The organism is Mesorhizobium qingshengii (assembly GCF_900103325.1).
In the GTDB taxonomy this organism is placed as follows: Bacteria; Pseudomonadota; Alphaproteobacteria; order Rhizobiales; family Rhizobiaceae; genus Mesorhizobium; species Mesorhizobium qingshengii.
In genome coordinates this window covers 227,553-326,244 of record NZ_FMXM01000006.1, presented here as the reverse complement: position 1 = coordinate 326,244, position 98,692 = coordinate 227,553, and the positions used below count along the sequence as shown (strand labels likewise).

Genomic DNA, 98,692 nt, shown 5'->3' with positions numbered 1-98,692 from the left:
CTCATAATCGATCAAGCGCGACAGCGCCTGCTTGCGCTCTTGCGCGAACAACGAAAACTCCGTCGCGTTGGTCGCACCACACAGGCTCGCTGCGATCATCATCACGATCAGATCGCCAAGCCGGTGCGTGGCGTTGGCCGCGCGCGGGTCAGGGACCGCGCCGAAATAGCTCTCAAGGGTGGAAATGGCAGTCGCTCCTTCGTTGGACTGCCTTCCCAAAGAATCCCTTCTCAAACCAAGTTCAAGCCCAAAATTCCCATATGCGATTCCCCTGCCGCTCATGGGGAGAAGATCCCGGCAGGAGGATAAGGTGGCGCAAACGATAGTTTGCCTGCACCCTCGGCGCTGCCCTCACCCGATCGCTTCGCGACCACCCTTTCCCCCTGAACGGGGCGAGGGAAGCGGCGCCGTTACTTCGACCGCGAAAACGCCAGCCACAGTCCGCCGCCGACCAGGAAGCTGCCGCTGATCCTGGACATGAGCTTGATCCGTCTGGCCGACAGCAGGCGCCCCGCGCGGCCGGCGGCCAGCGCGTAGGTCGAATCCGAGACGGCTGCGAAGATCATGGCGGTGAGGCCCATGACGACGATCTGCAGCGAGTAATTGCCCTGCGGCGCGATGAACTGCGGAAAGAAGGCGCCGAAGAACACCAGCGTCTTGGGGTTGCTGAGCGCCACCAGCAGGCCCTGCAGGAAGAAGCCGCCGCGCGGCTTCCTCGCCGTTCCATCGGCGTTCAGCTTGCCCTTGGAACGGAACATCTGCACCCCCATCCAGATCAGATAGGCGGCGCCGATCAGCCGCACCCATTCGAACCAATGGCCCATGCCGGCGATCAGCGTGTTGAGGCCGATGCCGACGATGGCGATCATGACGGCCAGCCCGGCCTGCGTGCCGGCGACATTGGCGAGACCGGCACGGGAGCCATGGCGGATGCTGTTGGCGATGATCAGCGTGACCGTCGGGCCGGGCACCAGGATGATGACGATGCAGGCGAGGACATAGGCGGCGTAGAGTTCCAGCGACATTATTTTCCCTCGGAATGCCGCGATGCGGCGCGGCTGGCGACAATCAATGCATGACAAGAATGCTCGCGCAAGCCTGCCCGCGAGGCACTGTGATCCGCCAGTGAACCCGGGTCAGGCGCCCGCGGGCCAGGGCAGCAGCGCCTCATAGGCCGCCGCCGCCTTCAGCACGGCGAGGTCGCCGCGCGGCCGCCCGATCAACTGCATGCCCATTGGCCGGCCTCTGTCGTCGAAGCCGACCGGCACGTTGACCGCTGGGCAGCCGCCCAGGGTGGCGAAGACGGAAACCTGCATCCAGCGATGGTAGCTGTCCATCGCTCGTCCGGCGACTTCGCGTGGCCAGTGCGTGCCGACATCGAAGGGGAAGACCTGCGCGGTCGGCAGCGCGATGAGATCGAAGCGGTCGAAGATCGACAGCAGCGTTCGATGCCAGGACGTGCGGATGACCGAGGCGGCGCGGATCTGTGGCGCCGTCAGCCGCATCGCGTTCTCCACTTCCCAGATGGCTTCCGGCTTCAGCAGGCCGCGCTTCGAGCGATCGTCGTAATGGGTCTTGAGCGCACAGCCGCTGCTGGCCTGGCGCAGCGTCACGAAGGCCTGCCACAGCGCTTCGAAATCGAAATCCGGTAGGAAGGGTTCGCTAGGGAAGGATGCATCCGCCAACCGGTTCAGCGCGGCTTCGCACAGATCGAGGATGCCCGGTTCGACCGGCAGGTGACCGCCGAGATCGCTGAGCCAGGCGATGCGGCCGCCAGTCGCTGCCGTTGAAAGCCCTTCGAGGAAGGAGCCTGGTTTCTCGTAGGATAATGGCGCTTGCGGATGATAACCCGCCTGCACGTCGAGCAGCAGCGCCATGTCGCGGATATTGCGGCCCATCGGCCCGTCGACACCCATCTGCGCGTGAAAGACTTCAGGGTCGGGCCCGCCGGGGACAAGCCCTTGCGACGGTCGGAAGCCGTAGACATTGTTCCAGCTTGCCGGATTGCGCAGCGAACCGCCGAAGTCGCTACCATCGGCGACAGGCACCATGTCGAGCGCCAGCGCCACCGCCGCGCCGCCGCTGGAGCCGCCAGCGGTCAGGGCAGGGTCGAAGGCGTTCAGCGTCGGCCCGAACACATTGTTGTAGGTGTTGGAACCAAGGCCGAATTCGGGGACATTGGTCTTGCCGATGATGATGGCGCCGGCATCCCGGATACGCTCGACGAAGAAATCGTCTTCCTGCGGCACGAAGTCGGCGAAGATCGGCGAGCCGAACGAGGTCGTGAGGCCGGTGGTCGAGGCGAGGTCCTTGATGGCGATCGGCAGGCCGAAGAGCGGACCGGTTTCGACACCTGTCTGCCGCCGGGCATCGGCCGCATTGGCTTCGCGCAGGATATCGCCACGGTCGCGCAACGAGACGATGGCGTTGACCAGCGGGTTGACCGCCTCGATCCGATCGAGGAAGGCCGTCACCACCTCGCGCACGGAGAGCTTCTTTTGCCGGATCGCAGCGGCAAGCGCGACAGCGGACATACGGCAGATGTCGCCGGCCGGCGGCGCGGCATGCTTCGTCCGAGGGCGCATCATCTCAACGGATTTCCTGCAGCGCCTGGTCGACATCCTTGGCCAGCGGGATCGCCGGCTGGGCGCCCGGCTTGAGGCAGGCCAGCGAACCAGCCGCGCCGGCGCGCGCAAGCGCCTGTTCGAGCGTGAGGCCGGACGAGAGGCTGGCGGCGAAATAACCGCAGAACGTATCGCCGGCGCCGACGGTGTCGACAGGGGTGATCTTCATTGCCGGAATGGTCAGGAAATCGGTCGGTGTCGCCGCCATCACGCCGTCGCCGCCGAGCGTGACGACGATGGTGCGGCCGGTTTTCCCGGCAAAGTCGCGCATGCGCGCCGCCCGGTCGCGGCCGCTCAACTTAAGCGTCTCGCCGTAGAGGTCGAACTCGGTCTCGTTGGCCACGACATAGTCGGCCTTGCCGAGGAAGGCGGCGGCCTCGCCCTGGAAGGGTGCAGTGTTGAGCACGGTGATGGCGCCTGCCGCTCTTGCCTGATCAAGGGCTGCGCCGACGGTCGCAAGCGGGATCTCATGCTGCAGCAGCACGACATCGCCTTTCTTCAGGAAGGCCTTGGAGAGGTCACCGGGCAGGACGGAAGCGTTGGCGCCCGGCACCACGGCGATGATGTTCTCGCCGTCGTCGCCGACCATGATCAGCGCCGTGCCCGTCGAGGCAAATGTCTCGGCGACACCGGACAGGTCGACCTTGCCCTCGCGCAACAATGCCAGCGCCTCGGGAGCGAAGCTGTCCTTGCCAACGGCACCCACCATGCGCACCGCGGCACCCGCGCGGGCGGCAGCCAGCGCCTGATTGGCGCCCTTGCCGCCGGGCGCGGTGGTGAAGCTCGAGCCGCCCACCGTCTCGCCGGGGCTCGGCAAGCGGTCGACTTTGGCGATGAGATCGAGGTTGATCGAGCCGATGACGATAATCAAGGAATGCCTCCTGCTGAATGCGCGGGAAGCTACCCTGTAAGATCGCTGGTTTCCAGAGCTTGCTGATGTCGCAGGCGCCATGGTGTTGGGCCATTCGCTGAGGTCAGCGAGGTGATGTCATTTTCCGCATGACGTGAAAACGCCGGCGAAAGGATCTCGCCGGCGTTGCAGTATCCGAGCCATTTCAAGATGTGACTTGCCCAGCTTCCCAGCCCAGGATGGCGCGCTTGCGGGTCAGGCCCCAGTGATAGCCGGTGAGGTCGCCGGATTTGCCGATCGCGCGATGGCAGGGCACCACGAAGGAGAGCGGGTTGGCGCCGTTGGCGGCACCCACGGCTCGGCTGGCGCTTGGCGCGCCGATGCTGGCGGCAATCGAGGAATAGGTGCGGGCCCTGCCCATCGGGATATTGAGCAGCGCCTCCCAGACACGAACCTGGAAGTCGGTGCCGATCATGACGACATGCAGCGGCTGGTCGGGGCGCCACAGTGTCGGGTCGAAGATGCGCGCGGCATAGGGTCCCGTGGCGGCCATGTCCTCGACATAGATGGCGTTCGGCCAACGGCTGGACATGTCGGCGAAGGTGGCGCGCTCCTCGCCCGGGTCACTGAAGGCGAGGCCGGCAAGCCCGCGGTCTGTGGCCATGATCAGGGCGGTGCCGAACGGCGAGGGATGGTAGCCGTAGCGCATGGTCAACCCGGCGCCGCGCGTTTTGTAGTCGCCCGGAGACATCGCCTCATGGGTGACGAAGAGATCATGCAGCCGGCCAGGGCCGGACATGCCCAATTCGAACGACGTTTCGAGCAGCGGCATGCCGGAATCGAGCAGTCTGCGGGCATGGTCGAGCGTCACCGCCTGCAGGAAGGCCTTGGGCGACAGGCCGGCCCAGCGGGTGAAAAGCTTCTGCAGGCCGGTCGGCGTCTCGCCGACCTCCTCGGCCAGTTCTTCCAACGACGGCTGGTCGCGATAGTCGAGGCTGATTTTCTCGATGGCGCGGCGCACAATTTCGTAGTCGCTGCCTTCGGGCGTGATGTCCTTTTTGAGGACTGCTGTCTGTGTGCTCATCGAACTGTCTCCTCGGTCAGGAATATCGCCCCTTGGGGCGTCGGTCGCCACCCGAAACTTGCCTTCTTGCAGTGCATGCCCAGATAGACTCGGGATTTCGAGCCCAGGAGGCGCCGATGGCTGGCGAGAAAGTGCATCTGACGGGGGAAAAAGAAACCTTGCTGATGACGCTTTACGGCAAGGCGCTGGAGAGCAGGTTGCCCAATTCGCTGCTCGGGGATCATTTCGCCGACCAGGCGGTGCGCAAGATCGACTATGATTTCTCCAGGCTCAAGGTCGACGCCAATCTTGGCGTTGGCCTGGCGATCAGGGCAAAGACGCTGGATGTCCGCGTCGAGGACTTTCTTGCCAGAAATCCCGACGCCATCGTGCTGCATCTGGGGTGCGGGCTCGACACGCGCATATTCCGTGTCGATCCGCCAGAAGGCGTCGAGTGGTTCGATGTCGACTACCCCGAGGTCATCGATCTCAGGCGCAAGCTTTACCCGTCCCGCGACCATTACCAGCTGGTCGCTTCATCGGTGACCGCGCCGGATTGGCTGGCTGAGGTGCCGCGCAGCCGGCCGGCCGTCGTGGTGGCGGAAGGGCTGACGCCCTATCTCCCCGCCGATGAGGGGCCACGCCTGCTAGCGCGGCTTGTCTCGCATCTTGCCAGCGGCGAGCTGATGTTCGACGCCTACAGCCATTTCGGCCTGAAGCTGCTTCGTCTCAATCCGACCATCAAGGTGACGGGCGCAGAAGTTCACTGGGCCATCGACGATCCGCATGAACTGGAGCGGGCCGTTCCGAAGCTGCGATTCGTCGAGGACATCTCGGCCTACAAGCCCGAACACGCCGCCCGCATGGGCTGGTCCGCCAAACTGTTCGTTCGCCTTTGGAAACACATTCCCGCATTGCGCAAGATCGGCAGGCTTTTGCGCTACCGGTTCTAGAATCAGCGCGCCCTGGCGGTCGCCAGAGCCCGCGAAAAGGCGGTAGCAAAGCTTTCGCGAGAGTCGGGGTCCAGGAAAGACCCGATCGGCACGTTCTGGCCCTGCGCTTCCACCGTCATCCTGGTGATGCCGATCTCGGCATGACGGGCGACTGAAAACCGTGCCCAGAACGGGTTGAAGCGGTGTGCTTCCGATTTTCCCGAGGGCGCGGTCTTGCGGATGTCGAGGCGGGTGCGGGAAACCGACACCTCCTCGCGGGCGCGGGCGGCCCGATAGTTGGCACGAAAGGCGATGTAGACGGCGACCACGTCGAGGCCGAAGAAACCGAACACGGGCCAGGCGCCGCGCGACAGGAAAAACGCGCCGGTCACCAGCCAGCCAAACAGCAGCGCGCCCATGAGGACGAAGAAGCCTGTCCTGCCCAGCGACCGGTGCGGGGTCAGCAGTGCCTGAAAGAATGGTTCGTCGGCCTGAAATGAGGCGTTTGTATCGCTCATGACTGGACATTATAGGGATAGAATGGCGAGCCCCAAGTCCAAAGAGTCTTCGATGCCCAAAAAAGAGCTGGCGCCCGGCCGGCGCGACGGTTCGAACGCCAAACCGCGACCCCGGCCGGAGCGGCGCTCGTCGCGCTACAGCTCGGCTGAAGTGCACGAGATCTTCCGGCGCTTTTCCGTCCAGCGACCGGAGCCAAAGGGCGAGCTCGAGCATGTCAACGCCTTCACGCTGCTGGTGGCGGTGGTGCTTTCGGCGCAAGCGACCGATGCCGGCGTCAACAAGGCGACGCGGGCCCTGTTCAAGGCCGCCGACACGCCGCAAAAGATGCTGGCGCTCGGCGAAGCCAAGGTCGGCGAGTATATCCGCACCATCGGCCTCTGGCGTAACAAGGCCAAGAACGTCATCGCGCTGTCGGAGGCGCTGATCCGCGACCATGGCGGCGACGTGCCTGGCGACCGCGACCAACTGGTCAAGCTGCCAGGTGTCGGGCGCAAGACCGCCAATGTCGTGCTCAACATGGCCTTCGGCCAGCACACCATGGCGGTCGACACCCATATCTTCCGTATCGGCAACCGGCTCGGGCTGGCGCCCGGCAAGACCCCGGAACAGGTCGAGCAGGGGCTGCTGAAGATCATTCCGGACGAGTATATGCGCCACGCGCATCACTGGCTGATCCTGCACGGCCGCTATGTCTGCAAGGCGCGCAAGCCGGATTGCCCGGCCTGCGCGATCGCCGACATCTGCAAGGCGCAGGAGAAGACCACCAGCATTCCGGCACCCTTGGTGCCGATCGCTCCTCTTGAAACGGTTGCCGCTGAAGATCAGATGCCGTAGCCGCGCGCCATCGCCGCGGCGAAGACCGGGATCAGCAGGAAGATGAACGCCTCGGCGCGGATGTAGGTCTTTACCGAAGCAAGCTCAGCTGCCGGCACCAGGAACGAGTGATTGGCGCTTGCCTGCCTGTTCCAGGAAATGAAGCGGACGGTCGGGATGATCGACAGCAGTCCCACGATCGCAAACGCCGCCATCTTGGCCCAGAACACCCAGTTATGGATGTAGAATTCCCAACCCTTGAGGCCGTAGAAGACGCGGCCGATGCCGACGACGATGATCAGCGCGGCGATGATGCCATAGTGACGGTCGATGCCGGCGAGCCGCTTGAGCGTGGTGGCGGGCAGGTCGCCGCGGATCATCACGAATTCGGCGCCGATGATCCCCGCCAGGGAAAACACCAGCAAATGATGGACGATGGCGAGTACAAGATCGGTGGTGTCCATGCCTTTTCCCTCGAACAAACAGGCCGTCACGCGGATCGCGGTGGCTGAATCACGCTCCGGTGAAAAGTAGCATCATTGACGGAAAATCCCATCCCGAAGCTCGAGCAGAGAGGGGCTGTCATTGTCGCTGAATGTCGGTCGCACCTCGCCATCAGCAGCGTTGACGCTGGATTCCGGCACGGTAGGTTTGGTAGCATGACCGGATTGAAACGCGCCCTGAACCCGATGCCTGACGATGTCCGTGCCGCCCTGACGGAGCGCGGCCTGATGGCGACTTATGGGGCCCGGCCGGATTACCAGAAGAACGATTATCTCGGCTGGATCGTCCGCGCCAAGCGACCGGATACCCGGAAGAGGCGGCTCGATCAGATGCTGGACGAATTGCGGCGCGGCGGCGTCTACATGAACATGGCCTGGCGCGGCTGAGAACGATTGTCCCGCCTGGAAGATGACATATCCTGCCTTGGCCCTTGCTTGACCCTGGCCATTTGCTACGCGCCGGGTAGACAAGCGAGGCAGAGTCCATGAGCAGTCCAAAAGCAACCGGCGTCCCTGTCATCGAGACGGAGCGAACCATCCTGCGGTCGCACCGAATGCAGGATTTCGACGCCTATGCCGCCATGTGGGTCGATCCGGTCGTTACCCGTTTCATCGGCGGCAAGCCGCGCACGCGCGAGGAAAGCTGGATGCGCTTCCTGCGTCATGCCGGCCTGTGGTCGCTGCTCGGCTACGGTTTCTGGGCGATCGAGGAAAAGGCGACAGGCCGCTTCATCGGCGAGGCTGGGTTTCACGATCTGAAGCGCGATATGGAGCCGTCGATCGAAGGTATTCCCGAGGCCGGGTGGGCGCTCGTTCCGGCCGTGCACGGCGCTGGTCTTGCCACCGAGATCGTCAGCCGTGTGCATGCCTGGGGCGACGAGGCGTTCGGACGTGCGAGAACCGTCTGCATCATCGATCCGGAAAACACGGCTTCGCTGAATGTCGCGGCCAAATGCGGTTACCGGGAAGTGACGCGGACCCTTTATCACGATGCCCCGACCATCCTGCTGGAACGGCAGCCTTAAGGCGGCCCGTCAGCCGGAGTTCAAGACGCCTACCCGACGTTGCGGCGCAGCTTCCGCGCCAGATCGGCCCACGGGTCTGCGGTGTCGCCCGCGACAGCCGTGACGCCCCGGCCGTGCAGCACCGTCGAGGCATCGAAGGGCCGCGGCCTGGCGATCGCAAAGCCTTGCGCGTAGTCGACGCCGATCGTTTTCAGGGCGGCGACGATGCCATCGCTTTCAACGAACTCGGCGATGGTGCGCTTGCCCATCACCTTGCCGATGTGATGGATCATCTCGACCATGGCGCGGTCGATGCGGTCTTCCAGCATGTCCTTGACGAAGCTGCCGTCGATCTTGAGGTAGTCGACGGGCAGGTGCTTCAGATAGGCAAAGGACGACATGCCCGAGCCGAAATCGTCGAGCGCGAAACGGCAACCCAGCCCGCGCAGATCGGCAATGAAGCGCATGGCATTGGCGAGATTGGCGATGGCGCTGGTCTCGGTGATCTCCAGGCAGATCATGGCGGGCGAAATGCCATGGACGAGGAACTGCTCGCGCAGGAAGCCGAGAAATGCCTCGTCGCCGAAAGTCGCCCCGGAAAGATTGATGGCGCATGTGGCAATCGGCGCCATGCGCGGATCGGCCTGCCGCGCCGCCAGGATGCCGAAAGTGTTGCGCACCACCCAGCGATCGATCGACGGCATCAGGCCGTAGCGCTCGGCTGCGGGAATGAAGCTTTGCGGGCCGACGATGACGCCGTCTTCATCGGTCAGCCGCAACAGGATCTCGATATGCGTGCCTGCCTCGGCGACGTCGTCGCCGAGCGGCGAGATCTCCTGGGCATGAAGCCTGAAGCGGTTTTCTTCGAGCGCGGTGTGCAGGCGCTGCACCCAGGCCATCTCGCCGAAGCGCTCCAGCAAGGCCATGTCGCCATCGTTGTGGATCTGGACGCGGTTGCGGCCTCTTTCCTTGGCCATGTAGCAGGCAACATCGGCGGCACGCAGCATCTCCTCGATCGTCACCTCGGCATTGGCAATCTGCACCATGCCGATGCTGACGCTGGTGTTGAAGGGCCTGCCATCCCAGGCGAAATGCAGGTCCTGAACGGCCGCGCGCAGCCGTTCGGCGGTTTCGGCGGCGGTTTCGCAATCGCTATCCACGAGCAGCACACCGAATTCGTCGCCGCCCAGACGGGCGAGCACATCGCCCGATCGCAATTCGTGAATCAGCAGCGCGGAAATCTGGCGCAGCAACTGGTCGCCCGCAGCATGGCCGCAGGTATCGTTGACCAGCTTGAACTGGTCAAGGTCGAGATACATCAGCGCGTGCTGGCGGGGCTGGTCCTGCAGATCCGAGATCGTTCTTTCCAGCCGGCTTTCGAAATCGCGCCGGTTGGCCAGCCCCGTCAACGCGTCATGCGACGCCTGCCATGAGAGCCGTTCGATATAGTCCTCTTCGCGCGTCATGTCGTGGAAGGCCAGCACCGCACCGACGACGTGGCCGGCGACAAGCAGCGGCGCACCGGTCAGCGCGACGGGAACAACGGAGCCGTCCGCTCGCCGCAGCAATTGCGGACGAACGCTGGAACGGCGCGGTTCGCCGGCCAGCAAGCGGTCGATCAGCTCAGTGTCCTCAACGCCGGTGTCCTTGTCCTCAAGGCGAAACAGCGATGCGATCGGCTTGCCCCTGGCGGCACCGAGCGGACATGCCAGCAATCTTTCCGCGACGGCGTTCATATAGTCCAGCCGGCCACCGGCGCCGGTACTGATGACCGCCTGGCCGATGGAAGCCAGGGTGATCTGGGCGCGCTCGCGCTCTGCATTGAGCGCCATCTGGAACGCCTGGCGTTGCGCCAGGAGCTTGCGCGTGCGCCACACGGCAAGCAGGATCAGCAAGGCAGCGGTGACGAGATTGGCAAAGGTGAGCAACGTCTTGATGAAGCGCGATCCCTCGCCGAGGCTGTCCGAGAAGGCCTTGGAGAGGGGACCGATCTGACGATCAAGCTGATGGATCTCCGCCTTCCAGACGCTGACCTGAGCCGCCGATGCTGGTCCCTTGCTCAGCTTCTCATGTATCGCCTCGCCAAGCCGTTGGATGGCGAGGATCATGGTGTCGGCGGCGGTCCAGTGCCGAATGGCGGTATCGAGATAGCTGAAGCCACGGAAATTCCGGAACAGCCAGATCATCCCGGTCACATCGTCGGTGTGATTTCCGCCTTGCAGGAAGCCGGTGCGCGCCGCTTTGGTGTCGGGCTCGGACTGCTCGAGCGCAAGGCGAGCTGAACGATCGGCCAGCGGAACGGCGATTGCTCCGCGGTACTCGCTGAAGAATTCCTCGTTACCGGTGTCGGCATAGAGGCTGAGGAAATAGATGGCGTGTTTTTGCCCCTTGGACCACTGGCTTTCGCCGCCGACATAGGCGCGAACCGCCGACAATGTGTGGAGGCTGAGGCTGGCCACCAGCGCCTGGACGAGGACGACCGCGACGAAAGGCCATACGAGCCCGAGAAGGCGGGGGCTCGCGTCCATCGATGACAACTTCATCGAATTTCCATGGACTTGCCACGATCCTGTCAGTGCGTCTGTCCGACCGTTTCATCCGTCGGTTCAAGACGCTGTTCTTCCCTCATGTCGCTCAGTTGGCGACAACAATCCGGTTATCACAGGCCCGCTTAACAGCAAATAAATAGCTCAACTATTTGCGCGCCCGCTTCTTGCTTCCACGATCTAATATTACGCTGCGTCACATAACTGCTTCAAGTTGAATCAGATTGTATTTAAGGCTCTTGGAAACAGTCGCCGGAAACGGACCGCCGTTGCCGCACGAATGGTTGTGGACCAATATCGGCACGCCGGTCCGGTCGTTTCCTGAAGAGGCGACACCGGCGTGTGGGGTCTTACGTCGGATTGACCGGCATGGGCTGGGCAATCGTCAAGGTCTTCACCAGCGTCGACAGGTCCGGTTCATCGATGAGCATCGCCGCGTCGGCCGGTGCCAGCCAGGCCCGTTGCCGTCTCTTGGCTTCCTGCCAGTCGGCCAGTTCCTCCGTCACCTTCAGCAGATAAACGATGACGTCGACGCGGACAAAACGGTTGGCCAACCGCTTCCAGTAGGAATAGGTGCCCGCCGGTTCCTTCAATGTCTTGCCGAGCACGCCGGCTTCCTCCTGCGCCTCGATGGTGGCCGCCTTGCGCCCGCTCTTGCCCTTCATAGGCCAACCCTTGGGTACGATGAAGCGCCTGGTCGTTCGTGACGTGACCAGCATTACCTCGATATCGCCGCGGGCGTTAAGCCGAAAGGGGACAGCCGCCACCTGACGGATCCTCTCGCCCTTCTTTGCCTTGCGCGCGGCCTTTTTCTTGGTGGCTACCATTCGTAAACGATCCAGTCGAAGCAATGCCGCATAGCGCGACGGGGACACCGTTGCAAAACCAAAACGTCCGCCGGCGCCCGAGGCATTCCGATACATAAGTCGGCTAAATAAATGAAAAACGCCGGCTTGTCAGCGGCAATTGGTTACAGCAGTGTTGCCGATTATCTGCGTCTGGCAGCTTGGCTTGAGCTGCGGCACGACCGGACGCGGCTGCGGCACGATCTGGCGGTCCTGGGCGCGATACTGCTGCTGCTGTTGCTGGTATTGCTGCCGCTGCACCCTGTTCTGCAATATCTGCAGGTCGTTCTGCTGGATCAGCGCGTTGCCGGTGGGGTCGAGGACCTGCGCGGAAGCCGGCAAGCCAACGCCTGCCAGCAGTGCCGCTATGAAAACAGTCAATGGTCGAAGCGCACACATCCGCTCATTCCCGCAGATACTAGCTTTTAATATAGGTCGTCCGTGCGGTTGTGCCATATATGGGCGTCGATCGAACGAAATCGGTTTGTCGTCGTGATCTCGCCATGGCAAGGCAGGGGTGGCATTTTCCAACAACAGTGTCTGTCGAGCTGCAGCCGCGTTTTGCCTCATGAGGGGTAGAATGTTGGCAGCAGGCGTCCGTCCGCCAGTACTGCTCACACGACGATCGTCTTCAGCCGTTCGGCGATCAGCGCGGCGAGCCGCGCGGCCACCTCGTCCTTGCCCATCTCCGGCCATTCCTCGACGCCAGCCTTCGACACGATCCGCACCCGATTGCGATCGCCGCCCATCACGCCCGAGGGACCGACGCCGCTTCCCTGCGACACGTCGTTGGCGACGATGAAATCGGCGCCCTTCTTCCTGAGCTTGGCCTCGGCGTTGTGCAAAAGGTCCTGTGTCTCGGCGGCGAAGCCGACGACCAGCGTCGGTCGCTGCCTGTGATGGCCGACCCCGGCGAGGATGTCGGGGTTTTCGACCATGCGCAGCACCGGCGGTCCTTCGACCGCAACCTTCTTGATCTTCTCACCGGCCGAATTCTCGGTACGCCAGTCGGCAACGGCGGCAACGAACACCGCCGCGTCGGCAGGCAGAAGCTGTTCCACCGCATCGCGCATCTCTTGCGCACGTTCGACATGGATGGTCTTCACGCCGGTGGGGTCGGCGATGCTGACGGGGCCGGAGACGAGGCGCACATCGGCGCCGAGCCTCGCCAATGCCGCAGCGATGGCGTGGCCCTGCTTGCCGGACGAACGGTTGGCGATATAGCGCACGGGATCGATGGGCTCATGCGTCGGGCCGGAGGTGACGATGATCTTGCGGCCCGACAATGGTTTCGGGCTCACATCGAGCTGTGCCTCGATCGCGGCGACGATCTCCAGCGGCTCGGCCATGCGGCCTTCACCCGCCTCGTTGCTCTCGGCCATCTCGCCTCTGGCCGGCCCAACGAAGGCGATGCCGTCCTTCTGCAAAGTCGCGCGATTGCGGCGTGTCGCAGGATGCGCCCACATCCTGGGGTTCATGGCCGGCGCCATCAGAACCGGCTTGTCGGTGGCGATGAGCAAGGTTGAGGCAAGATCGTTGGCGTGGCCATTGGCAAGCTTGGCCATCAGGTCGGCGGTGGCAGGCGCCACCACCAACAGGTCTGCCTCGCGCGACAGTCTGATATGGCCGACATCGTGCTCGTCCTTGCGGTCGAACAGTTCGGTGAAGACATGGTCGGCGGAGAGGGCGCCGACCGACAGCGTGGTGACGAATTCCTGCGCCGCCGCGGTCATGACCACCCGCACCGCGGCGCCGCGCTCGCGCAGCCGGCGGATCAGATCCAGCGCCTTGTAGGCGGCGATGCCACCGCCGATGATGAGCAGGATGCGTCTGCCTGAAAGCGCGCCTCGCGGAAAGGTCTTGCCTGCCGGGGCGCCAGCCGGGGTGGCCGCGCCGTGCACGCTGGTCAGTTCGCGCAGTGTTTTCTCGATCTGGTCGATACGGCCCGGACCGATCTGGCCGTCAACAGCGGCACGGATCATGACCCGCGCCTGCTCTTCCATGGAACGGTCGTTCTCCGCCGCCAGTCGGCGCAGCAGTTCCTTGACCTCATCGTCAAGGTTGCGGATGGTGATGCTGGCCATTTGATTGCACTCTGCCGCGACTATCGATTGCAATGATAGCAATGCAATCAAATCGCCGCAAGTCGCGAAGCAGGACGCCGCTTTGTCGCTAGATGATCTTCCAGGCGATATAAACCAGCGTCAGCGCGATCACCCATAATGCCAGGCGGCCGGAACGGCTGTAGCGCGCCTCGGCCTTGCCGATGGCGCGGGCGGTGGTCTCGTCGAAGCGCAGCCCGTGCTCGGCCATCAGGTCGATCTCGCGTGACAGCCGATCGGTGCGCGCGGCCAGCTCCGGCGCCTGGCGGGCCAGCGTCAGCAGCGCCTTGGCGCCGTCGCGTACATCGATCATCATGCCGCGCGGCCCAAGGTTGCCGGCGATCCAGCCGCCGACCACCGGCTCCGCCGTCTTCCACATGTTGAAGGCCGGGTCGAGCGTGCGCGCCACACCCTCGACCACCACCATGGTCTTCTGCAACAGGATCAGTTCCGGCCGCGTCGCCATGTCGAAGAGTTCGGTCACTTCGAACAGCAGGGTCAATAGCTTGGCCATCGAAATGGTCTCGGCCGGCTGGCCGTGGATCGGCTCGCCGATGGCGCGGATCGCCTGCGCGAAAGCCGCGACATTGTGCTGGCGCGGCACGTAGCCTGCCTCGAAATGCACCTCGGCGACGCGCAGGTAGTCGCGTGTGATGAAGCCATAGAGGATTTCGGCGAGGAAGCGGCGCTCCTTCTTGCCGAGCCTGCCGGCAATGCCGAGATCGACGGCGACGATGATGCCGTTCGCCTCGACGAACAAATTGCCCGGGTGCATGTCGGCGTGGAAGAAGCCGTCGCGCAAAGTATGGCGCAGGAACGACTGGATGAGGTTGGCGGCGATCGCCTTCAGATCGTGCCCGGCGGCCTCCAGGCCGGCAATATCGTTCATCTTGACGCCGTCGACCCATTCCATGGTCAACACGTCGCGCCCGGTGCGCTCCCAGTCGACGGATGGCACACGGAAGCCGGGATCATCCCTGGTGTTTTCGCCGAGTTCCGAAAGAGCGGCTGCCTCGAGGCGAAGATCCATTTCGATCTTGGTGGTCTGAGCCAGCGTCTCGGTCACCTCGACCGGCCGCAACCGGCGTGACGACGGGATGTATTTCTCCTGCAGGCGAGCGGCGAGGAAATAGCTTTCGAGGTCCTGGAAGAAGCGGCGGCGCACGCCCGGCCGGATGACCTTGACCGCCACCTTGGTGGCAACGCCGTCATGGATGGTGTCGGCGGCATGGACCTGCGCGATGGAGGCGGCGGCGACCGGATCGCCGAATTGCGCATAGAGATCGCCGACCTTGCGCCCGAGCGAGGCTTCGATCGCCGCGATCGCCTCGGCCCTGGGGAAGGTGTGCATCTTGTCCTGCAACATGGCGAGATCGAGCGCCATGTCGTTGCCGACGACGTCGGGCCGTGTCGCCAGGAACTGGCCGAGCTTGACATAGGACGGTCCGAGCCGGACCACTGCCTTGGCCAGCCGGTCGCTACGCTCATAGGCGAGCGCGCGGCGGCGGGTGAACAGCCGCGCCAGCCGCCAGCCGAATTTGGGCAGGCCGTTCAGTTCCTCGCCTGGCAAGGCTGCGACGACGCCCTCGCGGACCAGCACCCAGCCGGCCCGCACGAGCCGAAATCCTGCGCTGACAGTGCTCATGGCTGCGCCCGCCCCGCCGGTTTCTTCAACCGGCGCAGGGCACATCGATCATGGGAAATGCTGGACGGCCTCAAAGCTTCCAGCCCGAATGCAGTGCCGCGATGCCGCCGGAATAGTTGCGGAAAGAGACGCGGTCGAAGCCCGCGCGGGTGATCATGGAAGCAAAATTCGCCTGGTTGGGAAACCTGGCGATCGATTCGACCAGATAGGAATAGGGCTCGCCGTCGCCGGTGACCATCTTGCCGATCCTCGGGATGGCGTTGAACGACCAGGCTTCGTAGGCCTTGTCGAGCAGCGGCATCTCGACTTCGGAAAATTCGAGGCACAGGAACCGCCCACCCGGCTTCAGCACGCGGAATGCTTCACTGAGCGCGACATCGATGCGCGGCACGTTGCGAATGCCGAAAGCGATGGTGTAGGCGTCGAAGGTGGCGTCGGCGAAGGGCAGTTCCTCAGCGTTGGCCTCGACGAAATCGGTGTTGCCGGACAGGCCTTTCTTTTCGGCCCGGTCGCGGCCGACGGCAAGCATCGAGCCATTGATGTCGAGCACCGTGGCATGGGCCTGACCGTGGCTGGCCTCGACGATGCGGAAGGCGATATCGCCGGTGCCGCCGGCAACGTCGAGCACGCGCCAGCCCGCCCGCTTTGGCGGATTGAGCCAGGTGACCATGGCATCCTTCCACAGCCGATGCAGGCCAGCCGACATCAGATCGTTCATCAGGTCGTAGCGGTTGGCGACCTTGTGGAAAACATCGTTGACCAGGGACTGCTTGTCGCCAGCCCCTACACGCTTGAAACCATAGGAGGTTTCCATGCCGCCCGCGGCCGTGGTTCTCTCAACTGACATTTTTTTGATCCGTCATAAAACCGGCGGGACCATAGCCGATCGATGGTGCGGGCGCTATTGTTTAAGGCGCGGTGTTCGGCCGCGCTTCCAGGTGGTGGGTTTTCAAGACCTGGACTGACCGACGGGATGATTGAATGCCTTTGAAAGCGGAATTGCACTGCCACATTGAAGGGGCAGCGGCGCCCGAACTCGTCATCCGTCAGGCGCAGAAATATGGCAAGGATACCTCCCCCTATATCCAGAACGGTTCATTCATCTGGCACGATTTCACGTCCTTCCTCGCGGCTTACGATTTTTCCTCCGATCTGTTCCGGACGGAGGAGGACTATGCGCGGCTGGCCGATCATTATCTGACCAGCCTCGCCCGCGACGGGGCGATCTATTCCGAGGTTTTCACCTCGCCGGATCATGCCAAGAAAGCCGGGTTGTCGCCCAAGGCCTACACCGATGCGCTCGGTGAAGGCATGGCGCGGGCCAAGGCCAAGACCGGCATCGAGGGCCGCATGATCGTCACCGGCGTGCGTCATGTCGGCGTCGAGTCGATCGAGCAGGCGGCACGCTTCGCCGCGCGCTGCGGGCATCCGCTGGTCACCGGCTTCGGCGTCGCCGGCGACGAGCGGGTAGGCGAGATGGAGGACTATGTCAGGGCTTTCGAGATCGCCCGCGAAGCCGGGCTCGGCATTACCGTCCATGCCGGAGAACTGACGGGCTGGGAGACTGTCCAAGCGGCGCTCGATCACATCCGCCCGTCCCGCATCGGCCATGGCGTGCGCGCCATCGAGAACCCGGACCTTGTCCGGCGCATCGCCGACGAGGGCGTCGTGCTGGAATGCTGTCCCGGCTCCAACATCGCGCTCAAGGTGTTCGACAGTTTTGCCGATCATCCTTTTCCGGCCCTGCGGGCCGCCGGCTGCAAGGTGACACTGAATTCCGACGATCCGCCCTATTTCTGGACCTCGCTGAAGCGCGAATACGAGATCGCCGCCGAGCATTTCTCGATGAACGAAAAGGCGCTCACCGCCGTTACCCGCACCGCCATCGAAGCCGCTTTCGTCGACAGGAAGACCAAGACCGCGCTTCTCGCCCGCCTGAATGGCGCCTCTCGCTGATTTCTTCCGACAAAGCTGTGGTCGGTGCAGGCCAAGCGGTTCCTTGGCCGGCGCATTGCCGCTAGGGTTCGCCCAAGCAGCTTGAAGCGCGGCGCGTCCGAAAGGGTCCATGCGCGCGCTTTCGGGCGACAGGCATCAGGAGAACATCATGAAGGGCGTCACCGTCGTCGACCATCCGCTTGTTCAGCACAAGCTGACCATCATGCGCAAGAAGGAAACCTCGACGGCCGGCTTCCGGCGGCTGCTGCGCGAGATCTCGCTGCTGCTCGGCTACGAGGTAACGCGCAACCTCGAATTGACGACGACGACGATCGAAACGCCGATCGAGACCATGGAGGCGCCGACGCTGGAGGGCAAGAAACTGGTCTTTGCCTCGGTGCTGCGCGCTGGCAATGGTTTGCTGGAAGGCCTGCTCGACCTGGTGCCGGCGGCCCGCGTCGCCCATATCGGCCTCTATCGCGACCACGAAACGCTGGAGGCGGTCGAGTATTTCTTCAAGGCTCCGAGCGATCTCGCCGACCGGCTGGTCATCGTCGTCGATCCGATGCTGGCGACCGCCAATTCGGCGATCGCGGCGATCGACAAGCTGAAAGGGCGCGGCGCCACCAACATCCGCTTCCTCTGCCTGCTGGCGGCGCCCGAAGGCATCGAACGCTTCACCAAGGCGCATCCGGACGTTCCGGTCTTCACCGCTTCCATCGATCGCCAGCTCAACGAGAAGGGCTACATCATGCCTGGCCTCGGCGACGCCGGCGATCGCATGTACGGGACCAAGTAGTACCAGGCAAAGTTGCCTGGTACGATTTACCAAACGTTTACGCAAAGGCGCGGTTCTGGCGTGCGTTAAAGCGGCAAACACCATCCGGGCTTAAGGATCGGCGGTCACGAAGGCCGATCCATGCTGCGCAAATTTCTCATCCTTGGCGTTTTTGCCGGTGCATCGGCATCGATACCAATTGTGTATCAGTCGAATCCGCGGATCCTCGAAAACCTGCTGAAATCGACGGCGGCGAGCAAGCCCGCCGTCGAAGCCCAGCCCGACGTCAACCTGGTATCTGTTCCCGACAAGCCGACGGCGCCGCTGCCGCTCGGCCGCAAGGTTGTCGTCACGGCGGACGAGCGAGGGCACTTCTCGTCAGCCTTCAAGCTGAACGGACGTCAGGTCGACGGCATGATCGACACCGGCGCGACACTGGTCGCCATCAACACCTCAACGGCACGCAGGATTGGGTTGTCGCTCAACCCTTCCGATTTCAGCCACGAGGTCAACACCGCCAACGGCACGATCAAGGCTGCCGTGGCATCGATCGACCGGCTACAGATCGGTACCATTACCGTCAATGACGTCCAGGTCATCGTGCTCGACGACAGGGCTTTGCACACCAACCTGATCGGCATGAGCTTCCTCAGTCGGCTCAGCAAATACCAGGCCGAGAACGGCACGCTGCTGCTCGTCCAGTAGTTAGCCGCGCGGCAGAATCCGCCTGATGACCGACTTGTCGGCGGCCGGCTTCGAAGCGCCGATCGCATAGGCCGAAAGCACGGCTGCGGCTGCGGTCTCGGCATCGGACGGCGAACGGGCATGGACCAATGCGAGGGGCTCGCCAGTCCTGACCTCGGCGCCGATCGGCAGCAGCCTGGTGATGCCGACTGCGGGGTCGATCTTGTCGTCCGGCCGTGTCCGCCCGCCTCCCAGACCAACCACGGCGAGCCCGATGTCGCGGGTCGCGATGCCGGTGACGAAGCCGCCCTCGGTCGCCTTGACGGCGAGTTCGGTCGCTGCCGTCGGCAAATATCTCTCCGGCTTCTCGATGAAATCGGCGGGGCCACCGAGAGCAGCCACCATGCGCGCGAAGGTGGCGGCGGCACGGCCGCTGGCGAGCGTCTCGCTGGCGCGGCGCATGCCATTCTGGTTCGATGACACCAGTCCCGCCGACTGCAGCATCTCGGCGGCCAGCGCCAGCGTCACGTCCTCCAGCCGACGGTCACGAAGACGGCCGGTGAGGAAATCCACGGCATTGCGCACCTCGACGGCGTTGCCGGCAGCCGAGGCCAGCGGCTCGTTCATGCCGGTGATCAATGCCGAGGCCTTCAGTCCGGCGCCGTTGGCGATTTCGACCAGGCTGCTGGCGAGGGCCGTCGCGTCGCGCGACTTTTCCATGAAGGCACCGTTGCCGACCTTGACGTCGAGCACCAGTGACTGCAGGCCGGCCGCCAGTTTTTTCGACAGGATCGAAGCGGTGATCAGCGGCACCGATTCGACAGTGCCGGTGACGTCGCGGATCGCATAGAGCCGGCGGTCGGCGGGGGCGAGATCGGCGGTCTGGCCGATGATGGCGCAACCGGTTTCGAGCACCGCCTTGCGAAACAGCGTGATATCGGGCTGGCTGACATAGCCGGGGATCGCGTCCATCTTGTCCAGCGTGCCGCCGGTGTGGCCGAGGCCACGGCCGGAAATCATCGGCACGTAAGCGCCGCAAGCGGCGACGATCGGCGCCAGCATGAGCGAAACATTGTCGCCGACGCCGCCTGTGGAATGCTTGTCGGTGACCGGGCCGGGCAGGTCCGACCAGTCGAGGACGTCGCCGGAATCGCGCATGGCCAGCGTCAGCGCCACCGCCTCGTCACGGCTCATGCCGTTGAAGAACACGGCCATGGCGAAGGCGCCGACCTGGCCATCCGAAACGGCCCCGTCGGTCACGCCCGTGACGAAGCTGGCTATCTCTTGCGCCGACAGTTTCAGGCCATCACGCTTGCGGCGGATGATTTCTTGCGGAAGCATGCGCTTTACCTTTCCCCTTGCGGGGGTCCGAAGGACGCGCAAGACCAGTGGCTTGCCCCGTAAGGCCTTTCCACACGGCTGAGCGGGGCGGGCAGAGCCCGCTCGTCGACCCTCTCCACAAGGGTGAGGGCAAAAACCGCTTCACCCATCCAGCAGGCCTTCCTGGAACAAATGCTGCAGGATCGTCGCCAGCCGCGCACCGCCGACCGGCGCCATGTCCTTGGTCTCCTGGTGCGAAAGCTCGGCCCCTGTCATGCCGGCCGCCAGATTGGTGATTACCGAGCAGGCGGCGACACGCAGCCCAAGGAAGCGGGCGAGGATGACCTCCGGCACGGTCGACATGCCGACGGCGTTGGCGCCCATGATGCGCGCCATGCGGATCTCGGCGGGCGTTTCGAAGCAGGGGCCGGAAAACCACATGTAGACGCCCTTGTGAAGCGCGGTACCGGTCGCCTTCGCCGAGCGTTCGAGCGCCTTGCGGATGCCGGCATCATAGGCTTCGGTCAGGCCGACGAAGCGGCGGTCGCTGGGCTCGCCGATCAGCGGATTGGTGCCCGAGAAATTGATGTGGTCGGTGATCAGCATCACCGAGCCCGGCGGCATATCCGGATCGACTGAACCGGCGGCATTGGTGAGGATCAATTTTGTGATGCCGATACCGGAAAGCACTTCCAGCACCGGCCGCATCGCCGCCGCGTTGCCGTGCTCGTAGTAATGGGCGCGGCCAGACAGCATCAGCACCGGCACGCCGGCAAACAGCCCCGCCACCACTTCGCCGGCATGGCCGGTGACGCCGCTTCTGGGAAAACCCGGCAAGTCGGCATAGGAGACACGGATTGGATCGTCGATCTGGTCGACCAACCCGCCCAGGCCCGAACCCAGGACCAGCGCGGCCGCCGGCGCCAGGCCGTCCAGCCTTTCGACGAGATGGTCCAGCGCCTTTTCCATCATTGCATCCAGTTCTTCATTTCAGCATATCGCCCCGGAAGCCGTAGGGCAGCATCTCGCCCATGGTCACGGTTTCGGCCACACCGGCATCGTCACAGAGATAAAGCTTTGTCTCCGGCCGGCAGAATTCGGCCAGCCGCTGACGGCAGCCGCCGCAAGGCGAGCATTTTGCCATGCGTTCGGCAATGACGGCGATTTCCACGATCTTGCCGCCGCCACCCATGACGTAGTGGCCAAGCGCGGTGGTTTCGGCGCACCAGCCTTCCGGATAGGAGGCAATTTCGATGTTGGCGCCGGCAAAGACGCGTCCATCCTCTGTGCGAAGTGCCGCACCAACCGGAAACTTCGAATAGGGTGCATAGGCCTTGGCCATGGCCGCCTTGGCCGCCTCGAACAGATCATGCGACATTCAGTTGTTCTCTCCGATGATCGTGTCCCGCTTGAAGCGCGTCGCGTCGAAACGGATTCATTCGACACACTTCAAGTCTTGTTTCCATGCATGTCGTCGTCTCAAGACCTGGGCCATTTTTGAGCGACATGCATTAGCCTGAGCGGACCCCGCACTTTCGGCTCAGCGTTCCTTGACGTAGGGCACACCACCGGCACGCGGCGGGATTGCCTTGCCGATGAAGCCGGCGAGCAGGATGACGGTGAGGATGTAAGGCAGCGCCTGCATGAACTGCACCGGCACCTTGCCGATGATGGGCAGCGGCGAGCCCTGCAGGCGGATCGACAGGGCGTCGAGGAAGCCGAACAAAAGGCAGGCGAACATGGCGTTGACCGGCTTCCACTTGGCGAAGATCAGCGCGGCCAGTGCGATGTAGCCCTTGCCGGCGGTCATGTCCTTCACGAAGCCGCCGTTCTGCACCATCGACAAGTAGGCTCCGGCAACGCCGGTCAGCACACCGGTGCAGATCAGCGCCCGGTAGCGCAGCCAGGCAACGGAAATGCCGGCCGTGTCGACGGCGGCCGGATTTTCGCCGACGGCGCGCAGCCGCAGGCCAAAGCGGGTGCGAAACAGCACCCACCAGGTGAACGGCACCATCAGGAAAGCGAGATAGACCAGTATCGAGTGGCCGGAGATCAGTTCCGAATAGATCGGTCCCAGGATCGGCACGTCCCTGACCGCTTCGGCGCCGGGCCAGACAATCGCGTCGAACCGCTCGCCCGGCTGCAGCGCCGGCGTGCGCCCGCCTTGCTGGAACCAGGCCTGGCCGAGAATGATGGTCGAACCGGCGGCGATGAAATTGATCGCCACGCCGGAGACGATCTGGTTGCCGCGATGGGTGATCGAGGCAAAGCCGTGGATCATGGCAAACGCGACCGAGATCAGGATGGCCATGCCGAGGCCGAGCAAGGCGGAATGGAACACGGAAGCGGCCGCGGCACCCGCGAAAGCGCCGACCAGCATCTTGCCCTCCAGCCCGATGTCGAAGATGCCGGCGCGCTCCGAATAGAGGCCGGCGAGGCAGGCAAGCAGCAACGGCACCGACAGGCGGATGGTCGAGTCGAGTATCTGCACGATGGCGATGAAGACACCCATCTCAGGCACCCTTCCCTTTGACCGCTTCCATGCCGACCGATCTTGGACTGAACGAAGCGAACAGCGCCTGGACGTAAGGCCGGAACATATGCTCGAGCGCGCCGGCAAACAGGATGACCAGACCCTGGATGATGACGATCATGTCGCGGCTGATTGCCGGCATCTCGAAGGCGAGCTCTGCGCCGCCCTGGTAAAGCATGCCGAAGAGGATCGCCGCCAGCACGATGCCGACAGGATGCAGGCGGCCCATCAGTGCTACCGCGATGCCGACGAAACCGGCGCCGCTGACAAAGTCGATCGCGACATTGTGCTGGTCGCCCATCACCGGGTTGAGCGCCATCATGCCGGCCAGAGCACCCGAGATCATCATGGCGGTGATGATGATGCGGGTCTCCGAAATGCCGGCATAGCGAGCCGCCTTCGGGCTGTGACCGTAGGTGCGCATCTCATAGCCGAGCTTGGTGCGCCAGATCAGCAGCCAGACCAGGAAGGCCATGATCAGCGCCAGCAGGAAGGTGATGTTGAGCGGGGCCGAACGGATCTTGGCGCCGAACAGTTCGATGATCCAGTTGAGCTTCGGCAATTCCGCGCCCGCGAGGAAGTTGCGCGTCTGCGGCGCCTGCGACCCTGCCGGCTTCAATGGGCCTACCAGCAGGAAAACCATGATCGAGGCGGCGATGAAGTTGAACATGATTGTGGTGATGACGATGTGCGAGCCGCGCTTGGCCTGCAGATAGGCGGGGATAAGCGCCCACAACGCGCCCACGACCGCCGAAGCGACGATGGCCAGCGGGAAAGTGAGCCACCATGGCAGCACGCTGTCGAAGGCAAGGCAGACGACGGCGATACCAAGGCCGGCGATGTAGGCTTGCCCCTCGGTGCCGATGTTGAACAGGCCGCAATGCGCTGCCACCGCCACCGAAAGCCCGGTAAATATGAAGGTGGTGGCATAGAACAGGGTGAAGGCGATGCCGGTCCCCTTGCCGAAAGCGCCTTCGACCAGGATGACGGCGGCGCGGAACGGATTTTCGCCGACCAGAAGCACGACGAAGCCGGCGACCACGAAGGCAACGAACAGATTGATCACCGGGATCAGGCCATAGTCGGCCCAGGCCGGCAACTTGGCGTAAGGCGTGCTCAAAGTGCTGCCCCCTGATGCTCGACGCCGGCCATCAGCAGGCCGAGTTCGCCCTCGGTCGTTTCCGGGCCGCGTTCGCCGACGATGCGGCCGGCAAACATCACCAGGATGCGGTCGGAGAGCGAACGGATCTCGTCCAGCTCGACCGACACCACCAGCACCGCCTTGCCCTGATCGCGCATGGCGATCAGGCGCTTGTGGATGAATTCTATGGCGCCGACATCGACGCCGCGCGTCGGCTGGCCGACGATGAGCACACCGGGGTCCTGTTCCATTTCCCGCGCGAGCACGATCTTCTGCTGGTTGCCGCCGGAGAAATTGGCGGTCTTCAACCGGCAGTCCGCCGGGCGGATGTCGTATTTGGCGATCTTGTCCTTGGCATCGTCGCGGATGGCATCGATGTTGAGGAACGGCCCTTTGAGGTAGCGGGGGTCGTCGTGATAGCCGAGAATGGAATTCTCGTTCTCCTCGAAGGCCAGCACCAGCCCGACATGATGGCGGTCCTCCGGCACATGGGCGAGGCCTCGGTCGCGCAACTCACCGGGATCGGCCGCGCCTGTGAGGTCGATCGGCTTGCCGTCGAGCATGACCGAGCCGGAAACGGCGCGCCGGATGCCCGAAATCGCCTCGAGCAGTTCGGATTGTCCGTTGCCGGCGACACCGGCGATGCCGACGATCTCGCCGGCGCGAATGTCGAAGGAGATGTCGTCGACCATGGTGACGCCGCGCGTGTCCTTGACCGTCAGGTTCTTGACCGCGAGCTTGACGCCGCCGGCTGCCGCCTCGCCCTTTTCGACCCGGAGCAGCACGCGGCGCCCGACCATGAGTTCGGCGAGTTCCTCGACCGTGGTCTTCCTGGTTTCGCGCGTCGCCACCATCGTGCCCTGGCGCATGACCGATACCGTGTCGGTGATGGCCATGATCTCGCGCAGCTTGTGGGTGATCAGCACCACCGTCTTGCCCTGCTCCTTCAACTGCTTGAGGATGCGGAACAGGTGGTCGGCCTCGGCGGGTGTGAGCACGCCCGTCGGCTCGTCGAGGATCAGGATCTCGGCGCCGCGATAGAGCGCCTTGAGGATCTCGACGCGTTGCTGCAGGCCGACAGGCAATTCCTCGACAATCGCATCGGGATCGACTTCCAGCCCATATTCGCGTTCGAGGCGCTCGAGTTCGGAGCGCGCCTTGGCGATGCTCCTTTTCAACAGCGCATCGCTTTCGGCGCCTAGGATGATGTTTTCCAGCACGGAGAAATTGTCGACCAGCATGAAGTGCTGATGCACCATGCCGATGCCGAGCGCGATGGCGTCGTTGGGTGTCTTGATCGAGGCCGGCTGACCGCCGACGCGGATCTCGCCGCTGTCGGCCTGGTAGAAGCCATAGAGGATCGACATAAGCGTCGATTTGCCGGCGCCGTTCTCGCCGACGATGCCATGGATGGTGCCGCGTGCGATCTCGAGATTGATGTCGCGGTTGGCGCGCACGGCGCCAAAACTCTTATTGATGCCGATCAGCTCGATTGCGGCTTGCGCCATGCAGCCAGTCCCACTCTTATTTTTTTATCGCTTGGTCAAAACGCCTAGCATGACGCTCCGCCCGTGCCAATTGGCTGGAGCGTCGCTCACTCTCGACAAATCCCGGTGCGCTTGTCAATTTCCAACGTGGCCGGGACCTCTACATTTGCTAATATGGACACGCCGTCGCAACGCCGCGGCGCGAGGCATTGCGGTGCAAGACTGGGGATTTGAATGACCATGCCCGCCGATCGGCTGACGACGCTGGAAATTCGCGCCGCCGAACAGGAACAGACCATCGAGGAACTGTCAGGCCAGATCGCCGAACAGTGGAAGGTGATCGAGCGCATGCAGCGCAAGCTCGATTCATTGACCGACCGTTTCCTGGCGCTGGAGGAACAGGCCGCACCCGACGTGCCGATCACCAAGCCGCCGCACTGGTAGGGAAGGGGAGCACAAGCCATGAGCGATCGCATCGCAAGGGCCGGCGATTACGTGCTCGGCCTGATGAACGACGCGGAACGCGAACGGGCCGAACGCGATCTGGAGATCGACCCCGCCTTCCGCGACGCGGTGGTGCAGCTCGCCGAACGCATGCACATGTTCGACCGCGCGGAAAAACCAGGTGGCCTGCCCGGCAATCATTGGCAGCTGGTGACGCAACGCCTCGCGGAATTGCCGCAGATGCGCACATCCGGACTGGGCGATGCCAGATCACCAGCGGTGATCCGCGGCCTGCCCCAGCGGCCGCATGGCATCGGCCTGCACGCCCTTGGCGGCCGGCGCGGATTTGCCGTCGCCATCGGGCTGATAGTGGCCTTCGGGTTGGGTTATCTGGCGGGCAAGCTATAGGCCAACGCAAAACCGCCGGGCGTGCGCCCGGCGGTTTGCAGATCATGGCTGGATGTCCGCGCCGCTCAGTAGGGGCAGGCGTTGTCAGTCGTGTAGTCATGCACTTCGAGCTTGCCGGCGATGATGTCGGCCTTGGCCTTTTCGACCGCCGCCTTCATCTCGTCGGTCACCAGCGCCTTGTTGTTGTCGTCCATGGCGTAGTCGACGCCGCCCTCCTTGAGGCCAAGATTTTGCAGGCCGCCCTTGAAGGTGCCGTTCTTGCCGTCCATGAAGGCGGTGTAGACGGCAACGTCGACCCGCTTCATCATCGAGGTCAGCACCTTGCCGGGCTGCAAGCCGTTCTGGTTGGAATCGACTCCGATGCCGAGCTTGCCGGCATCCGCCGCCGCCTGCAGCACGCCGACGCCGGTGCCGCCGGCCGCGGCATAGACCACGTCGGAGCCCTGGTCGATCTGCGTCTTGGCGATCTCGCCGCCCTTGGCCGGATCGTTCCACGCCGCCGGCGTGTCACCGGTCATGTTCTGGATGACATCGGTCGCGCCGGCAGCCTTGGCGCCGCCGACATAGCCGCATTCGAACTTGCGGATCAGCGGAATGTCCATGCCGCCGATGAAGGAGACCTTCTTCGACTTCGACGCCATCGCCGCCAGGATGCCGACGAGGTAGGAGCCTTCGTTCTCCTTGAAGACCAGCGAGCGGACATTGGGCAGGTCGACGGCATCGTCGATGATGGCGAAGTTGAGGTCAGGATATTCCTTCGCGACCACCTTGAGCGCATCCTCCCAGGCAAAGCCGGCCATGACGATCGGGTTGCGGCCGTCCTCGGCGAAGCGGCGCAGCGCCTGCTCGCGCTGCGAGGCGTTGGACACTTCGAACTCGACATAGGGCGTGCCAGTCTCGGTCTTGAACTTCTCGGCGCCATGGAAGGCGGCCTCGTTGAAGGATTTGTCGAACTTGCCGCCCAAATCATAGAGGATGGCCGGCTGGACATCCGCGGCGAAAGCCGGAAGAACCATTGCGGTTGCGGCCAAGAGGCCGAGAACAATACGTTTCATGTGATCCACACCCTGTCGGTTATTTTTTCCGTTACGCACCGCCCGCCTGCCCGGTTCGCCGGCAGGCATGCGACGTCAGCCAGGAGTGTATTCCCCTCCCGCTCGAGGGCAATCTGGCACGGCCCGAAACAAATTTCACGCGGAATTTTGACCTTTTGGAAAAGCATGGCGCGGGGAGGCCGCACCATGCTTGATCCTTGCGCGAAAGGCTTCAGGCGGCGGCCGGCATGGCGCAGGCAACGCCGGTGCCCTTGAGGTTGCAATAGCCGTAAGGGTTCTTCGCCAGATATTGCTGGTGATCGGCTTCGGCGAAGTAGAATTCCGGCGCCGGCGTGATCTCGGTGGTGATCCTGCCGTGGCCTGCAGCGCGTAGCGAGGCCTCATAGGCGTCACGCGAAGCACTTGCCGCGCTGAATTGCGCGTCACCGAGCGTGTAGATCGCGGAGCGGTAGGTGGTGCCGACATCATTGCCCTGGCGCATGCCTTGCGTCGGATCATGGCTTTCCCAGAACAGCTTCAGAAGCTCGCCATAGGAGACGACCTTGGGATCGTAGACCACCAACACCACTTCGGTGTGGCCGGTAAGGCCGGTGCAGGTTTCCTGATAGGTCGGATTGGGCGTGAAGCCGCCGGCATAGCCGACCGCCGTGACCCAGACGCCTTCGAGCTGCCAGAACAGCCGCTCGGCGCCCCAGAAGCAGCCCAGCCCGAACATCGCCGTCTCCAGCCCCTCCGGATAAGGTCCCTTGAGGGGCCTTTTCAAGACGTGGTGTCTGGATGTCGTCGGAATCGCCTTGGCGCGGCCGGGCAACGCCTCGGACGGCTTCGGCAAATGAAGCTTCTTGTTCAGCATGTCGCTGAGAAAGAACATGCGCGGTCTTCCTTCTCTGGGTGGACGCAGGAAGCGGATCAGGTGGCGGCGAATTGTCCGGTGCGTCGTTGCCGCCTGTAACCGATCGCATAGAGCAGGAAGGCCAGCACCGCAAAAACCGCGAAGCCGGGCTGGTTGAGTACCCAGGCGATGACGCTGTCCCAGAGCAGCGGGCCGGCCTTGGCCCGGACGAAGGTTTCGAAAGCCGCTCGTGTGTCCGGCGAGACGGCCAGCCAGCTGGTGTTGAGCGGGGTCAGCACGAGCGCCGAAGCAGCCACCGTGCGAGTCGCGTCGAGCACCGCCATGATGACGGAGATCGACAGCGCGACCATTGCGGCAAGACGAAAGATGAAGCGAAACATTCGAGACCTTTTCCCCCGGCCAGTGCTCAAGCTCCTCCCAAGGACCTTTCGGCACGCGTTTCAGAACGAGAGATAGAATGCGCAGGCCGGGTTCGCAATCGTCATACGCGAATTTGAAGCCGATCTATGTCACTGGCTTGTGACTGCGCCGGTGAGCGAGCCAGACCGCGACAATGCCGCCGCCAATGGCACCGACCACCAGGCCGGCCAGGCCGATGAACGCGGCGAAATAGCCGCAGGCGCCTTCGAAGCAGCTCATGCTGGTGACATCGGCGATCACCGAACCGGCGAAGAAGCCGGCGACGGCGCCGATGACCGCGCCAAGGATGATACCGAGCAGGGCCGCGATGATCGAAACGAAGACCGGCGGCGCTTCGGTTTCCGGCTTGGCGTAGACGGTCTCGGCACCTGAACCGCGGCGCAGCAGGTAGATGCAGAGCAAGCCGATGGCGATTTCGGCACCGGTGATGGCCAGACCTCTGGCCGAGAAGACGAAATCAGGCACGGCAAGCACATACGCCTGCCTCGCCAGCAGCCAGATGATGATGGCGATCTGCCAGATGGTGAAATGGCGCGGGAAACGCGCCGAGCGGCCGAAGGCGAGGCTAAGCAGGTAAAGCCCCCACAGGATGGTGACGACGTTGGCGGCGAGCCCGCCAAAGACGAGATAGAAGATCTTGTCCGGCAGGCCGGAATTCCCGACCAGCCACCAGGCCGACGCTAGGCCATAGACCGACCACGCCATGACGAAGATGAGCCAGCCCACCGGTACGAAGGACAGTCCGCTGTCCGGCCGTCTGGCTGGCGTCTGTCCATTGCCCGGAATTCCACTGCTCGATGTCATGTCCGGACGATGCCCCCGCAAAGCCTGCATCACTCGACAGATGGCCGGGAGCGAAGTCAAGCGCGGCCGGCGTTGCGGCCTTGCCTGTGCACATCATTCGAGGGCAGCGCCTCAAAACGGGGGGCTCCGGCGGCGTCGTGAAACGCTGTGTGGCCGGCAAAGCGAATAGACCGCCGTTATGGCTTGGCATTCGGCGCGGGATCGACTAGATGAGCCCCGCGCCTGTTGCTTTGACGGCTCAGGTGCAGGGGAAGGGTGTCCGCTGGTTGGCGGCATCCATGGAGCGGAATTTCCGCACCGCTGCCCCAAGGGAGATGCATATCCCCAACCCGCGTGGCGAAACCGGCCGGCGCGACATGCAAGGACGGAGAGGTGGCCGAGTGGTTGAAGGCGCACGCCTGGAAAGTGTGTTTACGGGAGACCGTAACGCGGGTTCGAATCCCGCTCTCTCCGCCATAAATCCAATTGCCACATATGTTATTGATTTCACAGCAATTTAATCAACGTACTCAGTTGGCGGTGCCCCAAGGCGGTGCCCCAAAATATGCCTATTGTGACGCACGCGTTTGGAACTTTGTGATAAATTCGAGCGCGTCCATCGCGGTTAGCCCCTCGTTTTTCCACGCTTTAACTGCGGATTCGAAATACGCCTCGTTTTTTCTTGCTTCCGCAATCTTCCAAAGCTCCTCGCCGGCCTTTGTGAATAGAGCATTGCCGCAGATGAGAGTGTTGCCGGTTGGTGGCAGTGGGGCGTCTCCATCCGCAAACTCAAAAAAATGGTTTTGTCGAAATACGTGCAGGGCGCAATTGGGCCAAAACCTTGGCGCGAAAAACCACCCAGTGCCTCAAACGAGATAAGCCCCGCTTTATCGAGATGCACTAAATCAGCGAACCCAATGCCAGCCACTTTTAGCTGCTCCGTATCATTTGACCGGATAGCGAGTACAGGAGCGCCGATTAAGGTCCAGGCGCGGGAACATAATCTTGAAAACAGCGCTGCGTCGGCTGCGTCCATAGTGGCCAACACATCAATCGCACGTCTTGAAAAGCTATTGGCCTTGCTGGCTTCTCCCTCAAGAACCTTCGCCCAAATCTCCCGCGTTTCGTCGTTGGTATAGGAACGGTATCGCTCGAAGAAGTGCGTCAGCCAGTCCTCATCAATGTTCTCAGGGTGTGCCTCTTGGGGCAGGTATTCAAGTGACTTTAGAGTGATCGCCCCAATATTTTCCTGCTTTTTCCCTTCCTCCCTAACCATCCGCAGGATCGCCCGCTGCTCGATGTCTGACACTTCAATTCTTGCGTTAGCTTTTATGACTTCGGCTTTTGCCTCTGCCTTTGCCACGCGTTCTATCTGCAATGGGCGAGCAACACCACCAACTGCATCCGACACTCGATTTATCAGGGCCTCTGCGGCCTTCCCCAAGTCACCAACATTGATTAGTCCGCCACCGCCGACATCCTAGACCTCGTGACTGTCTTAAGTCAGAGGCTATACAGCACCTTTTGACTGAGTCGTGAACGGCTACTCAGGGAGGTCGAATGCAACCGCCTTGCTGGCAGAACTCCTCATAGCTGCCTCAGCCAAGGGAGCTGCCGACTGCGGAACCATAATCCCATCATGCATCGGTAGGGCTGCTATCCCCAGGGCCGGCCGCCGAATTAATTGCCGTCGTTCCGCTGTCGACCCCTTCTCGGCATTCCGCGTCCATGAGTTCACGGCCCGGGTCCTCGGCGATTTGCATCACGAAATCCGCTGACCATCCTCGTCGAGGAGGACGCAGCCCTCGGCATCGAAGCCGAGGTCGATCGCCTCGCCTTCGCGAAGCAGCCGGCCACTGATCGGCGCGTTGGCGCGGATGCTGGCCTTACCGCCAATATCGATCTCGTAGATGGCGCTACCGCCCAGATACGAGGCAGAGACGACGCGGCCGGGCAGACGGTTGGCGCTCGCCGCTGCGCCGACCGACAGTTTCTGCGGCCGCACGACGACAGTGACTTTGCAGCCGTCGGCAAGCGGCTTTGGACTGGCCACGTTGATTGTCTGGCCGGTGGCGAGCAGCACCGCTGTTCCTTGGCCGGATCTCCTCACGGTCCCTGCCAGCATGTTGGCCTTGCCGAGGAAGTCGGCGACGAAGGCCGTGGCTGGTGCCTCGTAGACCTCCTGCGGGGTTCCGATCTGCTCCACTGCGCCGGCGTTCATCACCACGATGCGATCCGACATGGAGAGCGCTTCTTCCTGGTCGTGCGTGACGAAGATAGCGGTGATGCCGGTTTGCTTCTGGATCTTCTTGATCTCGACGCGCATTTCCTCGCGCATGTTCGCGTCGAGCGCCGACAGCGGCTCGTCGAGCAGCAGCACCTGCGGCTCGAAGACGATGGCGCGGGCGAGTGCGATGCGCTGCTGTTGCCCGCCCGACAGTTGCGAGGGCAGCTTCTTCTCGCTACCCGGCAGCCGCACCATCTCGAGCGCCTGGGCGACCTTGCGCGCAATTTCGGGCTTCGGCACATTGCGGTACTTCAGGCCGAAGGCGACATTGTCGAACACGTTCTTGTGCGGGAATAGCGCGTAGCTCTGGAAGACCAGCCCGATATTGCGCCTGTAGATCGGCACGTCGTCGACCCGCTGCCCGTCGATCATGATCTGGCCGCCCGAAATGTCGACCAGGCCTGCGATGGAACGAAGGATCGTGGTCTTGCCGCAGCCCGAAGGCCCGAGCAGGGTGACGAAGCTGCCCTTGCGGATCGACAGCGAGAAATCGCGCACCGCCACGAACTTGCCATAAGCGATGTCGATGTCGCGGAACTCGACCGCCGGCTGGCTCGTCTCCGCGCCGCCCTGAGCGGATCCGCCCACACCGGACCTTGCCACCCCGGCCGCGGCCGGCCGGGGTACCCCTGAAAAGTCGTGGCTGTCAGGCACCTTTCGAGATCCTGTGCCACTGCTTGTTCCAGGCGTCCTCATTGCTCGCCCAGTAGACCGGGTCGGCGAAGGTCAACGCCTTCATCGTGCCCGTTTTGTCAAAGGCCGGCAGCTTCTCGATCTTCTCGGTCAGCTTGACTTTTGTCGGGTCGAGCGATGGCGGATAGCTCTGGCCCTCCGCCACCGCGATGGCGGTCGCCGGGTCGAGCATGAAGTTGATCAACTCCTCACACTCGGCCATCGGCGAGCCTTTCAGGATCAGCATGTCCTCCATCCAGGCATAGGAACCCACGGGGTCGAGATAGCCGATCGGATGGCCCTGGTCCTGCAATGCGGCGACGCGGCCCGACCATGCGTCGGTTACCACGATCTCGCCCTTGGAAAGCAGGTCCATCAGTTCCGCGCCGGAACTCCAGAACTTCTTGGCGAGGTCTCGCGTCTCGCGCACCTTGGCCCAGATCGCGTCCATGTCCTTGAGGTTGTTCGGGTCCTGTCCGGTGGCGAGTGCGGCGTACCAGACGCGCGTGGTCATGTCGTCATAACCGCCGACCTTGCCCGCGTATTTCTTGTCGAGCAGCAGTGCGGCACCCTTTTCCTTGGCTTCCTCGGGCGAGATCACCTTGGTGTTGTAGGCGATGCCTGTTGTGCCGTAGTCATAAGGCACGGCCGAGAGTTTCGGCGTCAGCTTGCGGAACGGATCGATCATTGGCTGCAGCACATTCGCCATGTTGGGAATGTTGGCCTCATTGATCTCCGAGGTCAGGCCGCCGTTCACATATTTGATGTAATAGTTGACGCCGGAAGAATGGATGACCTGGTAGTCGCCGGGCTTGGCGGTCTTGATCTTGGTGATGATCTCGTCCTCGTCGCCGAACGTGCCCTGGACCACCTTGATCTTGGTCTTGGCGGTGTAGGGCTTAAAGGCATATTTGTCGATCGCATCCTGAACCGTGCCGCCCCAGCCGTCGAAGCGCACCTCTTCGACCGCGGCGAGGGCCTGCCTCATCCAGGGCATGTCGAGGCCCACCGCGGCCGCCGCAGCGGCGGTCAGCGTCAGGAAAGTGCGGCGGCTCAGATCGCCGTTTTGATACCTATCGTGCAGCCGTTCAAGCCGCTTGCCGTTGGACAGTTTCATCGTGCTTCCTCCTTGGGTTCGCCGCGTCTTTTCAATCTGGTCAGGCTTTGCAGGACCAGGCCGCCGAGCAGCGGGATGCCGACGGTCACCAGGATCATCACGGTGCCGAGTGCGTTGATCTCCGGGCTGATCGAGATCTTGAGCATCGAAAGGATCTGGGTGGGCATAGTCTCGACACCCGCCGGCCGCCAGAACAGGCTGGCCGACGTATTGTCGAACGAGATGGTGAAGGCGAGCAGCGCGCCGCCAACGACGGCCGGGATGAGCAGCGGCAGCGTGATCTCGCGGAAGGATGAAAAGCGCGAGGCGCCGAGCGAAAGTGCCGCTTCCTCATAAACGCGCCGGATACCGACCATGCGCGCCTGGGTAATCAGCACCACATAGGGGACGGCGAGCAGGATATGGCCGAGCACCAGCAAAAGCATGGTTCTCGGCTGGTCGATCGCCTTGATCAGCACCAAAAGACCGACGCCGAGAATGGTTTCCGGCACCAGCGCCGGCAGGATCACCAGCGTGCTCAACGCCTGCTTGCCAGGGAATTCAAAGCGTACCAGCGCGAATGCCGTGACGACGCCTATTGCCGTGGTAACGGCGGCGGTGACCACCGCGATCCACAGCGAGGTACGGAAAGCGGTCAGCACCTGCTCATTGGCCATCAGCTTGCCGTACCATTGCAGGCTGAAGCCGGTCATCGGGAAGCCGCCGAACATCGAGGCGTTGAATGACAGGATCACCGTCGCCACGATCGGCGCGAACATGAAGATGTAGACGCAGAGCGTGACGAAGCCGGTCAGACGCCAGGCCCATCTTCCTTCCTGCTTGCGCCGCGCCTTCATCCACCCAGTCCTTTGACGATCTGCGACATGCCCATGTAGCGCGTGTAGGCAGCGGCGAAGAAGCCGAGCACGATGAACAGCACGATCGAAAGCGTGGCACCCATCGGCCAGTTCAGCTCACCCATGATCGTGTCGTAGATCAAATTGCCGAACAGCGCGTCGCGGCCGGAACCCAGCAATTGCGGCGTTACATAGCTGCCGGCGGCCAGCACGAAGCAGAGCAGCAGGCCTGCCGCGAGGCCCGGCAACGAAAGCGGCAGCGTCACCTCGCGGAACGCCTGCGCGCTGGTGCAGCCCATCGAGCGGGCCGCCGCGATCAGTGTGCGGTCGATGCTTTCAAGGCTGACATAGACGTTGAGGATCATGTAGGGCAGCAGGAAGTGCAGCATGCCGAGGATGACCGCGCCCTCGTTGTAGAGCATCGGTAGCGGCTCGCTGATGATACCCAATTTCATCAGCGAAACGTTGATGACGCCCTGTTCGCCCAGGATGTTGATCCACGAAAAGGTGCGGATGGTGAAGCTGATCCAGAACGGCACGATGAGCAGGAGAAGCAGCAGCCATTTGTGCTTGAAGGTGGTCGCCCAGATGAAATAGGCCGGAAAATAGCCCAGCACCCCGCAGAGCACCGCCGTGATGGCCCCGACCCTCAGCGTCTTCAATAGGAAGCCGGAATAATAGCTGTCGGTCAGGAATTCATGCCAGTTCGCCGTCGTCAGCGCGCTGGTTTCCACGCCGGCGGTGACGAAGGTGAAGAAGGTGTAGGCCGCCATCACGGCTATAGGCAGCACCAGGAAGAAGATCAGCAGCAAGAGCACCGGCGCGACCAGTAGCCAAGCCAGCCGCGGATCATACAATGTCCATCGTCGTCTCATGACCACCCGGTGCGCTTTCTTTGAAGCGCCTGTTTGTTCCCGGGGCCAAGATTGGGTGATTGGAGGCCCGATGTCTACAGTCGGCCATTGAGCCAGTGGACATCGGGTGCGTCACCGGCTGCAATGGGCGCCGAAACTTGGTCGGCGAACGGCATCGCGGCAGATCCGGTGGTCGCCAGGGAAGCTCAGCCCTTCGAGATGCCGCGCGCGATCAGCCGCGCCAGACGCTGCGAAAACGCCCGGGCGTCCGCCGGCTTGTCGCCGTCGAGTACGCGTGCCTCGTCATAGAGAAGATGAGCCGCGTCGTCCTTGAAGGCCTGCTCGTCGTCGCCGAGGCTGGCGAGCGCCAGCACAAGCTCATGGCCCGGGTTGATTTCGAGGATCGGTTTCGCGGCCTTGTCGAGGCGGCCGGCGGCGTTCATCAGCCGCTCGAACTGCCGGTCGGGGCCATGCTCGGGCGCGACCAGGCAGACCGCACTTTCGGTGAGCCGGTCGGAGGCCTTCACGTCCGAGACGGCATCGCCAAGCGCGGACTTGACGAAAGCGAGGAAGCCATCGACCTCCGGTGTCGCCGCCCCGTCCGGCTTCTTTGCGTCGTCGAGCAGAGGGATGTCGGACAGTTCCGCCACGCCCTGCGTCACCGACTTGAACGGCTTGCCGTCGAAGTCCGGCGCCATCGTCACCCAGAAGCTGTCGACAGGGTCGGTGAGCAGCAGCACCTCGATGCCTCGCGCCTTGAACCCTTCGAGCTGAGGCGAGGCTTCGAGCCGCGCGCGGTCGTCGCCGGCCATGAAGAAGATCGCCTTCTGGCCTTCCTTCATCGCAGCGATATAGTCGGCCAGGCCGCGCCAGCCTTCGCCTGATGTGGTCGAGCGGAAGCGGGCGAGCTTCAGCAATTGCTCGCGCCGTTCGTAATCCTCGTAGAGCCCTTCCTTGAGAACGACGCCGAAATTGTCCCAGATCTTGGCATAGGCCTCGGCCTCGTTCTCCGCCAGCTTGGCGAGGTCGCCCAGCACGCGGTTGGTCAGGCCCTTGCGGATGGCGGCCAGCAGCGGGCTTTCCTGGATCATCTCGCGCGAGACGTTGAGCGGCAGGTCGGCGGAATCGACCAGCCCGCGCACGAAGCGCAGATAGCGCGGCAGAAGGTCGGCATCGTCGGTGATGAAGACGCGGCGCACATAGAGCTTCATGCGGCCCCTGCGGTCCTGGTCGAACAGATCGAACGGACGCGAGCCCGGCACGAAGGCGAGCACGGAGTATTCCTGCCGGCCCTCGGCGCGGAAATGGATGGTGGCGGCCGGCTCGTCATACTGGCCGGAGACGCTACGATAGAAATCGGTGTATTCCTCGGGCTTGATCTCGCTCTTCGGCCGCACCCAGAGTGCCGTGCCATCGGCGATGTCGCGCGCCTCGGCGCCGGGTTTTTCGACGAGCGTGATCGGCACCGGCACATGGCCCGACTGCGACTTGGCCAGTTGCTCGAGCCGGTAGGAGCCGGTGTAGGAGACGGCGTCGTCCATCAGATGCAGCACCACGCGGGTGCCGCGCTTGGGTGCGGCTTCGAGTGGGGCGGGTGCGATCTCATACGAACCCTTGCCGTCGGACGACCAGCGCCAGGCCTCTTCGCTTCCCGCGAGGCGACTGATGACGTCGACCCGCTCAGCCACCATGAAGGCGGAGTAGAAGCCGACGCCGAACTGGCCGATGAGCTGCGTGTCCTCTGTACCTGCGCCGACGCGCTCGATAAAGGCGCGCGTGCCCGAGCGGGCGATCGTGCCCAATGCCTCGGCCATGTCGTCGCGGCTCATGCCGATGCCGTTGTCCTCGACGATGATTTCCTTGTTGTCCGGATCGGCCGAAATCGAAATGCGCGGCTTGGGGTCGTTGCCCCGCAGTTCGGGGCGGCTGACAGCCTCGAAACGCAGCTTCTCGCAGGCGTCAGCGGCGTTGGAAATCAGCTCGCGCAGGAACACGTCCTTGTCGGAATAGACCGAGTGCACCATCATGTGCAGCAGCCGCGAGACATCGGCCTCGAATGCCCTGGTTTCCGTCGCTTTCGTATCCGTCGTCATTCAGATTTTCCCACGTAATCGTTCTGCCCGCCGCGCCATGCACGTTCCGGGCTCGTCCTTCAACCATTTTCAATTACGCCGGCAACCCTGTTCCGCAAGGCCGGCGCGATCGACAATATCGTAGCGCGATGCGAAGGCGACAAGGGGGTGAGGAATGATCCGCGCACCGGAAGGCCAAATGGGTTTCTCGTATTGGCGTGTCCGCAACGTTCAAACGCTTGGCGACGAGTGACGTTCGTGATCCGTTGCTCGAACGTCGAGATATGGCGGTCGGCTCTGGCCTAGTTCGGCGTTTCCAGCATACGCGCGGCTGGCTGCAGATCTTCTGTCTACAAGCCCTCTCCAAACCGCGTGAAAAATGGCTGGAGAGGTGGTCGGGCCGCCTCGTGCCGTCCGCGAGCACCTGACAGGGAGGCAAGGTCGACAGCGGTCCGCAACTCCCATGCCAGCGCTCCCTGACGATTGCTGAGCTCCAACGACAGGCGAAACAGAGCTCCGCGTCTTCGTCGGGATCAGGGCGCGGAGCCGCGAGAAACAGGCTGCCCTTCACGCGCAGCAGCTCCTGCATCCAGCAAAGATCGCAGCTTACCTCGGCCTGCTGGATCGTCTCCTCGATAAGTGAAAATGCTTCCGCGGCTTGGCCCGTCGCTGCAAGGCCCAGAACGAACGAGATGTTGAGCGGTGTGGTGAGCAGTTCGTAGGGGGCGGCGTGAAGCTCGGCGAGGCAGGATCAAGGGCTCTCGACACCGCTGCTTGGTCGCAGGCGCCGTTTGCGGGCGGAATGCGTGGTTCGATCGCCGAGGGAAGCCTTCAAGGAACGCATTGTCGTCCGGGACATTGAGGAACCAGCGCAGCCCGCGCGTTCAACCTCAAGGAATTCCCGGCATGGCGAAGCAAGTATCAAAATCGGCCACGATCCACGATCAGAAACTGAACCGCGGCGAAGGTGGGGAATTGCATCAGGTCGCAGCCGGCTCGACGCCGGTGCTTACGACCGCACAGGGCGGACCGGTCTCCGACGACCAGAACTCGCTCAAGATCGGCGCCCGTGGTCCGACAACACTCGAGGACTTCCACTTCCGCGAAAAAATCTTCCATTTCGATCACGAGCGCATTCCCGAACGCGTCGTCCACGCGCGTGGCTACGGTGCCCACGGCTACTTCGAAACCTATGAATCGCTGGCGAAATACACGCGGGCCGATATTTTCCAGCGCGCTGGTGAAAAGACGCCGGCTTTCGTCCGCTTCTCGACCGTTGCCGGCAATAAGGGCTCGGCCGACCTCGCGCGGGATGTGCGTGGCTTCGCCGTAAAGCTCTACACCAGGGAGGGCAACTGGGACATTGTCGGCAACAACATCCCAGTGTTCTTCATCCAGGATGCGATCAAGTTTCCCGACCTGATCCATGCCGCGAAGGCGGAGCCGAACAGCGACTTCCCGCAGGCGCAGACCGCGCATGACAATTTCTGGGATTTCATTTCGCTCACCCCCGAAAGCATGCACATGATCATGTGGGCGATGTCCGACCGGGCCATACCACGCTCACTGCGCTTTATGGAAGGTTTTGGTGTCCATACGTTCCGGCTGCTCAACGCCAAGGACGAGTCGACCTTCGTCAAGTTTCTGTGGAAGCCAAAGCTTGGCCTCCAGTCGGTTGCCTGGAACGAGGCGGTCAAGATCAACGGCGCCGACCCCGACTTCCATCGTCGCGATCTATGGGACGCGATTCATGCCGGCAACTTCCCGGAGTGGGAGCTGCAGCTCCAGCTCTTTGACCAGGCCTTCGCCGACAGTTTTGACTTCGACATCCTCGATCCGACGAAACTCATTCCCGAGGAGGTGCTGCCGCCGATCGCGGTCGGCCGCCTGGTGCTCGATCGCATGCCCGACAATTTCTTCGCGGAGACCGAGCAGGTCGCGTTCATGACGCAGAACGTGCCGCCCGGCGTCGACTTCTCCAATGATCCGCTGCTGCAGGGGCGGAATTTCTCCTATCTCGACACGCAGATCAAACGGCTCGGAAGCACCAACTTCACCCACCTTCCGATCAACGCACCGAAGTGCCCTTTCCACAACTTCCAGCAGGATGGGCATATGGCAATGCGCAACCCGGTCGGCCGCGCCAACTATCAGCCGAATTCATGGGACGAAGGCCCGCGTGAATCGCCGGCCAAGGGGTTCCGGTCGTTCGCTGAAGTCGAAGCGGGACCAAAGGCGCGGTTGCGATCGGAGACCTTTGCCGACCACTACAGTCAGGCGCGCCAGTTCTACATCAGCCAGCAGCCCGTGGAGCAAGACCACATCGCCTCGGCGCTGACTTTCGAACTGAGCAAGGTGCGAACTGCGGTCATCCGCGAGCGCATCGTGTCCCACCTTCTGAACATCGATGACGGGCTGGCCGGCAAGGTGGCGGATGCGCTAGGCTTGAAAGCGATGCCGAAGCCGGCCGATGCGGCTGTGCCGACGCGCCGGGACCTCGGTGCTGCGGACTCGCTCAGCATTCTCAAGAACGGCCCCGGTCGTTTCGAGGGCCGCAAGCTCGGAATTTTGGTGACCGACGGAACGGACGCCGGCCTGTTGAAGGCGATCGTGCAGGCGCTGACCAAAGCCGGCGCAAGCTTCGAGATCATCGCGCCGAAGGTCGGCGGCGCCACGGCGAGCGACGGCAGCTGGATCGACGCACAGCAGATGATATCAGGCGGACCTTCGGTGCTCTACGACGCGGTCGCGCTGTTGCCGGCAAAGCCGGCAATGGCCGACCTGCTGAAGGAATCGACGGCCCGCGACTTTGTCGCGGATGCCTTCGCGCATTGCAAATTCATCGGCTTCGTCGAGGCGGCAGCGCCGCTGCTGTCGAAGGCGGGCGTGGTCGAGGATGAGGCGGTTGTCCGGATCGCGTCAGTCAAGGATGTCGCGGGTTTCGTCACCAGGCTCGGCGAACTGCGCTGGTGGGCACGTGAGCCAAAGGTCAAGCTGGGCTAGCCCTGCAATCGGATTTGGCTGTGCTCACTGCCCACCTGGCACAGCCAAATCCAGCCGCATTTTCCTGGCGACCGAAAGCCGGGAGGCGAGAGAGACGCCCTCGCCGACATCGATCGATGCCAGCCTGCGCAAGAGCCGCGGCGACCCTGTTTCGTCGCGTAGACGCTCCAGATGTGTTCAAGTTATATCACCGGAGACCCCATTTGGTCTCCAACCCGGAACGGTTCCCTCGATCGCCAATTCGACACCCATCAGCCGACGAGACGTAACGCGGCGATCTGCGGCTGATGCATCGATGAGAGCCGAGCCAAGGCGCCTTAATCCGCAATCTTGCCCAGAGTGTCGGCAACCACTGCACCGCGCTCCCCCATCGGCCGCGCCGGGCCTGTAGTGGAGTCCACTGCCGTCTGATGTTCCATCTCGGCATTGATTGCGGCTCCAGCGATGAGAATGATGACTGAAATCCACGTCCACATCATCAAGCCGACGACCGCGCCAAGCGATCCGTATGTTGCGTTGTAGTTGGCAAAATGCTGCAGATAGAACGAGAAGAGCCATGAAGCTGAGATCCACACCGCTGTCGCGATAAGAGCGCCCCAGCTGAGCCATCGCCACTTCGCACGCTCCCGGCTTGGACCGAAGCGGTAGAGCAGGGAGATGCCGGTCAGCATCGCGCCCACCAATATTGGCCAGCGAGACACCGCGACAAGCGCTTCCGTCCACCCATCCAGGTAGAAATAGCGCAGCAATGCAGGAACAACGCCCACCGTCAGCAACAGGACGATGCCGATCATCAAGGCTCCGACCGTGAACAGGATCGACATCAGGTTGAGGGTGATGAAGCTGCGCTTCTCGCGCTCCTCATAAGCGATGTTCATGGCATCGAAGAGCGCCTTCATTCCGCTGTTGGCACTCCACAGGGCGATACCGAGGCCGACGAAAAAGCCGGTCCCGAGAGCGCCTGGCTTCTGCCTGGCCAATGCCTGCAACTGGCCGCGAATGAGATCGAGGCCGCCTGATGGCAGCAATCCGCCGAGATAGGCGACATGATCTGCGACAGTGACTGGATCCGCGACAAAACCATAAATCGAAATGAACGCCGCCAGGGCCGGGAATAGCGCAAGCAGCAGATAGAAGGTGGCGCCGGCCGCGACCAGCAGCACGCGGTCCTTGTTGAACTCTTCCCACAACCGCCAGAAAATATCTTTCCAGCCGAGCGCCGGGATCTGCGATGGCCAGGCCGCGTCGCGCCCACGCTCGCCTTGCTCGGATTTGAGGCTGGCCTTACTGGCCTCTGTGGTTGATGCAGCGCGACTCGCCGCTTCTCCATCGATCAAGGAGGAGCGGTTGCCCGGCTGCTGCTGGTTCTGCGTTACCTTCGAGGCCACTGGTCGCGCCTACTCAGCAGCGCGTGCGGACAGGACGCCCGCAAGGGCGGCCATCACGACAAAGGCCATTTTGGCCCGGCCAGGTCTTGCCTTCGCCTCGCGCGCTGCTGGCACCAATTCGCGTGCGGACGGATAGTGCATCATGTGTATGGCGCGCGACCAGTCGACCAGAAACTCGCATGCGCCGTTGACCGATGGGATCGCAGCGCATCAGCGCATTCGCGCAGGCGCACTTTGCCGATGTCTTGAACACTAGGCGGCTGTTAGCCCTCAGCCTTGAAATTCCTTGCCTTTTCAGCGGCCTTCTTCTTGTCGCCGCCTTGCTCGCGCAACAGATCCTTCGCCTGCTTCGGCGATACGTCCGTCGTCTCTGCGAGATGCATCGCCTCGCGATCCGTATCCTGGGCTTTGTTCTGGTCCTTCGGCATCGGCGATATCTCCGGTTGTGTGAAGAACAACAAGGAACTCGCAGGACGGTTCCCCATGTGATCAGGCCGGGTTCTGTTTCCGTGTAGGTAACTATCGACCCGCCTCCTTCATGGAAATCAAACTGGCTCAGCAGAGCAGTTCGCTGTCAGCCGACCAATGAACGCTCGGCAAGGCGGGGTCGAACGCGTTTCCGTCGTCACTTGGGCGCTTTCTTCCTGGCGGCTTGCGGGTTTTGCCCGGTGGCAGCGGAGGTTCTTGCGTCCTTGGAGTGTGCCGCGAGAGCTGGCCCCGCGCCTGTAGCCTTGCGCATGTCTCCCGTTTCCTTCTTGTCATCCGCTCTTCTGCCGGTCAGACCCGAAAACACCTTGCTGAAAAAGCCCATTTCGTCCTCCTGGATGTCCGATGCGCGCCGTCGCGGCGCTCAATCCATGAAGCTCCTCCCAAGACTTTGGTTCCTTCGCACAGTCGATGCCAAGCTCGGCCAGCGCTTCATACCCTGGTTGCCTGACCCAACGTAAGCTTGTTATTGTGCAGTGCAGCAACGATGTTGCCTGAACGTGCATTGTGCGCGGTTTTCGCCACCCTGGCGGTCAAGGATCTCGATTTGCGAAACATCTCAGATACAATCACTCGCCTGACCGCAATGCGGGGCCGAACGGTTCTTTCACTGCAGCGCCACGACAGTCGCTTGTCCGACATAGCTGGTTTCGGATCCAATCCCGGTGCCTTGGGTGCGCGCTCATACGTTCCTGAGAATCTCCCGCGTGGAGCTGCGTTGGTTGTCGTCCTGCACGGCTGCACGCAGACCGCGGATGGATACGACCATGCATCCGGGTGGTCCAAGCTGGCGGCCGAACAGGGGTTTACGCTGCTCTTTCCGGAGCAGCAGCGTGGCAACAATCCCAATCTCTGCTTCAACTGGTTCGTGCCCGAAGATGTAACACGCGACCGCGGCGAAGCGCTCTCCATCCGCCAGATGATCGAAGCCATGGTGACAAGGCATAGCCTCGACCGTCGGCGCGTTTTCATCACCGGGCTCTCCGCCGGGGGAGCAATGGCAACGGCAATGCTGGCAACATACCCAGACGTGTTCGCCGGCGGAGCGATTATTGCAGGACTTGCCTACGGCAGCGCATCGACGATCCCCCAGGCATTCGATCGCATGCGCGGCCATGGCGGCCCATCGAAGACTGGGCTTCAGCAGCGCTTAAGCGCTGCGTCCCCGCACGAAGGGATTTGGCCAAAGATCTCGATCTGGCAGGGCACGGCCGACAATACTGTGGCGTCTTCCAATGCCGATTCCATCCTTGCCCAGTGGCAAGGGGTACACGGCGTGGACGCTGGCCCAACGCGAAAAGAGACCGTCGATGGGCACATGCGAAAGGTGTGGTGTGATGCCGATGGCAACGAACTCATCGAAACATACACCATCGCTGGCATGGGCCATGGCACACCCTTGAAGACGTCGGGTGATGATGGCCTGGGCGTCGCAGCGCCATTCATGCTGGATGTAGGAATATCATCAACACGCCGGATCGCCGGCTTCTGGGGACTTGCCGATGCCAGTGAGCCTGATCTCGAGAAGGCCCCGAGACGACCCGCATCGGGCACGGCTCTGCTCCCTTATACGCCGGCGGAAAATGTGCGAGCAGCGCGCGTCGCGCAACCGCAGCCCGACCGTCGAGGCGACTCGGTCAAAAGTGTTTCCAAGGTGATAGAGGACGCTTTGCGCGCAGCGGGGCTGATGCGTTAGCCGGGATGTCCCCGGCCGTTGGGAACGTACTGTGCATGCAACGAAACCTCCCGGACGAAGTTCGAAGTTTCGACCGGGAGGTCTTATCAACTAGACTCGATTGACGTCGCGGCCGCGGTCGCGCCCGATTTCATTTGTCGGGTAGCTTTCCGCGTCAGCATCAAAGCCGGTCCAGCCGCCGGCCTGATATTCGCCTCTGCGGTCTTCCAGATTTACGGACTTGGACTGACCCAGAATCCGTTCGGCATTGGGAGCCAACTGTTCGTCGACCTTGGCTGTTACCAATGTGCCGCCGCGACGCACTCCCTCGGCATAGACATGGGCATCGTCTTCCGGGACGCCGGAATCCGTAAGAGCGCCGACGAGCCCCCCTGCGGCGCCCCCGACGACTGCACCACCGACAGCGCCAACCGCGGTGGCAGCCAGCCACCCAGCGGCCACGACCGGGCCAACACCAGGTATGGCCATCAAGCCAAGCCCTGCCAGCAGTCCGCTAGCTCCGCCGATCGCGGCGCCAAGGCCTGCGCCACCGGCGGCATCGTCTGCAGCCTTGGAGCCATCGCTATGGACGCGGTCTCTCGCGTTGTTGGCGACGATGCTGATATCCGAATGCGGAATACCGCTGGCCTCCAGTTTGGCGACGGCGCTAGAGGCATCATCGTAGTTGTCGAAAAGTCCGGTTACCGTTTTCATGCTTTGATCTCCTTGATCGTTGTTTTACTTGGTTCCGGCAACGACGTTGCCCTTGTAGTCCAGCGCCACGGTGGTGCTTTTGCCGTCCTTGTTCGCCTGTCCGCGCCAGATGCCTTGATCGTCCTTTGTCAGCTTCGAGACATCCGAGAAACCGGCATCCTGGATACGGCCTTTGGCCTGGTCCTCGGTGAAGCTGTTCGCGCCGGACAGGGGAGGGGTCGCATCGGGCGTGTCGCCGACCGTAACTTTCGGCGTCTCTGAACTCGACGTCTTGGTGTCGAGGGCCGCCGCGATTTTCTCGATCATGTCCCTGTGCGCCTTGAGTGTCGGAACGGTCTCCTGGGCGAACGTCTTTAGCTCGGCGTTGTCGCCGTCCTTGGCATAGCTCTCGAACAGCGTCACGGCGTCGGAATGGGCATCGCGTTGCATCTGGACGTACGATCCGTCGAATGGATCCTTGCCATTTTGCAGAGCGTCCAGATCGCCCTTGTGCTTCGCATCTAGTTGCGTCGGCACTTTCAGCTTCTGCTCGCCGGCGATCGTTTCCAGCTTGGCATTGGCCGCGCCATGATCTTCAATCATCTTGTGCGCGAAGTCCTTGACGCCTGGATCCTGTGCTTTGCCTTCGGCGATCTTGCTCGAATCAACTTCGAACATTCCGCCTGCGGCGGCCTTGTCGACAAAGTCTTGCGCGCTGTCGGCGGCGAAGCTGGGCAGTGCGAAAGCCATGGCTGTGGCTGTGGCCAGCGAGGCCAGCATTAGGCGAGTTTTCATACGATCGTTCCTTGTTTAGGCACACATGTGCTGTCGACCTAATCTGCGCCCATCGCCTTTGTTCCAGGCGATTGGCGATAAACAGGGCTGGATATTTTCGCGCGCGGCCTAGTCCCGGCGATACCCGTTGGATCGAACCGGCCGCAGCGCCATGGCGGGTGACGGGCAACCATCAACGGGCCACGCTGTCGGGGGAACCATTGAAAATCCACGGCGTTACGCAGTCCCTAAGGGTATCAAAAAGGGGGCAGCGTGATCCGGGACGATGCAACCCAATAGCTGGCCTTGCCCGTCTCCTTTGCTGGCCAACGACCGGCAGTCAGGAATGTCCCAATGGACGGGGAACTCGCAGCGCGCGGGGCTGTTATCGGTCATCACACTGGAGAACCGAAAATGTCTGGCAATGAAAACCATCGCGAAACTGGAGCAACAAAATATCCCGCCAAGACCGGTGCCGACCCTTCTGATGCGTTCTCCCAGGACGCGGCTGGCAACAAGAAGCCCAGGAGCGGGATTGGACTGACGCGGTCCACCGATGAAGTGAACGACAAGACGCATCAGTCAGATGGGCAAGATCCAGCGAGTCGGGGAACGTCGAGCAGCGGAAAGAGCGCTCGGCCGTGAACGTCGCCAATCTTCAGCTTGAGGGAATGATGATGGCACTCGCCTCGATCACCGATTGCAAGATATTCAGCCGGACCATTATCTATCTCCGTTGCATCCTCAGCCGCCAGTGGAAAGGGCGACGCCCTTGGCGGGGTATGCGGCTGATCGGCGTAAGCGGAAGCCCTGTCTGGGTAAGCACCTGATTTGATCTGACGGGCCATCGCCGCCGACATCAGGGCCAATATGTCCGTCTGGAACCTCCCGCCTCGCAATGCGTTTCCCGGCGTCCCGTTCGTGGACCAGCCCGGATATCTCTCCAGGCGCTGTGACAATCAGGAGCCCGCTTCATGCACGACAAGCTGTTTCATTCACCGGTCGCACTGACCGTCGGCCTCGGCTTCAAGCGCGAGATTGCCTCGCTGGCCGAAATGCACGATTTCCTGACCGAGTGGACGACCTCCCGCCGGGGTCCGCTTTACCGCAACGCTGTGCAGGCATGTGACCTCGCCATTCCGGGTTATGTCACCATCGAGCAGGCGCGCCATGCGCTGGTCGAATTTGCGCAAGCGGCCGGCATCCTCTGGCCGGATATCGAACCGGTGATCGGCGCCCGCGCCGTTGCCCGCGGCTATGGCGGCTACGCCGCATGAGGATTGATGCCGCTTCCTCTCGTGGTGGCTAACTCAGCCGCCACGGAAAACCCGGCTTGGCCTTGCCGGGCCGGGATTTTGCCTTGAGACCCACAAATAGCCCGCAGCCCCGTGGTCAGGTCGATGAAGTTGGCCGTGCAGCTTGCGCGACAATCAACCGCGCCGGCGCCCCGGCTCGCGGGCCGTCGACGCAGGCTCGTCCGCCTGTTGAGCGGCAAGGCGCAGCGCTTTCAGCTTGGCCGTCTTTTCTTCACGGGCCGCCCGTTCGGCGGCGATCACGATCTGCGATTCACGCTTGGCGCGCTCATCGCGCTCGGTGTCGACTTTCGCACGTTTCATTTGCCGCTACTCCTTTCGGCCCGGATGTCGAAATCAACGCTCCTGCCGCGCTCGACGGCAAGCTCAGCCACGAGGGTCACCAATTCCTGGTCGGAGAGGGCGCAGTCCGGCATCGCCGATTTCAGAGCCTGCAACGCATGCTTCGTCGATATCGGCGTCGCCAGCGTTCTTCTGCTGTCGACATATTGGGCCGCGATCTGCCGGCACGTCATTTTCGGGAACATCGTCATCTCAATGCATCCTCCTGCCTTGGATGGTGCGGCAGCGTGGCAGCGTTGGCGATTACAAATGATGGCTGGCTCAATTGCGTCCCGACATGGGCTGAGAAATTCTCAGTCGCACCATTGGGTGGAGATGACCAGCGATGCCACGAGGACGCGATTTCCGCTCTCGTCCCGCACCTTGACGGTAACGACCGCGCCGTCGCCGTCGAGCATCTCGTCGCGGATGATGTCGGGCAGGATGCGGACCGCCTCGCGCCGCAGCCGCTCGGGCGTATCGAACAGCTGTCCTTCTTCGTCGACCGTGAGGCCGTCGCAGCTGTACAGATCCATGAAATATCTTGGCATCTACTCACTGGACCCGATCTTGATGGAACGTTGAGTGGTTCAACCTTCAATCTGCAAACCACGTTGTTGTTCCATCACCAGTGGCATTGGCCGGCGAACAAGCGCACTCTAACAAATGTTAATGCCCGTCATCGTCCGAAGGCCTAGTGCACCCGAAGCCGCTCCTGGCTTGCGACAGAACACTTGGCGATCGGCTCTCAGGTCTTTTCGCTGGAGATTGCGGTGCTTGAACCCCTGTATCTGAACCTCGGTCAGCACGACGCCCTTTCCGATGCCGAAAAAGCGCTGCTGGACAGCGCGATGACGTTCGAGAGGCATTTTGCCATCGGTCAGGATATCGTCGCTTCCGGATCGCGGCCGACCTACTCGACGTTGATCCTCGACGGCCTGGCGGCACGTTACAAGGTGCTCGAAAATGGCGGCCGACAGTTCACCTCATTGCAGGTGCCGGGCGACTTCGTCGACCTCCACGCCTTCCTGCTGAAGACCATGGATCATGGCATCGTCGCGCTGTCGCCCTGTCACGTCATCTTCGCCGAACACAGCAAGCTTCGCGCGATCACGGAGGAAGCGCCACACCTCACCAGGCTCTTGTGGCTGGACACGCTGGTCGATGGCGCCATCCACCGCGAATGGATCGTTGCGATGGGACGACGCTCCAAGACATCGCATCTTGCTCATCTTGTCTGCGAGCTGTTCGTGCGGCTGCAGGTTGTCGAACGCACAAATGGCATGAGCTTCCATCTGCCGTTGTCGCAAGCGGAACTGGCCGATGTACTCGGTCTCTCGGTCGTGCATATGAACCGTGTCATAGGCGCCTTGCGCAAGGTCGGCGTCGTCAGCTGGGCAAACCATACGGTGACCATCCTCGACTGGCATCGGCTGCAGGAAATCGCCGAGTTCGATCCGACCTATCTCAGCATGATGCGTGAGCCGCGCTAAGGTGTATCGCCATTCAGGTGATGCCGGCCGCAAACGCCGGGATTCCGCTTCCGGTGCTCACAGACTTCATGTCCGCTCCGGTTCTCGAAACCCGGCATTTGCGGCTCGGCCCGGCCTGAATCTCAACACACCTCAGATCATTGCAGACGCGGCGACCGATCCTTGCGGATCTATGCGGCTTCGGCCGCGACGTTCACGGCGGACTCCGCGATCTGCGTCAGGGCTTCGTCCGTGGCCTTCTCTTCCTTCAGTGTCGCCTCGAGAAGTGTCACCGCCTCGTTGAGGCCGAGTTCTCCGGCCCAGGTCCTCAGCGTGCCATAGCGCGAGATCTCATAGTGCTCGACCGCTTGCGCGGCAGCCAGCAGCCCAGCGTCGAGGGCGGGGGATCCCTTGTACTCTTCCATGATCTCGGCACCTTCCTCGGTGATGCCCATGATGGCGGCGCAGGTCTTGCCCGCGGGCTTCTTGCCGATGACGCCGAAGACCTTCTCCAGCCTTGCGACATGTCCCTCGGTTTCAGTGCGATGCTTTTCGAAGGCGGCTTTCAGGTCGGCGCTTTGTGCCGCCTTGGCCATCTTGGGCAAAGTCGCCAGGATCTTCTTTTCGGCGAAATAGATGTCTTTCAGCGTATCGTGAAACAGGTCGTCGAGCATTTTCTGTTTTGCCATTGTCATCTCCTTTGGTGGGGCCCTCAGGTCGACAATCTCGCATTGGAGGATTTGTTCCCCTGCTTCTCCAAAGTGCGTTGCGCTTCGCGAAACAGCAGTCCCTTGCCAAGGCGCCTTCTCTTTTGACGGCGACGAGCCGTCCGGCAAAACCTTTATAAAATTCCTATTTCTTTCCACCCCGCGCCGTCTCGAACCTTTATGGCGATCGGGTCCATATTGCGCCGGTAACGCACAACTCGGTCGTGCTTATCTATCGCGACGGAGTACTTCCATGTGGTTTCGACCTGCCCGCCGCAGGCATGCAATGCGAAGCGCAAATAAAACGAAAATAAGGAACACGCACGATGGACATCGTCGTTCTCGGGATAGGGGTTTTGTTTTTCGCCCTCTCCTTCGCCTACATCAAAGCCTGCGAAATTCTTTAAGCCGGAGGATCGAAACATGTTTCTCGACTATATCCTCGGCGGCGGTGTGACCTTGTTCCTGCTCGCCTACCTGACATACGCCCTCGTTCGCCCAGAGCGCTTCTGACCGCAACTGGCGCAAGGCACGGAAAGCTACAACCATGACTCTCAACGGATGGCTACAGATCCTCGTCTACTGCGGGATCGTCGTTTTGCTCGTGAAGCCGCTCGGCGGCTACATGTACCGCGTCTTCAACGGCGATCGCACATTTCTCTCGCCGATCCTCGGGCCCCTCGAACGCGGGCTCTATCGCATTTCGGGAACCAGCGAGCGCGAAGAACAGCACTGGACCACTTACGCGGCAGGCATCATGTTCTTCAGCCTGGCCAGCTTCCTGGTGCTCTATGTCATGCAGCGGCTGCAGGGCGTGCTGCCCTATAATCCGGCCGGCATGACCGCTGTCGAGCCCAACCTTGCCTTCAACACCGCCGTCAGCTTCCCGACCAATACCAACTGGCAGAACTATGGCGGCGAAAGCACGATGTCCTATCTCGTGCAGATGGCCGGCCTCGCGGTGCAGAACTTCATGTCCGCGGCCGTCGGCATCGCCATCGCGGTCGCGCTGATCCGTGGCTTTGCCCGCGCGTCGGTGAAGTCGATCGGCAATTTCTGGGTCGATATGACCCGCTGCACGCTCTACATCCTGCTGCCGCTCTGCATCGTGCTGACCCTTGTCTATGTCTGGCTCGGCGTGCCGCAGACACTCGGCCCGTACGTCAGCGCCACGACGCTGGAAGGCGCGCAGCAGACGATCGCGGTTGGACCCGTCGCCTCGCAGCTCGCCATCAAGATGCTCGGCACCAATGGCGGCGGCTTCTTCAACGCCAATTCGGCGCATCCTTTCGAAAACCCCGACGCGATCTCCAATTTCATCCAGATGGTTACGATCTTCGCCCTCGGCGCGGCGCTGACCAATGTGTTCGGCCGCATGGTCGGCAACCAGCGCCAGGGCTGGGCGATCCTGGCCGCGATGGGCGTGCTGTTCATCGCCGGCGTCGCCATCTGCTACTGGGCGGAAGCGTCAGGCAATCCGCTCGTCCACGCGCTTGGCATCGATGGCGGCAACATGGAAGGCAAGGAGAGCCGCTTCGGCATCGCCCTGTCGGCGTTGTTCGCGGTCATCACGACGGCTGCGTCCTGCGGCGCGGTCAACGCCATGCATGACAGCTTCACCGCGATCGGCGGCTTCATCCCGATCATCAACATGCAGCTCGGCGAGGTCATCGTCGGCGGTGTCGGCGCCGGCTTCTACGGCATCCTGATGTTCATCGTGGTTGCCGTCTTCGTCGCCGGCCTGATGGTCGGCCGCACGCCCGAATATCTCGGCAAAAAGATCGAGGCCAAGGAGGTCAAGATGGCGATGCTGGCCATCCTTTGCCTGCCGCTGGCGATGCTGACCTTCACGGCAATAGCGGTCGTTCTGCCGACCGGCGTCGCCTCCATGGCCAATGGCGGCCCGCACGGCTTCTCCGAGGTTCTCTATGCCTACACCTCGGCGGCGGCGAACAACGGCTCGGCCTTTGGCGGCCTGAGCGGCAACACACCCTGGTACAACATCACGCTCGGTATCACCATGCTGATGGGCCGGTTCCTGGTCATCATCCCGGCCTTGGCGATCGCTGGCTCGCTGGTGGCGAAGAAGACGGTTCCGGCCTCGGCCGGCACCTTCCCGACCGACGGTCCGCTGTTCGTCGGCCTGCTGGCCGGCGTCATCCTGATCGTCGTCGGCCTCACCTTCTTCCCGGCGCTGGCGATCGGACCGATCGTCGAACACCTGGCCATGATCCATGGCCAGACCTTCTGAGATGCCCTGGTTCAACACTATACGTCGAGGCGATAGACACCCGACGGAACCCGAGGGGGAGGGTAGGCCTCCTCCCTTCCCAACGCTGTCGACCTTCCTTGGCATGGCAGCCGTGCTGCTCGTGCTTTGGCTGCTCGCCTCCGCTTTGCCGCACCTTTTCCCGACGACCGAGCAGCCGGCGCCGTCCAACAACATCGATACTGGAGCCAACAAATGAGCCAGTCCAAATCCGCGGTCATCATGGATGCCCGCATCTTGTGGCCCGCCATCGGTGGCGCCTTCAGGAAACTGAACCCACGCACGCTGGCCAGGAACCCGGTGATGTTCGTCGTCGCCGTCGTCTCGGCGCTGACCACTGTCTTGTTCGTCAGGGATCTCGTCACCGGCGGCGGCGATTTCAGCTTTACGCTGCAGATCATCATCTGGCTGTGGTTCACCGTGCTGTTCGCCAATTTCGCCGAAGCGGTCGCCGAGGGCCGTGGCAAGGCGCAGGCCGACTCGCTGCGCAAGGCGCGCACCGAGACCCAGGCCAAGCTGCTGGCCGGCGACGACCGCGCCAAGTTCAAGCTCGTGCCCGGCACCAGCCTGAAGGTCGGTGACGTCGTCCTTGTCGAAGCCGGAGACATCATCCCGTCGGACGGCGAAGTGATCGAAGGCGTCGCCTCGGTCAACGAAGCCGCGATCACCGGTGAATCGGCACCCGTCATCCGCGAATCCGGTGGCGACCGCTCGGCGGTCACCGGCGGCACCCAGGTGCTGTCCGACTGGATCCGCGTGCGCATCACGGCGGCTTCCGGCCACACCTTCCTCGACCGCATGATCTCGCTGGTCGAGGGTGCGCAGCGCCAGAAGACGCCGAACGAGATCGCGCTCAACATCCTGCTGGTCGGCATGACGCTGATCTTCGTGCTGGCCACCGCCACCATCCCGAGCTTCGCCTCCTATTCGGGCGGCTACATCTCGGTGACCGTGCTGGTCGCCCTGTTCGTGACCCTGATCCCGACCACCATCGGCGCGCTGCTGTCGGCCATCGGCATTGCCGGCATGGACCGGCTGGTGCGCTTCAACGTGCTGGCCATGTCGGGCCGTGCCGTCGAGGCGGCGGGCGACGTCGACACGCTGCTGCTCGACAAGACCGGCACGATCACGCTCGGCAACCGCCAGGCGACCGAGTTCCGCCCGGTCAAGGGCGTCACCGAACAGGAACTGGCCGACGCGGCCCAGCTTGCCTCGCTCGCCGACGAAACGCCGGAGGGCCGCTCGATCGTCGTCCTGGCAAAGGAGAAATACGGCATCCGCGCCCGCGACATGGCAACGCTGCACGCGACCTTCGTTCCCTTCACCGCGCAGACCCGCATGAGCGGCGTCGACGTCGACGGCTCGTCGGTACGTAAGGGCGCCGTCGATTCCGTGCTTGCCCATGTCAATCAGTCGACGGTCGCCGCCCACGGCACGCGCCCCGGCAGCGACACCGTCAAGGATCTCCAGGCGATCGCCGACGAGATTGGCAAGTCTGGCGGCACGCCGCTTGCGGTCGAGCGCGACGGGCGCCTGCTCGGCGTCGTCCACCTCAAGGACATCGTCAAGGGTGGCATCAGGGAGCGTTTCGCCGAGCTGCGCAAGATGGGCATCCGCACGGTGATGATCACCGGCGACAATCCGATGACGGCGGCGGCGATCGCGGCGGAAGCCGGCGTCGACGACTTCCTCGCCCAGGCCACGCCCGAGGACAAGCTGAAGCTCATCCGCGACGAACAGGCCAGGGGCAAACTGGTCGCCATGTGCGGCGACGGCACCAACGACGCGCCGGCCCTTGCCCAGGCCGATGTCGGCGTCGCCATGAACACCGGCACGGTCGCCGCGCGCGAGGCCGGCAACATGGTCGACCTCGACAGCGATCCGACCAAGCTCATCGAGATCGTCGAGATCGGCAAGGCGCTGCTGATGACGCGCGGCTCGCTGACGACGTTCTCGATCGCCAATGACGTTGCCAAGTATTTCGCCATCATCCCGGCGATGTTCGCCGTCTTCTACGTCGCGCCGGGACAGACGACCGGCCCGCTGCAGGCGCTCAACATCATGCATCTGGGCACGCCGCAGAGCGCCATCCTGTCGGCCATCATCTTCAACGCGCTGATCATCATCGCGCTGATCCCGCTGTCGCTGAAAGGCGTCAAATATCGTGCCATCGGCGCCGGCGCGCTGCTCCGCCGCAACCTGCTCGTTTACGGCCTCGGCGGCATCGTCGTCCCCTTCGTCGGCATCAAGGCGATCGACATGATCGTCACCGCCCTCGGCCTCGCTTAAGGAACGCGTCCATGCTCACCCAGATAAGACCAGCGATCATCATGATCGTCTTCTTCACGGCCCTGACCGGCCTGATCTATCCGATCGGCATGACCGGCATCGCCCAGGCGCTGTTCCCGCGCCAGGCCAATGGCAGCCTGATCGACAAGGATGGCAAGGTCATCGGATCCGAACTGATCGGCCAGGCTTTCGCCAGTGACAAGTATTTCCATGGTAGGCCTTCGGCTGCCGGTGACGGCTACAACGCCGCCGCCTCCAGCGGTTCGAATCTCGGTCCGACCAATCCCAAGCTGATCGACCGCATCAAGGGCGACGCGGAAAAGCTGAAGGCGGAGAATCCGAACCAGCCTGTTCCGATGGACCTCGTCACCACTTCCGGCAGCGGCCTCGATCCGCATATCAGCCCCGAAGCGGCCTACTTCCAGGTCGCCCGCGTGGCCAAGGCCAGGGGGATCGATGAAGCCAAGGTCAAGGCGCTTGTCGATGGCCAGGTCGAAGGCAGGGAGCTTGGCTTCATGGGAGAGCCGGTGGTCAACGTGCTCGCTCTCAACCTTGCGCTGGACGCGGCGAAGTAGCGAATGGTGAAGCCCGGGGATCGACAGCATCCCCGGCGCCATCCATGATCGATCCTGATGCCGGACGACAGAAGCACCGAAACCAGACCTTCTCCCGACGCACTGCTTGATCATGCCGAGCGGGAGGGGCGCGGCCGTCTGCGGATATTCCTGGGTGCAGCGCCGGGCGTCGGCAAGACCTACGAGATGCTAATGGCGGGTCGCGCCAGACTGGCCGACGGCACCGATGTGGTGATCGGCGTCGTCGAGACGCATGGCCGCAAGGAGACGCTGGCCCTGGTCGAGGGCTATGAGGTCATTCCCCGCCGCAAGGTCGAATACAAGGGGCGCATCCTCGACGAGATGGATATCGACGCCATCATCGCCCGGCGGCCAGCGCTGGTTCTCGTCGACGAACTCGCCCACACCAACGCGCCCGGCAGCCGCCATCCCAAACGCTACCTCGACGTCCAGGAAATCCTGACGCATGGCATCGACGTCTACACGACGCTCAACATCCAGCATGTCGAAAGCCTCAACGACGTCGTCGCGCAGATCACCAAGGTCAGGGTCCGCGAGACGGTGCCCGACTCCATCATCGACCAGGCCGATGATATCGAGATCATCGATCTCACCCCCGACGACCTGATCAAGCGGCTTAGGGAAGGCAAGGTCTATTTCCCCAACACCGCGCAGCGCGCGATCGAGAACTATTTCTCGCCGGGCAACCTGACGGCGCTGAGGGAACTGGCGCTGCGCCGCACCGCGCAGCGCGTCGACGACCAGTTGCTGATCCACATGCAGGCCCACGCCATTCCCGGCCCATGGGCAGCGGGGGAAAGGGTACTTGTCTGCGTCGACTCGCGGCCGGGTGGTGCGGCCCGCATTCGCTATGCGCGCAGGCTGGCCGACCGGCTCCGCGCGCCCTGGACGGCGCTTCATGTCGATACGCCTCGCTCGGCTGGCATGTCCGAGGAAGACAAGGACCGGCTCGCGACGAACCTGCGCCTTGCCGAGCAACTCGGCGCCGAGGTGACGACCATTCCCGGCCAGAACGTCGCGCAGGAGATCGTTGGCCATGCGACGGCGAACAACTTCACCCATATCGTGGTCGGCAGGCCGACCCGGTCGCGCTGGCGGGAATTGATCGAAGGCTCGCTGACCTATGATCTCATCCGCAATGCCGGCGACATCAGCGTCCATGTCATTTCGGGAACCGAACGCAACAACGAGGCAACGTCGAGGAACGTCAAGGCGGCCGACGAGCAGTGGCAGTTCCAGATCCGGCCCTATCTCAAGGCCACGGCCTTTGTCGCCGGCTCGCTCGCCTTCGCCGTCCTGCTCGACCAGTTTCTCGACGTTCGCAACCTGGCGATCATCTTTCTCATCGGGGTGCTGACATCGGCGGTGACCGGCGGTCTCTGGCCGGCACTGTACGCCTGTCTCGTCAGCGCCCTTGCCTTCAACTATTTCTTCCTGGAGCCGCGCTATACGCTGACGATCCGGGATCCGGAGAGCATTGTCGCGCTCGGCGTCTTCCTGGTTGTTGCGGTCATCGCCAGCAATCTGACGGCACGCGTGCAGCGTCAGGCGGTTGCCGCCCGCTCACGGGCGCGGGCCACGGAGGACATCTATCTCTTTTCAAAGAAGCTCGCCGGTGCCGGCACGCTCGACGACGTTCTCTGGGCCACCGCCTTCCAGATCGCCTCGATGCTGAAATTGCGCGTGGTGCTGCTCCTGCCGGAAGACGGAACGATCACCGTCAAGGCCGGCTATCCGCCCGACGACACGCTGGCGGAGGCCGACATCGCCGCCGCCCGCTGGGCCTGGGAGCACAACCGTGCCGCGGGACGCGGTGCTGACACGCTTCCCGGCGCCAAGCGCCTCTATCTGCCCTTGCGGACAGGGCGCACCGCAATCGGCGTCGTCGGCCTCGACAGCGACAAGCAGGGCCCGCTGCTGACGCCCGAGCAACAGCGCCTGCTCGACGCGCTGGCCGATCAGGCAGCGGTCGCGATCGAGCGTATCCAGCTCGTCGCCGACGTCGACCGCGCCAAGCTCGCCGCCGAGGCGGACAGGTTGCGCTCGGCACTTCTCACCTCGATCTCGCATGATCTGAAGACGCCGCTCGCCGCCATCATGGGTGCTGCCGGCACACTGCGGGAGTTCGCGCCGGCACTGCCCGAACAGGACCGGGCGGAGCTGCTGTCAACCGTGCTCGACGAATCCGAACGATTGAACCGCTTCATCGCCAATCTGCTCGACATGACCAAGATCGAGTCCGGCGCGATGGAACCGAACTACGCCTTCCACTATGTCGGCGACATGGTTGGCTCGGCGTTGCAGAGAGCCAGGAAAATCATCGGCGAGCACAAGATCGAGACGGACATCCCTTCGGATCTGCCGATGTTGAAGGTCGATCCCGTCCTGTTCGAGCAGGCGTTGTTCAATCTCCTCGACAATGCGGCGAAATACGCGCCCGCCGGATCGACGATCCGTGTGCAGGGCTGGACCGACAATGGTTCCGTCATCTTGCAGCTCATGGATGAAGGGCCGGGCATTCCTCCCGGCGATCTGGAACGGATTTTCGATACCTTCTACCGGGTGCGAAAGCGCGACCAAGTCCGCGCCGGCACCGGGCTTGGGCTGTCGATCTGCCGTGGCTTCATCGAAGCGATGGGCGGCACGATCTCGGCGGCGAACCGAACCGACCGTTCGGGCGCGGTTTTCACCATCAGGATGCCGAAGCCGGCGAACCCGCCCGATCTCGATGCCCGCATTGCAGGCGACCACGACGTTGGTGACTTTGCATGACAAACTCGAACGTCAGGATACTGGTTGTCGATGATGAACCACCGATCCGCAAGCTGCTTCGCGTCGGCCTCGGCAGCCAGGGCTATGCAATCAGCGAGGCGCCGAACGCCAGGGTGGCGATCGAGCTAATGGAGGCGGAAAAGCCGGATCTGGTGCTGCTCGATCTTGGCCTGCCCGGCATGGGCGGCCACGAACTGTTGCGCAAATGGCGCGACGATGGCCTCGATATACCGGTGGTCATTCTTTCCAGCCGCACCGACGAGGCCGGCATCGTCAACGCCCTGGAACTTGGCGCCGACGACTACGTTACCAAGCCTTTCGGCATGAACGAGCTGGTCGCGCGCATTCGCGTCGCGCTGCGGCACAAGTTCCAGCAACAGGGCGAGAAGCCGGTGTTCCACACCGGCGACCTGTCCGTCGATCTGGTCAAGCGCATCGTCAAGGTCGAAGGCAAGGACGTAAAGCTGTCGCCAAAGGAATACGACATATTGCGCATCCTGGTGCAGCACGCCGGCAAGGTCCTGACCCACCATTTCCTGTTGAAGCAGGTCTGGGGCGATTCGACCGACGTGCAGTATCTCAGGGTCTATGTCCGGCAGCTGCGGCAGAAGATCGAGAAGACCCCCGACCAACCGCGCTATATCACCACCGAGACCGGTGTTGGCTACCGCTTGCGCGAGGTCGAATGAGCGAGGGTCCATTCGACCTCTCGGGATTCTGTCCTAACCGATAGCCTCCTGCAGCCGGTTCGCCGTCGTCGATGTCCGCAAGGCCGCCAGGCAGCCGACAATGCCGAGCGGCACGAAAGCGAGGAACAGCCAGGTCGCGACATTCGCCGCCGCGTCATGGTTCAGTCCCTCCGAAAAGCCGCTGGCATTGGCGACGATCCCCGCAAGCGCGGCTCCCACGGCGTAGCCGATGCGCTGCATGGTTGGCACCGCCGCGGAGGCGATGGTCTGTTCGTCGTGTCGCGCCGACGCCACGATGACGCGCGTGAGGAAGGGCCAGGCGATGCCGAAGCCGCCGCCTTGCAACAAGGCGCACATCAGGATCAGAGGAATGGACCCTGCCGGTATCGTATAGGCAAAACCGGCGATGCCGGACGCGATCATTACCGCGCCGCCGACGATGATCAGCCGTTCGCGCCGCGGCGGCGCATTGGCGACGAGGATCGACAGGATCGACCAGGCGATCGATTCGGCGGCGATGATGTAGCCGGTGGTCAGCAGCGGAATGTCGTGCAGGCTGGTCAGCAGCAGCGGTCCATAGACGCCGAAGGAGCAGGTCGCTACCGAAAAGGCGGCAACCATGGTCATGCCGGCACCGACCGGCGTGCGCCACGAGAACAGCCGCGCCGGGAAAAGCCGAGAGCGAGGCTTGAGCGCGTCGATGTAAAAGAACAGCGCCAGGCCAATGAGGCCGAGGACCATCAGCAGCGAGGAGCGCAGCAAGGCAATGTCGACGCCGGCCGAGGCGATCAGCACCACGGCTACGGCAAGGCAGCCGAGCGCGATGAAGGGGAAAGGCGGTGCCTTGCTGCTGGTTGCCTGCGGCCTTGTTGCCTCGGGCGTGTTGAGGACAATCACGCTGGCCAGGGCCATGGCGGCACCACCAAAGGTGAAGATGCCGAAGGCCCAGCGCCATGACAGGAGCTCGGTCATGATCGCACCGAGCATCGGCCCGCTGAAGGCGGCGACGCCCCAGATCGCCGACATAATGCCGAAGAGCTGCGGCCAGATGGCGCGTGAAAACAGCCGCTCGACCGAGACGAAGGCGAGCGAGACCAGCGCACCGCCCCCCAACCCTTCGACGAGGCGGCCGGCAAGGAACAATTGCATGGAAGGCGAGGTGGCGCAGATCAGCGCCCCGGCGGCATAGAGCAGGGCGGCGACCACCATGTTGGTGCGCAGCGCGACATAGCTCACCAGCCGTCCGGCCGCAGCACCAGCGACGATGGCGCCGAGCTCGTAGATCGCCAGCGACCAGCCGACGAGCTGCACGCCGGCCAGTTCTCCGACCATGGCGGGCATGACAGTCGCCACCATCGTCTCGTTGGTGGCGTGCAGCAGGATGCCGAGGCTGATGAAGCAGAAGCGCGCCAGGTCGCCGCTTGCCCACAATGCGCGCCAGTCGACCCGGTTTGTGCTGATTTCGACCATTCTCGCCTTCCATATCTCGATGCGAGCGCACGACACCAGAAGCCAGTATGGGTTTCCGGCAGGACCATGCGCATCGGCAACGCCTGGCAAGGCGCTGCTCCATTCGGGGCAGGCTTGTAAAACCTCAACCGTGGTTGAGCTCAAGCAGTTTTTCGAGAGCCTGTTCTCGCGGCCGTCTTCCAGGATCGGCGGTCTTCGTCGCGGTCAGTTCTCGGTGCTGCGCAACTGGAACTGGCTGACGCCGATGGCGAGGTTGATGCCGGTCTGTGTCTGCAGGCTGAGCGGCTGCAAGGTGAAGGCCTGCGAGGAGCCGCCGACCAGCAGGTTGGCGCCTGCGCCGACGGCGGCCGTCACTTCGGCGCTGGCGCCGATATAGTCTCCAGCCAGCGCGCCCGGCGCGTAGATGTTCTTCAACGGCGTCAGCACCAGCCACTGCATCACCGACTGCTTTGTGGTGCCGATGTCGAGGCCGTATTTGTTGACCGCGCCGAAATAGGCTTCCGGCGCAAAGCTCTTGTCGGCTGGGGTGAAGGTGCAGCTCAAATCCTTGCTCGAGCCGAAGATGAAGCCGGTGCCGCCACCGATGGCGCAGTCAAGCGTGCCGAGCTCTATGCCCCGGTCCTGCGCCTGAGCCGCGCCGGCAAGCACGGTTGCGATTATGGCAGCGGCGAAGGCTGTCTTCGGCATGGCGGTCCCCCGAGCGGTTCGGAACCGCTCTATCTTTTTTGACGCTATTCCGGACGGAAAACCGTTTCACACTTTTCCTGGAATTGCTCAAAAATCAAACGGCGCGGAACCATCCTATCCGGTTCCGCGCCGCAGGGTGAGGGGCATGGAGCACTTGGCTCCATGCATTTACTTGAACGAGTGGATCAACTCGAGCGAGGTCACGGCAACGGCAAGATTGACGCCGGTCTGTGCCTGGACGCTGAGCGGTTCCAGCATGAAGGCGCTGTTCAGCCCACCGACCAGCAGATTGGCGCCACCACCGGTGACAACGCTCGCTTCGGCGTTGACGCCATAGTAGCTGCCGGCGAGATCGCCCGCGTCGCGGTCGCGCGTTGCCGCCAGCACGGCCCAGACGAGCTGGCCCTGATGGGTCTTGCCGACATCGACGCCGATCTTGGAGATGACGCCGGTATACATCTCCGACGGGCCGCCATGATGCGGCCTGAAGGTGCAGGACACGCCCTTGTTGGAGGCGACGACATAGCCGGTGCCGCCATCTATGGTGCAGTCGAGGGTGCCGAGTTGCAGCTTGCCGGCGCTGGCCGGGGCGGCGGCGAATACCGTCGTGGCGAGGGCAGCGGCGCAGGCGAGTTTCTTGATCATGGGTGAGTCCTTTCGCAAATTGCTTCGAAGTAACGGCTTGGGTGGCCAGACCGTTCCGCCGAAAACTTGGCGCGAACAAGGCAAGGGCTGGCGGCCTGCCGCCGGGGTTAACGCGCGGTTGCCGGATCGACGGCGATCCGCGGCGCCGCGTGTCCTTTCGGACACGCAAAGGACACCCCGGCGCCTGGATGGTGCAAGGGCGCTGCCGAAATCGATATCAGCTGACGCGGGCCAGGCCGTCCTTGGCTGGCTGGTAGGTGGGGTCGAGGTGAACGGCTTCGCGATAGGATTTCGCCGCCTTGGCCTTGTCACCGCGCCGCTCGTAGATCAGCGCCTGGTTGGCCCAGGCTTCGGCGTTCTTGCCATCCAGCTTGATGGCCATGTTGAAGTCGGCGAAGGCGTTGTCCTCGTCGTTCATCGCCAGATAGGAGAGACCGCGGCCGTTGTAGGGCTCGGCGGCATCAGGCGCGAGCGAGATGGCGGTCGAGAAATCCTCGATGGCGAACTTGTGCTGGCCCTGGCTCTGATAGATCAGGCCGCGATTGTGGTAGGCACGGGCATCGGTCGTGTCGAGCTGGATTGCCTTCTGGAAGTCGTTGAAGGCCTCCTGGGTGCGGCCCGCCTTGCGGTAGAGATTGCCGCGGCCGATATAGGCGGCGTCATAATTGCCGTTGATCTGGATCGAGCGGTTGTAATCGTTGAGCGCGGCCGCCTGGTTGCCGAGGAAGCGCTGGATGAGCGCGCGGTTGGAATAGGCCTGGAAGAAATTCGGGTTGAGCTGGATCGCGGTGTTGAAATCCTTGAGCGCCGCCTGGTACTGGCCGCCCCGGCCATAGGCCGAGCCGCGCACATTGTAGCCTTCGGGATCCTGGGGATTGCGCTGGATCACCGCCGACAGCGAGGAGATGTTCTCGCTCGACCCTTGCGCCTTGTCGATGTTGTTGAATTCGCCGGTCGGGCCAGCCGTCTGGCAACCGGCAAGCACCAAGCCGGAAAGCAGGGCTGCCGTCAGGGCGAAACCACGCAATGCGGTCCCGCGCTCCACGCTTGTTGCGTTCATGTCTGCCCTGTCCTCACTTGCGCCGCGTCGTTCAGGTCCGGATCCCCCCTCCGGGCCGGGTCACAATCAAAACAAAAAGGTGGCGGCGATTCCACATCGCGCCACCTTGGATATCCTTGGAAAAGGACGAAAAATTGGCGTTAGAACCGCGGCGGACGCGGAGCACCACCTGCACCGCCGGCAGCACCAGCGGCAACCGGGCGAGGCGTCATCGGCAGCAGGCCTTCGCGCTGTGCGCGCTTGCGGGCCAGCTTGCGGGCGCGGCGCACGGCTTCCGCCTTTTCACGGGCGCGCTTCTCGGAAGGCTTCTCGTAATGACCGCGCATCTTCATTTCGCGGAAAATGCCTTCACGCTGCATCTTCTTCTTGAGAGCGCGAAGCGCCTGATCAACATTGTTGTCGCGGACGAGTACCTGCACGGGCAATCCTGTCTTTCGGGTTTGATATCAACAGGCAAGCGGCCATAGCCACTAGCCTCCGCGGCGATTTACACCACGAATTGTGGCGGCTGATAGCAGAATCATCCCGCGCTGTCCACAGCCGAAATGAACTTGGACGGCCAAACCACGGCCGGTTTTGCCGCAGGATAAGGGAGCCGACTACGCCGTGGCCAGGTGAAGCCGCTCGAAATCCTCGAAGAACTCGCCGTAGTCACAGGTGATTTCCTCGCCCGCGGCGATGTCGCGGGTGGCGGTTGCGCCGCCATACTGCGAAAAATCCGTGTTTGGATTTCCAGCATGGTTCATGAAGCGGCCATTGTCGACTTCATAGACCATGAAACCCGGCCGGTCGGGGCTCGGATAGGCATAGCGGTCGAGCAATTCCCTGAGGTGCGGGGGTGCTGCCTCGTATTTCTCCGTCGGGACCAGCCGATCGAAGTCCGGATCGAGTCGCCAGATCGAGGCGCCTTTCCGGATCGGCTCGGCGGCGAACACGCCGACGCCCTCGATCGCGCTCGCAGCCACATAGGTTCTGATCAGCATCATCGTTCCAGGCCCCGTTTTTCGACAGGAATTCGACAGGAGACGGAATCGCCAAATCGCGCGGAAAAAGCAAGACCGACGGCCTGCGTCACGGCGACGAACAGGCCTGTTCGCCGCAAAAACCCTTCACGTCCGGTTGATCGACACGCCGCCGTCGGCGAACAGCGCGGTTCCGGTGGTGAAGCTCGAGGCATCGGAGGCGAGATAAAGGGCCGAGCGGGCGATCTCTTCGGGCTGCGCCATGCGCTTCAGGGCATGGATGCCTTCGACGAAAGCGCGGGCTTCGGGCGTCGTTGTCGTCGCCCCTGGCGTGTCGGTGCCGCCGGGCAACAGCGCGTTGACGCGCAGGCCCTTCGGGCCGTATTCGGCTGCCAGAACCTGCGTCAAGCCGATCAGACCGGCCTTGGCGGCGGCGTAGGCGGCCATGCCGGGGATGCCGGCGGTCCGGCCGACAAAGCTGGAGGTGAAGATGAGCGAGCCGCCGTCCCGCTCCAGCATGGCCGGTATCTGATATTTCGCACCGAGAAAGGCGCTCGTCAGGTTGGTGTCCATGGTCTCGTGCCACGCCGTCGGTGTCATGTCGGGCAGGGCGGCCATCAGGCCGACGGCGCCGGCATTGTTGAAGGCGATGTCGAGGCCGCCGAACTTGTCCATCGCCAGTTCGACAAGCCCTTTCGCATAAGCCTCTTCGGTGACGTTGCCTGCAAGGGCCGTGGCCATTCCGCCGGCCTCGAGAATTTCGTTGACGAGGATGTCGAGCTCCGCCTGGCGGCGGGCAGCGACGATGAGCTTGGCGCCTTCTTCGGCGAAGAGTCTTGCCGTGGCGCGGCCGATGCCGGAACTGGCGCCGGTGACGATGGCGACCTTGTTGGCGAGTGCGAACATTCTTACATCCTTTGCTTCGTACCGGATCTGCCGGCGATCGGATGTCTGGTCGCAAATGGCGCGGGTCGGGGCCACCCGATACCTGCGAAGGCCGCGCCGATCCGGGCTATTGCCTCAGCAGCCAACCGAGCCGGTCGAGCGAAAATGCGTAGCTGATGGCGATGAACGCGGCGACGATGATGCCCGTGGCCGTGTAGCCGGCTGCATAGAATCCGGCGGCACCGCTGAACAGGATGACCAGTTCGAGCACCAGCCGCGCCGCGCCCGGCACAGGCACGGGTGCACGCCCCGAGCGGCTTGGGTCGTTGAGTACCGCAAAGGTTCCCCACAGCATAGCTGCAACGAGCGGCAAGGCCGGGGCCAGGACCCAGCGCCACCATCCGTCCGAGAGGCTCCAACCCGCGATGCCGAGGCCGAGCAAGGCGGCCAACTCCAGCAGGAAGCGCAATGTCAAATTCCACCAGGCATTGCCCACAATCTTGCTCCAAAGGTTCGGCAACACGAATAGTGGCCGAGGGCCGTTGCATCGGCCAGTCCGGATGCGTCTTTTTTGTCGCGGCGCAAAACGGCAAGCGCCGTCGCAAACAGCGCAAGGGTGGAAGCCCGGTTTCGCTAGTGATACACCTCGCGCGCCGGGACCGACTGAACGCCCGGCTGCAATCCGCGAGATCTGTTGGCGCGAGGCTGGGACGTTGAAGAAATATTCGGTATTCGCCATCGCCCGCGAGGCCATGCGCGGCCACAAGGGTTGGGAGGAACAGTGGTCCTCGCCTGAGCCCAAGAAGGAATACGACGTCATCATCGTCGGCGCCGGCGGTCACGGCCTGGCCACCGCCTATTATCTCGCCACGGTCCATGGCATCACCAATGTCGCGGTGCTGGAAAAGGGCTGGCTGGGCGGCGGCAACACCGGCCGCAACACCACCATCATCCGCTCCAACTATCTCTATGACGAGAGCGCCGGGATCTACGACCATGCGCTGAAGCTGTGGGACGGGCTCAGCCAGGAGCTCAACTACAACGTCATGTATTCGGCGCGCGGCGTCATGATGCTGGCCCACAATGTGCACGACATCCAGGTGCTGAAGCGCCATGTCCACGCCAACCGGCTGAACGGCATCGACAATGAATGGCTGTCGCCGGAGCAGGCGAAGGAGTTCTGCCCGCCGCTCAACATCTCCAAAGACGCACGCTATCCGGTGGTCGGTGCGGCACTGCAGCGCCGTGGCGGCACGGCGCGCCACGATGCGGTGGCCTGGGGTTATGCGCGCGGCGCCTCGGCGCGTGGCGTGCATATCATCCAGAACTGCGAGGTCACCGGGGTCAAGCGGGCGCCGAACGGCGCGGTCATGGGCGTCGACACGACACGCGGCTTCATCGGCGCCAAGAAGGTCGGCGTTGTCGCCGCCGGCCATTCCTCTGTCATCATGAACATGGCCGGCGTGCGCATGCCGCTGGAAAGCTACCCGCTGCAGGCGCTGGTGTCCGAGCCGGTCAAGCCGGTGGTGCCTTGCGTGGTGATGTCGAACACGGTGCACGCCTATATCTCGCAGTCCGACAAGGGCGAACTGGTGATCGGCGCCGGCACCGACCAGTATGTCTCCTATTCGCAGACTGGCGGCCTGCACATCCTGCAGCACACGCTCGACGCCATCTGCGAGATGTTCCCGATCTTCACGCGCATGAAGATGCTGCGTTCATGGGGCGGCATCGTCGACGTCACGCCTGACCGCTCGCCGATCCTAGCCAAGACGCCGGTGCCCGGCCTCTATGTTAATTGCGGCTGGGGCACGGGCGGCTTCAAGGCCACGCCGGGCTCGGGCCATGTCTTTGCCCACACCATCGCCAAGGACGACCCGCATCCGATCAACGCGCCCTTCACCATCGAACGCTTCCGCACCGGCCGCCTGATCGACGAGGCGGCGGCGGCGGCCGTGGCGCATTGATGATGGCGCAGATGGCTGTCGCGATGCCGCTGATGCTGGCGGGGGAACAGGGCATGTTCCATTTTCCTTCGGCGGACGAAGTGCGCACGCAGCCGATCAGCCGCGCCGGGAACGAGGCCAACTGGCCGTTCTCCGTCGACGACGGCATGCTGGCCTGCGTGTGGAGCGGCGGCCAGAAGGTGGTCATGTTCCTGGAGAACAGGCCCTCCGATCTTGGCGAGGACGACACATTCGAGCCACGTCGCGTCATCGTCACGACCGATCCGGTGCAACTCACCATCGGCAACATGGCGTATCGCGATCTTTTTCGCCCGGCCGCAAGCGTGGAGGAGCGCATCCGGCTCGTCGCGCCTTTTGCGGCGATGGGCCAGAGGCTTTGCGACCAACCGGCCGGCGCCCGCGTCGGCCACGGCGAATTGTAGGAACGAACACAATGCTTCTCATTCGTTGCCCCTATTGCGAGGAAGAGCGCCCGGAGCTCGAATTCCGCAATGCCGGCGAAGCGCATATCGCGCGCTCGGCCAACATTGCCGGCGAGAGCGACGACGATTTCGAGAAATTCTTCTTCATCCGCTCGAATCCCAAAGGCATCATCCATGAGCGCTGGCGGCACATGCATGGCTGCGCCCGCTTCTTCAACGCCGTGCGCGACACGGTCACCGACAAGTTCATCATGACCTACAAGGCCGGCGAGCCGAAGCCGTCGAAGCTGCCCGAAATCTCCAACGAAGTGGTTGCCAAATGAGCGGCGCGTTCCGCATTCCCAGCGCCGGCCGCCTCAGCCAGGCGAAGACCGCGCGGTTCAGCTTCGATGGCCAATCCTACGCCGGCATCGAGGGCGATACGCTGGCTTCGGCGCTGCTCGCCAATGGCGTCCACCTCGTCGGCCGCTCGTTCAAGTACCATCGTCCGCGCGGCATCCTGTCGGCGGGCGCGGAAGAGCCGAACGCGCTGGTCGAGATCAAGCGCGACGCTGCGCGCAAGACGCCGAACGTGCGGGCCACCGTGCAGGAGCTCTATGACGGGCTTGCCGCCCAGTCGCAAAACCGCTGGCCGTCGCTGTCCTTCGATGTCGGCGCGGTCAACGATATGGCCTCGCCGTTTTTTTCCGCCGGTTTCTACTACAAGACCTTCATGTGGCCGAAGGCGGCCTGGAAGAGCCTTTATGAGCCGAAGATCCGGGCAGCGGCCGGTCTTGGCGTTTCCCCGGATCAGCCGGATCCCGATCACTATTCATCGCGCTATGCGCATTGCGACGTGCTGGTGCTGGGCGGTGGTGCCGCCGGCATCGCGGCGGCATTGGCCGCGGCCGAGACCGGGGTGCGCGTCATCCTCGCCGACGAGCAGGCCGAGTTCGGTGGCAGCCTGCGCTTCGAGAGCGGCGCCAGGATCGACGGCCAGGACGGTTTTGCCTGGGCCCAAGGTGCGGTGGCGAAGCTCGCCGCCATGGACAATGTCCGTGTGCTCTCGCGCACCACCGCTTTTGGGTACTACGCGCAGAATTTCGTCGGCCTGGTCGAGCGCGTCAGCGATCATCTGAAGGCTCCCGGCCATGAATTGCCGCGCGAGCGGCTGTGGCAGGTTCGCGCCAAGCGCGTCGTGCTGGCCTCCGGCGCCATCGAGCGGCACATGGTGTTCGCCGACAACGACCGGCCAGGCATCATGCTGGCGGGCGCGGCGCGCACCTATCTCAACCACTACGGTGTCGCGGTCGGCAAGAATGTCGGCGTCTACACCGCCAATGATTCCGCTTATGCGGCGGCGATCGACCTGAAGAAGGCCGGCGTCAACGTGGCGGCGATCGTCGATTTGCGCGACAATCCGACCGGTCCGGTGATCGACGAGGCACGGGCGCTTGGCATCGAGGTCAATTTCGGCCGCGCGGTGATCCGCGCCGGCGGCAAGCTCAGGGTATCGTCGATGACCGTGCAGCCGAAGAATGGCGGCGGCGAACGCACCATTCCTGTCGACGCGATCCTGATGTCGGCCGGCTGGACGCCGTCGGTGCATCTGTTCTCGCAGTCGCGCGGCAAGGTCGCCTTCAACGACGAGACCAAGCGCTTCGTGCCGGGCATTTACGCGCAGGACTGCGTCTCGGTCGGCGCTTGCAACGGCACGGATGGGCTGTCGGCGTCGCTCGACGAGGCCTATGCGGCGGGCGCCAAGGCGGCCAAGGATGCCGGCGCGAAAACCGCCAGGGGCATGAAGCCGAAAGTCGATGCCTCGGAGAGCTGGTCGCGCGGCATGCTGGGCGCCGCCCCCGGCGCCGGGTCGGATACGACAGTGAAAGCCTTTGTCGATTTCCAGAACGACGTCACCGCCAAGGACATTCGCCAGGCGGTGCACGAGGGCATGCGCTCGATCGAGCACGTCAAGCGCTTCACCACCAACGGCATGGCGACCGACCAGGGCAAGACGTCCAACATGCACGGCCTGGCGATTGCCGCCGAGACGCTTGGCAAGCCGATCCCGGAGGTCGGCCTGACCACGTTCCGGGCGCCCTATACGCCGGTGACGTTCGGCGCGATCGTCAGCCATGCGCGCGGTCCGCTGTTCGACCCGACACGCAGAACCGCGATCCATCCGTGGGCCGAAGCCCAGGGTGCGGTGTTCGAGGATGTCGGCCAGTGGAAGCGCGCCTGGTATTTCCCCAAGGCGGGAGAAGACATGCACGCGGCGGTCGACCGCGAGTGTGTGGCGGTTCGTAAGACGGCCGGCCTGTTCGATGCCTCGACGCTCGGCAAGATCGAAGTGGTCGGTCCGGACGCGGCCAAGTTCATGGAACTGCTCTACACCAATCCGTGGGAGAAGCTGGAGCCCGGCCGCTGCCGCTACGGCATCATGCTGCGCGAGGACGGCTTCATCTATGATGACGGCGTCGTCGGCCGGCTGGCGCCCGATCGCTTCCATGTGACGACGACAACGGGCGGCGCGCCACGCGTCATGAACCACATGGAGGATTATCTCCAGACCGAGTTCCCGCATCTCAATGTCTGGCTGACCTCGATTACCGAGCAGTGGGCGGTCATTGCCGTGCAGGGGCCGAAGTCGCGCGACATCATCGCGCCGCTGGTCGAAGGCATCGACATGTCCGACGAGGCGCTGCCGCATATGTCGGTGCGTGAAGGCAAGATCTGCGGCGTGCCGACGCGGCTGTTCCGCATGTCGTTCACCGGCGAGCGCGGCTTCGAAGTCAATGTGCCGGCCGACTACGGCCAGGCTGTCTGGGAAGCGCTGTGGGCCGAGGGGCAGAAGCATGGTGCGGCGGCTTACGGTACCGAGGCCATGCACGTGCTGCGCGCCGAAAAGGGCTACATCATCGTCGGCCAGGACACGGACGGCACGGTGACGCCGAACGACGCCGGTCTCGACTGGGCGGTCGGCAAGAAGAAGGCCGATTTCGTCGGCATCCGCGGCATGGCGCGGCCGGACCTGGTGGCCAAGGGCCGCAAGCAACTGGTCGGCCTGAAGACCAAGGACCCAAAGGTGGTGCTGGAAGAAGGCGCGCAGATTGTCGAGGATCCGAAGCAGGCGATCCCGATGAAGATGATCGGCCATGTCACCTCGAGCTACTGGTCGCAAAATTGCGGCCGCTCCATCGCGCTGGCACTCGTCGCCGGTGGCCGCGGCCGCATGGGCGACACGCTCTATGTGCCGATGCCAAACGGGGTGATCGAGGTGGAGGTTACCGGCATGGTGTTCTTCGACGAGACGGGAGGGCGCCTCAATGGCTAAGGCCGCCACGAAAAAAGCAACAACTGTCGCAACGCTGTCGGTCGAGCGCCGCCCGGCGCTGGCCGGCCGCACCACCTCCGCACCCGCCGTCAAGATCGAGGTGCTGCCGCCGGCCGAACGCATCTCGCTGCGCGCGCCGGAGGCTTCGGTCGCCGCGCTTTCGAAGGCGCTCGGCGTGACCTTGCCGAAGAAGCCGAAAACCTCGGCTTCGAAAGCCGGACGGACCGCACTGTGGCTCGGCCCCGATGAATGGCTGGTGATCGACGAGGCCGGCAACGATCCGCTCGCCGATTGTGCCGGGGTTTCCGCCCTGCACTCGGCTGTCGGCATCTCGCATCGCAACGTCGCGATTGCCGTGACGGGTGCGGGAGCTGCCGCGACGATCAATGCGGGCTGTCCGCAGGACCTGTCGCTGGACGCCTTTCCGGTCGGTGCGTGTTCACGCACCATCCTGGGCAAGACCGAGATCGTGCTGTCGCGCAATGCCGCCGATGCCTTCCGGGTCGAATGCTGGCGTTCCTTCTCGGACTATGTCTTTACTTTCCTGTCCGAGGGATCGCGGGACGCAGCGGTCTGAACTCGGAACGTTTTGCAGGGCACGCTCGTTCTGCATTCGCACGCCGAGGGAGAATGCCGATGCCGTCGAATTCCACGCCAAGGTCACAGGCCAAGAAGTCGCCGGCCGTTCGCTCCCTGGAGCATGAGCAACACGAAGAGCCGAGTGCTGAACAGGAACTCGAGGAGGGGCTCGAGGACACGTTCCCGGCCAGCGATCCGATATCGATCACGGGAACGGCCATTCCCGGCGCTCCGGCGAAACCGGGCAAGGCCAAGACGGTGGCCGGGCGCAAAAAGCGCAAGACTTAATTTTCGTAGGACAAGGCCGGATCGGACCTTCTCAATCCCATTGGGCATGCTATTTAAAGCGCTTTGGGAGACAAAAATGCCGACAAAGGCCGTTGTTTGGGGCGAAAATGTCCATGAGCAGACCAATGCCGCCGTGCGCGACCTCTATCCCAAAGGAATGCACGGCACCATTGCCGCCGCGCTCAACCAGGACAAGGGCATCGAGGCGACCACAGCCACCTTGCAGGAACCCGAACATGGCTTGAGCGAGAAGCGCCTGGCCGCCACGGATGTTTTGCTGTGGTGGGGCCACGCCGCGCATGGCGAGGTCAAGGACGAAGTCGTCGAGCGCGTGCAGAAGCGGGTCTGGGAAGGCATGGGGCTGATCGTGCTCCATTCCGGCCACTACTCGAAGATCTTCAAGCGGCTGATGGGCACGCCCTGTTCGCTGAAATGGCGCGAGGCGGGCGAGCGCGAGCGTGTCTGGGCGATCAACCGCAGCCACCCGATCGCGCAAGGCATTGGCGAATGCCTGGAGATCGGCGAGACGGAGATGTATGGCGAGCCGTTCGCGGTGCCGGAGCCGCTCGAGACGGTGTTCGTCTCCTGGTACGAGGGCGGCGAGGTGTTCCGGTCCGGGCTGACCTATCAGCGCGGCGCCGGCAGGATCTTCTATTTCTCGCCTGGCCACGAGACCTATCCGATCTATCACAATGAGGGCGTGCAGCAGGTGCTGCGCAACGCCGTGCACTGGGCGCACAATCCGGCGCCGGCATGGTCTGGCGTCACCAATGCGCCCAACGTGCCGACGGAGGCGGCCAAGGAGAAGATCGTCCAGAAGGGTCTGCGCCTGCATGCCGATGGCGACAAGGGCTTGAGTTGATTGGGGCCTGATCCGATGCATCGACTGCTTCTGCTCGGCACCGGCGGCATCGCCGGGCATCATGTCGAGGAATTCGCCAGGATTCCCGGCTGTGCCATCGTCGCCTGCGTCGACCAGGTGCCGGGCCGCGCGGCAGCGTTCGCCGCCGCCAACAGAATAGGCGATTTCTTCGAGAGCCTGGAAGCAGCGATTACCTGGGGCGAGTTCGACGCCGCCATCAACGCGACGCCGGACGGCGCGCACAGGGCGACGACACTGGCGCTGCTTGCCGCGGGAAAGCATGTCTTCTGCGAAAAGCCGCTGGCGCCGAACCATGCCGATGCACTTGATATGACGGAAGCGGCCGAGGCGGCCGGGGTCGTCAACATGGTCAACCTGACCTATCGCAACTCACCGGCGATCCAGGAAGCACGGCGCATGGTGCAGGCCGGTGAGATCGGCGAGTTGCGCCATGTCGAGGCGAGCTACCGGCAAAGCTGGCTGGTCAGCAAATCGTGGGGCGACTGGCGGGTCGAGGACAAATGGCTGTGGCGCCTGTCGAGCCGGCACGGTTCGACCGGCGTGCTGGGCGATGTCGGCATTCACATCCTGGACTTCGCTACCTATGGCGCTGCCCAGGAAATCGTCAGCCTGCATGCGGATCTGGTGACGTTTCCGAAGGCCGAGGGCGAGCGGATCGGCGACTATGTGCTGGACGCCAACGACAGCGTGGCGATGACGGCGAGGTTAAAATCCGGTGCACTCGCCACGATCGTGGCAAGCCGCTACATGACCGGCCACGCCAACGATTTGTCGCTGGCCCTGCACGGCACCAGGGGCGCCATCAAGGCCGAGACCGACGGCAAGGCATCGCACCTGTCCGCTTGCCTGGGCAAGGATGTCGACCAGCAGTGCTGGCGAACGCTTGTGCTGCCGGATGTCAAGCGCAACGCCCGGCGTTTTGCAGAGGCGCTGGATGCAGGCCGGAACGGCGATCCGTCCTTCCGGCGCGCCGCCGACATGCAGAAGCTGATCGACGCGGCCTTCGAGAGTTCAGCGGCCAAATTGCCGGTCCCGGTCGCCTGAAGCTGGCCGGCTCGTGCCGACCAGAAGTGATTTCAAGCTGATATCAGAATGCGCTCGGCATAATCCACGGATTGATGCTGATGCCGAGCCGCGGGCCTTTGCCGTCAGCGGTGTTTTCCGTGGAGCTTTTCTTCTCGACCGACCCGGTCGAAGCGCAATCGAGCTTCACATGGGTCCTGGTGTCGACGCAGGTCGCGGCCGGCGCGTGCTTGACCGGCTGGGTGGCGCTGGCGGCGAAGGCCGAGCCCGAAAGTGCCAGCACGGCGGCGAGGGTGAGGAGTGTCTTTTTCATCGTCAGTCTCCGTTTTTCGACGGGTGAATTCTTTCCGTACATGTACGGTATGGTGTACAAATACGACCATCGATCGCGAAGTTCAAGTCGGAATCGTACGCGTACGACAAACTTTTTGTTAACCAAGAAACTCGCCCCCCGTTTGGCTGCGGAGGATGGTGAGGACTATGGAAACGAAAGGAGCTGGCGTTCAGCAGTTGACCGGTGTCTCGGTCAGCGGCGGCACGTTCTGCGTGCTGAGCGTGGCAAGCGTTAAATCGCACATCCGCTTCACGAAGGCCTGCGGGTCGCCAAAGGGGTAGAACGGAAAGGTGATCAGCAGCGAGATCGTACCGTGGCCCACCGCCCACAGCATGGTGGCGATGGCGCGCGGATCGCCCTGCAACTTGCCGGCGGCGACGCAGGCCTCTACCCGGCTGATGAGCACTTTCATCGCCGGGTTGCCTTCTTCCATGTCTTCGTAGCTCCTGCCTTCCGGCAGCCTGGTTTTTTCGGTCATGAAGACGGTGCGGTATTCGTTGGGATTGCCGAGCCCGAAGGCGGCATATTCCGTCATGACCGCCTGCAATGCCTCGATCGGATCGTCGGACGAATGCTCTTCGATGCGCCGGGCAAGCGTCTCGAACGCATCCTCGGCCAGCGCGAACAGGATGTCCTGCTTGTCGGCGAAGTAGGAGTAGACCGACATCGGCGCGTAGCCGACCCGCTTGGCCAGCTTGCGGATGGTCAGGCCTTCATAACCCTCTTCCTGGACAAGCTTGTGCGCGGCCTCGACCAGTTCGGATCGCAGTTCGGCTTTTTGTTTCTCGCGGCGTGTCTGGACGCTCGGCGGCAAGATATCGTGCCTTCGTTTGGTTGGTGCGCGGCTAAATTATATACGCTGTACGAAAACGAACAAGGGCGCGACAGGTTCCCAAACGGCAGGTGTCAGATGGCGCCGATGCCGCCGTCGACGGCCAGCGCATGGCCGGTCATGAAGGAATTGGCGGGGTCGGCGGCGAACAGGATGGCGGTGGTGATCTCCTCGACTTCGGCCACCCGCTTCATCGGCACGCCACGCGTCAGTTCGGCCAGTGCGTCTGGCTCCGGCACGCCGGAGAGGCGTACGAAGCCGTCCATCATCGCCGTCCTTGTGTGGGCGGGGCAGATGGCGTTGATGCGCAGGCCCTTGGTGGCGTATTCGATCGCGGCCGAGCGGGTCAGGCCGATGACGCCGTGCTTGGCGGCGGCGTAGACCGAGAGTTTCGGCGCGCCGGACAGGCCGGCGGCCGAGGCGATGTTGACGATGGCGCCACCCTTGCCAGCCGCCTTGAACTGCCGCTCCATCTGCGGGATCTGGTGCTTCATGGCATAGAACACACCGAGCAGATCGATCTCCAGCAGGCGGCGGGCCTCGTCCGACGCGACATGTGGCAGGCGCACGAAGCTCTGGACGATGCCGGCATTGTTGACCGCGATGTCCAGTCGGCCGAATTTCTCGACCGCCAGCCTGACCAGATCCTCGGACAGGCTTTCGTCCGCTATGTTGCCGGCCAGGATCGCCGTTTCGGTCCGCAGCGTCCCGGCAAGATCGGCCAACGCTGTTTCGTCGATGTCCGACAGCACCAGCCGCGCGCCTTCGACGGCAAAGCCCTTCGCGGCGCCCTGGCCGAGCCCGCCGGCGGCACCGGTGATCAGCACGGTTGCTCCGTCGAAGCGGCCCATCACGCCTCCTTGTCGATCAGTTTCGCGGCGAGACGCGAAAGCAGCTTCACCGCTTCGCCATAGGTCTTGGCCTTTTCAGGATTGGAGGCATTGCCGTCCAGCGCCCGCTTGTAGACACCCTGGCAGATCGCGGCCAGCCGGAAGAAGGAGAAGGCCAGGAAGAACGTCCAGTTGCCGATGCCGTCCAGCCCGCGCCGGCGGCAGTAGGCGGCGACGTAGGCCTCTTCCGAGGGCAGGCCGAGTGCGGAGCGCTCGACACCGCCCAGGCCGCGAAAACCCGAGGCGTGCGGCAAGCGCCATTGCATGCACTGATAGGCGATGTCGGCAAAGGGGTGGCCAAGCGTCGACAGTTCCCAGTCCAGCACCGCCACCACCTGGGGCCGATCCGGGGCGAAGATCAGATTGTCCAGCCGGTAGTCGCCATGCACCAGCGAGACGCGGCCGTCATCGGCGGGCATGTGCTTCTCCAGCCAGGAAATCAGCCGGTCCATGTCGGCGACGGTGCCCGTCTCCGAGGCGCGGTACTGGCTGGTCCAGCGCGCCAGCTGCCGCTCGAAATAGTTGCCCGGCCGGCCGAATTCGCCGAGACCCAAGGCCTCGACATCGACATCATGCATGGCCGCGAGCGTGACGTTCATGGCATCGTAGATGGCGGCGCGCTCATCGTTGTCGCGAGCCTCCGGCAGCGCCGGATCCCAGAAGATGCGGCCGTCGAGGAAATCCATCACGTAGAACATGCGGCCGATCGGCGAGTCCTCCGCCGACAGATGCAGCATTCGCGGCACAGGCACGGCGGTTCCGGCAAGCGCGCTCATCACGGTGAATTCGCGGTCGACCTGATGCGCCGATTTCAGCAACTGCCCAGGCGGCTTGGCGCGCAGCACGTAGCGGCCACTTGCCGCCGTCATCAGATAGGTCGGGTTCGATTGGCCCGACTTGAATTTTTCGATTGCAGCAAGCCCGGAAAAGCCGGGGATGTTCGCCTCAAGGTAAGGCGCTAGCGCTGCCTGGTCGAGAACGTTCGGATCGCTCATGCGGTCTCGGGCTGGCGTTCGATCAGGGTCAGCGTCAGCCAGCGCGCGGTCAATGCCGGCTTCTTCGAGCCCTCGATCTCGATCGTCACGTCATGGGCCGTCTGCACCCAGCCCGACGGCCTGACCTTGACGTCGGCCAGAACGAAACGGGTGCGGATGCGCGCCCCTGTCTTCACCGGCGCCAGGAAGCGCAGCGAATCGAAGCCGTGGTTGACGCCCATCTTGCTGTTTTCGAGCGGCGGCATGGTCTCGAAGGTCATTGCCGACAAAAGCGACAGCGACAGGAAGCCGTGCGCGATGGTGCCGCCGAACGGCGTCTCCCGCATGGCCCGCTCCGGGTCGCAGTGGATGAACTGGTGGTCGTCGGTGGCGTCCGCGAACTGATCGATCATGCGTTGCGTGACCACCCGCCACGGCGACACGCCAACCTCCTTGCCGACACTGGCCAGAAGCACATCGAGACTGATCGGTTCCACGCTGATGTCCTCCAGTTCACTCCCGGCTTCTGCGGCCGGAAAATGTCATTCCTTGAACAAGGTCAGCCCATGCTGCACCGACTGTCCGCCGTCGATCGGCAGGATGGCGCCGGTGACATAGCTGCCCGCACGGCTGCACAAATAGAGCGTTGCGCCGGCAATGTCATCCGGGGCGCCGATACGACCGATCGGAACGTGGCTGCCGACCCGTTTCGCCTGTTCATCGCTGCCGGTGGCAAAAGCCGTCATGCGGCTCTGGAAGGGGCCGGGGGCGAAGGCGTTGACGGTGATGCGTCGGGCGGCGAACTCAAGCGCCAGAGTGCGCGTCAGATGGTGAACCGCGGCCTTCGAGGCGGTGTAGGAATAGGCGTCGTCGGCCAGCGGCTGCGTGCCCATCACCGAACCCAGGTTGATGACCCGGGCCGGATCGGCATCACTGGCGGCGGCTTCCAGCAGCGGCAGCAATTCGCGGGTCAGATGGAAGACCGCGGTGACATTGACGCCGAGCACCTTGGCCCATGCCGAATAAGGGAAGCTCTCCAGCGGCGCGCCCCAGGAAACGCCGGCATTGTTGACCAGGATGTCCAGTTTCGCGGTCCGCGCCTTGACCTCGGCCACCAGTGCCGCGATGCCAGCCTCGCTGGAGACATCGCCGGCGAAGCCTTCGGCCCGACCGGAAGCGCCAAGCCCGTTCAACTCGGCGGCGACCTTGATGCAGTCCTCGCCCTTGCGCGAAGCGATCATCACGCTAGCGCCGGCTTTGACCAGCGCGGTTGCCGCCATGCGGCCGATGCCGGTCGCGGCGCCCGTCACCAGCGCGGTCTTGCCGGCCACCGAAAACAGCTCGTCCAGATAGCTCATCACAATCCTCCGCGCCTCGCCCCGGCATGCGGGCAAAACAGTTCGCGTTGACAAGGCTATCCGAAGTACGGTCATCCTTGCCACGGGTAAAGTGCCCGGCGTGCATGAAGGGTTAGCGACCGATGACAGACATGAATCTCGGCATGACCGAGCGGGTGAGGCCGATCCACGCGCGTGTCACGGCGATGGTGCGCGACGAGATCATGCCGCTCGACAAGGAATTTCTCGGCGAGGTGGGCAAGGCTGGCGACCGCTGGGTCTATACGGCGCGCCAGAGCGAGATCCTCGAAGGGCTGAAGAAGACCGCGAGAGAGCGTGGCCTGTGGAATTTCTGGCTGACCGGCTCGGAACTCGGCTATGGTCTTTCCACCGTCGAATACGCCTATCTGGCCGAGGAGATGGGCAAGGCGCATCTCGGCGCCGAGACCTTCAACTGCTCGGCGCCCGACACCGGCAACATGGAGGTGCTGGAGCGTTACGGTTCCGCCGAGCACAAAAAGGCATGGCTGGAGCCGCTGCTCGACGGCAAGATCCGCTCTGCCTACCTGATGACCGAGCCGGATGTCGCTTCGTCCGACGCCACCAACATTTCGATGCGCTGCGAACGGCAGGGCGACGACTATGTGCTCAATGGCGAGAAATGGTGGGCCTCCGGCGCCGGCGATCCGCGCTGCGCCATCTATATCGTCATGGTCCGGACGGGCGGCGATGAAGAGCCGCAGCACCGCCGCCATTCGATGGTCCTGGTGCCTGCCGACACAAAAGGCGTGACCAAGGTCCGGGCGATGCAGGTCTATGGCGACGACGACGCGCCGCATGGCCATATGCACCTTCGCTTCGACAATGTCAGGGTGCCGGCATCGAACCTGATCCTCGGCGAGGGCAGGGGCTTCGAGATCGCGCAAGGCCGGCTCGGCCCAGGCCGCATTCATCATTGCATGCGCGCCATCGGCCAGGCCGAGATGGCACTGGAGATGCTGTGCCAGCGTTCCGTGCGCCGCGAGGCCTTCGGCCAGCCCCTGGCAAAACTCGGCGCCAATTTCGACATCATCGCCGAATGCCGCATGGAGATCGAGATGGCCCGCCTGCTCTGCCTCAAGGCGGCGTGGATGATCGACCAGGGCGACGCGCGTGCCGCCGCTCCCTGGATCAGCCAGATCAAGGTCGTGGCACCGCGCGTCGCGCTCAAGGTCACCGACGAGGCGGTGCAGATGTTCGGCGCGCAAGGCATCAGCCAGGACACGCCGCTGGCGCGCTCGTGGACGCATCTGAGGACATTGCGTCTGGCCGACGGGCCTGACGCCGTGCATCGCCGGCAAGTGGCGCGCACCGAACTGAAGAAATACACGCAGGAAAGGGTCTGAGCAGCAGCTCAGCGCGGCCGCGTTGCGGTCTTACCGCCGGTACCAAGGAGCGCTCCGATGACTGTCCCGTCCGAAATGAAAGCGCTGCTGCTGATCGGCGACGGCTACACCAGGACCCCTACCGGCAGCGTGCTGGAGGCGATGGAACCCTATCTTCAGCCCGGCAGTATCGCTGTGCCGACGCCCGGACCGACGCAGGTTCTGATCAAGGTCAGCCTGGCTTCGATCAATCCGTCCGATGTCATGTTCGTCAAGGGACAGTACGGCCAGCCACGCGCCAAGGGCCAGCCGGCCGGCTTCGAGGGGGTCGGCACAGTCGTCGCCAGCGGTGACGAGCCTTATCCCAAAAGCCTGATCGGCAAGCGGGTCGCCTTCGCCACCGGCGTCACCAATTGGGGCTCATGGGCCGAATATGCGGTCGCCGAGGCGGCGGTCTGCATCCCGCTCCTCGACACGGTGCGCGACGAGGATGGCGCGGCGATGATCGTCAATCCGCTCACCGCGCTCGCCATGTTCGACATCGTCAGGGAAGAAGGCGAAAAGGCCTTCATCATGACCGCCGGCGCCAGCCAGCTCTGCAAGCTGATCATCGGTCTGACCAGGGAAGCGAGTTTCCGGCCGATCGTCACCGTGCGCCGCGACGATCAGATCGCGGCTCTGAAAGAGCTTGGGGCTGCGCACGTCCTCAACGAAAAGGCGCCGGATTTCAAGACGGCGCTGCGCGAGGTGATCAAAGCCGAGCAACCGCGCATCTTCCTCGACGCGGTGACCGGACCGCTGGCCTCGGCCATCTTCGACGTCATGCCGAAACGGGCGCGCTGGATCATCTACGGGCGGCTCGATCCCGAGCCGACAGTCATCCGTGAACCCGGCCAGCTGATCTTCCAGCACAAGCGTATAGAGGGCTTCTGGCTGAGCGAGTGGATGCGCCAGTTCCGCGACCGCCGCGGCCCGGCGATCCTGGAGGCGCAGAAGCGTTTTTCCGATGGGCGCTGGTCGACCGACGTGACGGCTGTCGTGCCGCTCTCCGAGGCGATGGCGCGGGTTCCGGCCGAACTGGCCAAGCCCAATGGCAAGGTGTTCATCCGGCCTTAGCATCATCTGAAAGGACGTCAGAAGCTCGAATGCCAAACTTTCCAAACCGCTCTTGATGGTCAATAAAAAGCCGGTGTCCTGTCGCCACCATGCAGGCGGGAGAGATATCCGCGTCTTTCAGTCCCTATGCCACGCTGCTTTGTCCGTGATATGCCGCCGCCATCGAAATGCCGGACGGCGCAGGCAAGGGCCTGTTGCGGGGTGGTGTGGGGTGACTTGATGACGATTTCCAAGCCGGTTTTCGACCGTTTGGGACTTAGCATGTGGATCGGAGCGTTCCTGATCGTTCTTGTCCTGGTGCTGTGGTCGCCCGACACGCGCACTGTGTTGCAGGCCTACAGATACGGCAGCGAGGAATTTCTGGCCGGCCGGCCGCTGTACAATATTCAGTCCGAGATGGGGTATCTCTACGCGCCGGCCTTTGCCGCGCTCTATGCTCCACTATTCAAGCTGGGACCGCAAATAGGCGGGCTGCTGTGGCATGTTCTCGGCTTCGTAGTGCTGACCTTCGCCGCGATGCGGCAGGTGCGCAAGCTCGGCGGCGGGGAATTGACCTGGCTGCTTTCGTACGGTCTCTTCCTCGCCCTGCCGATGGCGCTCGGTGCGATCCGCAACGGCCAGGCGACGATCCTTTTGACCGGCGCTTGCTGGCTTCTCACTTTGTCGGCGCTTGAAGGGCGGCGCGCCGAGACGTTTTTCTGGGCCTCGCTTGCCATCATCGCCAAGCCGACCGCGATCATCATGCTGCTGCTGGCTGGAGCGCTGCGACCGCGGCTGATACCGGTGCTGGTGCTGGCGGTGCTGTTCGTGCTCGCCCTACCTTACGCGTTCGCTCCCGCCGGCTATCTAAACGACCAATATCGTGATTTCGCCCACATGCTGACCTCGATGGCCGTCGACAATACCAGCCACTTTGTTCCCACCGATTTTACGGCGCCCTTCACCGCGATAGGACTGCCCATTCCGGAATTCGATGCCACGATCGTGCGCATGGTCATGGCCCTGCTGACGCTTTCGGCGGTCATCTGGTTCGACCGCAAGCTCGAACAGGGAACGGAGGGGCTGGCGATCTTCCTGACGGCCACTTTCTACATGTGCGTCTTCAACCCGCGCGTCGAGCCGAACACCTATGCCATGATCGCCGTACCCGCCGGTCTCGCCATCGCCCTGTTGTGGCGCGAGGAGCAAGGCGGCGTCCTGGCCTCGGTGCTGTCGATGGCGCTGTTCCTGACCGGGCTGACCGGCGTCGAGCGCCACGTGCATGAATTCTTCTATCCCTGGTTCCGGCCGATCATGGTCACCTTCATCGCCTGTTCGCTGATGTGGTGGTTCTGGGCCAGGGCGCGGGACAAGGTGGCGAATGAAGGGCCTGTTGCACATGGCTGAGTTGCGACTCTCTCTCGATATCGTCGCACCGTTCTTCAACGAGGCGCAATCGGCATCGGCCTTTGCCGCGCTGCTCGACAAGCTCGAAGCGGCGGTGTCACAGCGCTTCGGCATGACTGTCCACAAGATCCTCGTCGATGATGGCAGCCGCGACGATGGCGCCGAACGGTTCTCGCATGTGCTGTCGGGATCCTGGGAGATCGTCCGCCTCAGTCGCAATTTCGGCAAGGAGGTTGCAGTGCTTGCCGGCCTCGACCAGTCGCGCGGCGACATGGTGCTGATCATGGATGCCGACCTCCAGCATTCCATGGACATCAGCCTGAAACTGATCGCCGAACTGGTGGAAAATCCCGACATCGACGTCGTCTTTGCGCAGAACGACCGGCGCGAGGCGAGTTGGCGGCGCAGCCAACTGGCCCGGCTTTTCTACAGCCTGATCAACAGCAGCCAGCGTTTCGACATTCCCGAGAACGCGGGAGATTTTCGCGTCATGCGTGGTGCCGTTGTGCGCGCGCTGACGAGCCTGCGTGACAAGCGGCGCTTCAACAAGGGCCTGTTCGCCTGGGCCGGCTTCCGCCAGAAAGCCATGCCCTATTCGCCGGAGAACCGCGCCGGCGGCACGTCGAAATGGAGCCGGCTCAACCTGATCGCCTTCTCGCTGGAAGGGTTTACGTCCTTTTCCGTCATCCCTTTGCGCATCATCAGCCTGAGCGGAATGCTGGCGGCGTTGGCGGGCCTCGTTTACGGAGCCAAAGTGTTCTTCGAGGTGATGTTCTACGGCATCGCCGTCCCCGGCTATCCCAGCCTTATGGTCGCCGTCGTCCTGCTCGGCGGCCTCAACCTCACGCTGCTCGGGCTGATCGGCGAATATGTCTGGGTGACGCTCAGCGAGAGCAAGGATCGGCCGGTCTACATCGTGCGCGATGTCGTACGCGGCGACGCCCCTGACAAACTGTCGCCAGGTACTTCCGAGACATGACGCGGCGCATCCGCCTGATCGCCGACGACTACGGCCTGGCGCCCGGGGTTTCAGCAGCGATCCTCGAACTGCTCGATCGCGGCCGCCTGACAGGTACCAGTTGCATGACCGGCTTTCCAGAATGGGAAGGGGAGGCGGCGCGCATAAAGCCACTATGCGACCGTGCCGCGATCGGGCTGCATCTTACCTTGACCGACCAGCCAGCCATCACCGGCCAGTCGAGCCTGGCGCCGGAAGGCCGGTTGCCGCCGCTCCGCTCGCTGGCATTGCCGATCCTGAGCGGCCGCGTCGACGACCGGGACATCCATGCCGAACTCGACGCCCAGTACGGCCGCTTCGTCGAGGCGCTGGGTCGCCGGCCCGCGTTCGTCGACGGGCACCAGCACGTGCATTTCCTTCCCGTCGTCCGCAGATGGCTGCGCGCGCGCCTTGCCGAAGGCGCCGGCAGGCCGGCGCTGCGCGGCGCTCCGGCACTGACCGGTGGAGCCGCGGCGCCGAAAGTCGCCGCAATCGCGGCGCTCGCCGCCGGCTTCGACCGGTCGATGCAGCGCGCCGGCTTCATCATTTTCGAGCCGCTTGCCGGCATCTATGACTGGCGGCAGCCCGAGAGGTTTGCTCCGGTGCTGCTAGCCGCCGTGGAGGCGTTGCGGGAGCGAGGGCTGTTCATGTGTCATCCCGGCCATGTCGACGCGACGCTGCGCGCGCGTGACCCGATGCAAGGCGTGCGCGAGGTCGAGTTCGCGTTCCTGGCATCGGACGAATTCGGCGCAAGCCTGTCCCGTGCCGGCGTCGAGATCATGGGCGGCAAGGAATGAGCGATGCCGACCGGCCCCGACGTTCGACGGGCAGCAAGATCGTTCGCTTTGCCGTCGTCGGACTGGCGAACACGGCCATCGACCTCGCCGGCTTCTTCGTGCTGCTCAAGCTGCATGTCCCGCCGCTGCCCGCCAACATCGCCGCCTGGTTCATCGCCGTCACCTTCTCTTTCGTGGCGAACGGCTTCTGGTCGTTCGAGCGCGATCCGGCCATCCGGCCGCGCGTTGCCTTCCTTCGCTTCGTTTCGCTTGGGGCGCTGATTTCGCTCGGCGTCTCCAGCCTTTCGATCGCGCTCTTGGCCGGTATCGTCGGGGTTTGGCCGGCAAAGATCGGCGGTGTCATTGTGGCGGCGGTGCTGAATTTCCTGGCAGCGCGCTGGTCGATCGAGGGCCGCTTGCTGAAATAGCGGCACCGAGATCGACGCCATCGTTGAACTCGATGGTGACGCGGCTCGAGCCGATGAGGTCGGCTCGACGCACCGTTGACGGCCTAACGCAGGCTTTCCATCTCGCGGATGCGCTTGGCGCCTTTTGCTTCCAGTTGCCTTGTGACGGCGCCGATCAGCGTTTCGGCGACGACGAACAGGGCAGCGGACGAATCCCATGCCGATGGCACCGCGGTTCGTCCTGCGATGACATGGCGGGCAAAGCGGGCGATCGGCGACAGCCACTGGTCGGTGAACAGCACGATCTGCACGCCGCGCTGATGCGCCTTCTCGGCGAAGCGGACGAGGCTGTCCTGGTAGCGCCTGATGTCGAAGATCACCAGCACGTCGCGCTTGCCCATGTCGATCAGCCGGTCGCGCCACATGCTTTCCTGCCCGGCGAGGTGAAAGACATCAGGCTGAATGATGGCGAGGTGGGCGGCCATGTAACGCGCCAGCGGATCGGTGAAGCGGCCGCCGATCAGGAAGGTCTTGCCGCGCCGGTCAGCGAGCCGGGCCGCGATGTCGGCAAGCTGCTTGTCGGACAGGTGCCTGAAGGTCTCGCGCATGTTGTCGAGCGTCGCTTCCAGCATCGGTGACACGGTGCCGCCGCCGGGCGAGGGCGGGTTGAGCGTCCTTGTCGCCGGTGATTGCAGTTGCGCCGCCAGTTCGTCCTGCAGGCTTGACTGGAATTCCGGATAGTTCTGGAAGCCGAGCCGGGCAACGAAGCGCAGGATCGTCGGTGAGGAAACGCCGGCCGCGGCCGAGAATTCGGCAACCGTTTTCAGGCCGATCATAGGATAGCTGGCGATCAGCGTCTGTGCTGCCCGCCGTTCGCTGGCCGGCATCGTGCCAATCCGGTCGGCGATCAATTCGGCAATGCTGGAAATCATCTTTTCCCCATCCCTGGCTTGGTCCACGGTCTTTTCCGAAATCGCATTTGACAAAGCCTGGCAAACTGTATGAAATCATCCACAGGGACGCAATGAGGCAAAATACGTAACATACGATACAGCGCTCCCCGGGGACGGCAGACTATGGAGAAAGCACGGCCCGCCAGCCTTGCATCGTCAGATACCGTAAGGGTGACGAACCCGGGCGGATCGAGCCCTTTCGTGCTGACCTGCGATCACGCCTCGAATTTCCTGCCGGCCGAATTCGGGACGTTGGGCCTCGCCGCCGAGGACCTGTCCCGCCACATCGCCTGGGACCCGGGCGCGCTGCCGGTTGCGCTGCGCATGGCCGAGGCGCTCGACGCGACGCTGGTCGAAACCCGCATTTCTCGCCTCGTCATCGACTGTAACCGGCCGCTTGACGCGCCGGATCTGGTGCCGCAGGTCAGCGAGACCACGGCGATACCTGGCAATACCGGCCTGTCGGAGAAGCAGCGCGCGGCACGTGTTGCCCTGTCGTGGCAGCCGTTCCATGGCGCCATCGAACACATTGTCGAAGACAGGCTGGCGCGCGGACAGGAGACCCGCCTGGTTTCCGTGCATTCGTTCACGCCGGTCTACAAGGGCCGCAACCGGCCCTGGCATATCGGCATCATCCACGACGATGATCGCCGGCTGGCGTCACCTCTGATTGCCGCGCTGAAGCGGCTTGCCGGGGTCACCGTCGGCGTCAACGAACCCTATTCGCCGGCCGACCGCGTCTATTTCACGCTGGAACGCCACGCACGTTCGCGCGGCTTGCCGTGCGCGATGATCGAAATCCGCAATGACGAAATCGCCGGCGAAGCCGGGCAGCGGAAATGGGCGGATCTGCTCACGGGCATTTTTTCGGATCTGGAGCCAGAGGAGGCCAAGGGCTCTCGACCAGCAGTCGGCAAGTCAGTTCAATCGGCCAGCTAAGAACCAACAGGGGAAACCAAAATGGCAGCACCGGGTTATACAGAAGTTGACAAGAAGGAGGACCTCAAGGTTCTCCACGGCATGGGCTACGCCCAGGAACTGTCGCGAAGCATGAGCCGCTTCTCGAATTTCGCGATCTCATTCTCTATCATCTGCATCCTGTCGGGCGGCATCAATTCCTTCGCCCAGGCCATCTCTTCGATCGGTGGCGCCGGCGCCGGCATCGGCTGGATTGTCGGTTGCGTTGTTTCAGGGTTCTTCGCCCTCGCCATGGCGCAGATCGCTTCGGCATTTCCGACCGCTGGCGGGCTCTACCACTGGTCATCCATCCTTGGAAATCGCTTCACCGGCTGGCTGACCGCCTGGCTCAATCTGCTCGGCCTGATCACCGTGCTGGGTGCCATCAACATCGGTACCGCATTCTTCTTCGTCGGAACGTTCGGGAGCTGGTTCGGCATTACCGGCACTCCGGGCGAGGTCGTCGGATTTGTTGCCGTCATCACCGTGATACAGGCGCTCTGCAATCACTTCGGCATCAGGCTGACCGCCATGCTGACCGACGCATCCGGCTTCCTGATCCTTGGCGCAACTGCTGTGTTGATCGTTGCTTGCCTGGTGTTTGCTCCGGCAATCGACGTCACACGGCTGTGGACGTTCACCAACTACTCGGGCGACGCTGGCGGCGGGGTTTTCCCGCAGTCGGGCTCCATGAGCTACCTGTTCCTGCTCTGCCTGCTGCTGCCTGTCTACACCATCACTGGATATGACGCGTCGGCGCATACTTCGGAAGAAACGCTGAAGGCAGCGCATTCCGTTCCGCGGGCGATCGTTTCGTCCGTGCTCTGGTCGTCGCTGATCGGCTGGGCGATGGTCTGCGCGATCACTCTGGCGATCCCCGACCTAGCCGCCGGCGCCAAGCAGGGCTGGAGCGTCTTCTTCTCGACGATGGATGCAATCCTGCCGGTCTGGCTGAAAGAGCTGCTCTATCTGGCAATCCTGATCTCGCAGTTCCTCTGCGGCCTCGCCACGGTGACCTCGGCCTCGCGCATGTTGTTTGCCTTCTCTCGTGACGGTGGCATGCCGGTTGGTTCGGCCTCGCTCGCCAAAGTCAGCCCAACCTGGCGCACGCCGGTCAACGCCATCTGGACCGCCGCGATCCTCGAGATCATCTACGTCTTTCTTGCTCAGTTCATCTCGATCGGCGGCACCAACATCTACACCATCGTCGTCAATTCGACGCTGGTGTTCCTGTTCCTGTCGTTCATCATTCCGATCGTGCTCGGCATGATGGCTTTTGGAACGGCGAAATGGCCGACTCCAGGCCCGTGGAATCTCGGCGCCGGGCTGTTCAAGCTGCTTTGCGTCCTGTCGGTCGTCGGCATGGTGATCATCTTCTACATCGCCATCCAGCCGCCGAACGACAAGGTGCTTTACATCACCATTGGCTTCATCGTGTTGACCGCTGTGCTTTGGTTCGGTTTCGAGAATCGCCGCTTCCAGGGACCGCCGATCGGCGACCAGATCGCCAAGCGCCAGGCTGCCATCGCGGCTGCCGAATTGGCGGTCGGCGAGACTGGCCACTGAACTCAGTCATCATCGCCATGGCCGGCATCGTGCCGGCCATGGCTTGATCTATCTGCTCAATCGAAAAAGCGCTGGAGTGCCAAAGGAATGGCCGGAAATTTCTCGTTCGATCAGTTGAAGAAGGCGGTCTCCAGCGGCGAGATCGACACGGTGCTGGCCTGCATCGTCGACATGCAGGGGCGGCTGGCGGGAAAACGCTTCCTGGCGCAATACTTCGTCGATTCCGCGCATGATGAAACGCATGGCTGCAACTATCTCCTGGCCGCCGACATCGATATGGAGCCGGTGCCCGGCTACAAGGCGGCGAGCTGGTCGAAGGGCTACGGCGATTTCGTCATGAAGCCGGATCTCGCGACGCTGCGGCGCATACCGTGGCTGGAAAAGACGGCGCTGGTGATCTGCGACGTGCTCGATCACCACACCCATGACGACCTGCCGCATTCGCCGCGCGCCATTCTGAAGAAGCAGGTCAAGCGACTGACGGAGCGTGGTTATATCGGCTATTTCGCTTCCGAGCTCGAATTCTACCTGTTCAACGAGACCTACGATTCCGCCCGCAAGAAGCACTGGCAGGGCCTCGACACCGCATCGCCCTATATCGGCGATTACCAGATCGGCATCACCACCAAGGAAGAAGGCGTCATGCGCCGGCTTCGCAACGAGATGGAGGCGGCCGGCATCCCGATCGAGAACTCCAAGGGCGAGTGGGGCCCGGGCCAGGAAGAGATCAATGTGCGCTACGCCGAGGCGCTCGACATGGCCGATCGCCACGTCATCCTGAAGAACGGTGCCAAGGAGATTGCCGAGTCCGAGGGCAAGGCGATTTCCTTCATGTCCAAGTACAATTACGGGTTCGCCGGGAATTCCAGCCACATCCACAATTCGCTTTGGAGTGCCGACGGCAAGACGCCGCTGTTCTTCGACAAGAAGGCGGAGTGGACACTGTCGACGCTCGGCCAGCAATGGGCGGCCGGGCAGTTGAAGTACGCCAAGGAGTTCACCTGGTTCCTGGCGCCCTACATCAATTCCTACAAGCGCTTCCAGGCCGGTACCTTCGCGCCGACCAAGATCATGTGGAGCGAGGACAACCGCACCGCCGGCTTCCGCCTGTGCGGCGAGGGCACCAAGGGCATCCGCATGGAATGCCGCATCGGCGGCGCCGACCTCAACCCCTATCTCGCTTTTGCCGCACTGATCGCCGCGGGTCTTGCCGGCATCGACGAGAAGCTTGAACTGCAGAAGCCTTTCGTCGGCGACGCCTACCAGGCATCTCGTTTGCCGGAGATCCCGAAGACGCTGCGCGATGCCACCGAGACGCTGGCGAAGTCGAAGATGCTGAAGCAGGCGCTCGGCGACGACGTGCTCGAACACTATGTCCACACCGCCAAGTGGGAGCAGTTCGAATACGACCGCCGCATCACGGACTGGGAACTGCACAGGGGGTTCGAGCGGTATTAAGGTAGCCTGCGAACGTTGACGCCGCCCCTCACCCTTACCCTCTCGCCGTGAAGAACGGGGAGAAGGTGCCGGCAGGCGGATGAGGGGCAGCGCCAAGCCATGCGATTTGTCGATTGTTGCAGAAGTGCGAGGACTTACAAAATGACCGAAACGGTCAAAATCATATCCCCCGTCGATGGCTCGATCTATGCCGAGCGACCGGTGGCGACAGACCAGGCGATCAATGCCGCGATCGAGCGCGCCAAGGCGGCGCAGGAGAAGTGGGCTGAGACGCCGATCGTCGAACGCGGCAAGTACATGCTCGCAATGCTGGAGGCGCTGGTCGCGATGACCGACGAGATCGTGCCGGAGATCGCCTGGCAGATGGGGCGCCCGGTGCGTTACGGCGGCGAGTTCGGCGGCGTCAAGGAACGCACCAACTATATGGTCGAGATCGCCGAGGCGGCGTTGCGGCCGGTGCCGGCCTCCAACCCGAAGGACGGGTTCCGCCGCTATGTGAAGAAAGATCCACTCGGCGTGGTGCTGGTGATCGCGCCGTGGAACTATCCTTACCTCACCGCCGTCAACACAATCGTGCCGGCGCTGATGGCCGGCAACGCCGTCATCCTCAAGCATGCGGCGCAGACGCTGCTGGTCGGCGAGCGTTTCCAGCAGGCCTTCGACAAGGCCGGCCTGCCCAAGGGCGTGTTCCAGAATGTCGTGCTCAATCACGCCCAGACCGAGAGGCTGCTTGGCTCGGGCAAGATCGACCATGTCAACTTCACCGGTTCGGTCGCCGGCGGCCGGGCCATCGAAAAGGCGGCGGCGGGCACCTTCATGACGCTCGGCCTCGAGCTTGGCGGCAAGGATCCAGCCTATGTGCTGCCGGACGCCAAGATGGATCATGCGGTCGTCAATCTGGTCGACGGCGCCTTCTACAATTCCGGCCAGTGCTGCTGCGGCATCGAGCGCGTCTATGTGCACGAGAAGGTTTATGACGAATTCGTCGAAGGCTTCATCGCCGAGACAAAAAACTACGTGGTCGGCAATCCGCTTGATCAGGCGACGACGATGGGGCCGATGGCGCAGGCGCGCTTCGCCGACCTGATCCGCGAGCAGAAGGCCGAGGCGTTGCGCAAGGGCGCGGTGGCGCACATCAACATGAAGGTGGCCAACGACAAGGCCGGCTCGCCCTATCTGGCGCCAGAAGTGCTGACGCAAGTCGATCATCAGATGAGCGTCATGCGCGAGGAGAGCTTTGGCCCGATCGTCGGCATCATGAAGGTGCGCAACGATGAGGAGGCGATCGCGCTGATGAACGACAGTCCCTATGGGCTGACGGCTTCGATCTGGACGCGCGACACGGAGCATGCGGTGGCGATCGGCAACCGCGTCGAGACCGGCACGGTGTTCATGAACCGCTGCGACTATCTCGATCCGGCATTGGTCTGGACCGGCGTCAAGGACACTGGGAAGGGTGCCGCACTGTCGGCCATCGGCTACGACAATCTGACGAGGCCGAAGTCATTCCACCTGCGTGAAGTCATCTGATTTATTGAAAGACAAAAATGTCCAAGCTGATCTCCAAATGGAACTACCCCACCACCGTCCGCTTCGGCGCCGGGCGCATCAAGGAACTGCCTGAGGTTCTGGCGGCCACCGGTATCAAGCGGCCGCTGTTCGTCACCGATCCGGGCTTGGCGAAATTACCGGTCGTCGCTTCGACCCTGAAGATCCTCGACGATGCCAAGGTCCCCTATGGCGTCTTCTCCGAGGTGAGGCCCAACCCGGTCGAATCCAACCTCACCGCCGGCATCGCCGTGTTCAAGAAGGGCAAGCATGACGGCGTTATCGCCTTCGGCGGCGGCTCGGCGCTCGATCTCGGCAAGCTGATCGCCTTCCAGGCCGGCCAGACGCGGCCGGTTTGGGACTTCGAGGATGTCGACGACTGGTGGACACGCGCCAATTCGGATGCGATCGCTCCGATCATCGCCGTGCCGACCACGGCCGGCACCGGATCGGAGGTCGGCCGCGCCGGCGTCATCACCAACGAGGCGACGCACACCAAGAAGGTCATCTTCCATCCCAAGCTGCTGCCGGCCATCGTCATCGCCGATCCGGAACTGTCGGTCGGCATGCCGGGCTTCATCACAGCCGGCACCGGCATGGACGCGCTCGCCCACTGTCTCGAAGCCTATTGCGCGCCGGGCTATCATCCGATGGCCGACGGCATCGCCGTCGAGGGTATCCGGCTCGTTTTCGAAAACCTGCCGAAGGCCTATGCCAATGGCAAGGATCTCGTCGCGCGCGCCCATATGATGAGCGCCGCCGCCATGGGCGCCACCGCCTTCCAGAAGGGGCTCGGCGCCATCCACTCGCTGTCGCATCCGGTCGGCGCGCTTTACGACACCCATCACGGCATGACCAACGCCGTGTTCATGCCCTATGTGCTGGCCTTCAACCGTGATGCCATCGAGGTGCGCATCGCGCGGCTCGCCGCCTATTGCGGCATCAAGGGTGGTTTCGACGGCTTTGCCAAGGCAATCATCAAGCTGCGCAAGGAATTGAAGGTGCCGCACGCGCTGCCGGGCCTGATCAAGGGTCTCGACATGGACAAGAAGCGCAAGGGGCTGATCGCCGACATGGCGGTGGTCGATCCGACCGCCGGCGGCAACCCGGTCAAGCTGACCAAGAAGGCCGCGCTGACGTTGCTCGAAAACGCCATCGCCGGCACGGTCTGAGACGTTTTCCGCACAGGAAATTGATCTGAAAAGGGGCTACAGAAACAAGGGGGAGGATGACGGGCAAGGCAGAAACTAGTTAGCCGGAAAAAGAATCGCGAGGCGATTGCTACATCAGGTTAAAAAGAGTTTACTTTTTCGTACTGCGAGCAGCCGGTTTCACAAAGCTTTCATCTGGCTGTCACATGAAAACGATACCGCATCGCAGGCGTCCAACGGCGTCAGTTCAACGGAGAGAACACATGTTCAAGTTCACGGGGAAGGTGCTTTCCCTTTCGGCCGCGGCGCTTTTTGCGTCGACGGTGATTTCGTCCTCGGCTTCGATGGACGATCTCGTCAAGGCCGCGAAGGCGGAAGGCCAACTCACCACCATCGCCCTGCCGCATGACTGGTGCGGCTACGGCGATGTCATCGCCGGCTTCAAGGCGAAGTATCCGGAAATCACCATCAACGAACTCAACCCCGATGCCGGTTCCGGCGACGAGGTCGAGGCGATCAAGGCCAACAAGGACAACAAGGGCCCGCAGGCTCCCGACGTCATCGACGTCGGCCTGTCGTTCGGTCCGTCCGCCAAGAAGGATGGCCTGATCCAGGCTTACAAGGTGTCGACCTGGGACTCGATCCCCGACAGCGCCAAGGATGCGGAAGGGTTTTGGACCGGCGACTATTACGGCGTGCTTTCCTTCCAGGTGAACAAGGATCTGGTCAAGGAATCGCCGAAGGACTGGGCCGACCTGCTGAAGCCGGAATTCGCCAACTCGGTAGCCCTTGCCGGTGATCCGCGCGCCTCGAACCAGGCCATCCAGGCGGTTTACGCCGCCGGCCTGTCGTCAGGCGCGGCCGCTGGCGAAGCCGCCGGCACCGCCGGCCTCGACTACTTCAAGAAGCTCAACGCCGCCGGCAACTTCGTGCCGGTCATCGGCAAGGCCGCCACGCTCGCCCAGGGTCAGACCCCGATACTGGTCACCTGGGACTACAACGCGCTGGCCGGCCGCGACACGCTGAAGGGCAACCCGCCCGTCGACGTCGTCGTGCCGAAGACCGGTGTGGTCGCCGGCGTCTACGTGCAGGCGATCAGCGCCTTTGCGCCGCACCCGAATGCAGCCAAGCTCTGGCTGGAATACCTCTATTCCGACGAAGGCCAGATCGCCTGGCTGAAGGGCTATTGCCACCCGATCCGCTTCAACGATCTTGCCAAGAACAACAAGATCCCGGCGGACGTGCTGGCCAAGCTGCCTCCGGCCGAGTCCTACGCGGCCGCGGTGTTCCCGACGCTCGACGAGCAGGGCAAGGCCAAGGAAGCCATCACCAAGAACTGGGACGCCGTTGTCGGCGCCAACGTCAAGTAACACTTGAAATCGATCCGGGCGGCCGCGTGGCCGCCCGGACTCCCTCGATGACGGTAGCCGGCGCATGACCGATCTCTCGCTTTCCAATCAGGCCATCGCGGGGAAGACCGTACCCCCCGGTGAGGCGCGCGCCTTGCGGCTGCCGACGCAATGGCTTGGCGTCGCGCCGTTCTTCATCTTCGCCATCATGTTCCTGATCCTGCCCACGCTTTATCTGATGCTGGGTGCGTTCCAGAATGATGCGGGCGAGTTCACCTTCGAGAATATTGCGGCGCTGGCACAGCCGTCGATCGTCGCCGCCTACTGGATTTCGATCAAGGTCAGTCTGGCCTCGTCGCTGATTGGCGCCTTTGCGGGCCTGGCGATTGCCATCGCCATCGTGCGCGGCGGTCTGCCGGACTGGATACGTTCGGCGACACTGACGTTTTCCGGCGTTGCCTCCAATTTTGCCGGCGTGCCGCTGGCTTTCGCCTTTCTTGCGACGCTCGGCCGGCTCGGCCTGGCGACGGTGCTCCTGAACACCCTGTTCGGCCTCAACATCTATGCGCACGGCTTCAACATCCTGTCGTTCTGGGGTCTGACCCTGACCTATGTCTATTTCCAGATCCCGCTGATGGTGGTCATCATCGTGCCAGCCATCGACGGGCTGAAGAAGGAATGGGGCGAGGCCGCCGCGACGCTGGGCGCGACCATGGCGCAGTACTGGCGCATGGTGGTCATTCCGGTGATCTGGCCGAGTTTCCTCGGCACCGTGATCCTGTTGTTCGCCAATGCCTTCGGCGCCATCGCCACCGCCTATGCGTTGACCGGCTCGTCGCTCAACATCGTGCCGATCCTGCTCTATGCCCAGATCCGCGGAGACGTGCTGCACAATGCCCATCTCGGCTATGCCATAGCCTTCGGCATGATCGTCATCACCGGTCTTGCCAATGTCTTCTATATCTGGTTCCGCACCCGCTCCGAGAGGTGGCTCAAATGAAGGCTGGCAGGTTCTGGGCCTGGGTCGTCTTCGCGCTGGGCGCGGCCTATTTCTTCATTCCGCTGATCGCGACAGTGGAGTTCTCGATGCGCATGCGGCGCGGCGTCTATTCCTTCGACGCCTACAAGGTCGTGCTGGGCGACGCACGCTTCCAGGCGACGTTCGGCTATTCGGTGCTTGCCGCCGTCTTCACCATCATTCTCGGCGTGCTCATCGTGGTGCCGGCTGCCTACTGGATCCGGCTTCGCCTGCCGCAGCTCAGGCCGGTCGTCGAGTTCATCACGTTGCTGCCGCTGGTCATCCCGGCCATCGTCATCGTCTTCGGCTATATCAGAATGTATGGCTCGAATTCACCGCTGCCGTTCCTGGCGACCGACACGGGCACCAATGCCTTGCTGGTCATCGGTTATGCGACACTGGCGCTGCCTTATATGTATCGAGCCGTCGATACGGGTCTGCGGACCATCGACGTGCGCACACTGACGGAAGCGGCGCAGATTCTGGGCGCCGGTTGGGGAACGATCATCACCCGCGTCATCCTGCCCAACGTGCTGATCGCGGTGCTCTCTGGCGCCTTCCTCACCTTCGCGATCGTCATCGGCGAATTCACCATGGCGAGCTTGCTCAATCGGCCGGCCTTCGGTCCCTACCTGCAGAACATCGGTGCCAACCGGGCCTACGAGCCGGCGGCCCTCGCCATCATCGCCTTCGCCATCACCTGGGGGTGCATGTCGTTGATCCAGATCCTGTCCCGCTTCGCGCCGAAATCGGCGAACCGCCCGAACTGATCGAAAGAACAACTCCATGGCCGACCCGTTCCTCTCCATCCAGCACGTTCGAAAGTCCTTCGGCGCCACCACCGTCGTGGAGGATTTCAATCTCGATGTCGAGCGGGGCGAATTTGTCTCCTTCCTCGGGCCGTCCGGTTGCGGCAAGACCACCGTGCTGCGCATGGTCGCCGGCTTCGAGGAGCCGAGCGCCGGCAAGATCGTCGTAGGCGGCAAGGACATCACAACGCTGAAGCCCAACCAGCGCAATGTCGGCATGGTGTTCCAGGCCTATGCGCTGTTCCCGAACCTGACCGTGGCGCAGAACATCGGCTTCGGCTTGAAGGTGGCGGGCATGTCCAAGGCGGACATTGATGCCCGTGTCGCCGAAATGCTGGGCATCATCAAGCTGCCGCAGATGGCGGACCGCTATCCCTACCAGCTCTCGGGCGGTCAGCAGCAGCGCATCGCGCTGGCCCGCGCCATCGCGCCCAAGCCGAAATTGCTGCTGCTCGACGAGCCGCTGTCGGCGCTCGACGCCAAGGTGCGCGTGTCGCTGCGCGAGGAAATCCGCTCGATCCAGAAGAAGCTCGGCATCACCACCATTTTCGTGACGCACGACCAAGAAGAGGCGCTGTCGATCTCGGATCGCATCGCCGTCATGTATGGCGGCAAGGCCGAGCAGGTGGGTACGCCGTTCGAGATCTACAACCGCCCGGCAACCAAGTTCGTCGCCAATTTCGTCGGCACGCTAAACGTGCTGGAAGGCACCGTCACCGACGCCGCGTCGGGCAAGGTCCGCGTCAACAGCGAGGAAGTCCTGCTCAAGGGCAAGCTCAACGGTTCCAAGTCGGGCGATACGCTGTCGCTGGCACTGCGGCCCGAGGCAATTTCGCTTGGCCGCCAGCCCGGCCGCGACTCCAGCCTTTCGGGCGAGATCTCCGAAGTGCATTTCCTCGGTTCGGTGATCCGGGTTCGGGTCGGTATTGGCGGCAACACGGTTTCGCTCGACACGTTCAACAGCCCGGCAACGCCGCCACCCGCGGTCGGCGAGAAGGCCGAGATTTCGTTTTCGTCGAGCGATATGCTGGTGCTGCACTAGGCTGTGCCGATGTTCAGGTGATGCCGGCCTGCAAATGGCGGTTCCCTGCGCTTCCGGTCACGTACTTTAAGTGCGCTTGGCTCCGATTCCCGGAAGCCACCTTGTTTGGTCGCTTCGCGCCCGTCTTCGACTTCGGCTCGGCGTGACCTCAATCTCGACACACCTGGCCTGCCCAAATCGGGCGTTTCGAGCCGGCGCTATGAATGGCTGCACCACCATCTGAAAGCCAGGCAGCCCTTCCATCCGCGCGGTGGGCTCGTGCAGCATGCTGGGAGCAGCACGCCACAAGTTCCAGGCGTTCCGCCAGTCGGTCTGTACGCGATGACCAATCAACGGCATGTTGTTGGCCAGCTACTGCCGACAGTTCTGGTTCCGGATATAACGAGCCATGGCTCTTTTCGAACTCACACTTGTCCTCCTGCTGATCGCCGTCGCGCTGACGGCACTGTCGCGACGGCTGGAGATTCCTTATCCGTCCCTGCTGGCTTTGGCCGGGGTTGGGATTGCCTTCGTGCCTGGCGCGCCGACGATCGAGATCGACCCGGAGCTGGCGCTGGCGCTGTTCATTGCGCCGGTGCTTCTGGATGCGGCCTACGACACATCGTTGCGGGATCTCAACCGGTATCGGCTGTCGCTCGTGCTGTTGGCGCTCGGCGCCGTCATTTTCACCACGGCGATCGTCGCCTTCGTCGGCTGGAAGATGGCCGGACTGCCGATCGCGGCGGCAATAGCGCTCGGCGCCATCGTTGCTCCGCCAGATGCGGTGGCCGCAAGTGCTGTGCTCGGGCAATTTAAGGTGCCGCACCGCATCACCGCCATCCTGCAGGGAGAAAGCCTGCTCAACGATGCCACAGCGCTGTTGATTTATCGGCTGGCGGTTTCGGCAGCGATAGGCGCGGTCACGCTGAGCAACGCCATTCCGACGATCCTGCTGTCGACGGTTGGCAGCCTGGTCGCGGGTTATCTGCTTGGCCGCTTTTCGCTGCTGACGCTTACCCGTATCGAGGATGCGGCAAGCAGCACCGTTGTGCAGTTCGCCGGGACATTCGGCGTCTGGATCCTGGCCGACAGGCTGGGCCTCTCGGCCATCATCACCATCGTCGTCTATGCCATGACGCTTGCGCGCCGCGCGCCGCGCCACATGTCGGCAAGGAGACGCGTCAGCACCTATTCGGTGTGGGAGTCGGCGGTCTTCGTGCTCAACGTGCTGGCCTTTGTGCTGATGGGCCTGCAGGCACGGTCGATCGTCGGCCGGCTTGCCGGGGAAGGCCAGGGGGAAGCATTCGTCTTCGCCGCAACGGTGCTGGCCGTCGTCATCGTTTCGCGCCTCGCCTGGGTGTTGGGTTACGGCGTGATCATCAGATGGCTTGCCCGGTCCGGTAGCGAGGGCCGAAGGCGAGAAGCGCCGTCGGTTCGCGGCGGCTTGCTCGTCGGCTGGTGCGGGATGCGCGGGCTGGTGACGCTGGTGGCCGCCATTGCCCTGCCAGCCAATTTCCCTGGCCGCGATCCGATTGTGCTTGCCGCCTTCGCGGTCGTTCTCGGCACGCTGGTGCTGCAAGGTATGACGCTCAAGCCATTGCTGAAGGCGCTCAGCCTTGATCCGGACACGACAGTCGACCGCGAAGTGGCGCGGGCGCGTGTGGCCGTCATGCAGGCCGCGCTCAACGTGTTGAGCGGCAAGACATCGAATGCCGCCGCTGCCGTGCGCGAGCAATATGCGGCGCAGCGTACGATCGCCGAAAACCCGGAAAACGCGCAAGCGGCGACGGAGTATGACCGGCTGCGCCTCTATGCCATCAACAGCCAGCGTGACGCGCTGGAGGAACTGCGCCGCAACGGCACGATCGGCGACGAAGCCTACCATCGCCTGGAAGAGGAAATCGACTGGTCCGAACTGGCGGCCTCGCCAGCCGGGCGGTTCCAGCCTCTTACCACTTAGGTGGTGTCTGCTCCTGGCCCAGCCACGCCATCATGGCGGTCCATTGCAAGGCCATCGTCGAACCGTTACTGCCAACATCGAAATTGAGCCGGATAAGCAATGAAGCTGGTCAGCTACAACATCCAGTACGGATTCGGCGGTGACGGTCGCTACGATCTTTCGCGTGCCGCGCGCATTGTTGCCGGTGCCGATATTATTGCCTTGCAGGAAGTCGAGCGCCACTGGCAGCGCAGCAATTTCGACGACCAGCCGGAGCTGCTTTCCCGCCTTTTGCCGGACTATCACTGGGTCTATGGACCGGCCTTCGACATGGACGCCAGCGAACGGCGTGACGGCCGGATCGTCAACCGTCGCCGGCAGTTCGGTACGATGGTGCTGTCCAAGCTGCCGATTGTCTGGTCACGGCTGCATGCGCTGCCGATGCGCCGTACGCTTCGGCCGCTCAACACCCGTAACGCGGCGCTCGAATGCATGATCCGCACACCGGCGGGTCCGGTGCGGGTGCTGTCGCTGCATCTCGCGCACATCGCGGCCGAGGAGCGGCTGGAGCAGATCGACTATCTGCTTGCCGAGCACCGCCGGGCGCCTTCTGATGGTGGCCCGTGGAGCGGCATCGATGACGAGCCGGCGCGCAACTGGACCAGCGGCGAAGCCGAGCCGGAGAACCCGCTGGCGGCGATCTGGATGGGCGACTTCAATATGGAACCGGGCAGCGCCGAATACCGCCGCATCGTCGGCAGCACGCCCTATCATCGCGGAGCCGCCTATCTCGACGGCTTCGTCGATGCCGCTTCAGTCGCCAGCGAGCCGGCCGCGGATTTCCATACCCATGTGAAGACCATCGATGGCAAGCTCACCAAGCGCCGGCTTGATCATTGCTTCGTCAGCGGCATGTTCGCCGGACGCGTGCGCTCGGTCAGCGCCGACATTGGCGAGGTTGCGTCGGACCATTTCCCGTTGCGGATCGACATCGACCTGGAAACATCGGGCATCGCCACCATCTCTGGAGGCCGATGAGCCGCACATGACCTTGTTCGTCTTTTTCGCGGTGCTCGCCGCCGCCGCCATGCACGCGATCTGGAACGCGCTGGTCAAGGTGCACCTCGACCGCTTCCTGTCGATCACGCTGATGACGCTCGGCATGGGCACTGCTGCCCTCGTGGCGCTGCCTTTCGTCGAAGTGCCGAAAGCCGAAGTGTGGCCCTACATCATCGCCTCGGTCTTCTTCCACATGGGCTACCGGACATTCCTCATCGGCGCCTACAAGGCCGGCGATTTCGCCCAGACCTATCCGCTGGCGCGCGGCACCGCGCCATTGCTCGCCGCCATCGGCGGCATGGTGGTGGTCAAGGAGGTTCCGGCTCCGCTCGCCATTCTCGGCATCGCTCTGTTGTCGGCCGGCACGCTGGTGATGTCGTTTCGCGGTGGCGCGCATCTGGAGAAGCTCAACCTGCGGGCGGTCGGCTTTGCGTTAGGCACCTCGATCTTCATCGCCAGCTACACGCTGTCGGACGGCAGTGGCGCGCGGCTCGCAGCCACCGCGTCGAGCTATGCAGCCTGGCTGTTCATCTGCGACGCGTTATGGGCGCTGGTGTTGTGCATCGCCTTCCGCGGGCCGCGGTCGCTGCCAGTGCTGGCGCGCGACTGGAAGACGGGGCTGTTCACCGGTGTACTCAGTGGCGCTGCCTACTGGATCGTGATGTGGGCGATGACCAAGGCGCCGATCGCCTCGGTGGCGTCGCTGCGCGAGACCTCGATCCTGTTTGCCATGATGATCTCGGTCTTCGCGCTCGGCGAGAAGATGACGGGCTGGCGCGGTGCCGCCGCGATCAGCATCGTCGCCGGCGTTATTGCGCTCCGACTGGGTTAGCTGCCGTGAGCCCGGAACGGTCATCACCTGGCCGCGCCGTTCCGGACTGAAGCGGATGACGCCCGGTCGGCAAAAGAGAACAGCCATCAGCCGGCTTTCGAAAAACCGGCGGTCACTTTTTCGTAAGATCGAGGTCGAAAACCATCAACCCATCCGTTCCGCCTTCGAGCGCGGCCACCAGCCGGGCACCTGCACGCTGGTGGGCTTCATGCACCAGATAGGCGTCGCGCACGGCGGCATCGCGGAAATCGATGGTGAAGCCATGGGTGAAGCCGCGGGCGAACGGTTCGGGGCTGACATTGGCGCTGAATTGGACCGCATCCATGCCGTCGATCACCTGTCGCAGTGCGTCGAGGTCGGCGTGGATCGCCTTGCGTTCGCCGACGCCGACATCATTGCGGAATTTGACGAAGACACAGTGCCTGATCATCGGATTGTTCCTTCTCGGCTGTCACGCCGCGCGATTACCGGAAAACACCGCCGGCGGCAGCGGCTCGCGGCCGAGGACCAGATCGGCACCCTTTTCGCCGACCATGATGGTTGGCGCGTTGGTGTTGGAGGAGGGCACGCGCGGCATCACCGAAGCATCGCAGACGCGTAAGGCTTCGATGCCGCGCAGCCGCAGATCCGGCGCCACAACCGCCATGTCGTCATGGCCCATGCGGCAGGTGCCGACAGGGTGATGATCGGTCTTTGAGCTGCGGCAGGCGTAGTCGAACAGCTCGTCGTCGCTGGCGAGTGACGGGCCGGGCAGCACTTCGCGCAGCACATAGGGGGCAAGCGCCTTCTGCCGCATGATCTCACGCGCCAGCCTGAGCCCCTTGATCGACATGGCGCGATCATAAGGATCGGACCAGTAATTC

General features: G+C 63.2%; 102 protein-coding genes and 1 tRNA gene (1 of these 103 running past the window's edge). 48 read left to right on the top strand and 55 right to left on the bottom strand.

Going from position 1 to position 98,692, the window contains the following annotated elements; genetic code table 11:
* The 5 genes from BLS48_RS12715 to BLS48_RS12695 form a co-directional block, all read right to left on the bottom strand.
* On the bottom strand, nt 1–282 hold a 282-nt coding region (locus tag BLS48_RS12715), incomplete at its 3' end, for a transposase family protein (protein WP_244529572.1).
* Nucleotides 283–410: 128 nt separating this feature from the next.
* Complete coding sequence (locus BLS48_RS12710) at nt 411–1,025, bottom strand: LysE family translocator (protein WP_091578035.1); 615 nt, start codon at nt 1,023–1,025, stop codon at nt 411–413.
* A 111-nt stretch (nt 1,026–1,136) separates the two neighbouring features.
* Nucleotides 1,137–2,588, bottom strand: coding sequence for an amidase (locus tag BLS48_RS12705; RefSeq protein WP_091578033.1), 1,452 nt, complete (start codon nt 2,586–2,588; stop codon nt 1,137–1,139).
* Between the two features lies 1 nt (nt 2,589).
* Complete coding sequence (locus BLS48_RS12700) at nt 2,590–3,495, bottom strand: ribokinase (protein WP_091578032.1); 906 nt, start codon at nt 3,493–3,495, stop codon at nt 2,590–2,592.
* Nucleotides 3,496–3,679: 184 nt separating this feature from the next.
* Nucleotides 3,680–4,558, bottom strand: a complete 879-nt coding sequence (locus BLS48_RS12695) for a methylated-DNA--[protein]-cysteine S-methyltransferase (protein ID WP_091578030.1) — start codon at nt 4,556–4,558, stop codon at nt 3,680–3,682.
* 116 nt (nt 4,559–4,674) lie between these two features.
* Between BLS48_RS12695 and BLS48_RS12690 the strand changes: the two genes are divergently transcribed.
* Nucleotides 4,675–5,490: a class I SAM-dependent methyltransferase gene (locus BLS48_RS12690; protein ID WP_091578029.1), complete on the top strand. Its 816-nt coding sequence runs from the start codon at nt 4,675–4,677 to the stop codon at nt 5,488–5,490.
* A gap of 2 nt (nt 5,491–5,492) precedes the next feature.
* On the opposite strand, the gene BLS48_RS12685 is transcribed toward BLS48_RS12690, so the two are convergent.
* Nucleotides 5,493–5,987, bottom strand: coding sequence for a DUF2244 domain-containing protein (locus BLS48_RS12685; RefSeq protein WP_091578027.1), 495 nt, complete (start codon nt 5,985–5,987; stop codon nt 5,493–5,495).
* 22 nt (nt 5,988–6,009) lie between these two features.
* Between BLS48_RS12685 and nth the strand changes: the two genes are divergently transcribed.
* Nucleotides 6,010–6,822, top strand: a complete 813-nt coding sequence (gene nth / locus BLS48_RS12680; RefSeq protein ID WP_091578026.1) for an endonuclease III — start codon at nt 6,010–6,012, stop codon at nt 6,820–6,822.
* Here the strand turns inward: nth and BLS48_RS12675 are convergent.
* Nucleotides 6,810–7,265 carry a DUF2214 family protein gene (locus BLS48_RS12675; RefSeq protein WP_091578024.1) on the bottom strand — a complete coding sequence of 152 codons (456 nt, stop codon included), beginning with the start codon at nt 7,263–7,265 and terminating at the stop codon, nt 6,810–6,812. The two genes, nth and BLS48_RS12675, sit on opposite strands and share 13 nt — an antisense overlap.
* A 195-nt stretch (nt 7,266–7,460) precedes the next feature.
* Between BLS48_RS12675 and BLS48_RS12670 the strand changes: the two genes are divergently transcribed.
* Both BLS48_RS12670 and BLS48_RS12665 read left to right on the top strand, forming a co-directional pair.
* Nucleotides 7,461–7,691 (top strand): YdeI/OmpD-associated family protein, encoded by a 231-nt coding sequence (locus BLS48_RS12670; RefSeq protein ID WP_091578023.1) that lies wholly within the window; start codon nt 7,461–7,463, stop codon nt 7,689–7,691.
* A gap of 98 nt (nt 7,692–7,789) precedes the next feature.
* Nucleotides 7,790–8,329 carry a GNAT family N-acetyltransferase gene (locus BLS48_RS12665; RefSeq protein WP_091578021.1) on the top strand — a complete coding sequence of 180 codons (540 nt, stop codon included), beginning with the start codon at nt 7,790–7,792 and terminating at the stop codon, nt 8,327–8,329.
* A gap of 29 nt (nt 8,330–8,358) precedes the next feature.
* Here the strand turns inward: BLS48_RS12665 and BLS48_RS12660 are convergent, their stop codons facing one another.
* Both BLS48_RS12660 and BLS48_RS12655 read right to left on the bottom strand, forming a co-directional pair.
* Nucleotides 8,359–10,851 carry an EAL domain-containing protein gene (locus BLS48_RS12660; RefSeq protein WP_091578020.1) on the bottom strand — a complete coding sequence of 831 codons (2,493 nt, stop codon included), beginning with the start codon at nt 10,849–10,851 and terminating at the stop codon, nt 8,359–8,361.
* Nucleotides 10,852–11,204: 353 nt separating this feature from the next.
* Nucleotides 11,205–11,681 (bottom strand): NUDIX hydrolase, encoded by a 477-nt coding sequence (locus BLS48_RS12655; protein ID WP_091578018.1) that lies wholly within the window; start codon nt 11,679–11,681, stop codon nt 11,205–11,207.
* Between the two features lie 111 nt (nt 11,682–11,792).
* Between BLS48_RS12655 and BLS48_RS36775 the strand changes: the two genes are divergently transcribed.
* Nucleotides 11,793–12,128: a hypothetical protein gene (locus BLS48_RS36775; protein WP_167365062.1), complete on the top strand. Its 336-nt coding sequence runs from the start codon at nt 11,793–11,795 to the stop codon at nt 12,126–12,128.
* A 185-nt stretch (nt 12,129–12,313) separates the two neighbouring features.
* On the opposite strand, the gene coaBC is transcribed toward BLS48_RS36775, so the two are convergent.
* The 3 genes from coaBC to ubiE form a co-directional block, all read right to left on the bottom strand.
* Nucleotides 12,314–13,783 (bottom strand): bifunctional phosphopantothenoylcysteine decarboxylase/phosphopantothenate--cysteine ligase CoaBC, encoded by a 1,470-nt coding sequence (gene coaBC / locus BLS48_RS12645; RefSeq protein ID WP_208604611.1) that lies wholly within the window; start codon nt 13,781–13,783, stop codon nt 12,314–12,316.
* A gap of 88 nt (nt 13,784–13,871) precedes the next feature.
* Complete coding sequence (gene ubiB, locus BLS48_RS12640) at nt 13,872–15,446, bottom strand: 2-polyprenylphenol 6-hydroxylase (RefSeq protein ID WP_091578086.1); 1,575 nt, start codon at nt 15,444–15,446, stop codon at nt 13,872–13,874.
* A 70-nt stretch (nt 15,447–15,516) separates the two neighbouring features.
* Nucleotides 15,517–16,293, bottom strand: coding sequence for a bifunctional demethylmenaquinone methyltransferase/2-methoxy-6-polyprenyl-1,4-benzoquinol methylase UbiE (gene ubiE / locus BLS48_RS12635; RefSeq protein ID WP_091578015.1), 777 nt, complete (start codon nt 16,291–16,293; stop codon nt 15,517–15,519).
* Nucleotides 16,294–16,427: 134 nt separating this feature from the next.
* Here ubiE and BLS48_RS12630 point away from each other — a divergent pair, with 134 nt between their 5' ends.
* From BLS48_RS12630 to BLS48_RS12620, 3 genes are all read left to right on the top strand, one after another.
* Complete coding sequence (locus BLS48_RS12630; RefSeq protein WP_091578013.1) at nt 16,428–17,402, top strand: adenosine deaminase; 975 nt, start codon at nt 16,428–16,430, stop codon at nt 17,400–17,402.
* 148 nt (nt 17,403–17,550) lie between these two features.
* A complete protein-coding gene (gene upp / locus BLS48_RS12625) occupies nt 17,551–18,180 on the top strand; it encodes a uracil phosphoribosyltransferase (protein WP_010911460.1) in 630 nt (209 codons plus the stop codon).
* Nucleotides 18,181–18,300: 120 nt separating this feature from the next.
* On the top strand, nt 18,301–18,864 hold the full coding sequence (locus tag BLS48_RS12620; RefSeq protein WP_091578011.1) for a TIGR02281 family clan AA aspartic protease: 564 nt from the start codon (nt 18,301–18,303) through the stop codon (nt 18,862–18,864).
* On the opposite strand, the gene deoA is transcribed toward BLS48_RS12620, so the two are convergent.
* The 6 genes from deoA to BLS48_RS12590 form a co-directional block, all read right to left on the bottom strand.
* Entirely contained in the window at nt 18,865–20,184 is a 1,320-nt protein-coding gene (gene deoA, locus BLS48_RS12615; protein ID WP_091578010.1) for a thymidine phosphorylase, read from the bottom strand.
* Between the two features lie 141 nt (nt 20,185–20,325).
* Nucleotides 20,326–21,135, bottom strand: a complete 810-nt coding sequence (locus BLS48_RS12610; RefSeq protein ID WP_091578008.1) for a purine-nucleoside phosphorylase — start codon at nt 21,133–21,135, stop codon at nt 20,326–20,328.
* 13 nt (nt 21,136–21,148) lie between these two features.
* Entirely contained in the window at nt 21,149–21,541 is a 393-nt protein-coding gene (cdd, locus tag BLS48_RS12605) for a cytidine deaminase (RefSeq protein WP_091578007.1), read from the bottom strand.
* A gap of 162 nt (nt 21,542–21,703) precedes the next feature.
* Entirely contained in the window at nt 21,704–22,675 is a 972-nt protein-coding gene (locus BLS48_RS12600; RefSeq protein ID WP_091578005.1) for an ABC transporter permease, read from the bottom strand.
* A gap of 1 nt (nt 22,676) precedes the next feature.
* Nucleotides 22,677–23,816: an ABC transporter permease gene (locus tag BLS48_RS12595; protein ID WP_091578003.1), complete on the bottom strand. Its 1,140-nt coding sequence runs from the start codon at nt 23,814–23,816 to the stop codon at nt 22,677–22,679.
* A complete protein-coding gene (locus tag BLS48_RS12590) occupies nt 23,813–25,345 on the bottom strand; it encodes an ABC transporter ATP-binding protein (protein ID WP_091578001.1) in 1,533 nt (510 codons plus the stop codon). Before BLS48_RS12590 ends, BLS48_RS12595 begins: the two co-directional genes overlap by 4 nt.
* A 213-nt stretch (nt 25,346–25,558) precedes the next feature.
* Here BLS48_RS12590 and BLS48_RS12585 point away from each other — a divergent pair, with 213 nt between their 5' ends.
* A complete protein-coding gene (locus BLS48_RS12585; RefSeq protein WP_091578000.1) occupies nt 25,559–25,768 on the top strand; it encodes a SlyX family protein in 210 nt (69 codons plus the stop codon).
* A gap of 18 nt (nt 25,769–25,786) precedes the next feature.
* Nucleotides 25,787–26,176: a hypothetical protein gene (locus BLS48_RS12580; protein WP_091577998.1), complete on the top strand. Its 390-nt coding sequence runs from the start codon at nt 25,787–25,789 to the stop codon at nt 26,174–26,176.
* Nucleotides 26,177–26,241: 65 nt separating this feature from the next.
* Here the strand turns inward: BLS48_RS12580 and BLS48_RS12575 are convergent, their stop codons facing one another.
* The 4 genes from BLS48_RS12575 to BLS48_RS12560 form a co-directional block, all read right to left on the bottom strand.
* Entirely contained in the window at nt 26,242–27,231 is a 990-nt protein-coding gene (locus BLS48_RS12575) for a BMP family lipoprotein (RefSeq protein ID WP_091577997.1), read from the bottom strand.
* Between the two features lie 211 nt (nt 27,232–27,442).
* A complete protein-coding gene (gene msrA / locus BLS48_RS12570; RefSeq protein WP_091577995.1) occupies nt 27,443–28,102 on the bottom strand; it encodes a peptide-methionine (S)-S-oxide reductase MsrA in 660 nt (219 codons plus the stop codon).
* A 38-nt stretch (nt 28,103–28,140) separates the two neighbouring features.
* A complete protein-coding gene (locus BLS48_RS12565; protein WP_091577994.1) occupies nt 28,141–28,464 on the bottom strand; it encodes a hypothetical protein in 324 nt (107 codons plus the stop codon).
* Nucleotides 28,465–28,588: 124 nt separating this feature from the next.
* Nucleotides 28,589–29,308, bottom strand: coding sequence for a hypothetical protein (locus tag BLS48_RS12560; protein WP_244529570.1), 720 nt, complete (start codon nt 29,306–29,308; stop codon nt 28,589–28,591).
* 366 nt (nt 29,309–29,674) lie between these two features.
* On the opposite strand from BLS48_RS12560, the gene BLS48_RS12555 reads away from it, so the two are divergent.
* Nucleotides 29,675–29,764: transfer RNA gene (locus BLS48_RS12555), tRNA-Ser, on the top strand.
* 148 nt (nt 29,765–29,912) lie between these two features.
* On the opposite strand, the gene BLS48_RS12550 is transcribed toward BLS48_RS12555, so the two are convergent.
* The 6 genes from BLS48_RS12550 to htpG form a co-directional block, all read right to left on the bottom strand.
* Complete coding sequence (locus BLS48_RS12550) at nt 29,913–30,698, bottom strand: DUF2806 domain-containing protein (RefSeq protein ID WP_143019420.1); 786 nt, start codon at nt 30,696–30,698, stop codon at nt 29,913–29,915.
* A gap of 351 nt (nt 30,699–31,049) precedes the next feature.
* Entirely contained in the window at nt 31,050–32,228 is a 1,179-nt protein-coding gene (locus BLS48_RS12545; RefSeq protein ID WP_091577990.1) for an ABC transporter ATP-binding protein, read from the bottom strand.
* The gene (locus BLS48_RS12540; RefSeq protein ID WP_091577989.1) at nt 32,221–33,363 is read right to left on the bottom strand and encodes an ABC transporter substrate-binding protein; all 1,143 of its coding nucleotides are present in this window, start codon (nt 33,361–33,363) and stop codon (nt 32,221–32,223) included. The genes BLS48_RS12545 and BLS48_RS12540 overlap by 8 nt, the downstream gene beginning before the upstream one ends.
* A complete protein-coding gene (locus BLS48_RS12535) occupies nt 33,360–34,199 on the bottom strand; it encodes an ABC transporter permease (protein ID WP_091577987.1) in 840 nt (279 codons plus the stop codon). Before BLS48_RS12535 ends, BLS48_RS12540 begins: the two co-directional genes overlap by 4 nt.
* Nucleotides 34,196–35,074, bottom strand: coding sequence for an ABC transporter permease (locus BLS48_RS12530; RefSeq protein ID WP_091577985.1), 879 nt, complete (start codon nt 35,072–35,074; stop codon nt 34,196–34,198). The genes BLS48_RS12535 and BLS48_RS12530 overlap by 4 nt, the downstream gene beginning before the upstream one ends.
* A 185-nt stretch (nt 35,075–35,259) precedes the next feature.
* Nucleotides 35,260–37,146 (bottom strand): molecular chaperone HtpG, encoded by a 1,887-nt coding sequence (gene htpG / locus BLS48_RS12525; RefSeq protein WP_091577984.1) that lies wholly within the window; start codon nt 37,144–37,146, stop codon nt 35,260–35,262.
* An 885-nt stretch (nt 37,147–38,031) separates the two neighbouring features.
* Between htpG and katE the strand changes: the two genes are divergently transcribed.
* Nucleotides 38,032–40,128 (top strand): catalase, encoded by a 2,097-nt coding sequence (katE, locus tag BLS48_RS12520; protein ID WP_091577982.1) that lies wholly within the window; start codon nt 38,032–38,034, stop codon nt 40,126–40,128.
* 317 nt (nt 40,129–40,445) lie between these two features.
* On the opposite strand, the gene BLS48_RS12515 is transcribed toward katE, so the two are convergent.
* The 3 genes from BLS48_RS12515 to BLS48_RS12505 form a co-directional block, all read right to left on the bottom strand.
* Nucleotides 40,446–41,516: a YihY/virulence factor BrkB family protein gene (locus tag BLS48_RS12515; protein ID WP_091577980.1), complete on the bottom strand. Its 1,071-nt coding sequence runs from the start codon at nt 41,514–41,516 to the stop codon at nt 40,446–40,448.
* A 263-nt stretch (nt 41,517–41,779) separates the two neighbouring features.
* Nucleotides 41,780–41,944: a hypothetical protein gene (locus BLS48_RS35650; RefSeq protein ID WP_091577979.1), complete on the bottom strand. Its 165-nt coding sequence runs from the start codon at nt 41,942–41,944 to the stop codon at nt 41,780–41,782.
* Nucleotides 41,945–42,141: 197 nt separating this feature from the next.
* On the bottom strand, nt 42,142–42,327 hold the full coding sequence (locus tag BLS48_RS12505; protein ID WP_091577977.1) for a hypothetical protein: 186 nt from the start codon (nt 42,325–42,327) through the stop codon (nt 42,142–42,144).
* A 222-nt stretch (nt 42,328–42,549) separates the two neighbouring features.
* Between BLS48_RS12505 and BLS48_RS12500 the strand changes: the two genes are divergently transcribed.
* Nucleotides 42,550–43,698, top strand: a complete 1,149-nt coding sequence (locus BLS48_RS12500; protein WP_167365066.1) for an extracellular catalytic domain type 1 short-chain-length polyhydroxyalkanoate depolymerase — start codon at nt 42,550–42,552, stop codon at nt 43,696–43,698.
* Nucleotides 43,699–43,788: 90 nt separating this feature from the next.
* Here the strand turns inward: BLS48_RS12500 and BLS48_RS12495 are convergent, their stop codons facing one another.
* Both BLS48_RS12495 and BLS48_RS12490 read right to left on the bottom strand, forming a co-directional pair.
* On the bottom strand, nt 43,789–44,391 hold the full coding sequence (locus BLS48_RS12495) for a general stress protein (protein ID WP_091577976.1): 603 nt from the start codon (nt 44,389–44,391) through the stop codon (nt 43,789–43,791).
* 24 nt (nt 44,392–44,415) lie between these two features.
* Complete coding sequence (locus tag BLS48_RS12490; protein ID WP_091577974.1) at nt 44,416–45,165, bottom strand: DUF4142 domain-containing protein; 750 nt, start codon at nt 45,163–45,165, stop codon at nt 44,416–44,418.
* A 393-nt stretch (nt 45,166–45,558) separates the two neighbouring features.
* Here BLS48_RS12490 and BLS48_RS34930 point away from each other — a divergent pair, with 393 nt between their 5' ends.
* Together BLS48_RS34930 and BLS48_RS12485 are read left to right on the top strand one after the other, a co-directional pair.
* A complete protein-coding gene (locus BLS48_RS34930) occupies nt 45,559–45,789 on the top strand; it encodes a hypothetical protein (RefSeq protein ID WP_143019419.1) in 231 nt (76 codons plus the stop codon).
* Nucleotides 45,790–46,118: 329 nt separating this feature from the next.
* Nucleotides 46,119–46,421, top strand: coding sequence for a DUF982 domain-containing protein (locus tag BLS48_RS12485; protein ID WP_091577972.1), 303 nt, complete (start codon nt 46,119–46,121; stop codon nt 46,419–46,421).
* Between the two features lie 153 nt (nt 46,422–46,574).
* Here BLS48_RS12485 and BLS48_RS12480 read toward each other — a convergent pair whose 3' ends face one another.
* The 3 genes from BLS48_RS12480 to BLS48_RS12470 form a co-directional block, all read right to left on the bottom strand.
* Nucleotides 46,575–46,760 (bottom strand): hypothetical protein, encoded by a 186-nt coding sequence (locus BLS48_RS12480; protein ID WP_091577971.1) that lies wholly within the window; start codon nt 46,758–46,760, stop codon nt 46,575–46,577.
* Nucleotides 46,757–46,990 carry a hypothetical protein gene (locus BLS48_RS12475; protein WP_091577969.1) on the bottom strand — a complete coding sequence of 78 codons (234 nt, stop codon included), beginning with the start codon at nt 46,988–46,990 and terminating at the stop codon, nt 46,757–46,759. The genes BLS48_RS12480 and BLS48_RS12475 overlap by 4 nt, the downstream gene beginning before the upstream one ends.
* 102 nt (nt 46,991–47,092) lie before the next feature.
* Complete coding sequence (locus tag BLS48_RS12470) at nt 47,093–47,314, bottom strand: DUF6894 family protein (protein WP_244529568.1); 222 nt, start codon at nt 47,312–47,314, stop codon at nt 47,093–47,095.
* A 237-nt stretch (nt 47,315–47,551) separates the two neighbouring features.
* Between BLS48_RS12470 and BLS48_RS12465 the strand changes: the two genes are divergently transcribed.
* On the top strand, nt 47,552–48,271 hold the full coding sequence (locus BLS48_RS12465) for a Crp/Fnr family transcriptional regulator (RefSeq protein ID WP_091578083.1): 720 nt from the start codon (nt 47,552–47,554) through the stop codon (nt 48,269–48,271).
* A gap of 170 nt (nt 48,272–48,441) precedes the next feature.
* Here BLS48_RS12465 and BLS48_RS12460 read toward each other — a convergent pair whose 3' ends face one another.
* Nucleotides 48,442–48,939 (bottom strand): YciE/YciF ferroxidase family protein, encoded by a 498-nt coding sequence (locus BLS48_RS12460; RefSeq protein WP_167365061.1) that lies wholly within the window; start codon nt 48,937–48,939, stop codon nt 48,442–48,444.
* Between the two features lie 152 nt (nt 48,940–49,091).
* The gene (locus tag BLS48_RS34925; protein ID WP_143019418.1) at nt 49,092–49,382 is read right to left on the bottom strand and encodes a hypothetical protein; all 291 of its coding nucleotides are present in this window, start codon (nt 49,380–49,382) and stop codon (nt 49,092–49,094) included.
* On the opposite strand from BLS48_RS34925, the gene kdpF reads away from it, so the two are divergent.
* The 6 genes from kdpF to BLS48_RS12425 all read left to right on the top strand — a co-directional run bounded on the left by kdpF (nt 49,381) and on the right by BLS48_RS12425 (nt 57,572).
* Complete coding sequence (gene kdpF, locus BLS48_RS12455) at nt 49,381–49,470, top strand: K(+)-transporting ATPase subunit F (RefSeq protein WP_091577964.1); 90 nt, start codon at nt 49,381–49,383, stop codon at nt 49,468–49,470. The two genes, BLS48_RS34925 and kdpF, sit on opposite strands and share 2 nt — an antisense overlap.
* Before the next feature lie 34 nt (nt 49,471–49,504).
* On the top strand, nt 49,505–51,208 hold the full coding sequence (kdpA, locus tag BLS48_RS12450) for a potassium-transporting ATPase subunit KdpA (protein WP_091577963.1): 1,704 nt from the start codon (nt 49,505–49,507) through the stop codon (nt 51,206–51,208).
* A 213-nt stretch (nt 51,209–51,421) separates the two neighbouring features.
* Nucleotides 51,422–53,515: a potassium-transporting ATPase subunit KdpB gene (kdpB, locus tag BLS48_RS12440; RefSeq protein ID WP_091577960.1), complete on the top strand. Its 2,094-nt coding sequence runs from the start codon at nt 51,422–51,424 to the stop codon at nt 53,513–53,515.
* Between the two features lie 11 nt (nt 53,516–53,526).
* Nucleotides 53,527–54,090 carry a potassium-transporting ATPase subunit KdpC gene (gene kdpC / locus BLS48_RS12435; protein WP_091577958.1) on the top strand — a complete coding sequence of 188 codons (564 nt, stop codon included), beginning with the start codon at nt 53,527–53,529 and terminating at the stop codon, nt 54,088–54,090.
* A 57-nt stretch (nt 54,091–54,147) separates the two neighbouring features.
* Nucleotides 54,148–56,883: a sensor histidine kinase gene (locus BLS48_RS12430; RefSeq protein WP_091577956.1), complete on the top strand. Its 2,736-nt coding sequence runs from the start codon at nt 54,148–54,150 to the stop codon at nt 56,881–56,883.
* Entirely contained in the window at nt 56,880–57,572 is a 693-nt protein-coding gene (locus BLS48_RS12425; RefSeq protein ID WP_091577955.1) for a response regulator transcription factor, read from the top strand. Before BLS48_RS12430 ends, BLS48_RS12425 begins: the two co-directional genes overlap by 4 nt.
* Nucleotides 57,573–57,605: 33 nt before the next feature.
* Here the strand turns inward: BLS48_RS12425 and BLS48_RS12420 are convergent, their stop codons facing one another.
* From BLS48_RS12420 to BLS48_RS12385, 8 genes are all read right to left on the bottom strand, one after another.
* Nucleotides 57,606–59,042 carry an MFS transporter gene (locus BLS48_RS12420; protein ID WP_091577953.1) on the bottom strand — a complete coding sequence of 479 codons (1,437 nt, stop codon included), beginning with the start codon at nt 59,040–59,042 and terminating at the stop codon, nt 57,606–57,608.
* Between the two features lie 204 nt (nt 59,043–59,246).
* Nucleotides 59,247–59,729 (bottom strand): DUF992 domain-containing protein, encoded by a 483-nt coding sequence (locus BLS48_RS12415; protein WP_091577952.1) that lies wholly within the window; start codon nt 59,727–59,729, stop codon nt 59,247–59,249.
* A 168-nt stretch (nt 59,730–59,897) separates the two neighbouring features.
* Nucleotides 59,898–60,374 (bottom strand): DUF992 domain-containing protein, encoded by a 477-nt coding sequence (locus BLS48_RS12410; RefSeq protein WP_091577950.1) that lies wholly within the window; start codon nt 60,372–60,374, stop codon nt 59,898–59,900.
* A gap of 217 nt (nt 60,375–60,591) precedes the next feature.
* Nucleotides 60,592–61,434, bottom strand: a complete 843-nt coding sequence (locus tag BLS48_RS12405; protein ID WP_091577948.1) for a tetratricopeptide repeat protein — start codon at nt 61,432–61,434, stop codon at nt 60,592–60,594.
* Nucleotides 61,435–61,574: 140 nt separating this feature from the next.
* Complete coding sequence (gene rpsU, locus BLS48_RS12400) at nt 61,575–61,853, bottom strand: 30S ribosomal protein S21 (protein ID WP_023810129.1); 279 nt, start codon at nt 61,851–61,853, stop codon at nt 61,575–61,577.
* A 180-nt stretch (nt 61,854–62,033) separates the two neighbouring features.
* Nucleotides 62,034–62,420, bottom strand: a complete 387-nt coding sequence (locus BLS48_RS12395) for an SET domain-containing protein (RefSeq protein WP_091577946.1) — start codon at nt 62,418–62,420, stop codon at nt 62,034–62,036.
* Nucleotides 62,421–62,543: 123 nt separating this feature from the next.
* Entirely contained in the window at nt 62,544–63,302 is a 759-nt protein-coding gene (locus BLS48_RS12390) for an SDR family oxidoreductase (protein WP_091577945.1), read from the bottom strand.
* Between the two features lie 106 nt (nt 63,303–63,408).
* A complete protein-coding gene (locus tag BLS48_RS12385) occupies nt 63,409–63,777 on the bottom strand; it encodes a YrdB family protein (protein WP_091578081.1) in 369 nt (122 codons plus the stop codon).
* 217 nt (nt 63,778–63,994) lie between these two features.
* Between BLS48_RS12385 and BLS48_RS12380 the strand changes: the two genes are divergently transcribed.
* The 8 genes from BLS48_RS12380 (at nt 63,995) to BLS48_RS12345 (ending at nt 71,777) form a co-directional block, all read left to right on the top strand.
* Nucleotides 63,995–65,248: a sarcosine oxidase subunit beta gene (locus BLS48_RS12380; RefSeq protein ID WP_091577943.1), complete on the top strand. Its 1,254-nt coding sequence runs from the start codon at nt 63,995–63,997 to the stop codon at nt 65,246–65,248.
* Nucleotides 65,248–65,670, top strand: coding sequence for a hypothetical protein (locus BLS48_RS12375; RefSeq protein ID WP_091577942.1), 423 nt, complete (start codon nt 65,248–65,250; stop codon nt 65,668–65,670). Before BLS48_RS12380 ends, BLS48_RS12375 begins: the two co-directional genes overlap by 1 nt.
* Before the next feature lie 11 nt (nt 65,671–65,681).
* Nucleotides 65,682–65,993, top strand: coding sequence for a sarcosine oxidase subunit delta (locus tag BLS48_RS12370; protein ID WP_091577940.1), 312 nt, complete (start codon nt 65,682–65,684; stop codon nt 65,991–65,993).
* On the top strand, nt 65,990–68,983 hold the full coding sequence (locus tag BLS48_RS12365) for a sarcosine oxidase subunit alpha (RefSeq protein WP_091577938.1): 2,994 nt from the start codon (nt 65,990–65,992) through the stop codon (nt 68,981–68,983). The genes BLS48_RS12370 and BLS48_RS12365 overlap by 4 nt, the downstream gene beginning before the upstream one ends.
* On the top strand, nt 68,976–69,560 hold the full coding sequence (locus BLS48_RS12360) for a sarcosine oxidase subunit gamma (protein ID WP_091577937.1): 585 nt from the start codon (nt 68,976–68,978) through the stop codon (nt 69,558–69,560). The genes BLS48_RS12365 and BLS48_RS12360 overlap by 8 nt, the downstream gene beginning before the upstream one ends.
* A gap of 59 nt (nt 69,561–69,619) precedes the next feature.
* Entirely contained in the window at nt 69,620–69,850 is a 231-nt protein-coding gene (locus BLS48_RS12355; protein WP_091578079.1) for a hypothetical protein, read from the top strand.
* A 76-nt stretch (nt 69,851–69,926) separates the two neighbouring features.
* Complete coding sequence (locus BLS48_RS12350; protein WP_091577935.1) at nt 69,927–70,712, top strand: ThuA domain-containing protein; 786 nt, start codon at nt 69,927–69,929, stop codon at nt 70,710–70,712.
* Between the two features lie 15 nt (nt 70,713–70,727).
* Nucleotides 70,728–71,777, top strand: a complete 1,050-nt coding sequence (locus BLS48_RS12345; protein ID WP_091577934.1) for a Gfo/Idh/MocA family protein — start codon at nt 70,728–70,730, stop codon at nt 71,775–71,777.
* Between the two features lie 43 nt (nt 71,778–71,820).
* Here BLS48_RS12345 and BLS48_RS12340 read toward each other — a convergent pair whose 3' ends face one another.
* The 6 genes from BLS48_RS12340 to BLS48_RS12315 all read right to left on the bottom strand — a co-directional run bounded on the left by BLS48_RS12340 (nt 71,821) and on the right by BLS48_RS12315 (nt 76,144).
* Nucleotides 71,821–72,069: a DUF680 domain-containing protein gene (locus tag BLS48_RS12340; RefSeq protein ID WP_091577932.1), complete on the bottom strand. Its 249-nt coding sequence runs from the start codon at nt 72,067–72,069 to the stop codon at nt 71,821–71,823.
* Between the two features lie 190 nt (nt 72,070–72,259).
* Entirely contained in the window at nt 72,260–72,904 is a 645-nt protein-coding gene (locus BLS48_RS12335; protein WP_091577931.1) for a TetR/AcrR family transcriptional regulator, read from the bottom strand.
* Between the two features lie 92 nt (nt 72,905–72,996).
* Complete coding sequence (locus tag BLS48_RS12330) at nt 72,997–73,773, bottom strand: SDR family oxidoreductase (protein ID WP_091577929.1); 777 nt, start codon at nt 73,771–73,773, stop codon at nt 72,997–72,999.
* Nucleotides 73,773–74,807: a phosphotransferase gene (locus tag BLS48_RS12325; RefSeq protein WP_091577927.1), complete on the bottom strand. Its 1,035-nt coding sequence runs from the start codon at nt 74,805–74,807 to the stop codon at nt 73,773–73,775. The genes BLS48_RS12330 and BLS48_RS12325 overlap by 1 nt, the downstream gene beginning before the upstream one ends.
* Nucleotides 74,804–75,289: a MaoC family dehydratase gene (locus tag BLS48_RS12320; RefSeq protein ID WP_269905276.1), complete on the bottom strand. Its 486-nt coding sequence runs from the start codon at nt 75,287–75,289 to the stop codon at nt 74,804–74,806. Before BLS48_RS12320 ends, BLS48_RS12325 begins: the two co-directional genes overlap by 4 nt.
* A 39-nt stretch (nt 75,290–75,328) precedes the next feature.
* Nucleotides 75,329–76,144, bottom strand: a complete 816-nt coding sequence (locus tag BLS48_RS12315) for an SDR family oxidoreductase (RefSeq protein ID WP_091577924.1) — start codon at nt 76,142–76,144, stop codon at nt 75,329–75,331.
* Nucleotides 76,145–76,266: 122 nt separating this feature from the next.
* On the opposite strand from BLS48_RS12315, the gene BLS48_RS12310 reads away from it, so the two are divergent.
* The 6 genes from BLS48_RS12310 to BLS48_RS12285 all read left to right on the top strand — a co-directional run bounded on the left by BLS48_RS12310 (nt 76,267) and on the right by BLS48_RS12285 (nt 82,190).
* Nucleotides 76,267–77,508: an acyl-CoA dehydrogenase family protein gene (locus BLS48_RS12310; protein WP_091577922.1), complete on the top strand. Its 1,242-nt coding sequence runs from the start codon at nt 76,267–76,269 to the stop codon at nt 77,506–77,508.
* Nucleotides 77,509–77,565: 57 nt separating this feature from the next.
* Entirely contained in the window at nt 77,566–78,603 is a 1,038-nt protein-coding gene (locus BLS48_RS12305; RefSeq protein ID WP_091577921.1) for a zinc-binding dehydrogenase, read from the top strand.
* Nucleotides 78,604–78,822: 219 nt separating this feature from the next.
* Complete coding sequence (locus BLS48_RS12300) at nt 78,823–79,989, top strand: glycosyltransferase family 87 protein (RefSeq protein WP_091577919.1); 1,167 nt, start codon at nt 78,823–78,825, stop codon at nt 79,987–79,989.
* A complete protein-coding gene (locus BLS48_RS12295) occupies nt 79,982–80,968 on the top strand; it encodes a glycosyltransferase family 2 protein (RefSeq protein WP_091578077.1) in 987 nt (328 codons plus the stop codon). The genes BLS48_RS12300 and BLS48_RS12295 overlap by 8 nt, the downstream gene beginning before the upstream one ends.
* A complete protein-coding gene (locus BLS48_RS12290) occupies nt 80,965–81,783 on the top strand; it encodes a ChbG/HpnK family deacetylase (RefSeq protein ID WP_091577918.1) in 819 nt (272 codons plus the stop codon). The genes BLS48_RS12295 and BLS48_RS12290 overlap by 4 nt, the downstream gene beginning before the upstream one ends.
* The gene (locus BLS48_RS12285) at nt 81,780–82,190 is read left to right on the top strand and encodes a GtrA family protein (RefSeq protein ID WP_091577916.1); all 411 of its coding nucleotides are present in this window, start codon (nt 81,780–81,782) and stop codon (nt 82,188–82,190) included. Before BLS48_RS12290 ends, BLS48_RS12285 begins: the two co-directional genes overlap by 4 nt.
* Before the next feature lie 83 nt (nt 82,191–82,273).
* Here the strand turns inward: BLS48_RS12285 and BLS48_RS12280 are convergent, their stop codons facing one another.
* On the bottom strand, nt 82,274–83,101 hold the full coding sequence (locus BLS48_RS12280) for a MurR/RpiR family transcriptional regulator (RefSeq protein WP_091578076.1): 828 nt from the start codon (nt 83,099–83,101) through the stop codon (nt 82,274–82,276).
* Nucleotides 83,102–83,245: 144 nt separating this feature from the next.
* Between BLS48_RS12280 and BLS48_RS12275 the strand changes: the two genes are divergently transcribed.
* The 12 genes from BLS48_RS12275 (at nt 83,246) to BLS48_RS12220 (ending at nt 97,829) form a co-directional block, all read left to right on the top strand.
* Complete coding sequence (locus tag BLS48_RS12275; protein ID WP_091577914.1) at nt 83,246–84,061, top strand: N-formylglutamate amidohydrolase; 816 nt, start codon at nt 83,246–83,248, stop codon at nt 84,059–84,061.
* Nucleotides 84,062–84,082: 21 nt separating this feature from the next.
* Nucleotides 84,083–85,645: an amino acid permease gene (locus BLS48_RS12270; protein WP_091577913.1), complete on the top strand. Its 1,563-nt coding sequence runs from the start codon at nt 84,083–84,085 to the stop codon at nt 85,643–85,645.
* Nucleotides 85,646–85,732: 87 nt separating this feature from the next.
* On the top strand, nt 85,733–87,103 hold the full coding sequence (locus tag BLS48_RS12265) for a glutamine synthetase family protein (RefSeq protein ID WP_091577911.1): 1,371 nt from the start codon (nt 85,733–85,735) through the stop codon (nt 87,101–87,103).
* Between the two features lie 141 nt (nt 87,104–87,244).
* Nucleotides 87,245–88,633: an aldehyde dehydrogenase family protein gene (locus BLS48_RS12260; RefSeq protein WP_091577910.1), complete on the top strand. Its 1,389-nt coding sequence runs from the start codon at nt 87,245–87,247 to the stop codon at nt 88,631–88,633.
* Between the two features lie 17 nt (nt 88,634–88,650).
* On the top strand, nt 88,651–89,823 hold the full coding sequence (locus BLS48_RS12255) for an iron-containing alcohol dehydrogenase (protein ID WP_091577908.1): 1,173 nt from the start codon (nt 88,651–88,653) through the stop codon (nt 89,821–89,823).
* A 242-nt stretch (nt 89,824–90,065) separates the two neighbouring features.
* Nucleotides 90,066–91,172, top strand: a complete 1,107-nt coding sequence (locus BLS48_RS12250; RefSeq protein ID WP_091577907.1) for an ABC transporter substrate-binding protein — start codon at nt 90,066–90,068, stop codon at nt 91,170–91,172.
* Nucleotides 91,173–91,236: 64 nt separating this feature from the next.
* Entirely contained in the window at nt 91,237–92,151 is a 915-nt protein-coding gene (locus BLS48_RS12245) for an ABC transporter permease (RefSeq protein ID WP_091577905.1), read from the top strand.
* Nucleotides 92,148–92,939, top strand: coding sequence for an ABC transporter permease (locus BLS48_RS12240; protein ID WP_091577904.1), 792 nt, complete (start codon nt 92,148–92,150; stop codon nt 92,937–92,939). The genes BLS48_RS12245 and BLS48_RS12240 overlap by 4 nt, the downstream gene beginning before the upstream one ends.
* Before the next feature lie 16 nt (nt 92,940–92,955).
* Nucleotides 92,956–94,020, top strand: a complete 1,065-nt coding sequence (locus BLS48_RS12235) for an ABC transporter ATP-binding protein (RefSeq protein WP_091577902.1) — start codon at nt 92,956–92,958, stop codon at nt 94,018–94,020.
* A gap of 388 nt (nt 94,021–94,408) precedes the next feature.
* Nucleotides 94,409–95,959 (top strand): cation:proton antiporter, encoded by a 1,551-nt coding sequence (locus BLS48_RS12230; protein WP_091577901.1) that lies wholly within the window; start codon nt 94,409–94,411, stop codon nt 95,957–95,959.
* Between the two features lie 99 nt (nt 95,960–96,058).
* Nucleotides 96,059–96,976: an endonuclease/exonuclease/phosphatase family protein gene (locus BLS48_RS12225; RefSeq protein WP_091577899.1), complete on the top strand. Its 918-nt coding sequence runs from the start codon at nt 96,059–96,061 to the stop codon at nt 96,974–96,976.
* Between the two features lie 7 nt (nt 96,977–96,983).
* Nucleotides 96,984–97,829 carry an EamA family transporter gene (locus BLS48_RS12220; protein WP_091577898.1) on the top strand — a complete coding sequence of 282 codons (846 nt, stop codon included), beginning with the start codon at nt 96,984–96,986 and terminating at the stop codon, nt 97,827–97,829.
* A 112-nt stretch (nt 97,830–97,941) separates the two neighbouring features.
* Here the strand turns inward: BLS48_RS12220 and BLS48_RS12215 are convergent, their stop codons facing one another.
* Nucleotides 97,942–98,259 carry a Dabb family protein gene (locus tag BLS48_RS12215; RefSeq protein ID WP_091577896.1) on the bottom strand — a complete coding sequence of 106 codons (318 nt, stop codon included), beginning with the start codon at nt 98,257–98,259 and terminating at the stop codon, nt 97,942–97,944.
* A gap of 21 nt (nt 98,260–98,280) precedes the next feature.
* Nucleotides 98,281–98,692 carry the 3' portion of a GMC family oxidoreductase gene (locus tag BLS48_RS12210; protein ID WP_091577895.1) on the bottom strand. 1,217 nt of this gene lie beyond the right edge of the window, so only the last 412 of its 1,629 coding nucleotides appear in the window; the start codon falls outside the window, past its right edge; its stop codon occupies nt 98,281–98,283.

Bases quoted from the DNA above. Each gene is read 5' to 3' on its own strand.
- BLS48_RS12535 (WP_091577987.1), bottom strand. From the start codon at position 34,199: ATGAAGGCGCGGCGCAAGCAGGAAGGAAGATGGGCCTGGCGTCTGACC.
- coaBC (WP_208604611.1), bottom strand. From the start codon at position 13,783: ATGGCCAGCATCACCATCCGCAACCTTGACGATGAGGTCAAGGAACTG.
- BLS48_RS12425 (WP_091577955.1), top strand. From the start codon at position 56,880: ATGACAAACTCGAACGTCAGGATACTGGTTGTCGATGATGAACCACCG.
- BLS48_RS12395 (WP_091577946.1), bottom strand. From the start codon at position 62,420: ATGATGCTGATCAGAACCTATGTGGCTGCGAGCGCGATCGAGGGCGTC.
- BLS48_RS12470 (WP_244529568.1), bottom strand. From the start codon at position 47,314: ATGGATCTGTACAGCTGCGACGGCCTCACGGTCGACGAAGAAGGACAG.
- BLS48_RS12310 (WP_091577922.1), top strand. From the start codon at position 76,267: ATGACAGACATGAATCTCGGCATGACCGAGCGGGTGAGGCCGATCCAC.
- deoA (WP_091578010.1), bottom strand. From the start codon at position 20,184: ATGCTTCCGCAAGAAATCATCCGCCGCAAGCGTGATGGCCTGAAACTG.
- kdpC (WP_091577958.1), top strand. From the start codon at position 53,527: ATGCTCACCCAGATAAGACCAGCGATCATCATGATCGTCTTCTTCACG.
- BLS48_RS12420 (WP_091577953.1), bottom strand. From the start codon at position 59,042: ATGGTCGAAATCAGCACAAACCGGGTCGACTGGCGCGCATTGTGGGCA.
- BLS48_RS12480 (WP_091577971.1), bottom strand. From the start codon at position 46,760: ATGAAACGTGCGAAAGTCGACACCGAGCGCGATGAGCGCGCCAAGCGT.
- BLS48_RS12600 (WP_091578005.1), bottom strand. From the start codon at position 22,675: ATGGGTGTCTTCATCGCCATCGTGCAGATACTCGACTCGACCATCCGC.
- BLS48_RS12325 (WP_091577927.1), bottom strand. From the start codon at position 74,807: ATGAGCGATCCGAACGTTCTCGACCAGGCAGCGCTAGCGCCTTACCTT.
- BLS48_RS12495 (WP_091577976.1), bottom strand. From the start codon at position 44,391: ATGAAAACGGTAACCGGACTTTTCGACAACTACGATGATGCCTCTAGC.
- BLS48_RS12490 (WP_091577974.1), bottom strand. From the start codon at position 45,165: ATGAAAACTCGCCTAATGCTGGCCTCGCTGGCCACAGCCACAGCCATG.
- BLS48_RS12430 (WP_091577956.1), top strand. From the start codon at position 54,148: ATGCCGGACGACAGAAGCACCGAAACCAGACCTTCTCCCGACGCACTG.
- BLS48_RS12575 (WP_091577997.1), bottom strand. From the start codon at position 27,231: ATGAAACGTATTGTTCTCGGCCTCTTGGCCGCAACCGCAATGGTTCTT.
- BLS48_RS12260 (WP_091577910.1), top strand. From the start codon at position 87,245: ATGACCGAAACGGTCAAAATCATATCCCCCGTCGATGGCTCGATCTAT.
- BLS48_RS12265 (WP_091577911.1), top strand. From the start codon at position 85,733: ATGGCCGGAAATTTCTCGTTCGATCAGTTGAAGAAGGCGGTCTCCAGC.
- BLS48_RS12505 (WP_091577977.1), bottom strand. From the start codon at position 42,327: ATGGGCTTTTTCAGCAAGGTGTTTTCGGGTCTGACCGGCAGAAGAGCG.
- BLS48_RS12220 (WP_091577898.1), top strand. From the start codon at position 96,984: ATGACCTTGTTCGTCTTTTTCGCGGTGCTCGCCGCCGCCGCCATGCAC.
- BLS48_RS34925 (WP_143019418.1), bottom strand. From the start codon at position 49,382: ATGTTTCGATCCTCCGGCTTAAAGAATTTCGCAGGCTTTGATGTAGGC.
- BLS48_RS36775 (WP_167365062.1), top strand. From the start codon at position 11,793: ATGAAAAACGCCGGCTTGTCAGCGGCAATTGGTTACAGCAGTGTTGCC.
- BLS48_RS12330 (WP_091577929.1), bottom strand. From the start codon at position 73,773: ATGGGCCGCTTCGACGGAGCAACCGTGCTGATCACCGGTGCCGCCGGC.
- BLS48_RS12275 (WP_091577914.1), top strand. From the start codon at position 83,246: ATGGAGAAAGCACGGCCCGCCAGCCTTGCATCGTCAGATACCGTAAGG.
- BLS48_RS12365 (WP_091577938.1), top strand. From the start codon at position 65,990: ATGAGCGGCGCGTTCCGCATTCCCAGCGCCGGCCGCCTCAGCCAGGCG.
- BLS48_RS12670 (WP_091578023.1), top strand. From the start codon at position 7,461: ATGACCGGATTGAAACGCGCCCTGAACCCGATGCCTGACGATGTCCGT.
- BLS48_RS12410 (WP_091577950.1), bottom strand. From the start codon at position 60,374: ATGATCAAGAAACTCGCCTGCGCCGCTGCCCTCGCCACGACGGTATTC.
- BLS48_RS35650 (WP_091577979.1), bottom strand. From the start codon at position 41,944: ATGCCGAAGGACCAGAACAAAGCCCAGGATACGGATCGCGAGGCGATG.
- kdpF (WP_091577964.1), top strand. From the start codon at position 49,381: ATGTTTCTCGACTATATCCTCGGCGGCGGTGTGACCTTGTTCCTGCTC.
- BLS48_RS12685 (WP_091578027.1), bottom strand. From the start codon at position 5,987: ATGAGCGATACAAACGCCTCATTTCAGGCCGACGAACCATTCTTTCAG.
- BLS48_RS12530 (WP_091577985.1), bottom strand. From the start codon at position 35,074: ATGAGACGACGATGGACATTGTATGATCCGCGGCTGGCTTGGCTACTG.
- BLS48_RS12270 (WP_091577913.1), top strand. From the start codon at position 84,083: ATGGCAGCACCGGGTTATACAGAAGTTGACAAGAAGGAGGACCTCAAG.
- BLS48_RS12315 (WP_091577924.1), bottom strand. From the start codon at position 76,144: ATGAGCTATCTGGACGAGCTGTTTTCGGTGGCCGGCAAGACCGCGCTG.
- BLS48_RS12255 (WP_091577908.1), top strand. From the start codon at position 88,651: ATGTCCAAGCTGATCTCCAAATGGAACTACCCCACCACCGTCCGCTTC.
- nth (WP_091578026.1), top strand. From the start codon at position 6,010: ATGGCGAGCCCCAAGTCCAAAGAGTCTTCGATGCCCAAAAAAGAGCTG.
- BLS48_RS12300 (WP_091577919.1), top strand. From the start codon at position 78,823: ATGACGATTTCCAAGCCGGTTTTCGACCGTTTGGGACTTAGCATGTGG.
- msrA (WP_091577995.1), bottom strand. From the start codon at position 28,102: ATGTTCTTTCTCAGCGACATGCTGAACAAGAAGCTTCATTTGCCGAAG.
- ubiE (WP_091578015.1), bottom strand. From the start codon at position 16,293: ATGTCAGTTGAGAGAACCACGGCCGCGGGCGGCATGGAAACCTCCTAT.
- BLS48_RS12245 (WP_091577905.1), top strand. From the start codon at position 91,237: ATGACCGATCTCTCGCTTTCCAATCAGGCCATCGCGGGGAAGACCGTA.
- BLS48_RS12585 (WP_091578000.1), top strand. From the start codon at position 25,559: ATGACCATGCCCGCCGATCGGCTGACGACGCTGGAAATTCGCGCCGCC.
- BLS48_RS12565 (WP_091577994.1), bottom strand. From the start codon at position 28,464: ATGTTTCGCTTCATCTTTCGTCTTGCCGCAATGGTCGCGCTGTCGATC.
- kdpB (WP_091577960.1), top strand. From the start codon at position 51,422: ATGAGCCAGTCCAAATCCGCGGTCATCATGGATGCCCGCATCTTGTGG.
- BLS48_RS12705 (WP_091578033.1), bottom strand. From the start codon at position 2,588: ATGATGCGCCCTCGGACGAAGCATGCCGCGCCGCCGGCCGGCGACATC.
- BLS48_RS12695 (WP_091578030.1), bottom strand. From the start codon at position 4,558: ATGAGCACACAGACAGCAGTCCTCAAAAAGGACATCACGCCCGAAGGC.
- htpG (WP_091577984.1), bottom strand. From the start codon at position 37,146: ATGACGACGGATACGAAAGCGACGGAAACCAGGGCATTCGAGGCCGAT.
- BLS48_RS12630 (WP_091578013.1), top strand. From the start codon at position 16,428: ATGCCTTTGAAAGCGGAATTGCACTGCCACATTGAAGGGGCAGCGGCG.
- upp (WP_010911460.1), top strand. From the start codon at position 17,551: ATGAAGGGCGTCACCGTCGTCGACCATCCGCTTGTTCAGCACAAGCTG.
- BLS48_RS12230 (WP_091577901.1), top strand. From the start codon at position 94,409: ATGGCTCTTTTCGAACTCACACTTGTCCTCCTGCTGATCGCCGTCGCG.
- BLS48_RS12375 (WP_091577942.1), top strand. From the start codon at position 65,248: ATGATGGCGCAGATGGCTGTCGCGATGCCGCTGATGCTGGCGGGGGAA.
- BLS48_RS12235 (WP_091577902.1), top strand. From the start codon at position 92,956: ATGGCCGACCCGTTCCTCTCCATCCAGCACGTTCGAAAGTCCTTCGGC.
- BLS48_RS12350 (WP_091577935.1), top strand. From the start codon at position 69,927: ATGCCGACAAAGGCCGTTGTTTGGGGCGAAAATGTCCATGAGCAGACC.
- BLS48_RS12360 (WP_091577937.1), top strand. From the start codon at position 68,976: ATGGCTAAGGCCGCCACGAAAAAAGCAACAACTGTCGCAACGCTGTCG.
- BLS48_RS12390 (WP_091577945.1), bottom strand. From the start codon at position 63,302: ATGTTCGCACTCGCCAACAAGGTCGCCATCGTCACCGGCGCCAGTTCC.
- BLS48_RS12655 (WP_091578018.1), bottom strand. From the start codon at position 11,681: ATGGTAGCCACCAAGAAAAAGGCCGCGCGCAAGGCAAAGAAGGGCGAG.
- BLS48_RS12660 (WP_091578020.1), bottom strand. From the start codon at position 10,851: ATGAAGTTGTCATCGATGGACGCGAGCCCCCGCCTTCTCGGGCTCGTA.
- BLS48_RS12620 (WP_091578011.1), top strand. From the start codon at position 18,301: ATGCTGCGCAAATTTCTCATCCTTGGCGTTTTTGCCGGTGCATCGGCA.
- BLS48_RS34930 (WP_143019419.1), top strand. From the start codon at position 45,559: ATGTCTGGCAATGAAAACCATCGCGAAACTGGAGCAACAAAATATCCC.
- kdpA (WP_091577963.1), top strand. From the start codon at position 49,505: ATGACTCTCAACGGATGGCTACAGATCCTCGTCTACTGCGGGATCGTC.
- BLS48_RS12405 (WP_091577948.1), bottom strand. From the start codon at position 61,434: ATGAACGCAACAAGCGTGGAGCGCGGGACCGCATTGCGTGGTTTCGCC.
- BLS48_RS12415 (WP_091577952.1), bottom strand. From the start codon at position 59,729: ATGCCGAAGACAGCCTTCGCCGCTGCCATAATCGCAACCGTGCTTGCC.
- BLS48_RS12665 (WP_091578021.1), top strand. From the start codon at position 7,790: ATGAGCAGTCCAAAAGCAACCGGCGTCCCTGTCATCGAGACGGAGCGA.
- BLS48_RS12240 (WP_091577904.1), top strand. From the start codon at position 92,148: ATGAAGGCTGGCAGGTTCTGGGCCTGGGTCGTCTTCGCGCTGGGCGCG.
- BLS48_RS12610 (WP_091578008.1), bottom strand. From the start codon at position 21,135: ATGATGGAAAAGGCGCTGGACCATCTCGTCGAAAGGCTGGACGGCCTG.
- BLS48_RS12460 (WP_167365061.1), bottom strand. From the start codon at position 48,939: ATGGCAAAACAGAAAATGCTCGACGACCTGTTTCACGATACGCTGAAA.
- BLS48_RS12710 (WP_091578035.1), bottom strand. From the start codon at position 1,025: ATGTCGCTGGAACTCTACGCCGCCTATGTCCTCGCCTGCATCGTCATC.
- BLS48_RS12370 (WP_091577940.1), top strand. From the start codon at position 65,682: ATGCTTCTCATTCGTTGCCCCTATTGCGAGGAAGAGCGCCCGGAGCTC.
- BLS48_RS12290 (WP_091577918.1), top strand. From the start codon at position 80,965: ATGACGCGGCGCATCCGCCTGATCGCCGACGACTACGGCCTGGCGCCC.
- BLS48_RS12590 (WP_091578001.1), bottom strand. From the start codon at position 25,345: ATGGCGCAAGCCGCAATCGAGCTGATCGGCATCAATAAGAGTTTTGGC.
- BLS48_RS12280 (WP_091578076.1), bottom strand. From the start codon at position 83,101: ATGATTTCCAGCATTGCCGAATTGATCGCCGACCGGATTGGCACGATG.
- ubiB (WP_091578086.1), bottom strand. From the start codon at position 15,446: ATGAGCACTGTCAGCGCAGGATTTCGGCTCGTGCGGGCCGGCTGGGTG.
- BLS48_RS12690 (WP_091578029.1), top strand. From the start codon at position 4,675: ATGGCTGGCGAGAAAGTGCATCTGACGGGGGAAAAAGAAACCTTGCTG.
- BLS48_RS12540 (WP_091577989.1), bottom strand. From the start codon at position 33,363: ATGAAACTGTCCAACGGCAAGCGGCTTGAACGGCTGCACGATAGGTAT.
- BLS48_RS12285 (WP_091577916.1), top strand. From the start codon at position 81,780: ATGAGCGATGCCGACCGGCCCCGACGTTCGACGGGCAGCAAGATCGTT.
- BLS48_RS12560 (WP_244529570.1), bottom strand. From the start codon at position 29,308: ATGACATCGAGCAGTGGAATTCCGGGCAATGGACAGACGCCAGCCAGA.
- BLS48_RS12225 (WP_091577899.1), top strand. From the start codon at position 96,059: ATGAAGCTGGTCAGCTACAACATCCAGTACGGATTCGGCGGTGACGGT.
- BLS48_RS12355 (WP_091578079.1), top strand. From the start codon at position 69,620: ATGCCGTCGAATTCCACGCCAAGGTCACAGGCCAAGAAGTCGCCGGCC.
- BLS48_RS12305 (WP_091577921.1), top strand. From the start codon at position 77,566: ATGACTGTCCCGTCCGAAATGAAAGCGCTGCTGCTGATCGGCGACGGC.
- katE (WP_091577982.1), top strand. From the start codon at position 38,032: ATGGCGAAGCAAGTATCAAAATCGGCCACGATCCACGATCAGAAACTG.
- BLS48_RS12340 (WP_091577932.1), bottom strand. From the start codon at position 72,069: ATGAAAAAGACACTCCTCACCCTCGCCGCCGTGCTGGCACTTTCGGGC.
- cdd (WP_091578007.1), bottom strand. From the start codon at position 21,541: ATGTCGCATGATCTGTTCGAGGCGGCCAAGGCGGCCATGGCCAAGGCC.
- BLS48_RS12295 (WP_091578077.1), top strand. From the start codon at position 79,982: ATGGCTGAGTTGCGACTCTCTCTCGATATCGTCGCACCGTTCTTCAAC.
- BLS48_RS12345 (WP_091577934.1), top strand. From the start codon at position 70,728: ATGCATCGACTGCTTCTGCTCGGCACCGGCGGCATCGCCGGGCATCAT.
- BLS48_RS12675 (WP_091578024.1), bottom strand. From the start codon at position 7,265: ATGGACACCACCGATCTTGTACTCGCCATCGTCCATCATTTGCTGGTG.
- BLS48_RS12475 (WP_091577969.1), bottom strand. From the start codon at position 46,990: ATGACGATGTTCCCGAAAATGACGTGCCGGCAGATCGCGGCCCAATAT.
- BLS48_RS12580 (WP_091577998.1), top strand. From the start codon at position 25,787: ATGAGCGATCGCATCGCAAGGGCCGGCGATTACGTGCTCGGCCTGATG.
- BLS48_RS12215 (WP_091577896.1), bottom strand. From the start codon at position 98,259: ATGATCAGGCACTGTGTCTTCGTCAAATTCCGCAATGATGTCGGCGTC.
- BLS48_RS12485 (WP_091577972.1), top strand. From the start codon at position 46,119: ATGCACGACAAGCTGTTTCATTCACCGGTCGCACTGACCGTCGGCCTC.
- BLS48_RS12250 (WP_091577907.1), top strand. From the start codon at position 90,066: ATGTTCAAGTTCACGGGGAAGGTGCTTTCCCTTTCGGCCGCGGCGCTT.